The organism is Yersinia sp. 2545 StPb PI (assembly GCF_052217125.1).
GTDB lineage: Bacteria > Pseudomonadota > Gammaproteobacteria > Enterobacterales > Enterobacteriaceae > Yersinia > Yersinia enterocolitica_E.
The window spans coordinates 4,549,137-4,664,479 of the sequence record NZ_JAZGPY010000001.1 but is presented as its reverse complement, the minus strand read 5'-3'; the positions used below and the strand labels follow the sequence as shown (position 1 = coordinate 4,664,479).

The following is a 115,343-nucleotide window of genomic DNA, read 5'->3' as shown; positions in this document are numbered from 1 at the left end:
TTTCGCCCCAACCTGCCAGATAAGCGAATACCTTTGGACCAAAGTCACGTGCTGGATTCAATGCAAACCCAGTCAATGGACCCATAGATGCACCGATAACGGCAATCAAGATACCAATCAGTAGAGGAGCCAGTGGGCCGCGTGGAATACCGTTACCATCATCGGTCAGTGCCAGAATCAGACACATCAGAATGGCAGTAATCACTGTTTCAACCAGGAAGGCCTGGAACACAGAAATATGTGGATTTGGATAAGTTGAGAAGATTCCGGCTAGATTCAGGCTCTCGGCGCTACCGCGAACCACTTGGTGCGTTTGTTCGAAATCGACAAACAGGTTGTAATAGAGGCCATACACTAACGCGGCAGCGCAAAATGCGCCGGCAACCTGCGCCACAATGTAAGGGAGAACTTTACGGCGATCGAAACAAGCGAATAACCACAATGCAATGGTTACGGCCGGATTAAGATGTGCACCTGAGATTGCTGCTGTCAAATAGATGGCCATGGCAACACCCAGGCCCCAAATGATACTGATTTCCCACTGCCCAAAACTGGCTCCAGCCAACTTCAATGCAGCAACGCAGCCTACACCAAAAAAGATCAGCAGACCGGTACCGAGAAACTCCGCAATACACTGGCCCTTCAACGTCGAACTAGCGGTTTGGCTCATAGTAGATGTCCTACAGACAGAGATTTATAGGGTATTTCTTATTTTTGCCCTTCGAACCGCGAAGGGAGTGATGTAAATTTATCGTTAACGAGCACAAACGAGAAATAGCGAAATCAAAATGTGTGTGGTGTGTCATAAAAATGAGCGATTTCGCGTTATTCACGGCTGTTAAGGGACTTTGAAAGTGTGATCAGACCAGTGGTTTCGCTATCAGTTGTTAAAGGCATGTATAATTTTACAGGATGGGTCATAGCGGTTTTTCGGTTTTTGCTGATAGTTACTGACACGAAATTGCTACAGAGTGTGGTTTGTACCGGTATGGCGCTAGACAGGGGGGGGCTGGCTACATACAATCGGTTTATCAAGAGCATCGTTTTTATCAAGCTGCGTTGCCTCTGCAAAGGAACGCGTTAGAACATAGCGCTTGTTACACCTAGTTCGATGGATATATAGCGCGATAAGTATTCACAGCAGTTTCATCTGCCGAGTGTCAGCTCAGTAGATACGGTGACTTAGTTAATACGGCGACGTCGGCTAAGAATGATGACTGCGACCAAAAGATGTACGCCTTGCTACCATAAGGGGACCGAAGAATGTCATTTGAAGTATTTGAGAAATTGGAAGTTAAAGTTCAGCAGGCGATTGATACCATCACTTTGCTACAGATGGAAATTGAAGAGCTGAAAGAGAAGAATAACACCCTGTCCCAAGAAGTTCAGGATGCTGCTGGTGGCCGTGAAGCCTTAGTGCGCGAAAATGAGCAACTAAAACAAGAGCAGCATGTTTGGCAGGATCGTCTGCGGGCACTGTTGGGAAAGATGGAAGAAGTCTAAGTGCTAGCTGGCTTAACGCAACCGTAATCGGTTGTTGAAGGCGGCTTGTCACGTAGCTACTGCAAATACGAAGTAGCAAAAAGGGCGATATCAATATCGCCCTTTCTTATGAAAATCAGAGGGATATTATTCAATATCCAGTGGTTCTTCTGACAAGATGATCCCAGTGTTATCTGCGTACAAGTGGTCACCAGAGAAGAATGTTACACCGCCAAAGTTCACACGGATGTCGCTCTCACCAATGCCTTCATCTGCCGCACCTACCGGAATTGCAGCCATTGCCTGAATACCGATATCTAACTCCGCCAGATCGTCTACCTGACGCACAGCACCGTAAACCACAATGCCTTCCCACTCGTTTTTCAATGCTAATTCAGCTAACTCAGCATCGATTAATGCACGGCGCACTGAGCCACCGCCATCGACGACCAGAACACGGCCCAGACCATTTTCTTCAAGCAGGTCGAACAACAAGCCGTTATCTTCGAAACATTTTACAGTAGTAATCTTGCCACCAAATGAAGTGCGCCCCCCAAAATTGGAGAACAGTGGTTCTACCACATTTACCTCTTCATGATAGGTATCACAGAGTTCGGAAGTATCATATTTCATAGGATTAACGTCTGGTTGCGGCTGGGAGATTAAGTATATCCCTTTCTGGCTGCTGTTGGCAAAATCATCAATTGTTAAATTTATCCGGGCTGGCCTTTATGGGGTGTGGCCCGGAGAAGGTTTGAAGAACAAACCGCTGGGATTAACTGAATACCAGACCGACAGCAAACAGAACGTTGGTCAGTAATGCGGCTTTAACCATATGCTCAAGCATTGGGCGCATACCCGCAGCAGTAGGCTCACGCAGTACAAACAGCGCATGTTTGACCAGTAACGGAACGGCTAGAATAAAGATCCAGCCGGCCCAGCTATGCAAATTCTGAAGTGTGAATATTGCCAGGCACAAAATTGCTGCCGCGATTAATATGGCATGATAATAACGTGCGACCACCGGCCCCAAACGCACTGCCAACGTGTTTTTACCATTAGCTGCGTCGTTTTCAATATCGCGCAAATTATTAATATTCAAAACCGCCGTTGCCAGTAAACCGCAGGCCGTGGCGGGTAACATCACGATAGTGTCAAAGTGCCCAGCCTGGAGATAGTAAGTCCCCGCGACACTCAGCCAGCCGAAGAAGACCAGTACTGAAATATCACCCAGCCCCATATAACCATAGGGTTTGCTACCGACGGTATAGGTAATAGCTGCCACAATTGCCATTAACCCAAGCAATAAAAAGCCTAAAACATCGCTGGGTTTTTCACAGGCCACAGCAATGAGTGCGATACCGGAAATAATCGTCAGAATAACGGTGACAATCAGCGCCACTTTCATCTGCTGGCGGGTAATCATCCCTTTTTGCATCCCGCGCAATGGCCCGATACGCTCTTCAGTATCACTGCCCTTGATGGCATCACCGTAATCATTAGCCAGATTAGATAGAATTTGCAGCAGGCCAGCAGTTAATAAGGCGAGGAGTGCTACGGCAGGTTTAAAACTATCGAGCCAGACAGCAAGGGCTGAACCGGTAACGATTGAGGCAAAGGCCAGTGGCAGGGTTCGTGGTCGCAGGCTTTCCAGCCAAGCCTGGGTCTGGCTGGTGTTGGTTGATAGGCTCATGTTTCGCTTCATTTTATTATATTAGGAGTCTGGTCCGCCCATATCGGCGTGTTAAAAACATTATGTCTGTCAAAAAACAACAGTGGGAGGCGATGCCTCCCACTCGATATTGTCCTGGCGGACTATTTTATCCAGCATAAAGATATAAAGCGAATTATAGAATAAAACGACTCAGATCTTCATCTGCTACCAGCTCATCAAGATGCTTACCAACATATACAGCATCAATAGTGATGGATTGACCATTACTTTCGCTAGCGTCATAGGAGATATCTTCCATCAAACGTTCCAGCACGGTATGCAAGCGGCGTGCGCCGATATTCTCGGTGCGCTCGTTAACTTGCCATGCTGCTTCAGCAATTTTGCGGATACCTTCGCGAGTAAATTCAACGGTAACCCCTTCAGTAGCCATCAGCGCTTTGTACTGCTCGGTTAATGAGGCACTTGGCTCGGTCAGGATACGCTCGAAATCATCGGTGGTCAGCGCCTGCAATTCAACGCGGATTGGCAGGCGGCCTTGCAATTCCGGGATAAGATCTGACGGGCTGGACACCTGGAATGCGCCGGAGGCAATAAACAAGATATGGTCAGTTTTCACCATGCCGTGTTTAGTTGATACGGTGCAACCTTCGACCAATGGCAGCAAGTCACGCTGTACCCCTTCACGGGACACATCCGGGCCTGACGTTTGACCGCGTTTACAGATTTTATCGATTTCATCGATGAACACGATCCCGTGTTGTTCAACGGCATCAATCGCTTGCTGTTTCAGTTCTTCTGGATTGACCAGTTTCGCGCCTTCTTCCTCAATCAGCAGTTTGAATGCGTCTTTGATTTTGACTTTACGCGGTTTTTGTTTCTGACCAGCGATGTTCTGGAACATAGATTGTAACTGGTTAGTCATCTCTTCCATGCCAGGAGGTGCCATGATTTCAACCCCCATCGGCGAAGCAGCCAGATCGATTTCAATCTCTTTGTCGTCCAGTTGCCCTTCACGCAATTTTTTGCGGAAAGCCTGGCGGGTAGCGGATGGCTCTTGTGTTTCATCCGGCTGGCCCCAGTTATTTTTGGCCGGTGGAATCAACACGTCCAGAATACGTTCTTCGGCTAACTCTTCAGCCCGGTAACGCATTTTCTCAATTGATTGATGGCGAACCATTTTCACAGCCGCATCGGTCAGATCGCGGATAATAGAATCCACTTCTTTACCAACATAACCCACTTCGGTGAATTTGGTCGCTTCAACTTTGATAAATGGCGCATTGGCCAATTTTGCCAGACGGCGAGCAATTTCAGTTTTACCGACACCGGTTGGACCGATCATCAGAATGTTTTTAGGGGTAACTTCGTGACGCAACTCTTCATTGAGCTGCATACGGCGCCAGCGGTTACGCAGGGCAATTGCCACCGCACGTTTAGCTTTATCCTGGCCGATGATGTAGCTATCAAGTTCGCTGACGATTTCGCGTGGGGTCATTTCAGACATGTCACTCTATCCTTACGCTTTATACGTTAATTCTTCGATGGTTTGGAAGCGGTTGGTATAGATACAGATATCCCCCGCAATGCTCAGAGACTTCTCAACGATATCTTTGGCACTTAATTCAGTATTGTCTAACAGCGCGCGCGCGGCAGATTGGGCATAAGGCCCACCGGAACCGATAGCAATCAGGTCGTCTTCTGGTTGAACAACATCGCCGTTGCCGGTAATGATGAGTGATGCTGTTTCATCCGCTACAGCCAGTAGTGCTTCAAGCTTGCGTAACATACGATCAGTACGCCAGTCTTTGGCTAACTCGACAGCCGCTTTAGTCAGGTGGCCTTGATGCATCTCCAGTTTGCGCTCAAACAGCTCAAACAGCGTAAAGGCATCGGCAGTACCGCCAGCAAAGCCCGCAATCACTTTATTGTTATAAAGGCGGCGTACTTTTTTGGCATTACCCTTCATTACGGTATTACCCAGAGTGACCTGGCCATCACCACCAATAACGACATGACCATTACGACGTACACTTACAATTGTTGTCACGAGCGGACCCTCGTTGCAGACTGAATGAGTCCCCGTACTGCCTGTCAAAAAACAGCACGGGGTATATTGAGATTATAAATGGGGGAGGATTGCGACTTTTCAACCCCCTACAGCGAGGGGAATGCATCCTGATTGACCCGCGCCTTTCAAACGTTGCAAGGTACTATCAGCGGCTGCTTTGGTACTGTAAGGGCCAAGGACCACACGATTCCAGCCACCACCGCTGGTAATGCGGCTTTCGATACCGCCAAATGCCAATTGGGCGCGGATAGATTCGGCCTGATCGATGGCTTTGAATGAACCACACTGCACCATCCAACGTTGTGTTTTTTCTTTCTCTTTTTCCGGTTTCGGCGGTGTAACGGCCGGTGTTACCGGAGCTGCCGGTTGCGCGCGTTGTGGGGTAGCCACAGGCGATTGTACCTGCGTCTGCTGCTGTACCGGCGCGGTAGTCTGGCGCGGCGGTGTTAGCGGCTGCTGTTGCAGGGTCGTGACCGGTGGTTTGATGGTCACAGCAGAGCGTGGCACCGGCATCCCTTGGTTATACGGAACCTCTGATAACTGCGTTGGCTGCTGGCGCATATCTGCCTGCATCTGCTCTAGCAATTGGCGCTGCTCATTAGTCAGTTGCGTTTTAGAATTGGCTTCGCCACCAGCAGAGGGCTCTGTAGGTGTTGGGACGCCAATCTGACGGTTTTCCAGCTCTTTAATATAACGCCAGCGTTCTTCGGGTTTGGGCGGTAACCCATTACCGGTACGAGGATCATGGCTGGGCAATAACGGAAGCTCACCCGGCTTATTATGGGTGATGAAATAGAGGCCACCAACAAATACCACTAATAGCGCGACGGCCAGCGCCACCACGGTTTTAGATACTGCTGGCGCACTGCGTTTTTTCCGGCTGGTGCTTTTGCGCCGCGCTCCTGAGCGCCCTCGGCTTACATAATCTCTTTGTGCCACTATCGTTTCGCTGCGTCTTGATGATGGAATAAGTCCGTCATGTTACTGAACCCCTGAATATTTGCCTAGCGTTTAGGCGCAGCAGTACTTTCCCTGACAATTAACTCGGTGTCTAACAACCGGGAGCCACTTTGTACTGAATGCCCTTGTAGCTGCTCAAGTAATAGTAACATGGCTTGCTGACCAATTTGATAACGTGGTTGAGCCACGGTGGTCAAAGGGGGATCACAATACTGTGACAACTTCAGATCGTCAAAGCCTACCAGCGAGACATCCTGCGGGATACGTAGTCCCATTCTCTTTGCCTGCCACATCGCGCCTATCGCCATCACATCATTGTGACAAAATATTGCTGTTGGGGGATGAGGTAATGCCATCAGCACCGCAAAGGTTTCTGCGCCAGCTTCATAGCTAAAGTCACCGCGCATAATATAGTCACTGTCGACAGCGATACCATTACGACGCAGTGCCTGAATATAGCCCTGGAGCCGATAATGACTTAGCGGCAAACTTTCCGGCCCGGCAACACAGGCAATACGTTTGTGCCCCAATTCATGTAGATAATTAACCGCTTCATAAGCGGCAGTCAGATTATCGATATGTACCGTTGGCAGTTCCAGTTCAGGAGCGAACTCGTTTGCCATCACCATTGGCGGCAAATTGCGCTGCTCTTCTTTGCTGGCATCAAAAGGCAGATTGGAACCTAACAACAACATGCCATCAATTTGCTTGGTAATGATCAGGTTAACGAAGCTACGCTCTTGCTGGGTTTGTTGTGCGCAATCGCCAATTAAGATCAGATAACCTTGCTGGGCTGCCGCATACTCAATCCCTTGAATGATATCAGCAAAAAACGGGTCACTAATATCCGGTACAATAACCAGAATCGTGCGCGATTCATTACGTTTAATATTGCGGGACAAAGCATGAGGAGAATAACCCACCGCCAGAACAGCTTGCTCCACTTTTTGCCGGGTTACTGTTGACACTTTTTCCGGGTTCATCAGTGCGCGTGACACCGTCGCAGTTGAAACACCTGCCATTTCAGCAACGTCTTTCATGGTAGCCATCGTGAATTCTTTCTTATGTTCCAACGCCTTTCTCCTTGCTCTGGCTCCGAGCCAGCACTGATGCTTAATGCAGGCTTTCCGTCATTCTATACAGATAGTGGGGGTAATTTGTTACCTAATTTGCATAAAAAGTGTGACATAAGTAGGTTTTTTCGAACTGGCTCGCAGAAAGCCGGGTAATCGATTGCTTTGTGGCACAGATCAAACAATAAATTCCCCAAGTGAAAGAGAGAGTACTCAACGTTATTGGCATTAATTAAGGCGGGGAATTAGCTGTCTATTGGGTCAACATCCAACGTCCACTTAACCTTACGTGCCTGCGGCAATGTATTGATTAGCGGCTGAGAGGTTTTAATCAGCCGTTGTAGCAATTGCCGTGAAGGGTGCTGTAACAGCAATTGCCAACGGAAGCGTCCACTGCGTTTGGCCTGCAATGCGGGCACTGGCCCCATAATCCACAATGCATCATCTTTGAGTGGGCTGGCCTCCAGCAAATTACGCAATTGTTGCAGGAACAGCGCGGATTGCTGGTTATCGTGATCTTCACTGCGCACGATGATATGGCTGGTATAAGGCGGTAAAAATACGCTTTTACGTTCCTCTAGGGCCTGTTTGGCAAAGGCATCGTAGCCCTGTTGCAGCAAAATTTGCAGCAGTGGATGCTCAGGGTGGTGTGTTTGTAAAATAACTTCACCTTGCTTACCCGCGCGCCCGGCACGACCTGAAACTTGTGTATAAAGCTGGGCAAACCGTTCTGCCGAACGGAAATCTGCCGAGAACAGTGCGCCATCGACATCCAGCAAGGCCACTAGCGTGACATCAGGGAAGTGATGCCCTTTAGCCAACATTTGGGTACCAATCAAGATGCGCGATCCCCCTTGATGGACATCAGCCAAATGCTGTTCCAGCGAGCCTTTGCGGCTGGTGGTATCGCGGTCAATTCGAGTGATGGGAGTATCCGGGAACAGAGGAGCCAGTTCGTTCTCTAACTGTTCAGTGCCAACACCGACAGAGACCAGATGGGTTGAACCACATTTTGGGCATTGCTGAGGCACCGGGCGCTGGCTGTCGCAATGGTGGCAGCGCAACTGACGGTGATTTTGATGCAAGGTGTAATAGTGGTCGCAACGCTGGCATTCAGCAATCCAGCCACACTCATGGCACAGTAGCGCGGGAGCATAGCCACGGCGGTTCAGGAACAAAATTACCTGATTATCGGCCTGTAAATGGGTTTTCATCCGTTTTAGCAGTGGCTGAGAGAGGCCAACTTTAAGCGGTAAGCCTTTTAAATCGAGCAAATGCTGTACGGCGGGTTTGGCATTCCCCGCCCGTTTAGATAGCGTCAACTGGCGATATTTACCCATTTGCACATTGTGCAGGGTCTCAAGCGCCGGGGTCGCCGTGCCCATCACGATAGGAATGCCTTCTTCACGGGCCCGAAATACGGCTAAATCCCGGGCATGATACCGCCAGCCTTCTTGCTGTTTATAAGAGCTGTCGTGCTCTTCATCGATAATAATGACCCCGAGGCGGGAAAACGGCGTAAACAGTGCCGAGCGGGTACCAATAACAATTGCGGCTTCACCGTTACGCGCCCGTAGCCAGACGGACAAACGTTCGCTGTCATTTAAACCTGAATGGAGCACCTCAACGGGGGCGTTAAACCTTTCGCGAAAACGAGCGATAGTCTGTGGGGTCAGGCCGATCTCAGGGACTAAAACCAACGCCTGGCGGCCTTGTGCCAGAATATTTTCCAGCACGCTCAGATAAACTTCTGTTTTACCGGAGCCGGTCACCCCAGCCAGCAGCCAGACTGCAAACTGGGTATCTTCACTGCGAATCGCCCCAACGGCGGTTGCCTGCTCGGTATTCAGCCGCAGGCGCTCACCCAGAACGGCGAAGCCGTTGCGCCAATCGGTAGTCGCGATTTCCTGCGCCCGCAGGTCAATTAGCCCTTTACTGCGTAATGCCTGCAATGCGCTTTCGGTGAGTGCCATTTCATTAACTTGATGGCGATAGACCGGTTTTTGCAATAATGCGGCAAGCGCTTGTTGCTGCTTCGGGGCGCGTTTTAAGCTTTCCGGTGGTGTGGCTCGCCCTTGTTCGGTTGCGAACCACTGCCACAACGGCGCAGATTGGGCAGGCTTCCCTTGGCGCAACAGAATAGGTAGAGCATGGAACAGCACTTCACCTATCGGGTAATGATAATACTCGGTTGCCCAGCAGAGAATGCGCCACAAGCTGGGTGGGAATAAGCTGCGCTCATCCAGAACGGCGTCAATGGCTTTCAGTTGTTCAAGGGGGAATGTGCTGGTATCACTGATACCCACCACAATTCCGATGGCTTTGCGTTTACCAAATGGCACACTAACGCGAGCACCGACCACCGGGCAGGCCATGGCGCTGTCTAAACGGTAATCAAAGCTACGGGCCAACGGTACGGGTAATGCCACTTGAACAACGGACATGTGTTTTCATCCTGATAACTAAAATTGGTCTAAATAAGTACAATTGGCCTATACCCTAAATAATTCGAGTTGCAGGAAGGCGGCAAGCGAGAAAATCCCGATGAGCTTACATGAGTAAGTGATTCGGGTTATTGAGCACAGCCAACGCACATGCAACTTGAAGTATGACGGGTCTAAATAAAGATTGAACAGTTTACACTGCGTGCTTCACAATGTGCGGATTCGATTGCGCGGTTTGGTCAAATTCTGTATGATTCGCCGCCTTTGGTATAATTCGATATCAAATCCTGTTAACAACCGTTGCTTACTTTATCCGCAGCTGTTCGTTAACAATCAAATTGTTATTTATCAATCGTGTGGTGTCTGGCGGAACAGGGCTGGATAGCGACACGGCCTAAATATAGAGGTTTTCCATGAAACAAGGTATCCACCCTAAATACGAACAAGTTACTGCTTCTTGCTCTTGCGGTAACGTTATCAAGATCAACTCTACTGTTGGTCATGACCTGAATCTGGACGTGTGCGGCGAATGCCACCCGTTCTACACTGGCAAGCAGCGTGATGTTGCTACCGGTGGCCGTGTTGACCGCTTTAACAAGCGTTTCAGCATGCCGGGCGCTAAGAAGTAATTATTGCCCGTCAGATGAAAAAGGCACCTTCGGGTGCCTTTTTTGTTTCTACATTTCAGGTTCACTATGACTAATGAACCGAGTGGTCGCTGGGGATTAGTATTCCCAGGTATCGGGGTCAACACCCAACTCACGCATTAAAATTTTCGCGGCTTCCGGGATTTCATCGCTACGTTCTTTACGCAGGTCTTCGTCATTCGGTAGCGGCTGGCCGGTAAATGCATGCAAAAAGGCCTCACACAACAATTCACTGTTGGTGGCGTGGCGCAGGTTGTTCACCTGACGGCGGGTCCGTTCATCGGTGAGGATTTTTAACACCTTCAGCGGAATGGATACCGTAATTTTTTTGACCTGTTCGCTTTTCTTACCGTGTTCAGCGTAAGGGCTGACATACTCGCCGTTCCACTCAGCCATGGGACACCTTAAATTTGTCGGGAAAATACAAAATTCTGAAAACCGGCCAATTATGCCCGATCTTCGCTGTTCTCACTAAATAAATGTCGATTTTACTAGAGCAACATCACCCATTTAATCATTTTACTACTTATTGATAGCCGTTACCTTTCGATACGGTCCTTGCGGTTAAACAAAACACCACCGAAAACTCACTGACATCATTAAGATAGTTAAAGCCTCTACAATTTTAGCGGTTATTATTCCATTGCTCAATCTATACGCAAAGAAGTTTAGATGTCCAGATGTATTGACGTCCGTAATTTGTGCGTCTAATCTGGCGTAACATTTTCTTGATAACCGGCTGGTGGAAATCCATATGACGCGTAAACAGGCAACAATAGCAGTCCGTAGCGGGTTGAACGATGACGAGCAATACGGCTGCGTTGTCCCCCCGATTCACCTCTCCAGTACCTATAATTTTATCGATTTTAATCAGCCGCGCACACATGATTATTCACGTCGCGGGAATCCGACGCGCGATGTGGTACAGCGTGCACTGGCGGAACTGGAAGGTGGTGCGGGTGCAGTCATGACCAGCAGCGGGATGTCGGCGATTCATTTGGTTTGCACCACATTCCTAAAACCGGGTGACTTGCTGGTCGCCCCACACGACTGTTACGGCGGCAGTTATCGTTTATTCGATAGTCTGAGCAAGCGCGGTGCTTATCGGGTGCTGTTTGTCGATCAGGGTGATGAAACGGCATTGAGCCGGGCCTTGGCGGAAAAACCCAAGCTCATATTGATTGAAACACCCAGTAATCCGCTGCTACGGGTGGTAGATATTGCCGCTATCTGCAAGGCGGCACATGCAGTAGGTGCTCTGACGGTTTGTGATAACACGTTCCTCAGCCCTGCCTTGCAGCAGCCACTCTCTTTAGGGGCGGATTTGGTGGTTCACTCCTGTACTAAATACCTAAATGGTCACTCTGATGTGGTCGCTGGTGCGGTAATTGCCAAAGATCCTGAGCTGGCGGTTGAGCTGGCATGGTGGGCGAATAATATCGGGGTAACGGGGGCAGCATTTGATAGCTACCTGTTATTACGCGGTTTGCGTACCTTGTCGCCACGTATGGCTCAGCAGCAACGTAACGCGGATGAGATTGTTCGTTATTTACAGCAGCAGCCTTTAGTGAAAAAGCTGTATCATCCTTCTCTGCCACAACATCCCGGCCACGAAATTGCCTGCCGTCAGCAGTCTGGTTTCGGTGCGATGCTCAGTTTTGAGCTTGATGGTGATGAACAGCTACTGCGTCGCTTCCTCTCAGCCCTTGAGTTATTTACTCTGGCGGAGTCTTTGGGCGGTGTGGAAAGTCTGATTTCCCATGCAGCGACCATGACCCATGCCGGTATGGCACCAGAAGCGCGCATTGCCGCAGGTATTACTGACAGCTTGTTGCGCATTTCCGTGGGTATTGAAGACAGCGAAGATTTGATTGCCGATTTGGAAAATGCTTTCCAGTTGGCGGGAACGAGGTAAGCATGAATGCAACAGCGGTAGCAGCGGCGGTGACCGGCCGTCAACTGCATAAGTTTGGTGGTAGTAGCCTTGCGGATGTGAAGTGTTACCTGCGGGTGGCCAATATTATGGCCAATTACAGTCATCCTGGTGATCTGATGGTGGTGTCTGCGGCAGGCAGTACCACCAACCAACTGATTAGCTGGTTGAAACTGAGCCAAAGTGATCGTCTTTCTGCTCATCAGGTGCAACAAAATTTACGTCGTTATCAACATGATCTGATCAGTGGTTTATTGTCTCCAGAAATGGCCGAACCGCTGATTAGTGAGTTTATCCATGATTTGGAGCGTCTGGCGGGCCTGCTGGATAACAAAGTCGACGATGCAATTTACGCCGAAGTGGTGGGGCACGGTGAGATTTGGTCCGCCCGTTTGATGGCGGCGGTTTTAAACAAGCAGGATATGAACGCCACCTGGCTGGATGCCCGTAGTTTCCTGCGTGCAGAGCGTGCGGCACAACCACAAATCGATGAAGGCCGTTCTTACCCGCTGTTACAACAATTAATGGCCCAGCACCCACATCAACGTTTGGTGGTGACAGGGTTTATCTCGCGCAGTAATTCCGGTGAAACCGTGCTGCTGGGGCGTAACGGCAGTGACTACTCGGCGACACAAGTCGGGGCGCTGGCGGGTGTCGAGCGCGTGACCATCTGGAGTGATGTTGCTGGGGTATACAGTGCTGACCCACGCAAAGTAAAAGATGCCTGTCTGTTACCGTTGCTACGATTGGATGAAGCCAGTGAATTGGCCCGTCTGGCAGCACCGGTGCTGCATACCCGCACGCTACAGCCGGTTTCAGGCAGCGATATCGATTTACAACTGCGTTGTAGTTATCAGCCAGAGCAGGGTTCAACCCGCATTGAGCGCGTACTGGCATCAGGTTCGGGGGCGAAAATCGTTACCAGCCATGATGATGTCTGCCTGATCGAATTGCAGATTGCCGGTCATCACGATTTCTCGCTGGCGCAGAAAGAGATTGATTTGCTACTCAAACGTGCGCAAATCAAACCGCTAGCCACCGGTATTCATCCCGATCGCAATCTGTTGCAACTCTGCTATACCTCCGAAGTAGTTAACAGTGCACTAAGAGTGCTGGAAGATGCCGCGCTGCCGGGTAAATTATCCCTACGCGAAGGGCTGGCACTGGTCGCACTGGTGGGCGCGGGGGTCTGCAAGAACCCACTGCACAGCCACCGGTTCTACCAACAGTTAAAAGATCAGCCAGTTGAGTTTATTTGGCAGGCAGAAGATGGGATCAGCATGGTGGCCGTTTTGCGCCTTGGTCCGACTGAACACCTGATTCAGGGCTTGCACCAGTCACTGTTCCGTGCAGAAAAACGCATTGGTCTGATGCTGTTTGGCAAAGGTAATATTGGTGCCCGCTGGCTGGAACTGTTCGCCCGCGAGCAGAAGAATATCTCGGCGCGCAGTGGTTTTGAGTTTGTGCTAGCAGGTGTGGTGGATAGCCGCCGCAGCCTGTTAAGTTACGATGGGCTGGATGCCAGTCGGACATTGGCATTTTATGATGACGAAGCCAAAGAGCAGGATGAAGAGTCGCTGTTTTTATGGATGCGAGCACACCCGTTTGATGATTTGGTGGTGCTGGATGTGACCGCTAGTGAGTCGCTGGCCGGACAATATCTGGATTTCGCCAGCTACGGTTTCCACGTTATCAGCGCCAACAAACTGGCCGGAGCATCCAGTAGCAATAACTACCGCCAAATTCGCGATGCTTTTGCCAAAACCGGCCGCCACTGGCTGTACAACGCCACGGTGGGCGCTGGCTTACCGGTTAACCACACGGTGCGTGATCTACGTGATAGCGGCGACAGTATCTTGGCGATCAGTGGTATCTTCTCCGGCACGCTGTCGTGGTTATTCCTGCAATTTGACGGCACGGTACCCTTTACCGAATTAGTAGATCAAGCCTGGCAACAAGGTCTGACTGAGCCAGATCCACGGGTGGATCTTTCAGGCCAGGATGTGATGCGTAAACTGGTGATTCTGGCCCGTGAAGCGGGTTATGACATTGAACCGAATCAGGTGCGGGTGGAGTCGCTGGTGCCTGCTGGTGCTGATGTGGGGTCGGTAGATCAGTTCTTTGAAAATGGCGAAGCATTGAATCAGCAAATGATTCAGCGCTTAGAAGCCGCGAATGAGATGGGGTTGGTGTTACGTTACGTGGCACGCTTTGATGCTAATGGTAAGGCTCGAGTGGGCGTTGAAGCAGTCCGTGCTGACCATCCGCTGGCCTCATTGCTGCCGTGCGATAACGTCTTTGCCATTGAGAGCCGTTGGTATCGCGATAACCCACTGGTCATTCGTGGCCCAGGTGCCGGGCGTGATGTTACTGCTGGTGCAATTCAGTCTGATTTAAACCGCCTGTCTCAATTGCTGTAATTTGCATTAACTCGCCTCTTCTGCTTAAGCGGAGGAGGCGAAACTGCCTCTTTAACCCATCCCCTCTTTAATGCCGGTCCCCAAGAGCGCATATTGCTGACAGGCAGTAAGCGAATACCGCGAACCCCTGTAACTTCAAGGGTTAGAGGTCTACATGAATTTTCCGCGTATGGCGTGTGAAGATTAATCATCACCCTAAACTTATTTAAAAGTTGACTCTTTAGCCAACTTCCGTCATTTTCTATTTAGCCGTCTAAACGTATAGACGCTCATAAATGAGCGGTAACAGATAACATAAGTCGTCATAACGACAATGGAGTAACAGGGTATGAGTTTTTTCCACGCCAACCAGCGGGAAGCGCTGAATCAAAGTCTGTCAGAGTTGCAGGGTCAGATTAATGTTTCTTTTGAGTTTTTCCCGCCGCGTACCAGCGAGATGGAAGAGACCCTGTGGAGTTCGATTGATCGTCTGAGCACCCTGAAACCCAAGTTTGTCTCGGTGACTTATGGCGCGAACTCTGGCGAGCGCGATCGTACCCACAGCATCATCAAAGGGATAAAAGAGCGCACTGGCCTGGAAGCCGCACCACATCTGACCTGCATTGATGCTTCACCGACTCAGTTACGTGATATTGCTACCGATTACTGGAACAGCGGTATCCGTCATATCGTTGCTCTGCGAGGGGATTTGCCACCGGATAGTGGTAAACCAGAAATGTACGCATCTGATTTGGTGACCTTGCTGAAAGACGTAGGGGATTTTGATATCTCGGTGGCGGCTTATCCAGAAGTCCATCCTGAAGCTAAAAGCGCGCAAGCTGACCTGATCAACCTCAAACGTAAGATTGATGCGGGTGCTAACCGGGCAATTACCCAGTTCTTCTTTGATGTTGAGAGCTATCTGCGTTTTCGCGACCGCTGTGTGGCTACCGGCATCGACGTTGAAATCGTGCCGGGCATTTTACCGGTATCCAATTTTAAACAGCTTCAGCGCTTTGCCACCATGACCAACGTGCGGGTACCACACTGGATGACCAGTATTTTCGAAGGGCTGGATAATGATCCTGAGACGCGCAAAATGGTGGGTGCCTCAGTGGCGATGGATATGGTGAAGATTTTAAGCCGTGAAGGGGTGAAGGATTTCCATTTCTATACCTTGAATCGGGCAGAGTTGAGTTATGCGATTTGCCATACTCTTGGGGTGAGGCCGTAAGTTGTTAAAGGGGCGCTGGCCCCTTTTCATCATAATCATCAAGTAAACAAAAGATAATCAGGGGAATCGCTTCCCCCAAAATCAATGGTTAACCTGTATTGCGCATGCCCGCAGCGACACCGGCGATAGTCACCATCAATGCCTGCTCAACACGGGCATCTGGGTGCTCATGCTGGCGCGAACGGTGCAACAGCTCAGCTTGCAGCACGTTCAGTGGATCGGTATACACATTACGCAACGCGATCGATTCCGCAATCCACGGTAAATCAGCCATCAAGTGGTCATCGTTGGCGATAGCCAGCACCACTTTAATATCCGCGGCTAACTGGTCACGTAATTGCTGACCCAACGGCCACAGTGATTTATCCACTAAACGTTGGTCGTAATACTCCGCCAGCCACAAATCAGCTTTGGCGAACACCATTTCCAGCATCCCGATACGGGTAGAGAAGAATGGCCAGTCACGACACATCGTGGCTAATACTTCTTTCTTACCGGCATCAATCGCTTTTTGCAAACCGGCCCCCGCACCCAGCCAGGCAGGTAGCATCAGGCGGTTTTGTGTCCAAGCGAAAATCCATGGAATGGCACGTAAGCTCTCGACTCCGCCATCCGCACGGCGTTTTGCCGGGCGAGAACCCAATGGCAACTTACCTAATTCCAGCTCTGGGGTCGCGGCGCGGAAGTAAGGGACAAACTCAGGATTCTCACGCACGTAGCCGCGATACATATCGCAGGAAGCGTCCGATAGAATGTCCATCACCTCAACCCACTCTTTCTTCGGCTCTGGCGGCGGTAACAGATTGGCTTCCAGAATCGCTCCGGCATACAGCGCCAGACTGCTGATAGTGACTTCCGGCAGCCCAAATTTAAAGCGGATCATCTCGCCTTGTTCAGTGACGCGTAAGCCGCCTTTTAAGCTACCCGGAGGCTGAGAGAGCAGAGCTGCATGTGCAGGCGCACCGCCACGGCCGATAGAACCGCCACGACCGTGGAACAGCGTCAGAGAGATACCAGCCTTCTCACAGGTTTTGATCAACGCATCTTGCGCACGATATTGCGCCCAGGATGCTGCCATTACGCCGGCATCTTTTGCCGAGTCGGAATAGCCAATCATCACCATCTGCTTGCCTTGGATCAGGCCGCGATACCAGTCGATATTTAGCAACTGGGTCATCACTTCGTCGGCATTGTTCAGGTCATCAAGGGTTTCGAACAATGGCGCAACTGGCAGCGTGAATGGGCAACCCGCTTCTTTCAGCAGTAAATGTACTGCCAGCACGTCTGATGGCACTTTAGCCATGGAGATAACGTAAGCGGCGATAGAGCCTTGTGGTGCTTCGGCAATCACCCGGCACGTTTCCAGCACTTCTTGTGTATTAGCACTCGGTTCCCATTTCAGCGGAACCAGTGGGCGCTTGGAGTTCAGCTCGCGGATCAGGAAGGCTTGTTTGTCCGCCTCAGACCAGCTTTCATAATCGCCGAGGCCCAGATAACGGGTCAGTTCAGCGATGGCATCGGTGTGGCGGGTACTTTCCTGGCGTACATCGATACGCACCAATGGCACACCAAAACAGCGTACGCGGCGCAGGGTGTCCAGCAGTTGGCCGTTAGCAATGATCTCCATGCCACAGGCTTTCAGAGACTGATAACAGGCGTAAAGTGGGTCCCACAGTTGGTCATTACTCACCAGCAAATCAGTCGGTGGCAAGACACGTTCGCCTTTCAGACGGTCTTCCAGATAAGCCTGAGTATTGGTCAACTGGGTACGGACGCGTTTCATTAATTCGCGATAAGGTTCGACCACCTCTTCGCCACCGGCCAATTCACGCAGTTCCGGGGTACATTCCGACATGGACAGCTCTGATACCAACACTTGAATATCACGCAAGAACAGGTCGGTGGCTTTCCAACGGCTGAGTAACAGCACATGGCGGGTAATTTCAGCGGTAACGTTCGGGTTACCGTCACGGTCCCCCCCCATCCAAGAGGTGAAGCGTATTGGCACGGCCTCTACAGGCAAGCGGTAATCGAGCGAGTTTTGTAACTGCTCGTTAAACTCACGCAGGAATGCGGGCACACCTTCCCACAGGCTGTTTTCAACCACGGCAAAGCCCCATTTGGCTTCATCTACTGGGGAAGGGCGTATTTTACGAATTTCGTCAGTATGCCACGATTGTGCAACTAACTGGCGCAAACGACGCATGATCTTGTTGCGTTCGTAATCGGCTAAGTCATTGTGATCCAACTGGCTCAGGCAGGTATTCACTTCCACCAGTTTGTGGATCAGGGTGCGACGTGTAATTTCGGTTGGGTGAGCGGTTAACACCAACTCAATGGATAACTCATCAACCGCGCTGCGCATATCTTTCTCACTCAGCTTTTTATCTTTTAAGCGAGTGAAAAGCTGGGCTAGAGCTTCTGGGTTACTTGCGGCTTCACCGTGTGGTGAAATACTGTGATATTGCTCTGCCGTATTCGTCAGATTGAGGAATTGGCTAAAAGCACGGGCTACCGGCAGCAGCTCGTCGTTGGACAGATTTTGCAGCGTGGTCAGCAGTTCTTGACGGCTCGCTTCATTACCAGCACGCGAAGATTTGGATAATTTACGGATGGTTTCTACTTTTTCAAGGATGTGTTCACCAAGCGCTTCTTTGATGGTGTCCCCGAGTAGCGTACCGAGCATACTGACGTTACTTCGCATTGCGGAATATTGTTCGTTCATATGACCCCTGACCCATATCCCCTTCGCCCTTGACGCCGCAGGGTGGTTAGCGACGCTTACTCACCTGAATCACTGACCGGTGTCAGCTTATCGGGATTAATGAGCCTCAAAGAGGCTCACCCTGCGGGCTAGCATAAATGCTGTTCAAATCGGTCTTCAACCGATTTGTCTTTCACTTGCTGCCTACCTGCAACGCCAATGACTTTGGGTATAAACTTTTATGGTTTCTTTTTGTAAATTAATTTCACCCAAAAGGCCGAGATGGACAATTCCACTCGCCACGTTCAATTCCATACTCCAATTGACACTATTTTTAGCAAAAAAACATCAATTTTAGGGATATTGCTGAAATTTAATTACCAAGGTCAGGTTATCAGTCTTCCTAATAGGCAAAATTGATCGCCTACCCCATAAGAGGTAATTACTGCTGGCAGAAATGGTCAACCAACTGACCAATCAGCTCGCGGGTTGGCTCGATAAAGGCCATATCGATAAATTCATCTGGCTGATGGGCTTGATCGATCGAACCGGGTCCCAGCACCAGAGTTGGGCACACTTGCTGGATAAACGGCGCTTCGGTGCAGTAGTTCACCACCGCGGTACGCTCACCCAATAATTTCTCGATAACCCCTACCATATGGTGATCGGTTGGGCATTCATAGCCTGGGATCGGTGGATGCAGTTCGTCAATGCTCAAACGGCCTGGCCAGCGCTGGCTTACCGGTGTCAGCGCTTCGGTCATTAACTCATTCAGATCACTTAATGTCAGGCCTGGCAACGGGCGGATATCCATATGCAATTCGCAGCAAGCACAGATGCGGTTTGCCGCATCACCGCCGTTAATATGACCAAAATTCATGGTGGGATACGGAATAGTAAACGCCGGATTGTGATAACGCTCTTGCAACTTGGTGCGTAGCTTCATCAATTGAGTGATAGATTCATGCATTAAATCAATGGCATTCACCCCACGTGCCGGATCGCTAGAATGCCCAGACTGACCGGTAATTCGGATAGCATTGGAAATATGCCCTTTGTGCGCCCGCACCGGTTGCAGCGAGGTTGGCTCACCGATAATGGCAAAATCTGGGCGCAACTGGCTGGAGGCGGCAAAGTAGCGCGCGCCTGCCATGGTGGTTTCTTCATCGGCGGTTGCCAGAATATACAGCGGCTTGCTCAGTTTGCTGGCATCGATATCGCGCACCGCATCCAGAATAAAGGCGAAAAAGCCTTTCATGTCGGCGGTACCCAAACCATACAACTTATTGTCATGTTCGGTCAGGGTGAACGGTGAGCGCGTCCAACGCCCTTCATCAAAAGGCACTGTATCGGTATGACCCGCCAGCAATAATCCACCATTGCCTTCTCCAATGCTGGCAAGCAGATTAAATTTGTGGCGTGTATCGGGCACGGGTTGGATCTCGACACGAAAACCCAAGTCTGCAAACCATCCGGCCAACAAGTTGATTAACGCCTCATTACTTTGATCGAGAGCGCTATCGGTTGCGCTGATCGATGGCGTCGCGATTAACGCCCGATACAGCTCAATAAATGGAGGTAATTTCATCTTCACTGTTGACAGCCTTTGGTTAGGATAGTATCAATATTCATGCAGTAATTATGAATAAAAATACATTAAGCTTGAGCGTAAGGGAACCGAAAAACACCCTTAAATTTACGAAAATGTCAACGCTAAATCACGAGGGGAACAGCAAAACCTTGCTGAAAACCCAAATACCGGTTTTGACTACTTATGTCTTTATACCGAATTACATTTTTATACCCAAAGTACTTGGAGTTGCAGGTAGGCGGCAAGTGAGTAATAAGCACTGCTGCAACGTCAAGTAAGCAGGGTAAGGTGAACTGAACCCATGTTGAATACGCTAATTGTTGGTGCCAGTGGTTATGCCGGAGCGGAGCTTACGGCTTACCTGAGTCGTCACCCACATATGAACATAACCGGTTTAACGGTTTCAGCGCAAAGTGCAGATGCAGGAAAATTACTTTCTGACCTGCATCCGCAGCTAAAAGGCATTATTGATCTCCCGCTGCAACCCTTGGTGGATGTGGCTCAGGCGGCAAAAGGGGTTGATGTTGTGTTCCTCGCTACCGCCCACGAGGTCAGCCATGATTTAGCGCCGCAATTTTTAGCTGCCGGTTGTGTAGTATTCGATCTCTCCGGTGCGTTTCGGGTTAAAGATACGGCGTTTTACCGTCAGTATTATGGTTTTGAACATAAACATCCCGATTGGCTGGATAAAGCCGTCTATGGGCTTGCTGAATGGCAGGCAGAAGAGATTAAGCAGGCACAGTTGATCGCGGTACCAGGCTGTTATCCAACCGCATCGCAATTAGCGCTTAAGCCGTTGGTTGATAGCAAATTATTGAATGAAGCACAGTGGCCGGTGATTAATGCGGTCAGTGGCGTCAGCGGCGCAGGGCGTAAGGCCAGTATCGGCAACAGTTTCTGTGAAGTGAGTTTACAGCCCTACGGCTTGTTTAATCATCGTCATCATCCAGAAATTGTGGCTCACCTTGGCACGCCAGTTATTTTTACCCCGCACTTGGGTAATTTCGCCCGGGGCATTTTGGCGACCATTACCTGCCGTCTGAACGCGGGTATTACGGCGCAAGATATTGCCGACGCGTATCACCATGCTTATCAGGATAAACCGCTGGTGCGGTTGTATCAGCAGGGTGTTCCCGCGTTGAAAGCGGTGGTTGGTTTGCCTTTCTGCGATATTGGTTTCTCGGTGCAAGGCGAACATTTAATTATTGTCGCTACTGAAGATAACCTACTGAAAGGTGCGGCAGCTCAGGCTGTACAATGCATGAATATACGTTTTGGTTTTACAGAAACCGAGTCTCTGTTGTGGGGCAAGGTAAGTCACTAGCCGAAATTGCTGGTTGCGGTCATGCCTGTAAACCCATAAATTTTACCCGATTAAATAAGGCGCAAAAATGATGAATCCGTTAGTCATTAAATTAGGTGGCGTGTTGCTCGACAGCGAAGAAGCGCTGGAACGCCTGTTTACTGCATTGGTGACTTATCGCGAAAAGCATGAGCGCCCGCTAGTGATTATGCACGGTGGCGGTTGTCTGGTTGACATTCTGATGAAAAAACTCGCTTTGCCAGTAGTGAAGAAAAACGGCTTACGCGTCACCCCTGCTGATCAGATTGATATCATTACCGGCGCACTGGCTGGCACCGCTAACAAAACCCTGCTGTCTTGGGCGGTGAAACATAATATTAATGCTGTTGGCTTGTGTCTGGGCGATGGTGGAACCGTCTCGGTAACGCTACTGGATGCCGAGCTGGGGCATGTGGGTAATGCTCAGCCGGGATCACCTACTTTGGTGAATACCTTGCTGGCTGCGGATTACATGCCCATTATCAGCTCCATTGGTATTACTGCCGACGGCCAACTGATGAATGTGAATGCCGATCAGGCAGCCACCGCGTTAGCCGCCACCCTTGGGGCAGATTTGATCTTGTTGTCTGATGTTAGTGGCATACTGGATGGTAAAGGCCAACGGATTGCTGAAATGACGGCGCAAAAGGCCGAGCAACTCATTGCTCAAGGCATCATCACCGATGGTATGGTAGTTAAAGTGAACGCAGCACTGGATGCAGCACGCTCACTAGGCCGCCCGGTAGATATTGCCAGTTGGCGTCATGCGGATCAGTTACCGGCACTGTTTAATGGTGAGCCAATTGGCACACGTATTCTGGCCTAAATACCCTTCTTATTTGAAGTTGCAGCGCTGTTAGCGGCTCTTACTCACCCGAATCACTGACTTGAGTCAGCTCAACGGGATTCGTGCGTTTGCTGCCTTGCTGCCACTCCAACTACTTTGGGTATATTATGAGTTTTTATTCTGAAACTAGGGAAGAAAGATTATGGCATTGTGGGGCGGGCGGTTCAGTCAGGCGGCAGATCAGCGTTTCAAGCAATTCAACGATTCACTGCGGTTTGATTATCGGCTGGCGGAGCAGGATATTATCGGTTCTGTTGCCTGGTCGAAAGCGCTGGTGACGGTTGGGGTATTAACGGCTACCGAACAGCAACAACTGGAACAGGCACTTGATGCATTGCAAAAAGAAGTGCAGGCCGATCCGCAGGCTATCTTGCACAGTGATGCTGAAGATATTCACAGTTGGGTCGAAACCAAACTGATTGATAAAGTTGGCGATTTAGGTAAAAAACTGCATACCGGCCGTAGCCGTAATGATCAGGTGGCGACCGATCTGAAATTGTGGTGCAAATTCCAGATTACTGAATTACAAACTGCGGTTAAGCAGTTGCAGCAGGCGCTGTTTGCCACAGCCGAAGCGAATCAGGATGCCGTCATGCCGGGTTATACCCACTTGCAACGTGCTCAACCGGTGACTTTTGCTCACTGGTGTCTGGCGTATGCAGAAATGCTGTCGCGTGACCAAAGCCGACTGCAAGACACCCTGACGCGCTTGGATGTCAGCCCATTGGGCAGTGGGGCATTGGCAGGTACTGCCTATGACATCGATCGCGAACAACTGGCTAGCTGGTTAGGTTTCGCCTCTGCCACTCGCAACAGCCTCGACAGTGTTTCAGACCGCGACCACGTCTTAGAGCTACTGTCTGATGCCAGCATCGGCATGGTGCATTTGTCTCGTTTTGCTGAGGATCTGATCTTCTTCAACAGTGGCGAAGCGGCTTTTGTTGATTTATCGGATCGTGTGACCTCCGGTTCTTCCTTGATGCCACAGAAGAAAAACCCAGATGCGTTGGAATTAATCCGTGGTAAATGTGGCCGGGTACAAGGTGCATTGACCGGAATGATGATGACGTTGAAAGGCTTGCCTCTTGCTTATAACAAAGACATGCAGGAAGACAAAGAAGGGCTGTTTGATGCGTTGGATACCTGGCTCGATTGCCTGCATATGGCGGCGCTGGTATTAGACGGTATTCAGGTAAAACGGCCACGTTGTAAAGAAGCGGCAGAACAGGGTTACGCCAATGCCACTGAACTGGCTGATTATCTGGTCGCCAAGGGCGTACCCTTCCGTGAGGCGCACCATATTGTTGGTGAAGCGGTCGTTGAAGCTATTCGTCAGGGTAAAGCGCTGGAAGCACTCTTGCTGGCTGATTTGCAGAAGTTCAGCGCAGTGATTGGCGATGATGTTTATCCGATTCTGGCATTGCAATCTTGCCTGGATAAACGTGTTGCTAAAGGTGGGGTCTCACCACAGCAAGTGGCTTCTGCTATTGTCGAAGCGAAAGCACGCCTAATTTAATTAGTTAGCTATTAATATTGATAATGGGCCGCTTTATAGTGGCCCATTTTACATTTAAACGTATTTGAAATAATTTACATGTTATTTTTCATATTGTTTTATTTTGATTGACGTTACTCTAACGATTATTTTTCTTATTTAATCTACGTTATAAAACCAATATTTTCAGCCTAATAAGATTTTAATTTTAATATTCAGTTGAGTTTATACCTCTTAGTGATTATGATAATCATTATCAACCAGTGGCGTTGTAGTGAAACCTCTACTAAGATTAAAAATAGAGACATATAATTCAAAATAGCCGAAAACCTATTTTATTCCTGCATTACCTGATCCATTAATAAAGTGGCTGGGCTGCTATTAGATTTAATTCTTTATGATTTTTCTATTTTGAAAAAGGTCAGTCATATCGTTAATAGATAATGACTTTCCTTTGTTCAAACATCTCTGGTTATCCGGCATTAGATTTATTGCTGGCCATTATCACGTCTGCTATTCAAGAACTAAAATAGTTAACAGGTTAATTATATTCATATCGTAAGGATGAAATCTAATAAATGGACAATATAGTGAGAGATAAAAGAAAAATAATAACCTCAATGAATAAAATTGCCCTTGGTATATTTATAGCTCTGGCAACAGCGCAAGGCTATTCTGGCAAAGTTCGTGCGGAGGCAACGGTAACCCCTTCGGCTGAAAATGATATGCTATTGGATAAACTCAAGGTAGAAGGAGCGAATAACTCCCAGGACGGTGACTGGGTATATGATGAGCTGCACTCAGTCAGTGAAATCTCTCGCGAACAATTGGATAATCGCCCTGCCCGCCATGCGGCAGATATATTGGAACAAACTCCCGGTGTCTATTCCAGCGTCAGCCAGCAAGACCCCGCGCTTTCCGTGAATATCCGTGGTATCCAAGACTACGGCCGCGTCAATATGAATATTGACGGCATGCGGCAAAACTTTATGAAAAGCGGTCATGGTCAGCGCCATGGTGTGATGTATATCGATCCAGAAATATTGAGTAGTGTTGTGATTGAAAAGGGGGCCACCAGCGGTATGGGCGGTGCTGGCGTCATTGGTGGGGTTGCCACCTTTAATACAGTCAATGCCAGTGATTTCCTCGAACCGGGCAAAGAACTGGGGGGGCAAATACGTGCCATGACCGGTGATAATGGCACTCAGTTTATTGGTGGTGGTGTCCTGGCGCTGGGTAATGAATATGGTGATCTATTAATTGCTGCCAGTGAGCGCAATCTAAAAGATTATTGGCCCGGCAATAAAGGGGATATTGGTGCTCTTCGTTTTGGCAGAGAAGCCGCCCCAGTTTTAGGCAGAGAAATTACAAATAACAAAGTTGAATTTGCCAACTATAAAATGAGCTCACGGCTCGCTAAACTGGGCTGGAATTTGCCCGCCGACCAACGGCTGGTACTCAGCTATTTGCAAACGCAAATAAATAGCCCCAATGCCAGTATGTTAACGCAGATTGTCGATAAGTCAGATCCCTACCGTAGAATTAAAATGGGCTGGAAAAAGAGCAGCGTAAGTGATGTGCTGAACCGTAGTATAGGGTTGGATTATAGCCTCAAGCCTGAACATATTGCCTGGCTGGATGTGGCGGCTAAAATCTATTACGTTGATACCAATGATGAAACCGATACCCTGTGTTCTGATGCCGTTTTTTGTAAAAAGTTTTGGACTCAAACCCGTTTGAACACCCGTGGTTTACAACTGCAAAATACCAATTACTTTACCTTCGCCGACCACCATCAATTACAAGTCAAATATGGCCTCGAGTGGTTTAGTGACCGCTCCACCGGCAACTCAACTCAAGAAACAATGCTGGGTGTCACCCCACCCGGCAAGCGCACCATGACCAGCACCTTTGCCCAGTTGAATTACGAACATGCAGACTGGCTGCGGCTGGAAGGTGGCCTGCGTTATGATCAATTTCGCTTAAAGGGTAATACCTGGATGCAGAGCAAATCTTTCCTTAGCAACTATTCCCGTGAAAACCCATGCAACACAAAGATACATGAGCAACATCTCGCTGAAAACAGGCGGTGCTCCTATAATAACACGGTCAAAATGACCTGGGATGTGGATCGCCGTGAACAACAGCTTTCGCCCACCTTGGCTATCGGTATCAAACCTGGTGTGCAGTGGCTGGAGTTTTTTGGTAATTACGGCAAATCCTGGCGGCCACCGGCGATTACCGAAGTGCTGGCGACCGGCAGTGCACATGGTCACGGCTGGATTTTGCCCAATCCGTTTCTGGCCGCAGAGCATTCCAAAGCCTGGGAAGCGGGCATTAATATTCAACACAGTAATCTGTTTAGTGAACAAGACCGCCTGGTGGCCAAAATGGCCTACTTTGATACCCGCGTCAGCAATTATATTAATCTTGAATTATCCAAGACCAAACCACTGCTAGGTTACGGTTCCTTTGCAAATGCTACCTACATTAATAATTTATTGGCAGCCCGTTTTCGTGGTCTTGAATATCAATTAAGCTATGACATGGGTTTTTTTTATACCAGTTTAAATTATACCAGAATGATTGGTGTTAATAACTTTTGTTCTAAAAGGGCTTGGTTAGGTGGAGCGCAAACCTTTACATCTAATAAGGATGGTATTTATCCTCTCGAAAATGATAACATGAACAATATGATTGATTGCTTGGCGGGGAATAACTTATTTGGTTCTTCTGCTTATTTGCCCGGTGATCGTGGCAGTTTAACTTTAGGTGGAAGATTATTTGATAAAAAGCTAGATCTCGGCACCATTATTCGCTATAACAAAGGACATCAAGACGCATCGGTTATTAATAGCTACGGCCACGCTAATACCGCTTATGTTGCGGATTGGCCGAAATATACCTTATTTGATCTTTATGCTAGTTATAAGGTAACTAATAATTTAACTTTGCGTAGCACAATAGAAAATATAACTAATCGCGCTTATATAGTCAGTTATGGTGATTCACTTTCTTTTGCGCCAAATCGTGGTCGAACTATTCAGGGCGGTTTTGAATATAAATTTTAGTTATCAATGTTAAATATGAAGCCTTAAATAAACATACTAAATATGAATTTAAAATCTTCAGATGGAATAATAACTTCGTCTGTAGTCACACTGACTCAGTGATGAGTCATATAATGGTTGTTAACAATAAGGAAATTTATCATGACAGTAACGATCCAATATCAAAGCCAATTCAGTAACGACACTCTAACCTCTTATACTCAGCAGTGGGCTACCATTCATGGTGATATAAAAGACACGCAGGCACCAGGCTATGCCAAGGACGTTGGTCAATTTTCTGGCGGGGGGTGGTTTAGTGGTAACCAATATTCAATTGGCAGCTCTCATAGTGGTGCTAGTACTGCAATGATCGTAGAGGGTGATTTGAACTATAATATGGCCCACCATACCTTCCACGGGAAAATGGCAAACTTGGAGTTGGGTAAAAACTTGAAAGATAACTCAGATATCACTGGTAAACAGCTTGACCAAGTGGAAGTGAAATTGAGTGGCATAGATCTGACCGGTGAATTTGACCCTACCAAAACAATGGTAGAAAACCATCAAGGGGATATGCATAAAGCCACCTACGGTTTGATGAGAGGCAATGCAGAACCATTGTTGGAAATCCTCGCCGCTAAGGGTATTGATGTGAATACCCCACTGAAGGATATGCCAATCGCCAGCCAATTTGACGTTATGGCGTCAGATGCACCAATGATTGATACCGTTGGTGTGATTGAAAGCAGCGATATGTTGTTAGCCGCTTAATAAATAGAACCGCCGGGAAAGGATTTTCTGGTTGATTCTCGCTGCTGTGTAATATGTGTCAGTGTATTTGTAATGAGTATAAGTGCGCCACCACCGTACTCTGGTAGATCTGGTTTCTTCTTGGCTGCGGCGGTGGTTCATATTGATATTTTAAATATTAGATTAAAATTCGCAGATTAATTTACCTACAGAATAATATAACTTAATGATGAGTGATATTTTTAATTAAAGGGATTTTAATATGACTGTGACGATTAAGTATCATGAAGAATTTAAAAATGAAACTATCTCTTCTTATACCTACTGGTGGGCCACTGATTTTGGTGATATAGCTCAAAAGTCGGGTGACGGAGGATATAGTATTTACTCGGCTGGTCCAAATTCGCCCACCGTTGGTATAAAACTCGCGATTCAAAATAGCTCCCCTCAAAGTAAAGCTGCAATAGTGATGGAATCTAAGGGAGTACACGCGGCGATGGTTATGGAAGCTCACGGAGTGAAGTTATCCGAAGTGTCTCCCATCATTCCCGGTGAAAACGAAAGTCTGCAATTTGGTGCGAATTTAATTCCTATTCCTGATATTAACTTAGAGGATCCTCAGTTTCATCAGCTTCAACTCCAGCAAGTGCAACTGAAATTCAGCGGATTAGATATCTCAAATGATATTGATATCTCTTTTTTAGAGATCCTTTATGCAATGCTTAGAGATAATAGCTATCCGAGTGATATGGATCTTGGTGTCTATGGCCTGCTGAGGGGCAATAACGCTTCCATACTAAAAATACTCGAATCCCAAGGTGTAGATGTAAACACGCCACTCAAAGATTTGGCGCTTGCCAGTCAGTTTGACGTTATTGTTGATATACCCGTCATTGACACCGTGGCTGATAGCAGTGAGCTATTATTAGCCGCTTAACGTTTAACAAAGTTAGTGTTGTATATTAACTTTAAAATTATTTAAGTGGATTAAATAATTTATTCAGTAGTAAAGATTGTTCAATGATAAAGTATTATTTAAAATTAAAAGGATATCATTATGACAGTAACTCTAAAATACAATGAATCAATTAAATATGAAACTATTTCCTCTTATGCTCACCAGTGGGCTGCGGCTTATGGTGACTTAATTAACATACCCAACATCCATGATAATTATACTTTTTCCAGCGGCACTGATATGGATAATAATAGAATCGCTCTGGCTGAATTTCAAAACCCAGATGGGCCAGCCGCGCTAATTATTGGTGGAACTCTATTGGGCGATAATGGCTTCATGGAACGGGGGAATTACATCCAATCCTTAGAATTTGGTAATTCATTTGTTCCTAATGCAGATAACACCTCTAATACCCCTAAGCAGCTTGATCAAGTACAGTTGAGACTAGATGGTTTAAGTATTGACGGTGATTTTTATTATTCGGTATGTTCATTGTCCAGAACGATGCATGCAGAGCCAGGAAAACCTTACCAAGGTGGCGAGGGTGAAGGCATTTACAATTTATTGAGAGGTAATGCTACCCCTATGCTGGAACTCCTCAAAGCCCAAGGTATTGATGTAAACATACCACTTAACGATATGGCGACTGCCACTCAGTTTGACGTTATTGTTGATATGCCGGTTATTGACACTATTGGTGTAACTGACGGGAGTGACATATTATTAGCCGCGTAATAAAGACAACCGACAAATAACTTTCTGGTTAGAAAAATAATACTACCGCCATATCCTCTAATTCACTTTTTATTACTATATAGGCGGTAGTTCATTTTGTTGCTTTTCTGAAAATGACTTTCTTTTGAACATCAATCTGTTCTGATAAATATATATTACTTTAATTTAATATCAGTCGCAGGAATTATTACGAAGAATATACATTCTGTATGGAAATTGATGCCATGGAATCAAGCAAAAACGCTAGCTCTTCGTCGGCATCGCCAACGATATTCTCAGCTCTGGCCCATCATAAAAAAAGTCTCTGGGGTATAGGGCTATTTACTGCTGTAATCAATCTGCTGATGTTGGCACCCGCAATCTACATGCTACAAGTTTATGATCGTGTTCTCGCTTCAGCGAATACCATGACGCTATTAATGCTGACGATTCTAGTATTGAGCATATTTGCCTTTATTGGACTATTAGAATGGATTCGCAGTGCGGTAGTTATTCGGCTGGGCACACGTATTGATATGCAGCTTAATCAACGAGTCTTTAATGCTGCTTTTGCTTCCCAACTTATGGGCCATAAAACACCTGCGGCTCAGGCATTGAATGATTTAACTTCTCTGCGCCAGTTCGCGACGGGCAGTGCTTTGTTTGCCTTTTTTGATGCGCCGTGGTTCCCGTTGTATTTGCTGGTGATTTTTCTCCTCCACCCTTGGCTGGGGGCACTGGCAGCCGCCGGCGCTTGTATATTGATATTTTTGGCTTGGCTCAATCATTGGATATGTAAAAAGCCGCTAAAAGAAGCCTCAATAATCACGGCACAAGCAACACAGCATGCTAATGCGAATTTGCGCAATGCAGATGCCATCCAAGCAATGGGGATGTTAAAAGCCTTACGTGAACGCTGGCTGAGGCAACACTCTCAATTTCTCTATCAGCAAAATGTTGCCAGCGATAAAAGCAGCCGCGTGACGGCTTTATCCAAATCTAGCCGTCAGGCGTTGCAATCTATGATGTTGGGGCTAGGCGCGTTGTTGGTAATCGATGGTGCTATTACCGCAGGTGTGATGATTGCTGGCTCTATCTTGGTCGGTCGGGTGTTAGGGCCAATTGATCAACTGATTGCGGTTTGGAAACAGTGGAGTCACACGCGACTGGCCTACCAACGTCTCTCTTATCTGTTGGCGCAACAGCCTCAACCCGCTACTGGTATGATTTTGCCGCCTCCACAGGGCAAATTAAGCGTCACACAACTTACAGTTTGCAAACCGGGAACACATATTCCGGTATTGCAATCTATCAACTTTGAACTGCAACCCGGTGATGTGCTTGGCATTTTGGGGCCGTCAGGCAGTGGTAAATCCACTCTGGCGAAGTTGTTGGTCGCAAGCCAATCTGCATTCAGTGGCTCGGTTCGTCTAGACAGTGCAGACATTTCTCAGTGGGATAAAAGCCATTTAGGGGCCTTTATTGGTTATCTACCCCAAGATATTCAGCTATTTCGCGGTTCAATTGCTGAAAACATTGCGCGTTTTGGCCCGATTGATAATGCAAAAGTTATTGCTGCCGCACAATTAGCCGATGTGCATGACTTGATTCTGCATCTACCGCAAGGCTATGACTCTCAGCTAGGAGACGAAGGCGAAGGGTTATCCGGCGGCCAGCGGCAGCGAATCGCCTTGGCGCGGGCTGTGTATGGGATACCAAGGCTTATCGTATTAGATGAGCCAAATGCCAGTTTGGATAAAGAAGGTGAAAAAGCCTTATTAGCTGGCATTTGCCAGCTAAAACAGCAGGGCAGCACGATTGTGATGGTCACCCATAAACCAGAACTGTTATCGGGTAGTGATTACTTATTGTTTTTAAAAAGTGGGCAAATAGAGCTGTTTGATCGTACTCAGAGCATATTGAAAATAAAAGATAAAGCAGCAGTTGAACCTGAGACCAAAGCATTTAACACGCGTAATGGCTGGGGTAGTGGGGTGTCATATGACGTTGCTCCCATTCGCACCGCATCACAAAAATAAACACCACGGAGGGAGATAAAACAATGCTACCTGAATCAAGCCGTTTTCCAGTTACTGATGAAAACCATCAGCAGCAAAACCGATTACGGCCACAGATAAATAGTTGCTACTATCTAAATCTTGGTGGGTTACTGGTTGTCGGTGGTTTTATTGGTTTTTTACTTTGGGCTGCGCTGGCACCACTGGATAAAGGGATTGCGGTTATTGGCCAGGTTGTGGTTGCTGAAAATCGCAAAGTTATCCAGCCCCTGCAAGGGGGGCGTATCCAACAGTTACATATTGCTGAAGGGGAAGAGGTAACCATAGGGCAATTACTCATCACCATGGATGATTCAGTGATTCGTAGTCAGCGGGATAGCCTGAAAAATCAGTACTTAAGTGCTTTGGCGCAGGAGGCTCGCTTAACCGCTGAGCAGGATGGTGTGAGTGAAATTATTTTTCCTGAAACATTACTCCTGCATCCAACCCAACCGCTGGTTGAACGTAATATTGTCTTGCAGCAACAACTTTTCCATCACCGTCGCCAGGCTCAATTGAGTGAGATTGCTCGCTTATCCGTACAAATTACGCGTCATCAAGACCGGTTGAATGGTTTGCAGGTGATGCGGCGTAATAATCAGCGTCAATCGGACTTATTCCAGCGACAATTACAAGGTGTTCAACTGTTGGCGAAAAATGGTCATGTTGCTAACAATCAGTTACTGGATATGGAGCGTCAGGCGATATCACTCCATGCACGGGTAGAGCAGGATACCAGTGATATTGAAGAGGCTCATAAACTAATTGATGAAACCGAACAGCATATTTCACAACGGCGTGAACAGTATCAAAGTGAGAATCGTGAGCAATTAGCGAAAGCGCAGCAAAATACCCAAGACTTGAAGCAGCGTTTGAGCATAGCAGAATATGAGTTGGATAATACCCGGATATATGCCCCAGTCAGTGGTGCGGTTATTGCTCTGGCTCAGCATACGGTGGGAGGCGTGGTGAGTAGCGGGCAAACATTAATGGAACTGGTCCCCAGTGGGCAACCATTATTAGTTGAAGCCCAGTTACCAGTAGAGCTAATTGATAAGGCCAGAGCAGGCTTACCCGTTGATCTCAATTTTTCTGCTTTTAATCAGAGTAATACCCCTAAATTATACGGTTCTGTATTACATGTTGGGGCCGACCGTATACAGCATCCGCAAACCTCACAGCCTTATTACCCTTTAACCGTCGCTATTGATATGTCTCAAACCGAGTTGGCCATCCGGCCCGGTATGTCTGTTGATGTCTTTATCCGAACCGGGGAAAGATCATTACTCAATTATCTGTTTAAACCGTTAGCGGATCGCCTGCATGTAGCATTTGCTGAAGAATAACGCTTTTGGCGAGTCACTGTTGGTAACTCATGGAAGATAAAGGAATATGGCGATTTAATTCATGATGATAAGAAAAAATAATACCCGCACTCTTCTTTGGTGGGGGAGTGCCATGTTTACCAGCAGCACCCATATGTACCTGCTCTGGTTGCTGAGTACCGAATCTGTACTGGTTAAACATCCTGATGACGCCCCGGCGGCAGTGATGCTTACCTTGTCGGCAGAAACGCAGTTCACCCAAAACGTGGAACAAAATCCGGTGGTGGGAATACAACAGACTTTTAACGAACCGCAGGTTGAACAACAGGAAGCTCAACCAGAAGACGTGAGTAATTTGCTGACAGCACCTGAGCAACCTAATGCTGTACTGCTAGTTGAGAAAGAGGTGGAAATCACTGAAGAAGAACCTGTAGAAGAACCAGTGAAAATAAAACGTCCACAACAGCAAGTAATGAAACCGCGTAAACCTGTCATTGAGGAAACACCAGAAAACCGCAATAAGCCTTCTCCGCCAGCAGCCGTAGCCAGCACAACACTATCTGGCGAGAGCCATCAAATTGCTGCCGCAGCAAATAGTGATTCCGTGCATAAACAAAAGGTTAAAATGAATTGGCGAAGCCGCTTGCAAGGGCATCTGGTGGAGTTTAAACGCTATCCACCCAGAGCCAGAAAACAGCGACAACAAGGCATCGCCACTATCCGTTTTGTGGTCAATAAAGATGGGCATGTTCTATCTGCTCAGCTTATAAAAAGCAGTGGGGCCGCTATTTTAGATCATGAAGCATTGGCACTTATTAAACGTGCTCAGCCATTACCTAAACCACCTGCCGAGTTGTTATTGCATGGGCAAATAACATTAGCTCTGCCCATTGGTTTTGATTTAAAAAATAAACGCGAGTAATAGCGGTAACGAGCACGGCAATCTATAAGGCGAGTAGTTTGGCTAAACAGGGGATAAACTTCGCCCTGTTTAGTCTTATTCAGATAGCCAACCGAGCGCACAGATAGCGGTTTAGACTAATCCCTTCCTCCGAGGCATTAATTGCCAGACGCCGGTGCTGTTCCGGTGGTAAGCGAAGAACCAGTTTCCCGCTATAATGCTTTTCTGCCAAGGGTTGTGGTGGTATTTCACCATGAGTCTGCATGTCGCGCAGAATATCGGCAACCAACGCAGTGATACCTGCCAAGGCTTCGAAGCGCTCTTTTGCAAGCCATGACAAGCCAGGGAATTCCGCACACAAACCAACAAACTCATTATCTTCTGCCGACCAAGTAATCCGATACGTATAGTGTTCGATGTTAACCATTATCCATTTCCTCGAGTTTAGCCAATGCAGCGATCACCTGTTTTACCTGATAAAATTTGGCCATTCCGCTGCTGTCCTTTTGAATGTTGATCCGAGGGTCTCCTTGCCAGGGAGTACCATAGACATGATGACTACTGGAGTAATGCCTGGGAAAGCCAAAGTAAAAATTACAGATTTTGACGAGTTCGCGGAATTTAACCCCAGCGGGGTTAGCTTTAATCTGAGCAACCCGACTGTCCATGTCTTTCATAGTACCTCCATTTTAGTATCATTAGTGGTATCAAATCAATAGTGATAGACCCACTAGTGCCGTTTTAAAACGACTAGAATTGAACAAATAGTGGGCATTACGGCTTCAGATGCCAAGCGGGATGATTCAATTCATGGAAGCAGTGCGCAAAATAAGGAATAAAAAACCGGGCATAAAGCCCGGTGTGGGAAAACAAAAAAACTTCCGCGAGTTAAATTAGTCACCTGGGCAGCGCAGGCAGCGTTCAGCCTCATCGGTACCCAACCTTAACTTGGACTGTAAATCACGCAGCGCAGTACGCAAGCCTTCTTCAATGACTGGGTGATAAAATGGCATATCCAGCATTTGATTGATGGTCATCTGTTGTTGATGTGCCCAAGCTAACAGATGTGCGATATGTTCGGCACTCGGCCCCATCATCTCGGCGCCGAGGAAACGGCCGGTTCCCTGTTCGCCATAAACGCGCAAAATACCTTTGTTTTTCAGCATGACACGCGAGCGCCCCTGATTTTCAAAAGAGACTTCACCGATTTCAAAACAACCACATGCACTGAATTTTTGTGATAACTCACGGAAGGTTGAGCCTACCATCGCAATTTGTGGGTCAGAGAAAACAACCGAGATAGGGCTGCGACGTAAGCCGGGAACCACTTCAGGGAATCCACCTGCATTCACTCCGGCGATACGGGCTTGATCGCTAGCCTCATGCAGTAATGGTAATTGGTTACTGGCATCACCGGCGATAAAGATATGTGGCACGCTGGTTTGCAGGGTAAGTCGATCAGCTTGCGGAACCCCTCGTTCGTCCAGAATGAGGGACGTATTTTCCAGACCCAGTTTATCCACATTAGGGCGACGACCAGTGGCAGCTAACACGTAATCAACCATGGTCTCTTGCGGTTTACCGGTTTTATCCAGATAGCGGATAAAGACTTTATCCCCCTCACGCTGCATGACTTCCACTTTCACGTCTGGGTCAAGATAGAACTCTTCACCCAAGGCTTTCGCGGCGTAATTACGTACAATGCTGTCAGTCAGTGGGCCAACACCACCACCGACACCGAACATTTTTACTTGAACGCCCAGCCGGTGCAGTGCCTGACCGAGTTCCAGACCAATAACACCAGGTCCGAATACCGCAACAGATTCGGGTAGGTCATCCCAGCTAAACACATCATCATTAACTATCAGTCGGTCACCCAGCTCATCCCAGGCTGTGGGCCAGGTTGGGCGGGAGCCAGTCGCAATCACGATACGCTGCGCAACAATACGCGTATGATCATCAACTTGTAGCGTATTATCATCAATGAAACGGGCATAGCCTTGAATTTTGTCCGCAGCTGGAATGTTATCTACACCCTCCAGCACAAAACCAACAAACCGGTCGCGCTCACGTTTAACACGACTCATCACTTCACGGCCATTAATCAGAATATCGCCTTGCGGGTGAATACCAAATTTAGGCGCTTTTTCAATATGATGTACGGCTTCGGCTGCTGCAATCAGCAGTTTGGATGGCATGCAACCAACGCGTGCACAGGTGGTACCGTATTCGCCACCTTCAATCATCACCACACTTGGGGTTGACAGTTTGGCAGCGCGATAAGCGCCAAGTCCGGCAGTGCCGCCGCCAATTACGGCGACATCAACGTTTAAGGTTTTCATGTCTGCTCCTAACATAAAAAGGGTAGGCCGAAGCCTACCAAGTATACCCTTCGTATTTGAAGCTACAGGGTTGCTGGCTACATTTGTTACTCGGCCCATCCTTGGGCCTCGCCTCTGCGAGGCCGCTGCCAGCAGCGTTCAAATCTGCTCCCGGCAGATTTGTCACCCGAATCACTTACTGGTCTTGACCTTAAAAATAAGTAAGCTCATCGAGATGAGTTCACTTGCCGCCTACCTGTAACTCCAATGACTTTGGGTATTCACATTATCTTCACTCTATTAATATTATTAAGCAGATAAGTAATTTTCCAAATCATCACTGCCACCAATATGACGGCCACCGATAAATACTTGTGGCACAGTTCCACGACCAGTGACAGCACGCAAGCTGACGGTTGTCGCATCTTTACCCAGCACGATCTCCTCATACTGAATCCCGCGTTCTTGCAGCATTTGTTTCGCTTTGGCACAGAATGGGCAGCCCGGTTTGGTAAAGACAGATACCGACTCCTGTACTTTAAAGTCGGGTGCCAGATATTTCAGCATGGTATCGGCATCGGACACTTCAAACGGGTCACCCGGCTTATTTGGCTCCACAAACATTTTCTCAACCACACCGTTACGCACCAGCATCGAGTAACGCCATGAACGTGGACCGAAGCCCAGATCAGCTTTCTCAACCAGCATGTTCATGCCCTTGGTGAATTCGCCGTTACCATCTGGAACGAAAGTAATATTTTCAGCATGCTGGTCAGCTTTCCAGGCATTCATCACGAAGGTATCGTTGACTGATACGCACAGAATGCTATCAACACCGTGCTGTTTAAACACAGCGGCCAGTTCGTTATAGCGTGGCAGATGGCTGGAAGAACAAGTCGGGGTAAATGCACCCGGTAGTGAAAATACAATCACTGTTTTATTGCTGAACAAATCGTCGGTGGTTACATCAACCCACTGGTCCCCCTGACGGGTATGGAAAGTTACTTGTGGGATTTTTTTACCTTCTTGGCTAGTAAACATCTGTAACTCCTTAATTAAAAAATAAAATATTTAAATTTTTATGAATATCTTTTCGTTGGGGCACATTATTCATTTTATCACTTGATAGATCTAATCACTGATTGCTATCTTATCTATCGTCAATGGCTATCATAAAGCGGAGCACAGATGAATATTCGTGATTTAGAATACTTGGTGGCGCTGGCTGAATTCAGGCATTTCCGGCGTGCTGCCGACTCTTGCCATGTCAGCCAACCCACATTAAGTGGTCAGATTCGTAAGCTGGAAGATGAGTTGGGCGTGATGTTGCTGGAGCGCACTAGCCGTAAGGTCTTGTTTACGCAGGCTGGGCTGTTGCTAGTGGAACAAGCCAGAACTATATTGCGAGAAGTAAAGGTACTGAAAGAGATGGCCAGCTTGCAGGGCGAAAGCATGTCCGGTCCACTGCATATCGGCCTGATACCTACTGTCGGGCCTTATTTGTTGCCGCAAATCATTCCCATGTTGCATAAGGCATTCCCGAAATTGGAAATGTATCTGCATGAAGCACAAACCCAGAATCTTCTGGCTCAGTTGGACAGTGGCAAGCTGGACTGTGCCATTCTGGCACTGGTCAAAGAGACCGAAGCTTTTATCGAAGTTCCGCTATTTGATGAGCCGATGAGCCTGGCTATTTATGCCGATCATCCATGGGCCGATCGTGACAGAGTGCAAATGCATGAGCTGGCGGGTGAGAAATTATTGATGTTGGAAGATGGCCACTGCCTGCGCGATCAGGCGATGGGCTTCTGTTTCCAGGCCGGTGCAGAGGAAGACACCCATTTCCGCGCCACCAGTTTGGAAACTCTGCGTAATATGGTGGCTGCGGGGAGCGGCATTACTTTGCTGCCGTCGTTGGCGGTACCGAATGAGCGCAAGCGTGATGGCGTATGCTATCTGGAGTGCTACAAGCCTGTGCCTAAACGCACTATCGCGTTGGTGTACCGCCCCGGTTCCCCACTGCGTGGCCGCTATGAGCAACTGGCCGAGGCGATACGTGAACACATGCAACCGCGTATGAATCCAGATGTTATAAAGGAAAAGCTAGAACAGGCGGTTTAAACCGTTCAGTGCTGCCACACGATAGGCTTCAGCCATCGTCGGATAGTTGAAGGTTGTATTAACGAAATATTCGATAGTATTACCTTCTCCTTTCTGTTCCATAATCGCCTGTCCGATGTGGATAATTTCCGCTGCACGTTCGCCAAAGCAATGAATACCCAAGATCTGCTTGGTTTCTCGATGGAACAGGATTTTTAAGCTACCGGTATCCATCCCGACGATTTGCGCGCGCGCCAGATGTTTAAATTGCGCCCGGCCGACCTCGTAGGGCACTTTCATCGCGGTCAAATCTTGCTCGGTTTTCCCAACCGAACTGATTTCCGGGATGGTGTAAATACCCGTCGGAATATCCTCGATCAAATGAACGTTGGCTTCGCCTTTGATCATTGCTTGTGCCGCGATACGCCCCTGATCATAGGCCGCAGAGGCCAGACTCGGGTAACCAATCACATCACCCACCGCATACACATGGGGCAGCGCTGTCTGGTACATGCTATTGACCTTCAGCAGACCACGGCTATCAGCTTCCAGGCCGATGTTTTCCAACCCTAAACCGCCGGTATTACCGGTACGACCATTGGCATACAACAAGCAGTCTGCTTTGACCTTTTTACCTGATTTCAGATGGACAATAACCCCATCAAGGGTTCCCTCAATTTGCTCAAACTCTTCGTTGTGACGGATAACGACACCGTTATTCCAGAAGTGGTAAGAGAGGGCATCTGACATTTCCTGATCAAGGAAGGCCAGTAGGCGGTCGCGGGTATTGATTAAATCAACTTTGACGCTCAAACCACGGAAGATTGAAGCATATTCACAACCAATAACCCCTGCGCCATAGATAATGACGTGCTGAGGTTCATGGCTGAGCTGTAAAATGGTATCGCTGTCGTAAATCCGTTCATGGCTAAAATCAACATTCGCCGGGCGATAGGGGCGTGAACCTGTAGCAATCACAATGTTATCAGCGCGTAGTGTATCGTTGGTGCCATCGGCATAACGCACGTTGATAGTATTGGCATCAATAAAGCTGGCATCGCCTGAAAACATATGGCAGTGATTGCGATCGTAAAAACCCTGACGCATACGTGTCTGTTGATTAATAACACGATCAGCATGGTTTAAAATATCAGCGAAAGAAGAACTGATGGTTCGGGCATTGTCGCTGTAGAGTGGATTTTGGTTGAATTCGATAATACGGCTAACGGCGTGGCGCAAAGCTTTGGAAGGGATAGTGCCCCAATGGGTACATCCACCGCCCACATTATTATACCGTTCAATTACGGCAACACGGGCACCTTGCTTGACCAACCCCATAGCGGCACCTTCACCGCCAGGACCCGAGCCAATAACAATGGCATCAAAATGGAAGTGCTGTTGCATGTAGGAGAGACCTATTCTTATACAAAATTACAACGATACATTAACATCATCCCAACCAGATACCCAATAGATTTCAAGATGCAGCCAACACATCTGTAAATTGAAAGATGACAGGTATAAATCAATCAACCATGGGTAAATCACCGTGATGTGTGTTGTAAAGCGGCAATTCAGTATTGGGATGATACGTTTGTATAACGGTTGTTACTATAAAGTTTGGTATATTGCTGACTATATATCTTAGATTGAGAATTTGGATATCCCTTGGGCACGATTATGGGCGTCAGAGCACAACAAAAAGAGCGGACTCGTCGTTCCCTTATCGAAGCGGCGTTCAGCCAACTGAGCGCTGAGCGGAGTTTCGCCAGCCTTAGCTTGCGGGAAGTCTCTCGCGAAGCTGGTATCGCACCGACTTCTTTCTACCGGCATTTTCGCGATGTCGACGAACTTGGCCTGACAATGGTCGATGAAAGCGGCCTGATGTTGCGCCAACTGATGCGTCAGGCTCGCCAGCGGATTGCCAAGGGCGGCAGTGTTATCCGTACCTCCGTATCTACATTTATGGAATTTATCGGTAATAACCCGAATGCATTTCGCTTATTGCTGCGCGAGCGTTCCGGCACGTCCGCCGCATTTCGTGCCGCAGTGGCTCGTGAAATTCAGCATTTTATTGCTGAGCTGGCAGATTACCTCGAATTGGAAAACCACATGCCACGCAGCTTCACTGAAGCTCAGGCTGAGGCCATGGTCACAATTGTCTTCAGTGCTGGTGCAGAAGTGCTGGACGTGGATATTGAACAACGGCGACAGTTAGAGGAACGCTTGGTCTTACAACTGCGGATGATCTCCAAGGGCGCTTATTATTGGTATCGCCGCGAGCAGGAAAAACTCGCCGTATCTCGCACTTAATAAGGTAAGGAAAATGATGGAACAGTCTCGCCGTGAAATCGGCACCCTGCTGCTGGCGTTGATTACTGGCCTGGCAATAAATGGTTCATTTAACACGTTATTCAGCGCGTTTGTGCCTTTTTCAGTTTTTCCGCTGCTAACGTTAATATTAGCCGTATATTGTTTGCATCAGCGCTACCTCAATTTCGCCATGCCACATGGCTTGCCAGTACTGGCCTCCGCGTGTTTCCTGCTCGGGATTTTGCTGTATAGCGCGATTGTTCGGGTTGAGCATCCGGCAATTGGTTCTAATTTCGTTCCTTCTATTCTCTGTGTCGTGTTGGTGTTCTGGATCTTGTTTAAGCTAAAAGCACGTAAGTTGGTGCAATCAGAATCTGAGCCAGATAATTCGGATAACCAGCAGCCGCAATAACCTGAAAGCGATATGTTTTAAAACGAAAAAGGGCAACATCGCGTTGCCCTTTTACTTATCTATTGCCTGTCAGCCGCGCTTTTCCAGCAATACCCCACACTCCATATGATGGGTGTAGGGGAACTGATCGAACAGTGCTAATCGGCTGATTTTATGTGTCTGTTGTAACTGTTCCAGATTGGCGCACAGCGTTTCAGGGTTACAGGAGATATAAAGGATACGCGGATAACCTTGTACCAGCTTGACTGTCTCGCTATCCAGCCCGCTGCGCGGGGGATCGACAAAAATGGTCTCGCAGTTATAACTGCTCAGATCAATACCCTTCAAACGGTTAAACTCGCGTACACCTTGCATTGCCTGGGTAAACTCTTCAGCCGACATGCGGATAATTTGCACGTTATCGATATTATTTGCCGCGATATTGTATTGTGCTGCTGCCACTGAGGGTTTAGCGATTTCTGTTGCCAACACCCGTGCAAAATTGCGTGCTAGCGCCAACGAGAAATTACCATTACCGCAATACAACTCCAATAAATCACCGCTGGCGTTTTTAGTGGCATCAATCGCCCATTCCAGCATATGAATATTCACCGCTGCATTCGGTTGGGTGAAACTATTCTCCACCTGACGATAAATCATTTCACGCCCAGCAACCGGTAACACTTCATCGATATAGTCGTGATCTAGCATGATTTTAGTTTTCGATGCCCGGCCAATCAGTTGCAGATCAAAACCTTGTTCGCGTAGCTTTTCACGCAATTCCAGCGCCTTCTGCTGCCACTCTTCATCTAATTGACGGTGATACAGCAAAGAGGCGATCAATTTACCGCTTAGGGTAGATAAGTAATCAATCTGGAACAGTTTACGCCGCAAAATCGGTTCGGCCCTGATGGCCGTCATCAGCGCACTCATCAGACGATTGATCAACAAACTTGCCACCGGGAACTGTTCAACACGGATACGCTGTTTGGTCTGCTGGTCAAACATGATGTGGTACAAGTCATCTTCATCGTGCCAAACGCGAAACTCGGCTCTCATGCGGTAATGCTCTGCCGGAGAACGGAATATTTCCGCAGCAGGTGCCTGAAACGGCAACATCATCGTCTGAAGACGGGCAGATTTTTCCGCCAGTTGTTGGTCGTAACTGTCTGTTGGCAGGATGTCGGGAGTCATGTTTCTTCTCGTCTGGCCATTATAAAAGAGAGGTATTGCTGCGGATTGTAGGGAAAGTGGGAGTGATGTCCAGTTTTGTTGTGTTTATTCCCTATAACGAGGATGGAAGTCTAGACATCTATTTTACTTGATCGTAGCATTGCGGTCCGGCCTCATGCTGTTACTTAAACACCTACGAGTTAAAAGGGAATCCGGTGTAAATCCGGAGCTGACGCGCAGCGGTAAGGGGAAGTTACGGCGATAGGTTTCAACCAGACACTGTCCGCAAGGGCGGGAAGTCATCGCCAGCTCTATTTCACGGTATTAATTCATTTAAGTAATGAAGAAGACGTGACATCAGAGATCCCAAGCCCGAAGACCTGCCGGTATTACGTCGCAATATGCGTGGTCGTCGCGAACTATCGGCCATGGCACTGCGGCATCCGCCAATTGAGTTTGGATGCTTGTATTCATGACAATTAAAAAATATACGCTGATCACAGCCCTTTCTGTGACGGCATTTTCTGGATGGGCCCAGGACAGCACCACAACAGGTAATAAAGACGAAATGGTGGTTACCGCCAACCGTTTCAAACAGCCAGTTTCCACGGTATTGGCACCCACCGATGTAGTAACGCGTGATGATATCGACCGCTGGCAGGCAAAAAGCCTCAATGAAGTGATGCGCCGGCTACCTGGCGTGGATATTGCCCAAACCGGGGGGCTAGGCCAAGGCTCTTCTATGTATATCCGTGGTACCGAAGCCCGCCATGTATTAGTGCTGATCGATGGCATTCCTCTGGCGCGAACCGGTATCATCAATAGTGTCGACTTTAATCAAATACCTCTCTCTCTGGTGCAACGTGTTGAATATATTCGCGGGCCTCGCTCTGCCGTATATGGCTCTGGGGCGATTGGTGGTGTAATTAACGTGATTACACAGTCAGACCAGGAAGGTGGGCAGATTAATGCCGGGGTTGGTTCTAAAGGTTATCAGCAATATGACGGCAGCGTTCGCCAACGTTTTGGTGATACTTTAGCGACGATAGCGGGCGGCTATCAAACCACGAACGGTTTTAACATTAAACCCGACTCACCTAATCCAGTGGATAGCGATCGGGATGGTTTTCGTAATAAAAATTTTTGGGCAGGGCTAGAGCATCAGTTCAACCAAGATATATCCGGTTTCGTCAGAGGTTATGGTTACACCAATAATACTGATTACGATGTTGGCAGTATTTCTTCCCCTGCTTACAGTGGCGATGAGGAGCGATTATATAACCATACTTATGACGCAGGGCTACGTTATGCTGCGGGGGCTTTCTCCTCTCAATTAATCGGTAGCTATCAGAAATACAAAGATTATAACTACAGCAGCCAATATGGGCGTTATGGTGAGGCGACTACGCTGGACGATATGGATCAGCGTAACGTGCAATGGGGTAATACATACAGTTTTGAGAGTGCAACGCTGAGTGCTGGCGTTGACTGGCAGCAACAGCGTTTGACCTCATCGAGTACCACTATCTCTGATGCATATAAGCGGGATAATACCGGTTTGTATCTTAGCGGGCAGCAGAAGATTGGTAGTGTGACGCTGGAAGCCTCGGGCCGCGAAGATAAAGATGAGCAGTTTGGCTGGCATGAGACCTGGCAAACCGCCGCAGGTTGGGAATTTATCCCCGATTATCGTGCGACATTATCCTATGGAACAGGATTTTTGGCCCCGTCACTGGGTCAGCAGTATGGTTCGCAGCGCTTTGATATCATATCAAACAGTGATTTGAAACCTGAGGAGTCCCGCCAATGGGAGGCAGGTCTGGAAGGATTGACTGGCCCACTTGATTGGCGTTTGTCTGCTTATCGCTACAAAATTGAAAACCTGATCGATTACTTCTCCGACCCAAATACATACAAAGGGCAGTATTACAATGTTGATTCGGCAACGATAAAAGGGGTTGAATGGACAGGTAGCGTCGATACCGGCATTTTCAATCACCAGATCACATTGCAATATATGGATCCGCGTAATGATAAGAATAATGAAGTTTTAGCCCGTCGTTCTAAACAGCAAGCCAAGTATCAATTAGATTGGACAATGTTCAATCTGGATATGGACGTTTCTTATCAGTACTACGGTAAACGCTATGACAATAGCACCTCAGCCTATAGCTCGACTCAACGTGAATTACCGAGTTATAGCACGGTAGATGTTTCAGCGAGTTATCCGGTTACTTCTCATCTTACAGTTCGTGGTAGAATTGCTAACCTGTTTGATAAAGATTACGAAACGGCTTATGGCTATAAAACCGCTGGACGAGAGTATTACCTCACCGGAAGCTATAACTTCTAAGGCTGATACTGCCCCTCGCCCGACAGCACTGATTTTTGACTCAGGTGTTGGCGGGCTATCTGTCTATCAAGAGATTCGGCAGTTGTTGCCGGATCTCCACTATATATATGCTTTCGACAATGTCGCTTTCCCTTATGGGGAGAAGTCCGGTGAGTTTATCGTTGAACGCGTTCTGGAAATTGTCACTGCGGTGCAGCAGCGCCATCCGCTGGCAATCGTCGTCATTGCCTGTAACACCGCCAGCACAGTAGTACTTCCTGCTTTACGTGAACGCTTTGCATTCCCTGTGGTTGGGGTTGTTCCTGCTATCAAACCGGCGGTGCGATTAACCCGCAATGGTGTTGTTGGCTTATTGGCTACCCGTGGCACGGTACATGCTTCCTATACACGGGACTTGATTGAGCGCTTTGCTACCGATTGCAAAATTGAATTGCTGGGTTCATCTGAGCTGGTGGAACTGGCAGAGTCCAAGTTGCATGGTGGTGCTGTACCTATCGAAACATTAAAGAAAATCCTCCACCCATGGTTGGCAATGCGTGAGCCGCCGGACACCATTGTATTGGGGTGCACTCATTTCCCTCTATTAGTAGAAGAGTTGGCGCAAGTGTTGCCTGAAGGTACTCGCATGGTCGATTCCGGTGCCGCAATTGCTCGTCGCACTGCTTGGCTCATCTCTTCTCAAGAAAATGTAGTTTCTTCTCAGGAAGATAATATTGCTTACTGCATGGCGTTGAATGCAGATACTGACGTTTTATTACCCGTTTTGCAGGGTTATGGCTTCCCGGTGCTGCAAAAACTGCCAATTTAAAGGCGTTTTGACTAAAGATTCAGCGGTTGAAAAGTTTTTTCAAATTAGGGGTTGCAGGCTGTCAGGAACTCCCTATAATGCGCCTCCACTGACTGGGAACAACGAAACATACTTCGCCGGGTCAGAAAGCGAAAAGAATGATTTTGACTTCGAAAGAAACCAAAGAAACTCTTGACTCTTCAGCGGGAAAGCGTATTATCTGCCTCCCGCGTTACCGTAAGATTCGCCGAAAGGCAAACGGGTAACGAACGCTCTTTAACAATTTATCAGACAATCTGTGTGGGCACTCGCAAGACGATATCGAAGCCTGTTTCGGCAGGCAGAAGAAATATCAAAGTCTTGAAGAGTGACCAAAGCAGTACACATTTGAACTTCGGTTCGAATGCATATTTGCAGAAAGTAATCTTTGAGCATCGCTGCTTTTATTAGCAGCAAATCAAACAAATCTTAAATTGAAGAGTTTGATCATGGCTCAGATTGAACGCTGGCGGCAGGCCTAACACATGCAAGTCGAGCGGCAGCGGGAAGTAGTTTACTACTTTGCCGGCGAGCGGCGGACGGGTGAGTAATGTCTGGGAAACTGCCTGATGGAGGGGGATAACTACTGGAAACGGTAGCTAATACCGCATGACCTCGCAAGAGCAAAGTGGGGGACCTTAGGGCCTCACGCCATCGGATGTGCCCAGATGGGATTAGCTAGTAGGTGGGGTAATGGCTCACCTAGGCGACAATCCCTAGCTGGTCTGAGAGGATGACCAGCCACACTGGAACTGAGACACGGTCCAGACTCCTACGGGAGGCAGCAGTGGGGAATATTGCACAATGGGCGCAAGCCTGATGCAGCCATGCCGCGTGTGTGAAGAAGGCCTTCGGGTTGTAAAGCACTTTCAGCGAGGAGGAAGGCAATCGTGTTAATAGCACGGTTGATTGACGTTACTCGCAGAAGAAGCACCGGCTAACTCCGTGCCAGCAGCCGCGGTAATACGGAGGGTGCAAGCGTTAATCGGAATTACTGGGCGTAAAGCGCACGCAGGCGGTTTGTTAAGTCAGATGTGAAATCCCCGCGCTTAACGTGGGAACTGCATTTGAAACTGGCAAGCTAGAGTCTTGTAGAGGGGGGTAGAATTCCAGGTGTAGCGGTGAAATGCGTAGAGATCTGGAGGAATACCGGTGGCGAAGGCGGCCCCCTGGACAAAGACTGACGCTCAGGTGCGAAAGCGTGGGGAGCAAACAGGATTAGATACCCTGGTAGTCCACGCTGTAAACGATGTCGACTTGGAGGTTGTGCCCTTGAGGCGTGGCTTCCGGAGCTAACGCGTTAAGTCGACCGCCTGGGGAGTACGGCCGCAAGGTTAAAACTCAAATGAATTGACGGGGGCCCGCACAAGCGGTGGAGCATGTGGTTTAATTCGATGCAACGCGAAGAACCTTACCTACTCTTGACATCCACAGAACTTAGCAGAGATGCTTCGGTGCCTTCGGGAACTGTGAGACAGGTGCTGCATGGCTGTCGTCAGCTCGTGTTGTGAAATGTTGGGTTAAGTCCCGCAACGAGCGCAACCCTTATCCTTTGTTGCCAGCACGTAATGGTGGGAACTCAAGGGAGACTGCCGGTGACAAACCGGAGGAAGGTGGGGATGACGTCAAGTCATCATGGCCCTTACGAGTAGGGCTACACACGTGCTACAATGGCAGATACAAAGTGAAGCGAACTCGCGAGAGCAAGCGGACCACATAAAGTCTGTCGTAGTCCGGATTGGAGTCTGCAACTCGACTCCATGAAGTCGGAATCGCTAGTAATCGTAGATCAGAATGCTACGGTGAATACGTTCCCGGGCCTTGTACACACCGCCCGTCACACCATGGGAGTGGGTTGCAAAAGAAGTAGGTAGCTTAACCTTCGGGAGGGCGCTTACCACTTTGTGATTCATGACTGGGGTGAAGTCGTAACAAGGTAACCGTAGGGGAACCTGCGGTTGGATCACCTCCTTACCTAACGATACGCATTGCGTAGTGTCCACACAGATTGTCTGATAGAAAGTAACGAGCAAATAAGGCCGGACTGAGAGATTAGTCGGGCTTTAGTACCTTGTTGGGTCTGTAGCTCAGGTGGTTAGAGCGCACCCCTGATAAGGGTGAGGTCGGTGGTTCAAGTCCACTCAGACCCACCAACTCATCCTCATAGTGCGTTACAGACACACTCGTTTATACCCATAAACGTCGCGTGACTGCGCCTTGTCTGAGAATGAGTTATGCCGATAAGGTATTTTGCTTTTTATATGGGGCTATAGCTCAGCTGGGAGAGCGCCTGCCTTGCACGCAGGAGGTCAGCGGTTCGATCCCGCTTAGCTCCACCATATAAAAAAACTATTTCAAAACGTACTGCGGCCGTAAGGCACAGTGTGTTGTGAAATATTGCTCTTTAACAATCTGGAACAAGCTGAAAATTGAAACAATACAGCTGAAACTTATCTCTCCGTAGAATGACTGAGGTAAGGATTAACCTGTATTAGAGTCTCTCAAATAATCGCAATGCCAATGGGTAATCATTGTTGCAGTGTGAGCGAGAAGACACTCAGCAAGGCGTACAGCGCACAGCAACCGGAGTGAACTTAACGTTCATGAGGATTGCGCGCACTGCACAACATAGCAGAGTGTGTTCACAGCCACACCAATAACGAAAAACACCTTTGGGTTGTGAGGTTAAGCGACTAAGCGTACACGGTGGATGCCTAGGCAGTCAGAGGCGATGAAGGGCGTGCTAATCTGCGAAAAGCGTCGGTAAGCTGATATGAAGCGTTATAACCGACGATACCCGAATGGGGAAACCCAGTGCAATTCGTTGCACTATTGCATGGTGAATACATAGCCATGCAAGGCGAACCGGGGGAACTGAAACATCTAAGTACCCCGAGGAAAAGAAATCAACCGAGATTCCCCCAGTAGCGGCGAGCGAACGGGGAAGAGCCCAGAGTCTGAATCAGTTTGTGTGTTAGTGGAAGCGTCTGGAAAGTCGCACGGTACAGGGTGATAGTCCCGTACACCAAAACACACTTGCTGTGAACTCGATGAGTAGGGCGGGACACGTGACATCCTGTCTGAATATGGGGGGACCATCCTCCAAGGCTAAATACTCCTGACTGACCGATAGTGAACCAGTACCGTGAGGGAAAGGCGAAAAGAACCCCGGCGAGGGGAGTGAAATAGAACCTGAAACCGTGTACGTACAAGCAGTGGGAGCCTACTTTGTTGGGTGACTGCGTACCTTTTGTATAATGGGTCAGCGACTTATATTTTGTAGCAAGGTTAACCGAATAGGGGAGCCGTAGGGAAACCGAGTCTTAACTGGGCGTCTAGTTGCAAGGTATAGACCCGAAACCCGGTGATCTAGCCATGGGCAGGTTGAAGGTTGGGTAACACTAACTGGAGGACCGAACCGACTAATGTTGAAAAATTAGCGGATGACTTGTGGCTGGGGGTGAAAGGCCAATCAAACCGGGAGATAGCTGGTTCTCCCCGAAAGCTATTTAGGTAGCGCCTCGTGAACTCATCTTCGGGGGTAGAGCACTGTTTCGGCTAGGGGGTCATCCCGACTTACCAAACCGATGCAAACTCCGAATACCGAAGAATGTTATCACGGGAGACACACGGCGGGTGCTAACGTCCGTCGTGAAGAGGGAAACAACCCAGACCGCCAGCTAAGGTCCCAAAGTCATGGTTAAGTGGGAAACGATGTGGGAAGGCATAGACAGCCAGGATGTTGGCTTAGAAGCAGCCATCATTTAAAGAAAGCGTAATAGCTCACTGGTCGAGTCGGCCTGCGCGGAAGATGTAACGGGGCTAAACCATGCACCGAAGCTGCGGCAGCGACACTTAGGTGTTGTTGGGTAGGGGAGCGTTCTGTAAGCCGTTGAAGGTGACCTGTGAGGGTTGCTGGAGGTATCAGAAGTGCGAATGCTGACATAAGTAACGATAATGCGGGTGAAAAACCCGCACGCCGGAAGACCAAGGGTTCCTGTCCAACGTTAATCGGGGCAGGGTGAGTCGACCCCTAAGGCGAGGCTGAAAAGCGTAGTCGATGGGAAACAGGTTAATATTCCTGTACTTGGTGTTACTGCGAAGGGGGGACGGAGAAGGCTAGGCTAGCCGGGCGACGGTTGTCCCGGTTTAAGCATGTAGGCGGAGCGACTTGGTAAATCCGGTTGCTTATCAACGCTGAGGTGTGATGACGAGCCACTACGGTGGTGAAGTAGTTGATGCCAAGCTTCCAGGAAAAGCCTCTAAGCATCAGGTAACATTAAATCGTACCCCAAACCGACACAGGTGGTCAGGTAGAGAATACTCAGGCGCTTGAGAGAACTCGGGTGAAGGAACTAGGCAAAATGGTGCCGTAACTTCGGGAGAAGGCACGCTGGCATTAGGTAATGGGACTTGCTCCCGGCGCCGAAGCCAGTCGCAGATACCAGCTGGCTGCAACTGTTTAATAAAAACACAGCACTGTGCAAACACGAAAGTGGACGTATACGGTGTGACGCCTGCCCGGTGCTGGAAGGTTAATTGATGGGGTCAGCCGCAAGGCGAAGCTCTTGATCGAAGCCCCAGTAAACGGCGGCCGTAACTATAACGGTCCTAAGGTAGCGAAATTCCTTGTCGGGTAAGTTCCGACCTGCACGAATGGCGTAATGATGGCCAGGCTGTCTCCACCCGAGACTCAGTGAAATTGAACTCGCTGTGAAGATGCAGTGTACCCGCGGCAAGACGGAAAGACCCCGTGAACCTTTACTATAGCTTGACACTGAACATTGAGCCTTGATGTGTAGGATAGGTGGGAGGCATCGAAGTGTGGACGCCAGTCTGCATGGAGCCAACCTTGAAATACCACCCTTTAATGTTTGATGTTCTAACTCGGCCCCGTGATCCGGGGTGAGGACAGTGTCTGGTGGGTAGTTTGACTGGGGCGGTCTCCTCCCAAAGAGTAACGGAGGAGCACGAAGGTTAGCTAATCACGGTCGGACATCGTGAGGTTAGTGCAAAGGCATAAGCTAGCTTGACTGCGAGAGTGACGGCTCGAGCAGGTACGAAAGTAGGTCTTAGTGATCCGGTGGTTCTGAATGGAAGGGCCATCGCTCAACGGATAAAAGGTACTCCGGGGATAACAGGCTGATACCGCCCAAGAGTTCATATCGACGGCGGTGTTTGGCACCTCGATGTCGGCTCATCACATCCTGGGGCTGAAGTAGGTCCCAAGGGTATGGCTGTTCGCCATTTAAAGTGGTACGCGAGCTGGGTTTAGAACGTCGTGAGACAGTTCGGTCCCTATCTGCCGTGGGCGTTGGAAGATTGAGAGGGGCTGCTCCTAGTACGAGAGGACCGGAGTGGACGAATCACTGGTGTTCGGGTTGTCATGCCAATGGCATTGCCCGGTAGCTAAATTCGGAAGAGATAACCGCTGAAAGCATCTAAGCGGGAAACTTGCCTCGAGATGAGTCTTCCCTGGGGCTTTAAGCCCCCTGAAGGAACGTTAAAGACTATGACGTTGATAGGCTGGGTGTGTAAGTGCAGCGATGCATTGAGCTAACCAGTACTAATGATCCGTGAGGCTTAACCTTACAACACCAAAGGTGTTTTAGATTTGAGAGATAGAAATTTTCAGCGAAGTTCCGAGATTGGGCTGGCTGGCTGTGTGGAGACATATAGCGGGTTTAGTTTAGACAGAATTTGCCTGGCGGCCATAGCGCGGTGGTCCCACCTGATCCCATGCCGAACTCAGAAGTGAAACGCCGTAGCGCCGATGGTAGTGTGGGGTCTCCCCATGCGAGAGTAGGACACTGCCAGGCATCAAACACGAGTTACCAGAGTGACATCTGGTAACTGACAAAATCGCTTAGAGCGGTTTTGCACAGCGCGGAGCGCTGGCCCTGTCAAGGGTAAGTATCGGGAAGATACGCGTAAAAGAATCGGTGGAGCGGTAGTTCAGTTGGTTAGAATACCTGCCTGTCACGCAGGGGGTCGCGGGTTCGAGCCCCGTCCGTTCCGCCACTTATTTAAATTATGCCTGCTTATCTTAGCAGGCATAATGTTAAGCATAATTTAGGGGCGTAGCTCAGTTGGTAGAGCACCGGTCTCCAAAACCGGGTGTCGCGAGTTCGAGTCTCTCCGCCCCTGCCATATAAATAGCCCTTCGCGAAAGCGAGGGGTTTTTTTATGCCCAAAAATCGTAATTAGTACATTTATGATACGTCGATACACTTACACTACTTCTTTAACATAGTTCTGCTTTTATCTTGACCTCTGTTCTGGCCTCTATTCCCTCATATTTTCCATCCATTTTACCAATTCCGAAAAGATCTTTTTGTTCGAACAATATTCTGCCATTAACAACAGTTCTTTTTTAAACCTGACAAAGTTTTAAAAGGTAACGTTCCCAATGCATACCTATTTAGCTGAATTTATGTACAAAACGATTGTTATTCTGTGGTGTGACGTTGCTCATTATTACTTTTACAAAATGTACTAAAACTAATTAACATTTTAGCTATCAGGAAGCTCACCTTAAAAAACATCATATGCTTTTAGAACAACATAATTTGCAAATTGGCCGATGCTCAGGACAGTAAATGACCTGAATGATTACCTTAACTGTTCTTCGGAATGGTAGTGAGTCAGCGGCTCGACGATGACAAGTGAGGAGAGAAATATGTACAGGCGTTTACTGTTAGCAGCAGCTGTAACAGCGGCAATGTGTAGTGCAGTCCAAGCGGCTCCGCTAGTCGTGGGTTTTTCTCAAATTGGTTCAGAGTCCGGTTGGCGCTCTGCGGAAACTAAGGTTTCTAAACAAGAGGCTGAAAAGCGCGGTATTACATTAAAAATCGCGGATGCTCAACAAAAACAAGAGAACCAAATCAAGGCTGTTAGATCGTTTATTGCTCAGGGTGTTGATGCCATTTTTATTGCTCCTGTGGTTGCAACGGGTTGGACACCGGTTTTGCAGGAAGCGAAAGAAGCTAAAATCCCGGTATTCCTGCTTGACCGAATGATAGAGGTGAATGACCCCTCCCTGTACACCGCCGCAGTGGCTTCAGACAGTGTATATGAAGGTAAAGTCGCTGGTGAGTGGCTACTGAAAGATGTGGCAGGTAAACCTTGTAATGTTGTTGAACTACAAGGCACTGTTGGCTCGAGTGTGGCTATTAACCGTAAGAAAGGTTTTGCTGACGGGATAGCGTCGGCACCTAACGTAAAAATAATTCGCTCTCAGTCCGGGGATTTCACACGGAGTAAAGGCAAAGAAGTAATGGAGAGTTTCATTAAAGCGGAGCAAAACGGTAAGAACATCTGTGCTGTCTATGCACATAACGATGATATGGCGATAGGTGCCATTCAAGCCATTAAAGAAGCCGGGTTGAAACCAGGTTCAGAGATCAAAATTGTATCCATCGATGGCGTTCCTGATATTTTTAAAGCGATGAGTAGCGGAGAGGCTAATGCTACTGTTGAGTTGACACCGAATATGGCAGGCCCTGCTTTCGATGCATTAATTGCGCTGAAGAAAGATGGCACCCAACCGCCTAAGTTTATCCAGACAGAATCTCGTCTGTTACAGCCTGATACGGCTAAACAGGAATACGAATCTAAGAAGAGCCTTGGTTATTGATTCAAATGGCGGGGCTTGCCCCGCCTGCTTTCGTCACCTGTATTTGGGCAATATCTGAGTCGTTTTTGAACGTGGGTACATCTGATGGAAACACTGCTAGAAGTCCGTGGCTTGTCAGTTGAATTTCCTGGTGTTAAGGCATTGGACTCTGTCGATTTTTCTCTGCTTCGCGGTGAAGTTGTCGCATTGTTAGGGGAAAATGGTGCAGGAAAGTCGACTTTAATCAAAGCATTAACTGGGGTCTATAAGCGGGCCGCCGGTGAAGTTTATTTAGATGGTAAGGCCATTTGTCCCCTTGATACTGCGGATGCCCAGAAACTGGGGATTGGCACTGTTTATCAAGAGGTCAACTTGCTGCCCAATATATCTGTTGCGGCAAATCTATTCATTGGCCGTGAGCCATTACGTTGGGGGCTAATTGACCATCGCACAATGAATCTACAGGCAGAAAAGCTGCTAACGGGCTATGGTCTTACATTAGATGTGCAGCAACCGTTAGCTAACTTTTCTATTGCAATACAACAGATTGTCGCCATTGCTCGTGCGGTCGATCTATCAGCAAAAGTACTTATTCTGGATGAGCCAACGGCAAGTTTAGATGCTAAAGAAGTCAGTATGTTGCTGGATATTTTGCGTCAGTTACGAGATCAGGGTATCGGTATGGTATTCGTGACGCATTTCCTCGATCAGGTTTATCGGATCAGTGATCGTATTACTGTCTTACGCAATGGCAAACTTGTTGGCACTAAAACAACCGCAGAACTTCCCCGTATCGAATTGGTTCAGATGATGTTGGGTCATAGCTTTGATGAGCAATTACTCAAACGTGGTGAACATAATATTGTGGCAAGCAACCCACTGGTTGAGTTTAAAAACTATGGTCGGCGGGGTGTGGTGGAAAACTTCGATTTGGCTGTTTCTCCTGGTGAAATTGTCGGACTTGCTGGGCTATTGGGGTCTGGGCGCACCGAGACTGCGCAATTAATTTTTGGTGTTACGACACCGGATACTGGGGAGGCCAAAATACAAGGCAAGCCCGTTAAGATCCGAACACCACGCACGGCATCAAAATTCGGTTTTGGCTATTGCCCAGAAGATCGTAAAACTGATGGCATCGTCGGTGCTGCAACAGTTCGGGAGAATATTATTCTGGCCTTACAGGCCCAGCGCGGATGGCTAAGGCCACTTTCAATGCGGGAACAAACGCAAATTGCTGAGCAATTCATTCAGCAGCTTGGTATTCGTACTCCTGGCCCTGAGCAACAAATTCAGTATCTCTCCGGTGGAAACCAGCAAAAAGTTTTATTAGCGCGCTGGCTTGCCACAAAACCTCGATTTTTGATTTTAGATGAGCCAACGCGCGGTATTGACGTGGGGGCGCATGCTGAAATTATTCGGCTGATTGAGAAACTGTGTGATGAAGGGCTGGCACTGTTAATTATCTCTTCCGAATTAGAGGAATTGGCAGGTTATGCCGATCGCGTCATTGTTCTGCGTGACCGTCGACATATTGCACAACTCGGTCACGATGAGATTTCCGTTCCTGCCATCATGCAGGCGATCGCGGTGCAATAAGGAGTTACTTCATGGTTAATAGGAGCCTGTCAATGCCGCAACGACCGCGCAAAGTTAAATGGGTCTTGCCGAAAGGTGCCACTCAATTTGGTGCTCTGGCGGTCATTTTATTGATTGATAGTTTAGTCGCCCCGAACTTTTTCTCGATCCATATTCAGGATGGACGGTTGTTTGGCAGTGTCATCGATATTCTAAATCGCGGTGCTCCCGTTGCTTTACTGGCATTAGGTATGACACTGGTCATTGCTACTGGCGGCATTGATTTGTCGGTTGGTGCGGTAATGGCAATAGCCGGTGCAACTGCAGCCACACTGACCAGTGCTGGATATCCTTTACCCACGGTATTAGTCGCCGCCCTTGCGGTTGGCGCGTTATGTGGTTTATGGAACGGTTTCTTAGTGGCGGTATTACAAATCCAACCGATTGTGGCCACCTTAATGTTAATGGTGGCAGGACGGGGGATAGCCCAGCTTATTACTGAGGGGCAGATTGTTACATTTGATACAGGTGGCTTGGCGAAGTTGGGTAGCAGCACGCTGATGTATTTGCCGATGTCAGTAGTCATCGCATTTAGTATGTTGATTATAGTGTGGTTATTGACCCGAAAAACAGCACTGGGTCTATTCATTGAGTCCGTTGGTATCAACTTACGATCAGCACGTAATGCGGGAGTGAGTACTCGCTTGGTGCTGATTGCCGTGTATGTGATTTGTGGTATCTGTGCAGCGGTCGCTGGCATTATTGTGACGGCAGATATTCGTGGTGCCGATGCTAACAATGCTGGTTTATGGCTGGAGCTGGATGCAATTCTGGCGGTAGTCATTGGTGGTGCATCTTTAATGGGAGGGAGGTTTAATCTTTTGCTTTCGGTTATTGGCGCTTTGATTATTCAAGGGATGAATACAGGGATCTTACTTTCAGGCTATCAGCCAGAATTTAACCTGGTCCTTAAAGCTATTGTGGTATTAGCCGTCTTGATTGTGCAGTCACCGATGATCTCATTTAGCCATATCTTCACGAGGCGAAAATAATGTTAAAGCGCAATATTCCTTTGCTGATTACTATCGCCGTTTTTATTCTGGGATACGTTTTTTGTCTCAGTCAGTTCCCCAGTTTCTCCTCCACCCGAGTGTGGTGTGATTTACTGACTGATAATGCTTTTCTGGGCATCGTCGCCGTAGGGATGACTTTCGTTATTCTATCGGGCGGCATCGATTTATCGGTTGGGTCGGTAATTGCATTTACCGGCGTGTTATTGGCTAAGTTAATCGGAACTTATGGTATTCACCCAATGTATGCTTTTGCCATTGTCTTAGTTATGGGGGCGATGTTTGGTGCATTGATGGGATGGATTATTGATTCTCTGAAACTCCCTGCGTTTATTATTACTCTGGCTGGGATGTTCTTCGTTCGTGGTATGAGTTTTATCGTCTCTGAAGAGTCGATACCTATTGATCACCCACTTTATGCCACGCTGGCGAATTATGCCTGGAAAGTTCCTGGTGGCGGGCGATTCACATTATTAGCCTTCATCATGCTAATGGTTGTGGCATTTGGCATTCTGTTGGCTCATCGAACCCGCTTTGGTCATAATGTTTATGCCATTGGCGGTAATAGCGTTTCTGCTGGACTGATGGGTGTTCCTGTCAGGCAAACGACAATTAAAATTTATATGTTATCGAGCACGTTAGCCGCGCTATCGGGAATCGTTTTCTCACTCTATACCTCTGCTGGCTATGCATTAGCAGCCAGTGGTGTTGAGCTAGATGCCATTGCCGCAGTCGTTATCGGTGGCACATTACTTACCGGTGGTATCGGGACAGTTTTCGGCACGCTGTTTGGCGTCTTGATTCAGGGGTTGATTCAGAGCTATATCACATTCGATGGCACACTTAGCTCATGGTGGACCAAAATTGTCATCGGAATATTATTATTTAGCTTTATTGCGATTCAGAAGGCGATGAGTGCTTTTTATCTGAACCGGCGTGCTCGCCCTCAGTCGCCGCCACTTAATCCCGTATAGCGCTCTGAGCTGCGTTATTCATCGGTGTTTTTAACAGTTGTCGAATCAATGTTTGCTGGTCACTGTTTTGCAACCAAACAGCATACAGTGGCCGCACAATAGCTGGCATATCAGCGTTCATGGCCAATTGAGGGTATTCTTTTTGCCAGTGTTCGGGCAGGAAAGCACAGCCACCGGTGGTTTCCAATAGCTGCCGGGTCAAATGTGCCGATGTGGTCGTTAATACCGGCATTTGCTCGCTCTCCAGCAATCTATTCTCTTGCTGATGAAAATCAGCTCCCCACTCAAGCTTGATGTAAGGTGCCTCATTTGCATTTTTATGCTCGGCGTCTGGCTCAGTTTCTTTCGATAAATCAATCGGCTCAAAAGAAAATAGTCGCAGCGAAAAATGCCCTAACAGTTGGCTTGCCAGTTCATCCATTTTAGGCGGTTCGGTCGTTATCAATAAATCCAGTTGCCGCTCGTGCAACTGTTTCACCAGCGAGTGCCGCAGTGCAATCCGCGCCTCAAGGCGCAATGCCTCTCGTTGTTTATATAATTGTTGCAACCACGGAGTGAGGTATGCCTCCCACAGTGAGGCGGTTGCACCAATGGACAACTCGGTATGCTGTAGTGAGTGAGCAACCTCTTTTTTGGCTAGTTGCCAGGTACTCATCAGTGTTTCTGCGTAAGGCACCAAACGTTCTCCCGCAGGTGTCAGACGAATATTATTGCGATGACGAGTGAATAAATTTGCACCTAATTGATTTTCCAACTGACGGATACGAAAACTTACCGCCGACTGTGTTAAGTACAAAGATTCAGCAGCGCGACCAAAGTGGCGAGTCCTACTGACCTCCAAAAAGGTTTTCAGTAATTCGGTATCCAAACCCATCTCCAATTTTTTTTGTCGTTAAGATTTAAATGTTTTGTTTTACACGCTGTCAAGCCTATCTAATACTCCGCGCCATAAACAGCACGACCATGAGAGAATTAGGAGCGTGTCAGATGGCGGATAGCTTCATCACGACCAATCGTTTTTTTGATAATAAGCATTATCCTCGCGGGTTCTCGCGCCACGGCGATTTCACCATTAAAGAGGCGCAATTACTAGAGCGCCATGGCTACGCCTTCAACGAACTCGATCTCGGAAAACGCCAGCCTGTAACGGAAGAAGAACAGTTGTTTGTTGCTGTTTGTCGCGGCGAACGTGAGCCCGTCAGTGCCGAGGAGAAAGTCTGGTCCAAATATGTGACCCGAACTCGTCGTCCTAAACGATTCCATACTCTATCAGGCGGCAAGCCGCAGATGGATGCGGTGGAAGATTATACCGATAGCGACGATTAATCCCCTCTTATCCTTCGTCCTTGAAATCGCAGGGGTGTTCGCGGCGCGCTCTTACCCGAATCACTTACTTGAGTAAGCTCATCGGGATGCGTTTGCTTGCAGCCTACCTGCGATTCCAATGACTTTGGATAATACTCTTCGTTAGTGGAACCACAGGGGTGTTAGCGGCGCGCTCTTACCCGAATCACTTACTTGAGTAAGCTCATCGGGATGCGTTTGCTTGCAGCCTACCTGCGATTCCAATGACTTTGGATAATACTCTTCGTTAGTGGAACCACAGGGGTGTTAGCGGCGCGCTCTTACCCGAATCACTTACTTGAGTAAGCTCATCGGGATGCGTTTGCTTGCTACCTACCTGCGATTCCAATGACTTTGGATATCAGAGAGGTGTTTGATAATAGTGGATTTTTTGCTCCCCTATTTACATCAGGCTCTTGTGTAACTGCAACAGCAGCCGGTCCATACAACGATAGCTCAGTGCTTCCGAAAGATGATTTCTTTGGATGTAATTCTCCTGAGCGAGATCGGCAATGCTCCGCGCTACTTTTAAAATATGGTGCCAGGCGCGTACCGACAAACCCAGCGTCAGCAGGACTTGCTCCAGAAAGGCCGCATTCTCAGGAGTGAGGGAGCAATATTCGGCAATTTCTTGGCTATTAAGCTGAGAATTTATCTTCCCTGCTCGATCCAATTGCCTCTGCCTTGCCTGCAATACTCGTAGCCTGACCGTTTCACTGCTTTCCCCTTGATGTTTCTGAGCCCCCAGCATACCTGATGGCAGCAATGGCACCTCTATCGACAAATCAAACCTGTCCAGAAACGGCCCCGACAATTTTGCCAGATAGCGCAGAATCTGTTGTGGCGGTGTACGGTTATGGACACCCTGATAATGGCCGCTGGGGCTGGGGTTCATTGCGGCAATCAGTTGCACTTTGGCAGGAAAGCACACTTTAGCCGCTGCACGAGAAATGATAATTTCGCCTGATTCCAGTGGCTCGCGCAGTGAATCCAGCACCCGACGTTCAAATTCAGGTAATTCATCCAGGAAGAGTACACCATTGTGCGCCAATGAGATTTCACCGGGGCGTGGAATAGAACCACCGCCAATCAGTGCCGCCATTGAGGCGCTATGGTGGGGGGCGCGAAAAGCCCGGCAACGCCATTGGGCGGGTAGCACGTTACTGTGCAGTAGACCGTTAATGGCCGCGGCCTCTAATGCCTCTTGATCCGTCAGCGGCGGCAATAATCCAGTTAACCGATTTGCCAGCATCGTTTTGCCCGTTCCTGGTGGCCCGAGTAATAGCAGGTTATGGCCCCCCGCCGCAGCAATTTCTAAGGCTCGCTTAGCCTGTGACTGCCCAATGATATCTTGCAGGTCGAGGCTGCTATCCCACTCTGGTGTAGATTCAACTAGCTGGCCCTGAGCAAGGGTATTTTCACCCTGTAAAAAACCGCACACGGCTAACAAGTGATCGGCAACCCGGCTGTTACCTTGTGGAATAAGACCTATCTCAAGATTATTCGCGACCGGAAGAATTAATTGCCGCTGAACTTGGCTACTGGCGAGTGCTGCCGGAATTGCGCCGCTAACCCGCCTTAGCGCCCCTGATAGGGCTAACTCACCCAAGAACTCATAGTGGGTTAATTTATCCGCAGGAATCTGTTCTGACGCTGCCAGTATTGCTAAAGCGATAGGGAGATCATAGCGGCCACCCTCTTTCGGCAAGTCTGCCGGTGCCAAACTAACAGTGATACGTTTCGCCGGAAAGGTGAATCCACTGTTGATTAATGCGCTCCGAACCCTATCTCGAGCCTCTTTTACGGTGGTTTCCGGTAATCCGACCAAAATCAATCCGGGGAGCCCATTGCTGATATGAACTTCTACTGTAACCGGTGGGGCCTGAATGCCTAATGTGGCGCGGGTATGAATGGTTGCCAGTGACATGCTGCTTTCCTTTGCCGTAGGGCTACCGGGACTTTTATTAATCGACCGGGCTGAGATATGAGGTAGCCGCAGCAGTGTGCCCTAGGTCTTTTTTGAGTACAGCGAAAAAGAATTGATTTGCGAACGCTCGCGAGAAATTTCGATGCAAGGGAAGTATCAAAATTAAAAATTGCGATACGGTACGCAAAAAATGGCCAAACTACTGATATGAGTATTACTAATTGATAAATAATATATTTGTGTCATATCGTGTAGCGGCTCACAGAATAATAATTTAAATAAATATTGTCAGATAACCAATAACTGTGATAACTCTGTAGGTATTCGTTCGACACTGACAGATGAACAACCTAATTATGAAAGCGATTGTCCAAGTGATTAACCTAGTCCTAATTAGCGTGGTGGTGATTATTATCCCACCGTGCGGGGCTGCACTTGGACGAATAAAGGCATAAAAATCAAGCCTTAATCTCAAGAGAACCCCCGCACCGAAAGGTCCGGGGGTTTTTTTATTGGTACGTTAAAGACGCGAGGAACATAAAATGCACAACAGAATAAAATCCTGTGCCTCCCGCGAAAGGTCGGGGAAATAACTATGAATGGTGCTCAGTGGGTGGTTCAAGCGTTGCGTGCGCAGGGTGTTGATACGGTATTCGGCTATCCGGGTGGGGCAATAATGCCTGTCTACGATGCTTTGTATGATGGTGGTGTCGAGCATTTGCTCTGCCGCCATGAGCAAGGTGCTGCGATTGCTGCCATTGGCTATGCCCGTGCAACCGGTAAAGTCGGGGTGTGTATTGCCACTTCTGGACCTGGAGCCACTAATCTGATCACCGGTTTGGCTGATGCATTGCTGGATTCAGTGCCGGTCATTGCTATCACCGGTCAGGTGGGGTCTGCTTTAATCGGTACTGATGCTTTTCAGGAGATTGACGTATTGGGTTTGTCACTTGCCTGTACCAAACACAGTTTTCTGGTTGAATCATTAGAGGCGTTGCCTGGTATCATGGCGGAGGCGTTTGCCATTGCTACCAGTGGCCGCCCTGGACCGGTTTTAATCGATATTCCGAAGGATATTCAGTTAGCTGTGGGTGATTTAACCCCGCACCTGATGCCAGTTGAAGAGCATCTTGTTGATTCTGCTGCCGAGTTACAACAAGCCTGGGATATGCTGGCAACCGCGCAAAAACCGATGTTGTATGTCGGTGGCGGGGTTGGCATGGCACAGGCCGTTCCTGCTTTACGTGCTTTTATCGAGGTAACGGGTATTCCTGCGGTTGCCACTCTGAAGGGTTTAGGCGCACCGGATACTAATCATCCGTGCTATCTGGGTATGCTGGGGATGCATGGCACTAAAGCCGCAAACTTTGCGGTGCAGGATTGCGATTTATTGATAGCGGTTGGCGCGCGGTTTGATGACCGTGTCACCGGCAAGCTGAATACATTCGCCGCAAAAGCAAAAGTTATCCATATGGATATCGACCCGGCTGAATTGGGTAAATTGCGTCAGGCGCATGTCGCGTTGCAGGGCGATTTGAAAGTATTGCTGCCCGCATTACAGCAACCGTTGGATATCCAGCCGTGGCGTGATGAGGTCATGGCATTGAAACACCAGCATAGCTGGCGCTACGATCACCCTGGCCAGGCAATTTATGCTCCGTTGTTACTGAAGCAGATATCTGAACGCAAAGCACCACAAGCGGTAGTGACTACCGATGTGGGCCAGCACCAGATGTGGACGGCGCAGCATATGAACTTTACCCGACCTGAGAATTTCATCACATCCAGCGGTTTGGGCACGATGGGTTTTGGTGTGCCGGCCGCGGTTGGCGCACAAATGGCCCGTCCTGATGACATGGTTATCTGTATCTCCGGTGACGGTTCGTTTATGATGAATGTTCAGGAGTTGGGCACGATAAAACGAAAACAGTTACCGCTGAAAATCGTATTATTAGATAACCAGCGATTGGGTATGGTTCGACAGTGGCAGCAACTGTTTTTTGATGGACGTTATAGCGAAACCAATCTTTCTGATAACCCCGATTTCATCACACTGGCCAGTGCGTTTAATATCCCCGGCCAACGTATCACCCGCAAAGACCAAGTCGACGCCGCTCTGGATGCGCTGTTTAACAGCGAAGGCCCTTATCTGCTCCAGGTTTCCATCGACGAACTCGAAAACGTTTGGCCGTTAGTGCCGCCAGGCGCAGGTAATGAAACCATGCTGGAGAAAATCTCATGATGCACCATCAATCCTCTATCCAACATCAAATCTCTATCCAAGCCCGCTTCCGCCCTGAAATGTTAGAGCGTGTATTGCGGGTTGTGCGGCACCGTGGCTTCCAGGTTTGTGCTATGAATATGTCGCCAATGATTAATGCTGAGAATATTAATATTGAATTGACCGTTGCCAGCGGGCGACCTGTCGATTTACTGTCTTCTCAGTTAAGTAAGCTTATGGATGTCGCCTGCGTCGAGATCCTACAACCTAATACATTACAGATACGCGCCTGATGCGCCACAAGGAAAGAAAAGAATGACGAAGAAAGCTGATTTTATTTGGTTTAACGGTGACATGGTTCCGTGGGCAGAGGCTAAAGTTCACGTGATGTCTCACGCGTTACACTACGGCACGTCAGTCTTCGAAGGTGTCCGTTGCTACGACTCCCACAAAGGGCCGGTAGTTTTCCGTCACCGCGAACATATGCAGCGTTTACATGACTCAGCTAAAATTTATCGTATGCCGGTTTCCCAGTCGGTTGATGAGCTGATGGAAGCCTGCCGTGCGACATTGCGTAAAAACAATCTGACCAGCGCGTATATCCGCCCGTTAGTGTTTATTGGTGATGTCGGTATGGGTGTGAACCCGCCAGATGGCTATAAAACAGATGTGATAATCGCCGCGTTCCCATGGGGTGCTTATCTGGGTGCGGAAGCGTTGGAGCAAGGCATTGATGCCATGGTGTCCTCATGGAACCGTGTGGCACCAAATACCATTCCAACTGCGGCAAAAGCCGGTGGTAACTACCTGTCCTCCTTGTTGGTGGGCAGCGAAGCACGTCGTCACGGCTATCAGGAAGGGATTGCGCTGGATATTCATGGCTTCTTGTCTGAAGGTGCGGGTGAAAACCTATTTGAAGTAAAAGATGGCATCCTGTTCACGCCGCCGTTTACCTCTTCAGCCCTGCCGGGTATCACCCGTGATGCGATTATCAAACTGGCGAAAGATATGGGTCTGGAAGTGCGTGAGCAAGTGTTGTCACGTGAATCTCTCTATTTGGCGGATGAAGTCTTTATGTCCGGTACTGCGGCAGAAATTACCCCGGTACGCAGCGTGGATGGTATTCAGGTCGGTATTGGTAAACGTGGCCCGGTTACCACCAAGATCCAACAAGCATTCTTTGGCCTGTTCACCGGTGAAACTGAAGATAAGTACGGTTGGCTGGATCCAATCAATCAATAATCAATAAAAACTGACAGACAGAATCAGCAGGTGGTTCGTTCGCCACCTGCAACACAGAATACATTGGAGTGAAGAGACAATGCCTAAGTACCGTTCCCATACCACCACTCATGGCCGCAATATGGCCGGCGCTCGTGCACTGTGGCGCGCTACCGGTATGACCGATGATGACTTCGGCAAACCGATTATTGCAGTGGTTAACTCATTTACCCAGTTTGTACCGGGCCACGTTCATTTGCGCGACTTAGGCAAGCTGGTAGCGGAGCAAATTGAAGCGTCTGGCGGCGTGGCTAAAGAGTTCAACACTATTGCGGTGGATGATGGGATCGCGATGGGCCACGGCGGCATGCTCTATTCACTGCCTTCACGTGAATTGATTGCCGACTCCGTAGAATACATGGTTAACGCTCATTGCGCGGACGCCATGGTGTGTATCTCTAACTGCGACAAAATTACCCCAGGGATGCTGATGGCGTCTCTGCGTTTGAATATTCCGGTGATCTTTGTGTCCGGCGGCCCGATGGAAGCGGGTAAAACCAAGCTGTCCGATAAAATCATCAAACTGGATCTGGTGGATGCCATGATCCAGGGCGCAAACCCGAATGTCAGTGATGCCGACAGTGAGCAGATTGAACGCTCTGCCTGCCCGACCTGTGGTTCCTGCTCGGGGATGTTTACTGCCAACTCGATGAACTGCTTAAATGAGGCGCTGGGTCTGGCGCTGCCAGGTAACGGTTCACTGTTGGCGACCCATGCTGACCGTAAACAACTGTTCCTCGATGCTGGTAAGCACATTGTTGAGCTGACTAAACGTTATTACGAACAGGATGATGTTAGTGCCTTGCCGCGCAGCATCGCGAACAAAGCCGCATTTGAAAACGCTATGACGCTGGATATCGCGATGGGCGGCTCGACCAACACCGTGCTGCACTTACTGGCCGCAGCACAGGAAGGGGAGGTTGATTTCGATATCAGCGATATCGACCGTTTATCTCGTCAGGTGCCTCATTTGTGTAAAGTCGCGCCGAGCACGCAGAAATACCATATGGAAGACGTGCACCGTGCAGGTGGGGTTATGGGTATTTTAGGCGAACTGGACAGGGCTGGCTTGCTTAACCGCGAGGTGCGTAATGTGTTGGGGCTGAATCTGACCGATACGCTGGAAACCTATGACGTGATGCTTACCGGTGACGAAGGGGTCAAGCAGATGTACGCCGCGGGCCCGGCGGGTATTCGTACCACTAAAGCCTTCTCGCAGGATTGCCGCTTCCCATCACTGGATACTGACCGCGAAGAGGGTTGTATCCGTACTCGCGAACATGCTTACAGCCAAGACGGCGGTTTAGCTGTGCTGTACGGCAATATCGCCGCGAACGGTTGTATTGTTAAAACCGCCGGTGTGGATAAAGAGAGCCTGACCTTCCGTGGCCCGGCAAAAGTGTATGAGAGTCAGGATGATGCGGTAGCAGCGATTCTCGGCGGTAAAGTTGTGGCGGGTGACGTGGTCGTTATCCGTTACGAAGGGCCAAAAGGTGGGCCGGGGATGCAGGAAATGCTCTATCCGACCACTTATTTGAAATCCATGGGATTAGGCAAGAGCTGTGCTTTGCTGACTGATGGCCGTTTCTCCGGCGGGACGTCTGGTTTGTCGATTGGTCATGTTTCACCAGAAGCGGCCAGTGGCGGCCTGATTGGTCTGGTGCAGGATGGCGATTTCATTGATATCGATATCCCGAACCGTGGCATTGTGTTGGATGTGAGCGAATCTGAGCTGACTGCTCGTCGTGAAACGGAAGAAGCCCGTGGCGATGCTGCCTGGTCGCCTAAAGCCCGCGAACGTCAGGTTTCTTATGCACTGCGCGCTTATGCTCTGCTGGCAACCAGCGCCGACAAAGGTGCTGTGCGCGACAAAAGTAAGCTGGGAGGCTAATACCCATGGCGGTATCACAACCCTTATCTGCTGCCCCTTGCGGGGCAGAATATCTGCGGGCGATATTGCGCGCGCCGGTGTATGAGGTGGCGCAAGTCACCCCGTTGCAAGTGATGGAAAAAATCTCTTCCCGCCTGGCTAATACTATTTTGGTTAAACGTGAAGATCGCCAGCCAGTGCACAGTTTTAAGCTGCGTGGTGCTTATGCGATGCTGGCGGGTCTGACAGAAGAGCAGAAAGCCTGTGGTGTGATAACCGCCTCTGCCGGTAATCATGCGCAAGGTGTCGCCCTCTCAGCCAGTAAGCTGGGTATCAAGGCACTTATCGTGATGCCGGTAGCAACCGCTGACATCAAAGTGGATGCCGTGCGCGGTTTTGGTGGTGAGGTGCTGCTGTTCGGTGCCAATTTCGATGAAGCCAAAGGCAAAGCTATCGAGTTATCCCAGCAGCAGGGTTATACCTTTGTGCCGCCGTTTGACCATCCGGCCGTTATCGCCGGGCAGGGGACGCTGGCGATGGAGTTACTCCAGCAAGACGCACACCTTGATCGGATTTTTGTCCCGGTCGGTGGCGGTGGGCTGGTGGCCGGTGTGGCGGTGCTTATCAAGCAACTGATGCCGCAGATTAAAGTGATCGGGGTTGAAGCGGAAGACTCAGCTTGTTTACGTGCCGCACTGGATGCGGGCAAGCCGGTTGACCTGGCCCGTGTTGGGTTATTTGCCGAGGGTGTCGCCGTTAAACGTATTGGCGATGAGCCATTCCGCCTGTGCCAAGAGTATTTGGACGAGGTGATAACCGTCGACAGTGATGCTATCTGTGCGGCAGTAAAAGATTTATTTGAAGATGTGCGTGCCATCGCCGAACCTTCTGGTGCTTTGGCGCTGGCGGGCCTGAAAAAGTATGTTCAGCAGCATAATATCAAAGGCGAACGTCTGGCCCATGTGCTGTCCGGTGCTAACGTGAACTTCCACGGTCTGCGCTATGTGTCAGAACGTTGTGAGCTGGGCGAGCAGCGTGAAGCTTTGCTGGCCGTAACTATCCCCGAGAAAAAAGGCAGTTTTCTCCGTTTCTGCGAGTTGCTGGGGGGGCGTTCGGTCACTGAATTCAACTACCGTTATGCGGATGCCGATAATGCCTGCATTTTCGTAGGGGTACGTTTGACGCGCGGCTATGCCGAGCGGGCAGAGATATTGGCTGAGCTACAGGCAAAAGATTATCAGGTGGTGGACCTATCTGACGACGAGATGGCCAAACTGCATGTGCGTTATATGGTGGGTGGTCGACCTTCCAAACCATTGCGTGAGCGGCTGTACAGCTTTGAATTCCCTGAATCACCGGGCGCATTGCTGAAGTTCTTGCATACATTAGGTACGCACTGGAATATCTCTTTGTTCCACTATCGTAGCCATGGCACTGATTTTGGTCGGGTATTGGCAGGGTTTGAGTTGTCAGATTCTGAGCCGCAATTTGAAGAGCACTTGGCCGCTTTGGGCTATGATTGCCATGATGAAACCAACAACCCGGCGTTTAAGTTCTTTTTGGCGGGTTAAGTTTTGGCTGGATGAAGTGGCGGTGAATACCTATCAACCACAATAAAACTCAGGGCTAATAAGCGCTGAGTTTTTTATTTCCACTTAGTTATATTTAATCTTCTTATATATTCTCAAAAATAAGCATTCCAAATGAAATTCAGTATTAGTGCAGCGTAATATCATCTGTGGATTTATTAATTGAGATTAATAATATCGCAGTTAATTACCACATTGTTGAATGTTTATTGTTTCTCATGGTTTGAATAATATATGGAGATTTTATATGAGTGAAACATTAGCCTTGATTAAGGCATCAATTAAGTCACCGGTACCTGACTACATACCCCCTACGCCGCTAAGTAACCGTTTGAATCCTCTGCAAAACTCAATTCGGTCTTATTCAATGCGTGATGGGACGACAACAATTGAAACAACGCGTCGCAAAGGGGAGATCGTTAGGCAAATTGTAACAAGAGAACACATTGATGCTGCAAGCAATAAGACGGTTAAAGTGAAAACCTTTGATGCAGCTACCAATACGATAAATCAGGCTATCGAGCACTTTGATTCTAACAATAATATGACTAAGAGGGTCGTTGAAAGTTTTAGTTATGACCCAGTTAAAAAGGCAGTACAATTGAGCGAAACAGTGGTAGTAAAACAAAGTTTCGATGCTAAAAATAATATAACGCACCGCGCTGAACAGAAAACTAATGCTGCTGGTGAAATCACTTATAACCTGGTTGATACCTATCCCAACGTAAACATTACCAACAACTTGCAAAGCGACACCTGCCAACTGACCGATTCGATAAACAGTTTCCCTACCAAAGAGAGCGCTCCTGCTCCTGTGGAGGCGACTATGTGTAATCCTTTAACTCTGGGGCCGAGGAATCTTGTTCCCGCCATAAATTACGCTTCGCGATTGTAAACTACAGCAGCCCCCAAAATGCTTCGATCAACGGCTCATTGAGCCGTTTTTTGGGCACACACACACCCAGCTCAAATGGCTCGACCAACGAGATATCATCCAGCAAGGAAATGCGGTTGCGCACCGGTTCCGGGCTGTTATCCACCACTACTGATGGGATCAGTGCCACACCGCAGCCCAATGCTACCATTGATACAATTGCTTCATGGCCGGAAACCGTAGCATAAATCAATGGGTTACTGATGCGCTGGCGGCGGAACCACAAATCAATGCGTTTTCGTGATGGGCCATGCTCAGGCAAAATAAAGGGGACCGTGGCCCAATCGGGCTGCTCCACCGAGACCTGTGAACGCACTGCGCAAGGCAGGGCTGGCGCAATCAAAACCAGTGGAATCTCGCCAATCTGGGTAAAGGCGATGCTGGTGGGGAGCACTTCAGGGCGACCAGCAATACCGAGATCAGCCTCATTCGATTGCACTTTATCTACCGCATCGGCGGCATCACCGGTAGTGAGTTTGATTTCAACCAACGGATGACGTGCGCGAAAACGATCGAGAATGGGGGGTAAATGGCTATAGGCGGCGGTGACTGAACAAAATAGCCGCAGTTCGCCACTGAGTGATGGCCCGTGCTGACCCAAGGCATGGCGCAGCTGTTGGTACTGCAGCAATGTCTGTTGAGCAAAAGCCTTGAGCTGTGTACCGGCATCGGTCAGTTGCACCGTGCGGTTGTCTCGTAAAAACAGGGGCTGTCCGAGCGTCTCCTCCAGCCGCTGAATCTGGCGCGATAGGGTGGATGGACTGACGTGTGTCGCTTTAGCCGTGCGGCCAAAGTGGCGGCTTTCAGCCAAATGCAGAAACAATTTCAGGTCACGTAAATCCATAACAGACAGCCTCTTAGGTGAGAAGAGCTATTGTATTGCATAAGAAATAAACTGTATTGCAGAATTTGCAACGTCACATTGTTAATATATCAATTTCAGCAATGTGTTTCCTGTCATATAGTGAATCCAAGATAATCCCCGGACCAGACAGGGGATGTGAAAAACAGCAACACACAACATTAGCTACACAAACACAATATTCGTTTGCAGTAACCAAAATAAATAGCTGCACCCACAAAACAGAACCCGAACGGAGTAATACCATGGCTAACTATTTCAACACATTGAACCTGCGTCAGCAGTTGGCGCAATTAGGTAAGTGTCGCTTTATGGCACGTGACGAATTTGCCGATGAAGCAAGCTACCTGAACGGTAAAAAAGTGGTGATCGTCGGTTGTGGCGCACAAGGTCTGAACCAAGGCTTGAACATGCGTGACTCTGGTCTGGACGTGGCTTACGCTCTGCGCAAAGAAGCGATTACCGAGAAGCGTGCTTCATGGCGTAAAGCGACTGAAAATGGCTTCAAAGTAGGCACTTACGAAGAGTTGATCCCACAGGCTGATTTGGTGGTTAACCTGACACCAGACAAACAGCACACCGCAGTGGTTCAGGCAGTTCAGCCACTGATGAAAGATGGTGCAGCACTGGGTTATTCTCATGGCTTCAATATCGTTGAAGTGGGTGAGCAAGTTCGTAAAGACATCACCGTTGTGATGGTAGCGCCGAAATGCCCTGGCACTGAGGTTCGTGAAGAATACAAACGTGGTTTTGGTGTGCCGACGCTGATCGCGGTTCACCCGGAAAACGATCCTAAAGGCGAAGGCATGGCGATTGCCAAGGCTTGGGCGGCAGCAACCGGTGGCCATCGCGCGGGTGTGTTGGAGTCCTCTTTCGTTGCGGAAGTAAAATCTGATCTGATGGGTGAGCAGACTATCCTGTGTGGTATGTTGCAGGCCGGTTCATTGCTGTGTTTCGATAAGCTGGTTTCTGAAGGTACTGACGCGGCTTATGCTGAGAAACTGATTCAGTTCGGTTGGGAAACCATTACCGAAGCGCTGAAACAAGGCGGGATTACGCTGATGATGGACCGTCTGTCCAATCCGGCTAAACTGCGGGCTTATGCGCTGTCTGAACAGTTGAAAGAAATCATGGCTCCGTTGTTCCAAAAACATATGGATGACATCATCTCCGGTGCTTTCTCCAGCGGTATGATGGCTGATTGGGCGCAAGACGATGTTAAATTGCTGGGCTGGCGTGAAGAGACCGGCAGAACAGCATTCGAGAATGCGCCACAGTTTGAAGGCAAAATCTCTGAGCAAGAATATTTCGACCACGGCGTATTGATGATTGCCATGGTGAAAGCCGGTGTTGAGTTGGCATTCGAAACTATGGTTGACTCCGGTATCATCGAAGAGTCTGCATATTATGAATCACTGCATGAGCTGCCATTGATCGCCAACACCATTGCCCGTAAGCGCTTGTATGAAATGAACGTGGTTATTTCTGATACGGCTGAATACGGTAACTATCTGTTCGCGAACGCGGCGGTTCCGTTGCTGAAAGGCAAATTCATGGATTCACTGCAAGCAGGGGATTTGGGTAAGAGCGTTGCCGGTACTGCGGTTGATAACGCGCAACTGCGTGATGTGAATGAAGCCATTCGTAACCACCCAATTGAAGCCGTAGGTCACAAACTGCGTGGCTATATGACCGATATGAAGCGTATTGCAGTTGCGGGCTAAGTCCCTTTTGTCTTTGACGCCGCGGCATTGTTAGCGGCGTTTAACTCTGCGTGAAACAGGCCGCTGCCATTAAATAATGGCAGCGGCTTTTTTTTATCTCAAATTTAGTACATTTCTCGAATACAAAAATTAATTAAATTAATGCTATCTCGGCCCGAAAAAAATCCAGTAAGGTGTTAATCGTGGTTTAACACATCGCAGACAAACTCAGTATTAAACTCTATTAATCATAATATTCTTATGAAGGTAATAACGCACCTCGCTAATTAGCGGGGTGTTTTTATTTGTGGGTCTGGCAAAGCTAAAGAATAAAACTCATGACATTTAAATAATGTTAAGGAGGTGAAAAAGATAAATAGGTTTAGCAGTCAATATTCTCGTTAATTATAAAAACTTAAATAAGGAAATAAAGTATGGGAAAAGGACACAGTAATGTAATGGGTCAGGGCCGCCGTGGCTCAACTGATGGCGTCAAGGGCGTGCCGAGAGGGCTTAGTGCTGGAAATCCTAATAAAGGTAGAGGGTGGGGAGTATCGCAAACCCCCTATGGGGCTATTCGCAATTATAATCCAAGCAAGTTCGGTAGCCGTTCTGGCGGTAATCGAGGTGGCAATAACCGTTCACGTCATCGCGGCAATCCTCCAAGTCCCCCTAATCTGGCACAAAGGCCAGAGCTACAAGTAGCAATAGTCCCCGGTGTTGCCGTTCCCCTATCACTGGTTGCTGGTGAATGGGGGTTTACGCTGCTTAAACCAAAGGTAGTTGCTGCGGCACTTGATCTGGCTCTTACGCGGATGGCGATGTTTGCTGTGGACGCGGCGCCTTATGTCGGGCGGTTCGCCGGGGTTGTTGGCATGTTGCTGGCACCCTCTGAAATCGCGAAAGATGATATGTCAGTGACCCGGCGCACGGTCGTCACCCTGCCTGCCGAGCGCATCATCAGCGTGCCATTGGCACAATTACCCACACAATCAGCAGTAGTGGCTAATGTCCGGCTGCATGATGTGGTACAGGATGGTGTGCAGAAAATCGCGGTAGTGAAATCCAAACATGTGCCGATTACGGTGCCAGTAGTACAGGCTAAACCCACTGATCGGACAGGAGTATTTACCGCTCAGATCCTCAATGGGATGCCACCTATCCACATCCATATTGATACGAGTTCTTCCCCTCCCACGGCAACGCAACCAAGCGGTATTCGTGAGGTGAGGGATAGCCCTGTAACACCGGTATTTTCTCCACTGGGAAGTAACAGCCATGACGCGATTGTCTACTTCCCCGCAGAAGCGAACACTGACCCTGTCTATATTTCAGTCACGACAGTGCTAATACCAGAGCAGATTAAACAGGTGGAGGAGGAAAATCGGCAAAAACAAGCACAATGGGATACGAAGTATCCACAAGTGCAACAGGCTCTATTTGAAAAACAACGTGCCATTCAGACTGTGGCTGAAAAAGAGGCAATATTGCATGCAGTCAAGGAGACGGCTGAGGGTAAGTCATTCTTAAACCCGGAAAAATTTCCGATGGAGGAATACCTTATAGCTTGGTTTGAATACTCAAAAACAACCATTAAGATGGATATATCGATTAATTCAGCGGTTGCGCGAGACTATTTTTTACAAAAGGGGCCGATGGTCATGTACCCTCTTTTGTATACCTTTCAGTCAGAAAGTCAGGGTGAGCAACATGCCCGTGATACAAATATTGCGACATTAGAACGGATATATCGGCGTTTAACGACGGCGCGAGACAATATAAATCAGGCCCAGCATGAGTTAAATACGGCCAAGAATGAAGTCAACAATGCTGATCAGCATATACAGGTAGTCAGGGCGCAACTGGTTGAGGCCGAAGCCCGGTGGATTGTAGAAGCACCCGCCAGACAGCGTGTTGAACGTGAGCGACTGGCGGCAGCCTACCTCGCCAGACAGCAGGCTGTCACTCCCCAAAATACCTTCTCCTTACCTGCTCATCCGCCAGGGGGCGCACATTCTCCCAGTTTTGCCGCAGGCGGTGCGGGTGCTATAACATTAAGTCCTCAGGTTGCTAATCATTTAGGTACCTCATTACGGCGGGTATCGGAGCGATTTCGCAGCATAGACACAAGTTCGTTGGCCGATCCAATGGCTGTCATTATTGGTACGGGCTTCTATTCGGATAATGATAGGGAAGGAGCGAATCAGCCGCCATTAGTCGGTAGTTTCTCTCTCAGGGACATAGGATTATCCCTTGGCGCGCCTTTACTACAGCAAGGTGACGTAGATTCTCCGGTCCGAATTTTGATGGCCCAAAAGGATGATTGGACCGGTGTTTATGCGGTAAAAACCCAAGCTGCAAATGTTGCTGCTAAGGTGAAGGTCGGGCAAGCACAGCTCGATAGGTCAAAAGGTGTTTATACTTTTACCACCGACAGCCAGCCGCCACGCACCTTTATTTTTACGCCAGCAAAACCGCCCGGCATGGATATCAGCTCGGTATTGCCACAACCGCCCAGTGCACCGGTTGTTCCGTCGCATACTGGGGCTGATATCACTTTTCTGGCGACAAAGCGAGCACTGACGTTCCTTGCACATGAGGAGATTGATTTCCACGATTACGTCATTTGGTTCCCAGCAGAGTCGGGGCTGGAACCGGTGTATATTTATCTTAAAACGCCACGGGATGAGCCGGGTGAAGTAACCGGTCGTGGGCAGCAAGTTGCAGGCGTTTGGTTGGCAGAGGCGGGTAAGGGGCTGGGAGCACCCATCCCAGTACAGATTGCCGATAAATTACGTGGCAGGAAGTTCAGTAGTTTTGATAGATTTAGGGCAGCGTTTTGGCAGGAGGTTGCGAATGATCCTGAGCTATCTGGGCAGTTTAATAAAACTAACTACGTCGAAATGCTAAATCAACGAGCCCCATACCCACCTTCCATAGAGCAAATTGGTGATAGGAAAAAATATGAAATTCATCATGTTAAGTTTATAAATAACGGAGGAGAGGTTTACAATATTGAAAACCTAAGAATCATGACACCGAAACGGCACATTAATATTCACTCCGGAAATAGAGGGAAATAATATGGAACTTAAAAAAGAGTTAACAGACTATACTGAAAATGAGTTTCTAGAGTTGATTAATTTATTATTTATTGGTGAATTCTCTTCAGAAGAGGAGCATGACGAACTTGTAAATCATATTGTAAAAATTACAGAACACCCTAATGGTACTGATATCCTTTATTATCCTGAGGCTGGAGTGGAGGATAGCCCCGAGGGAGTTATTAAATTCATTAAAAAATGGCGAGCCGAAAATGGCAAGCCTGGATTCAAAGAGTAACTTATATCGTTAAGTAAAAATATAGGCCGCCTTTCTGGCGGTTTATATTTTATTAATTAGTTAATAAAATATAAACACTCATTTATTATATCATTTGGTCCTCAGATTATTAGTGGCTGGGAGCTCCGATCCCAGTACAGATTGCCGATAAATTACGTGGCAGGACGTTCAGTAGTTTTGATGAATTAGAGGATAATAAGCTGATGATCGAGCGGCTGGAGCGAATCTTGATGGGGGAACTCACGGCCACTGATATTGATAAACGCTTTTATACTCATGAAATCAGAGAGCTAGAACGATATCGTGCGCTAGGGGTGCCGGATGGTGTTAATGATAAATCTGTTTGGAATGACGCTCATACCGCAACTCTGGAGGACTATAAGGTTAATGAAAAAAAAACAGCCTTTATATACGCCAGAAGCTGAGGATGCATATATAAAAGCAGAGTTAAAAAATATTTAGGAGATAAATAATGTCAAATATGGAAAAAATAATTAAAAATGAAACAGTCGAAGATGTTCTATTAGCCTTCACTCCTAATACAGCATATCAAGGTATTGATCGAATGTATGTGAAATATCATTTTGATGTGGTAGCTAACCGAGAGCTTTTATTTACATATCAGAGGTTAATAAAAGAAGGTAAGTTGGCTGAAGATGATAAAGGGCATACCCTCAAAGGTCCCAACTGGAAAGAACCGAAATTCGTAACCGATAAAAAATACGATGCGGAATAGTATTCAGCATTACTAAAAATTTATTGTAATTAATAATCAGTGAACAAGGATGTTACTGGTTATTTTTTATGATTACTGATTGTGATATTAATGTGAATATATTTATGAGATGAATTGTGGGGCTAAAATTACGACTAATTTGGTTTGATAAAAACTGATGTGTTAGTTGGTATGAGATTTTATAAGAATTTTGGGGGTGGTGATACTATCATCGAGATATTATAGCTTCCTTTGGGTGATACGATGAATTACGGGGGTGAAATAGCATAGAACTGGATGACATCTATTCAACCACATTTTAAAAATATCATTACAATAGATAAGTATGATTACTTTATTAATTAGTTGCTGAAGTATAAATACTCTATTTATTACATCATTTGGTTCCCGGCAGCGTCGGGGCTGGAACCGGTGTATATTTATCTAAGTAAATCTAAAGAGTCGTATTCTCATGGTTTCAAACATTACCCACCCAAGAATATGAAGTGGGACGATATTGTTAACTCGACTAAATCAGGTCCGGCAAAATTCAAACAAGGTGTTAATATCCCTGAAGTTGATCAAGAAGTTTGGTTGACAGGGATTTCAGTAACTAATGGTCAATCTTGGAAAGTTAAGGAATTTAGAGATGTTCAAGGTGCATATAAAGGAAAGGAAACTTGCTGGGTAGTAACTAAAGAATCGGGGGGTGTTATTCATTCTCATCCAATTGGTGAAGCCGAATCCAGGAGATTAATAAAATGAACAAAGAATTAAAATTATTTGATGACGTATTATATATAAGTAATGCTGAATATATATATAACGATCTGCATTCTATTCAAAAAGATGATAGGTTGTCAGATGTTATTAACCTTCTTGATGAGGATCTACTACAGATAAAATATCTGAATGGCTCTATTGTTGATGTTGGTTGGTATCCCTCTTTTGACGAGAGTGGTTATTTTAAAGTCATGTCTATTAGACATGATGACTGGGAGAATCCCATTTACTCCAGCACTTTAGGATTTAGCCTTAACCAGTTGTTGGAAGAAATCAAAATGGCCATATCAAAAATTTAACTATTGGCCACTTGGTTTCCAAAATTATAATATAGGCCGCCTTTCTGGCGGTTTATATTTTATTAATTAGTTAATAAAAAAATAAACGCTCATTTATTATATCATTTGGTCATCAGATTATTAGTAGCTGGGAGCACCGATCCCAGTACAGATTGCCGATAAATTATCGTGGCAGGAAGTTCAGTAGTTTTGATAGATTTAGGGAAGCGTTTTGGCAGGAGGTTGCGAATGACCCTGAGCTATCTGGGCAGTTTAATTTGCGTAATGCAGCATTTATTCATAAAGGTTATGCCCCGTATCCTCAACGGAAAGAACAGATCGGTAATCGGGGTAAGTTTGAACTTCATCATGTCAATCCAATTAAGGATAGCGGGGCAGTTTACGATGTAGATAATTTGCGTGTAGTAACACCGAAGCGACATATTGAAATCCATTCAAAAAAGGGAGTGTAGGATGACATCAAAACATAAATTAGAAGATTACACTGAGGCTGATTTCTTAGAATTTGCCAAGAAAGTATGTAACGCAGATTATGAAACTGAAGCTGAGGCCAATGAGGCCGTGCGTGAATTTGTTCGCTTATCAGAACATCCTGACGGTACAGATATCATTTTTTATCCTAGTCCAGATCAGGAAGATAGCCCTGAGGGGCTTCTAAAAGCGATAAAAAAATGGCGAGCCGAAAATGGCAAGCCTGGATTCAAAGAGTAACTTATATCGTTAATTAATAATATGGGCCGTCTTTATGGTGGTTTATATTTGCATGATTTATAATTCTGTAATTAATGAGTCGGTTATATAATATAAATAGCTCTAAGTTCGGATGAGGATGTGTTAACTTTTCTATCTTAATGCCTATGTATTTCATGGGGGTGAGATTTATTAAATTAATCCTATCCCGGCCCGAAAAAAATCTTGTAAGGTGTTAATCGTGGTTATACACATTATGGGTATATCTATTGTTTCTCAATATTATTAATTAATAGACCTTGCTAATTAGTGAGGTCTTTTTTGTGGGTGATATTAATCAAATAAATGAAAAGGCATTTAAATATAAAAGGAGAGCAGTAATGAGTGATATCCAAACTGTTTTGACGCGTTGGGGTGTATGGGCTAGGGATAACTCTCATCTGGATTATCCTCATATCGCTAGCGGGTTTAAGGGATTGGTGACGAGCAATAGACAGGTAGAGTCATGTTGCGATAATGACGGATTAGCCATTGATAAAACAATAGGAAATTTACAGCGGGCCTCGCGAGAAAAAGAACTGGAACTTATCCTTCGACATTATGTGTATGGGCAATCTAAAGCCTCTATTGCCCGATTGAAAAAATGTAATGAACGGGAGATTCGACGTCAATTACAAGTTGCCGAAAGTTTTATTGAAGGATGCATAATGCAATTGGGTATTTCACTGGAAATGCAGGTGGAGTGATTTTTTATAAACACAATAAGCTTTAATAGAATAGAGCAATCAAGAATAGATCTTATTATCGGTAATTAGACTTGAATCAGAAGTGGAATAGGGCGGGGCAAGATATATGACTGGTTGTGGTAATTAGAAACCAGAATATAAACTGTCTCTGCGACAGTTTATATTCATTAATTTTTTATTTTAAATTGCTGCTAAATGCCTTTCGGTTACCTAAATCATCAATTAAGACAAAATTGACCGTCTTGCTGCCTGCTGGGGGTAAACGATTGAGCGAAAAATCGAGCTTCGAAAAAGGAGCAACCATATCTGGCAGGCTTTCAGTTGAGCCTAATGTCAGTGAGGCTAATGATGCATAATAAGGCGTCGGGTTATCAACCTGAATCAGGGCGGTATCGCTTTTTGTCTCAAGAGTAAAGGTTAACGCCTTACCTAAAGTATCTCCTGGGGCTGGTAAATTTTTAGGGCGGTAAAATACTTTGTATTGCATGCGCAAGGCCAGCGTGACGAAAGATTCATCCTCAGTTTTAGGGGTCACCTTCGGTGGAATTTCGTAAACATTGAGCCAAAATGCAGACTCCCTATCAACGGGTAATTTACTGGCCCCCGATAAGATCAATCGCAGGCTACGTTGTGCCTGTGGTTGTAGCCGAAATAGCGGAGGCAACACTAATACCGGTGAAATAGACTTCTCTGGTGTTGCGGTCAAATCACCGTCATCCACCCAGACCTGCACTGCCACCGGATAGCTATTGCTGTTAACCAGTTGTAGTGACTCTTCGGTGCTACCTTCACTGAAGATAATACGTGTTCTTTCCGCAATGACACTTGCCGTGGCCGGTATACTGGTAACCATAAGCAACAAAAGTAACCCACCAATCCCACTATTTATGTGTCTGAAAAACATATTATTGGACACGTATAACCACTTGCGCATGTGCATTCACCGCTCCTGGTGTCACAGTTTGCCCGCTGATTTTAGTTAACTCAGCCCGAAAGTTCTCAGTGTAACTATTACCCCCACTCACCGTGCCGGTTATTTCTTGGGCGCCCTGGAAGATGCCATACCAGCCGGCGTTATTACCGGTTTGAGTTACATTCTTTGATAGCAGATAAATCGGGCTATTATTGCGGTAGATACGGATGCCTACACCGCTTGCTGTTCCGGCAGAACCATAACTATCTGACACCAAGTGGCTGATCCCGCCACTGCCGTTCATTAATCCCAAAGCTTGCGCTTTAGCGGCATTTGCTGCGGGTACCAGAAAGCCCATTGCTACCGTGCCAGCAGTGACACCTGATGTCACGCCGGTCTGGCACTGAAAGTCTACTTTAAATTCAGCAGAAGTGGTGCTGCCGCTGTTCAGCTCTGCCACAGAAATTCTCGGTAATATCACTGTGGGGGTAAAATTGGTTACCGCACAAATCGTGGTTCGACGGAAAGTGACATAATTGTACAATCCAATAGAGGCAGGCCAGGTAGCATACCAGCCGGGCCAGTTTGATACTGAGTCAGTTCCTTCAATAGGGCCACTAATCCCTGGCCCTTTAAACGCGATATAAGCATTGGGTTGGGTATAGGCATACAGGTAAGAGGCTGCATTGTTAGTGCTGGCACGGGCATAATCAATACGAAACAGCTCGGTATACAGGTTACTGAAATTCTTGGCTTTGACTAAAATACGGCCACTGCTGTCTTTATCCAGGTCGGTTAAGCGCCGCCCTTTCCATAAGCGCGAGTAATACTCGCCAGTGGATAGATTTGTAAGCCTGATAACAACATTGCGGACATAGGTGGCAAAACCAGAGGGAACATTACCGGCAATGGCACCATCTTCATTTTTACCACCAAAGTCATTATCTCCGTTAGTAGCATACATTTCGAAGAGTTGATCAACATCGGCCGCAGCGCAGCGAAATAGCACCCGATTAGGGTCATAACCGGTGTTCAGGGCAAAGGTGGTGAAGTCAGAGGTACCTGCGGCTAATAATGTCCCATCGGGTTGAAAATTCGCCGCCGTGCTAAGGTCAATAAGGCCCGGCAAGCCGAGTGAGCCATTATTATAATCCAGAGAACCCGCCCAGTCACTTGCCGTACCATCGCCAACACCAAGCTGACTTTGTATCGTAATCCGGGTACAGGTTGACCATGCTGAGGTGCTGCATAACCCTATAAATAATATCATTCCAGCCGCAATACGCTGGCGGCGGTGACCGGCAGTGGCTGTTGGCCGTGATAGTTTGCAAGATATTAACTGCTCTGTTGTTCTTAACATTATTTTTCTCATAATTGTTAACGGTGGCAACTGCCTGTTATATGAATAATATCCTGCTCGGTATCTTGACCATCAAAAGTATAAGGTAATTCACACTGCTCACTGCTGTTCTCACCCCAGCGCACATAAAGTAAGCCTTTGTCGTCTTTTACACGTACGTAGATCTGATTCCCTTGACCTACCATCCCGACAATTTCATTTTTGCTGTTATAAACATCGGCACCCAGTGGTAACCCTCCGCCGTCATTGGTTTGGGTTTGAATTAACACAGCATAGCCTTTCAGAGTTTCGAATTTGACTTTCACTGCGGCCCCGGCATAAGGAACGACGCGGCCTTGATTCTCTTTCAGTTCAGTATTGCGATTAATACCTTTAGTATACAAACCCACCGTATTGTAATTATAGGGTGTTAATGATGGCACCAAGGCAAATCCGTTATTATCAATTCTCGCCCCTTGTGCATTTCGTACTGTTGCACCCTGAGCACCATCCGCTTCAATTAAACCAAAGGTCTCGCCCAAATAAGGTCCGAGTGTCATACCTTTACTATGTATTACTGCGGCTCCGCGAGCACCAACACCATATTGGGTGTAATTATTGCCGCGGGAATAGCTGCCATTGACGGTCGCATTAGGGAATTGTTTTTGCACATTTGCCCCCCAGTTATTTGAACTGCTACTGATATTGCTGTCGTCATAGCCGGCATTCACTGAATAGTTAAAGCTGTTTCGTTCACCGGCGGTACCTGATAATGACGTCTGATAGCTATTACCACTTTTGGGATTACGGCTAGCGGACATCGATAAATATTGATTTTTATTTCCAATATTGAGTGGGATAGACACCGTTAGCGTCGCAATATTTTCAGTATTACCGTAGCGCGTTGTCGTCTGATTCGTCGTATCGTCATCCCAATTATATTGGGTTGAGGTATAAACAGTGCGCTGACGGCTAATGGCAAGGTTATAACTGACATCTTGGTAGCTATTTGAATAGTTTAGCTGTAACTGCGTATCTCGTTGCGTATCATTATAATAATCACTGGTCGACGCTGATGCAGAGAGTTGACCATAATTGCCCAACGTCTGGTTAATTGAGGTTGTAAACTGGCTGCGTTGTTTATAGGTTGTTGAATCCCATGTCCCGCCATTTTTTTGCGTTGAGCGCACACCAAAAACGTCATTTAAATCGCGATATCCTTTGGTTGAATAGCGATATCCGGCCAATGAAAATGTGGTCCCGGTTTGATTAAATGTCTGGCTATAGGTTGCTTGCATCCGCCAGCCATTCTGCGTGTCATCATTTTCAACTTTAGCATGAGAGTAGGTAGTATTGAGGCCAAAGGCCCCGATGGGGGTACCTAATACGCCACCGACAAGGAGTGCCGTATAGTCTTGCGCTAAACGCAGGCCACTGTTCGCAGTTAACTGATTGGTAAGACCGCGCTCATAGGTGAAGTCAGTGAAATAGTTATCAATATTGGTGAAATCACGAGATTCGCCGACCACCGCATTATAACGGCTAACACCTGGGCGCATTGAGTCCGGGACGGCACTGAATGGCACGGTAAATGTCGAACGGCTACCATTCGCTTCAATCACCTCAACATTGAGGTCACCCTGACTGGTGGTGCTATATAAATCGTTAATAACGAATGGGCCAGGCGCAACCGTAGTTTCATAAATTTCACGCCCATTCTGGCTAACAACCACCCGCGCATTGGTACTGGCAACACCACGAACTTCAGGGGCAAAGCCACGCATGGATTCTGGCCACATACGTTGGTCGGTTGCCATTTTAACGCCACGAAACGACATGGTGCCAAATAATGTACTGTCGGTGAAGGTTTCGCCCAGCGTTAATTGACTATCCAATTGGGGGATAGGGCGCTGGACATAAGTACGAATATTATTCCATTGGGTATCGCTGCTATTATCATTACTGGAATAACGTACGTTTGATTGTTGACGCAGTTGCCATAATCCGAGATTGAGGCCACTTTTTAAGCCAACAAAGCCGTAATCAGAGGTGTTGTTTTGCTGAGACTGCGTCTCACTGCGATAAAAGTTGGAACTGTAGTTAATGAATGCGAGCTTTTCGCCTTCCTGCCATTCACTTTGCTCGATATAACCTCTGGGCCGGTTTTGCAACAAAGCTTGTGGGATCGACAATTCTAGACGAAGTTTGGCTTGGTCAAAGTGAAAAGAGGCACCTTTTACCCGCTCAGCCAGCGGCTTGCATTGTTCTGTAGACGAAGCCGCAGTATCCGAGGGGGCGGATTCTGTTTTGAGCGTATTAGGTTCTTTGGTTGCAGTACTGTCTTTGCCAGTAAGAACAACGCCAGCCGCAGTTAAGAATTCATCACTCAGGCAGGGGGAAACCTCTGATGAGTCAGCGTTCTTAATAAATTCAATGGTAGTGCGTTTAAACGGTTTGTTATTAACCAAGACATCGACAGCATCGTAATTTCCGGCTGTGGCAGAATTCTCTTTATTGAGTTGATTCAAACCTGAAGCAAAATTGGTCCCTAAAAACAGAGATTCATCGAACTCGAGGTTTTGTGGCTCATCCTGAGCCAAAGCCGTATCAACATGTAAGATTAAAGCAATACATAGTGTTAATGCTTTCTTGCGTCCAAAGAATTTTCTCTTCACAGAAGCGCGTGCAAGCCTCATAAATCTTCCTTTACCGGCTAAATACGATAACTTCCGGTATCTTGCCCGCCGAAATCATTCACTATCAGGAAATTAACAATAGCATTAGAAGGTACAGATGAATTTGGGATAACCCATTCTGCTTGAGACATCGGTGAAATCATCTCGGATTTCATTTTAAGTTTTTTACCACTGCCAACAACTTCACCACTGGCAATAGTGGCATAGAATCCTGTTGGGTTTTTCCCTGTTACAACAACATCTTTACCACGTTGGCGCACACTGAAAGTCAGTGCGCTGGAGACCTGATCAACACGGCCAGTAATACTTTCAGGTCGATAAAATACTTTAATGCGGTTACGCATCAACACTAACATTTTATTACTTTTTTCTGCTTTGTTGACGGGAGGCACCTGTAAAAAATTAAGATAGAACACGGATTCTCTATCTGTTGGCAGGCCGCTACCGGTATATTTCAGCCGCAATGTTTGTCCCGCATTGGCTTCCATGCGAAAGAACGGTGGTGTGACGATAAAGGGTGCTTTGCCTGTTTCTGGTGTTGATTGGGCATCACCACTGTCTAGCCAGACCTGAACCGCATTGGGGAAGTTGTCTTTATTTGTTAATTGTACGCTGTGCTCTTTTTCGCCCGCCGAATATATAATTCGGCTACCCGTCATGATGACGCTGGCTTTAGCAGAAGAGATGCCCATAAGAATTAATAACGCGATGAACAGATAACGATAACTGTAGCTATGTATGTTAACCATCATGGGGATACCCTCTGAATGAAACTGGCCGAATAGCTATTTTGTTGGTGCTTGAAGCTGCTGAATATACATCGGGGAACTTTACCCGAATCACTATTGTGAAGATTATCGGGATTAATGAGCCTCATTGAGGCTCACCCTGCGGGCTAGCATAAATGCTATTCAAAAAGGTCTATGACCGATTTGTCATTTACTTTGCCTGATTGCAGCGCCAATTAGTTAAAGTATATCCTATTCGGCAAAGCAGGTATTACAGGTAAGAAACTGCATATTGTACTGATGCTATCACAGAACCAGCGCCTGCTTGTCCAGTTGCAAAATATTGAACTGCAAAATCATGCTCTGCTGCTGTATCACCAGCCTTTAACACTATACCATCTTGCGCCAAACCACTATTCAGATCGATACCCGAAGTCGTTGTTGTGTCTTTCAGCAATTGAAGCTCAACGTTTGCTGCTGTGCCGGTATTTTTTAAGTTACCGGAAGCTGTGACTTGGTTAGCGACGAAAACAGTTTTGACATCAATATCATCAGGGCCAACTGCACAACCAGATACACCCAGGGTAAAGGCCGTTTTACCTGCTGTTTTCCCTGAAGCATCCAAATCGCTGCTGGATACAGTTGGCAGCAATACCATTGGGTTGGCATCAACACCGTTGACGGTAACAGAACAGGTTTGTGCTGTGACTTCACCTTGGAAAGTAATTGTATTATTACTTGCTGCCATTGCAATAGTTGTAGATGCTGAGAATAACGCCATAGCCAAAGTTAACTTGTTCATTTAAAACTCCAATATAATAATTAAATGTGGGTGAGCATTCATTCGAATTTAAATATGAATGAATACTTAACTTAATAGATATGAAGTGGGTTAATGACTATATGTGCGAATGTTATTCGATTATACTTGTCAGCTTTCCACATTCTTTTCGTTTAAGTAAATCGGTGGTAATTATTCCGCCACGTCTGTTACTTGATGAGGGAGATAATATAGAAAGCTGTCTTAACTTCACATCAGATAAACGAACCAATCTATGTGGGAATATTCCTACAAAAACTGTGTATCTATAAATCATATCTCAACTTATTGTATTTAAATGGTTTTTTTATTTAAAATAAAACAACTAATGGGATCTTTCTTGTTGTTTTTGTTAAAAAATCTTGGTTTTGCTGTTTTCTAGCACCTAAAAATAGCTTTTCAATATAATTTTACTGGTTATTTTGTAAAGTTTAGTGGAGTATTTGTATAGAAAGTATAGATAAAATCATGAGGGATATAATATCCATAATATTATTTATTAAAAATAACCTTATAGCATGAGGATTACGTCAGATGAGAGCCACTGGACTAAAACTGAGTTATTGCGCCGCCAGAAAGGTGGCGCATCACTAACTTAGTTACGATATAACACTTTAATAATGTGATATCCAAACTGGGTCTTAACCGGTCCATAAGGTTGCAGCAGTTCGCAGCTAAATACCGCTTTATCGAAAGCTGGGACCATATCCCCTTTATTGAACTCGCCCAAATCGCCGCCATTACGTTTTGACGGGCAGTTAGAGAATTTTTTCGCTAACTCTTGGAAATTTGCACCGTTATTCAATTGCGCCAGAATATCGTTTGCCTGCTTTTCATCATCAACCAAAATGTGCAGTGCAGAAGCTTTGTTTGCCATAGTAACAATCACCACTAAGTTATTTAGACTACATAGTTATTTGAACGAAGGTTATCTTCAATAGGGCTTGAAGCGCGCCAGTGTAGCGTATTTTGGTCGTAATGGGGCCACTGCGGCGAGCGTTTTACAAATCAAAAACAGCAGGTGGTTTTTTTTCGCCGACCGCTTTCTGCTACAATCCTGTTCCCCCGTTAACCCACTGAGCTTCCGAGTGCCATGCGATTAAATCCCAGCCAACAACAAGCCGTCGAATTCGTTACTGGCCCCTGCCTGGTGTTGGCCGGTGCGGGATCGGGCAAAACCAGAGTTATCACTAACAAGATTGCCCATTTGATCCGCCAGTGTGGCTATCAACCGAAACATATTGCGGCGGTGACTTTTACCAATAAAGCGGCGCGTGAAATGAAAGAACGTGTGGCGCAAACATTGGGGCGTAAAGAAGCACGTGGCTTGATGATAGCAACCTTCCATACTCTGGGATTAGAGATTATCAAAAAAGAGTATGTGGCGTTGGGGATGAAATCCAACTTCTCGCTGTTTGATGCACAGGACCAATTGGGGCTATTGAAAGATCTGACCCACAAGTGGTTGGAAGACGATAAAACGTTACTGCAACAATTGATATCCCAGATCTCCAACTGGAAGAATGATCTGCTCTCGCCAGCGGCGGCTGCGGCACTGGCGCGATCCGAGCGTGATAAGCTGTTTGTGCATTGCTACGGCTTATATGACGCCCATTTGAAAGCCTGCAATGTGTTGGATTTCGACGACCTTATCACCCTGCCGACACTGCTGCTGCAAAACAATCTGGACGTGCGCGAACGCTGGCAAAATCGTCTGCGATACCTACTGGTCGATGAATACCAAGATACCAATACCAGCCAATATCAAATGGTTAAATTACTGGTGGGCAACCGGGCGCGTTTTACCGTAGTCGGTGATGATGACCAATCTATCTATTCATGGCGCGGAGCGCGACCACAGAACTTAGTCTTATTGAATGAAGATTTCCCGCAATTGCAGGTGATCAAGCTGGAGCAAAATTACCGCTCCTCGGGCCGTATTCTAAAGGCGGCAAATATTCTGATTGCCAATAACCCCCATGTTTTTGAAAAGAGACTCTTTTCTGAGCTGGGTTATGGCGATGAGCTGAAAGTGATCACTGCCAATAATGAAGATCATGAGGCGGAAAGAGTGATCGGTGAGCTTATCGCCCATCACTTTGTCAAAAAGACTCAATACAGTGATTACGCCATTTTGTATCGCGGTAACCATCAGTCGCGGTTGTTCGAAAAGCTACTGATGCAAAACCGTATCCCTTATCGTATTTCGGGAGGCGATTCATTTTTCTCGCGGCCAGAGATCAAAGACCTATTGGCGTATTTGCGGGTATTGACCAATCAGGACGATGACAGTGCATTTTTACGTATCGTGAATACACCCAAGCGTGAGATTGGTTCAACGACCGTGCAAAAACTGGGGGAATGGGCCAATTTACGTAATAAAAGCCTGTTTCGAGCCAGTTTTGATTTGGGATTAGGCGAGCATCTGAAAGGCCGTGGTCTGGAGTCATTGCAGCGTTTCACGCACTGGATAGATAGTATTATTCGGTTGGTAGAACGTGAGCCAGTGGCGGCAGTACGCGATCTGATTCACGGCATCGATTATGAAAGTTGGTTGTTCGAAACTTCTCCCAGCCCAAAAGCAGCAGAAATGCGGATGAAGAACGTTAATCTCTTATTCAGTTGGATGACTGAAATGCTGGAAGGCTCTGAGCTGAATGAGCCGATGACACTCACTCAGGTCGTTACACGTTTTACCCTACGCGACATGATGGAGCGGGGAGAAAGTGATGAAGAAGTGGATCAAGTGCAATTAATGACCTTGCATGCCTCCAAAGGGCTGGAGTTCCCTTATGTGTTTTTGGTTGGCATGGAGGAGGGCTTGCTGCCGCATCAAAGCAGTATCGATGAAGATAATGTAGATGAAGAGCGGCGCTTGGCCTATGTGGGTATCACCCGCGCCCAGCGTGAGTTGTTCTTTACCTTGTGCAAAGAGCGGCGGCAGTATGGTGAGCTGATTCGGCCGGAACCCAGTCGCTTTCTGATGGAGTTACCGCAAGACGACTTGAAATGGGAAGATGAGCGCAAAGCTGTTAGCCCGGAAGAGCGGATGCAGAAAGGCCAGAGTCATCTGGCCAATATTCGTGCGCAATTAGCGAATGCGAAGAAACAGTAGTGAAAGCTAAGAATTGCCACGAAGGCGAAAACAGTAACGGGCAGTGTCTTGGTCTGCCCGTTTTTACCCCGCTAAGGCGTTACGGGTTTGCCATCGACAGTCACGTTTTTCACGTCGCTGAAGTGCCAAGGGGTATCACCCCGTAACTCAGTAAAGACCACGTTATTAAATTCACTGTCACGTAAATCACTGATAGCGGTTGGGTTTACCTGTTTCAATTGCACATTGTTGACATGTACCAAACGGTGCCAGGCTTGGTTTGCCGTATCGCCTTTGATTTCAATCGCAGCGTTTTTGCCGGTTATATTATCTAATGTCACATTGTTTACTGTGAAATCATAGAATTGAGCCGGTATTTTAGCTGGTGGATAGTCGATATTGGCATTACTGTCGGCATAGTCCAGCGTCATCACTACCGCCTGTTTGGCCAAATCGCGCATGGCATTATTACGGAATGTCACGTTACGGGCGCCACCACCAATGGTGCTGGTGCTCTTGGCACGCAGGCCAATATCGGTCAGATACATCACGTTGTTTTCCGCCAGAATATCCTCAATCCAGGCACCGGTATGGCTACCGGTTACAATGGCACCGTGGCCCATACGGAAATAGTTATTAAACAGCCATGCACCTTTCATCGGCTCTTGCTGCTGTGCTTTTTCTCCAGTACCGGCAGCAAAATTGATGCAGTCGTCGCCAGTATCAAAGAAGTTATTAAACACCATTACATTTTGGCTATTACCAAACTCGATACCATCACCGTTGTTTGCATCATAGGTTTGATGAATTAAACCGTTGGCGACCACGTTGTGGTTTTCCAGATTCATAATGCCGTGGAATGCGGGGTTACGTACGGTAAAACCTGCCAGATAGACGTTCTCTACACCGCGCAATGTCATCAGGCTGGAGCGACGTTGACCATAGGCATTTTTCAAATCCATACCATCAGAAACAGCCTTCTCAACCTGATTTTTAGCCAGAATCCCATCTTCATGCACTTTGCTGTTTTTGCTCGCCACATATTGTGGCAATGGATGACCTAGCTCATCGGTCACTTCAGCCGTTTTTGCCCGTTGCCAGCCATTACCATCAATCACCCCCGGACCGGTAATACGGATGTTGCGGAAAGTCCCTGGTGTGCTTTTATTCGGGTCAATGGCATTGATCAGTGAGGCTGGGCGCTCAATGGTGGAATAGGGATATAAACGGTAACCCGCTGGATAATCATCAGGGTTCTCTGAGCCTAATAGTGTTGCACCTGCTTGCAGGTTGAGGGTCATATCACTTTTTAGCCACAGCGCGCCACTTTTGAAAGTACCCGCGGGGATTTCAACCCGGCAGCCTGGCTTACAACTATCGATTGCCTGTTGGATCGCCTTGGTATTCAATGTCTTGCCATCATCAACTGCGCCGAAGTCGCGCACGTTGACGATTTGTGGTTTGGCGCTGGTTTTTGCCGTAACAAGATTACTGGCAGCGGATAACGAGCCATCAGCATATTGGGCTTTTACCGTGAATTGATAGCGGGTATCGGGTTTCAGGCCATCAACGGTGAAGTTTTGTAGCACAATCTTATGCTGGAAATTATCTTTATCATTGGCATAAAAGTGATCGATATAGGGCTTGGCGGGAGAGAATTTATTATTGTTATCACTGGCTTTACCCAGCAGCTTTCCAGCAGAATAAATTTGATAATCGACAATTTTACCTGTGTCTTCTGGTGCTTTCCACACTAATACAATAGTGCTCTCATCATAAGCGAGAGTAGGAACCTGAAGCTGTTGAGGGGCATCGTGGGCACTTGTTTTAGCTGCAATTGCCGTTGGGGTGCTGGCTATCAGACTGGACATCATTACCAACATAGCCAAGCTATGTGGACGTTGAAGCTGTGCTCGCATTGTTACCTCTTCCAAAAAAGAAACGTCGTTTTATAAAAATACACACAATGTTTCTTTTTTAAGCTGAGGATGATCACAATCTGATGGTTTTGTAGAGATTTCAGTGTGAAGGATAAGGGGATAGGGCGACCCAGGCCGCCCAACAGCAAAGAATTTAATTAAGTTCTTCTAATGACAGTGGCCATTGGACATAGCTTTGCCAATGGCTTTCCTGTTCCAGCGCCTCTGCTCGATAAGGGTGCTGTTGTAACCAGCCATGGGGTAGCAGCACATAAAGAGCCTCGCCCGTGGCCCGAAGCCTGACGGCTGGTAAGGTATCATCCCGCCGACGGCTGGAGAAAATAATCGACAGACGCAGGATTCGACACAGATGCTGTGCCATATTCACCGGCAATGCATTCTGCTGATTCAACAGGGACAAATCGAGAGTATCACTCTGGTTTTGCAACAATGCGGACAGTAATAGCTTTTGCGCGGGGGTAAAACCGGGTAGGTCTAGATTGCGGATCAGATAAGCAGCATGTTGGGGAGCATGTTTAAAATCGACACTTAGACCAATTTCATGAATCAAACAGGCATTTTGCAATAACTCCCGACATCGACTATCGAGTTGCCACTCTTTTTCTACCTGTAGCAAAAAATTATCGGCCAACTTGCTCACGCGCTTGGCTTGTTCGATATCGAGTAAATAACGGCGCTGCAAATTGCGCACTGTCCGGCTACGAATATCTTGCTCGACCGGTAAATGAAGCATGCCGTAGACTAGCCCTTCGCGCAGCGCGCCGCCAGCCAGTGTCATACTGTCAATTGCCAGTTCCTGAAATATCGCAATCAAGATAGACAAACCACTGGGGAAAACCAGCGCTCGCTCTAGTGTTAAACCGGGAATCTCCAGTTCTTCCAACTTGCCGCACTGAATGGCTCTCTGCTTGAGCTGTTGTAATTTGGCCAGCGTGATCAGTTCATCCATGCCCTGAGCAACCATAATTTCTTGTAGGGCCTGAACCGTACCCGATGCTCCAACACAAATTTGCCAGCCATGGTCACGAAAACGTTTCGCGACCGGTTTGATCATCTCACGAGCAGCCAGTTCCGCACGCTCAAAATTGTCTTTTGCCAGATTGCGATCGCTAAAATAACGTTCCAGCCAGGTGACGCAACCCATTGATAAACTGACGAGAATGTTCGCTTGAGCACCATTGCCGGTGACCAGTTCGGTGCTACCACCGCCGATATCCACCACCAGCCGCTGCTCCGGCCCACCGGTGGTATGTGCCACACCATGATAAATCAGACGAGCTTCTTCTTCGCCACTGATGACCTGAATCGGACAACCAAGAATGTCGATTGCAGTTTGCAGGAACTCTTCAGCATTTGAGGCAAGACGCAGGGTTGCAGTTGCAACCACCCGGATCTGGTCCAAAGGAATGTCCTGCAAACGTTCTGAAAAGAGCTTCAGACATTGCCAGCCGCGTTCCATCGCTTCTTGTGATAAATGGTTTTGACTATCCAGACCCGCAGCCAGACGGACTTTCCGCTTGATTCGGGCCAACGTCTGGATACTGCCTGCCACCTCACGTACTACCAACATATGGAAACTGTTGGAGCCAAGATCGATGGCAGCATAAAGTGAGGTGGAACTTAGCATCATTTATCAGCTCGGTCGCTTACGGTTATTCCGTGGTGCACCACTGCGACGTGGGGCAGAGTTACGGCGTGGACCATTCCCGGTACGGGTACGGGCCAGACGTTTTGGCGCCGGCAAATCAGTTAATAGCGCATCGCTATTATATTTGCTTACCGGAATGCTATGACCGGTGTAGGTCTCGATAGCCGGTAAGTTTAACGCGTACTCTTCACATGCCAGGCTGATAGAATGACCACTTTCGCCAGCACGACCGGTACGGCCAATGCGGTGAACATAGTCTTCACAGTCGTCAGGTAGGTCATAGTTGAACACATGGGTGACCAGTGGAATGTGCAAGCCACGGGCGGCAACATCGGTAGCAACCAGAATATCCAAATCACCTTTGGTAAAATCTTCCAAAATACGAAGGCGTTTTTTCTGTGCCACATCACCGGTCAGTAAACCAACACGATGACCATCAGCAGCCAAGTGACCCCAGATCTCTTCACAACGATGTTTGGTATTGGCAAAAATAATACAGCGGTCTGGCCACTCTTCTTCTATCAACGTCTGAAGCAGACGCATTTTTTCTTCATTTGAAGGGTAGAACAGCTCTTCCTGAATGCGGTGGCCGGTTTTTTGTAACGGTTCCACTTCAACATATTCAGCGTTATTCATTTGTTCGAATGCCAATTCACGTACCCGGTACGAGAGTGTGGCAGAGAACAACATGTTTAAACGTTTATCAACGGAAGGCATACGGCGGAACAGCCAGCGGATATCTTTAATAAAGCCCAGATCGTACATCCGATCAGCTTCATCCAGAACCACAACCTGAATCGCACCGAGGTTAATATAATTTTGTTTCGCGTAGTCGATTAAACGGCCAGTAGTACCGATCAGAATGTCAACGCCACTTTCCAGCACTTTAAGCTGTTTATCGTAGCCGTCACCACCATAAGCCAAGCCTAATTTCAGGCCAGTCATCTGGGAAAGTGATTCCGCATCGGAGTGAATTTGTACTGCTAATTCACGCGTTGGTGCCATAATCAATGCGCGTGGTTGATTAGTCTGGCGACCCTCTTCAGCCGGGTGAGAAAGCAAATAATGGAAAGTAGACGCTAAGAATGCCAGCGTCTTGCCGGTACCTGTTTGCGCCTGACCCGCTACATCACGCCCAGAGAGGGTGAGTGGCAATGCTAACGCCTGGATCGGCGTACAGTTATGAAACCCTTTGTTTTCAAGAGCTTCTATAACTAGCGGGTGCAGGGCGAAGTCGGAAAACTTCAGTTCGGTCAAGTGTGTTTTGCTCATAGTGTGGTAGAATATCAGCTAACTATTGCTTTACGAAAGCGTATCCGGTGAAATAAAGTCATCCTATTGTTGGTTAATGCTACACCAACGAGGTAGACACAATCCTTTGGAGTAGAACATGAGCGATAAAATTATTCACCTGAGTGACGACAGCTTCGACACTGACGTGCTGAAAGCCAGCGGCCTGGTTCTGGTCGATTTCTGGGCTGAATGGTGTGGTCCGTGCAAGATGATTGCTCCGATTTTGGATGAAATTGCTGAAGAGTATGAAGGCAGACTGACCATCACTAAATTGAATATTGATGATAATCAGGGCACGGCACCGAAATACGGTATCCGTGGTATCCCTACACTGTTGTTATTCCGTGACGGTGAAGTAGTGGCCACCAAAGTGGGTGCCTTGTCTAAAGGCCAGCTTAAAGCCTTCTTGGATGCAAATCTGTAAGCGGTATTAGCCGTCAATACCCAAAGTCGTTGGCGTTGCAGCAAGTGAACTTCGATGATCTGACTAAGGTTAGTGATTCGGGCGACAAATCTGTCAGAAGCAGATTTGAGCACTGTTTGCCGCGGGCTCAACGAGGTGAGGTTCATGGATGGGCTGAGTTGTAATAGCGGCTAACACGGCTGTGGCTGCAAGGCTGTAGGGTATGTTTAGCGGCAGTTGTGATTTCTCACACTGACCGCTAGACGCCTGCAAAGAAGCGTGTTAAGTTTACTCTACTGCATATAGAACATTCCTGTGTATCGAGTCCGGGTTTATAGCATCTAGCTTATTCTTTAGTATCTAATTTACTCTTTAGCATCTAATAAATAGTCTGTAGCACCTAAATAGTTTGAATCTAAAGCTTTACTCTATGTCGAAATAATGTGTGTTGAGAATGATTATGAACTCAATCAGTTTTTTGACAGTCTAACGGTTTTACAAATCAGTCTAAGGTACCTTCAATCTTTTGACCGTTGTGTCGCGCAAATCCCGCGTAAGTCATTACTTGCGTAGTTTGTTCAAGGCCGGTGATTGAATGTCCCATTAAACAGGCACGGATGACGCTGCCATACCATTCACGACCATAGTTCGAGACATACCCCGAGTTTAAGAACCCACCATTATGAATCTTACCGAATTAAAGAACACGCCGGTTTCTGATCTGATAACACTTGGCGAAAATATGGGGCTGGAAAACCTGGCCCGGATGCGTAAACAAGATATTATTTTCTCTATTCTTAAGCAGCACGCGAAAAGTGGAGAAGATATCTTCGGTGACGGTGTATTGGAGATATTGCAGGATGGATTTGGTTTCCTCCGCTCTGCAGACAGCTCCTACCTCGCCGGTCCCGACGACATCTATGTATCCCCAAGCCAAATTCGCCGTTTCAACCTTCGCACTGGTGATACCGTTGCCGGTAAGATTCGTCCGCCGAAAGAGGGTGAGCGTTATTTTGCATTGTTAAAAGTTAACGAAGTTAACTACGACAAACCGGAAAACGCCCGTAACAAAATCCTGTTCGAAAACTTAACCCCATTACATGCCAACTCTCGTCTGCGCATGGAACGTGGTAATGGTTCGACAGAAGATTTAACTGCCCGTGTACTTGATTTGGCCTCGCCAATCGGTCGCGGTCAACGTGGTCTGATTGTGGCACCGCCTAAAGCGGGTAAAACTATGCTGTTGCAGAACATCGCTACCAGCATTGCTTACAATCACCCTGATTGCGTCTTGATGGTATTGCTGATTGACGAACGTCCTGAAGAAGTGACTGAGATGCAACGTCTGGTTAAGGGTGAAGTTATTGCTTCCACTTTTGATGAGCCAGCATCCCGTCACGTTCAGGTAGCTGAAATGGTTATCGAGAAAGCGAAACGTCTGGTTGAGCACAAAAAAGACGTTATCATCTTGCTGGACTCCATTACTCGTCTGGCCCGAGCATACAACACCGTAGTTCCTGCTTCAGGCAAAGTGCTGACAGGTGGTGTGGATGCTAACGCCTTGCATCGTCCTAAGCGTTTCTTTGGTGCTGCACGTAATGTTGAAGAGGGCGGTAGCCTGACTATCATTGCCACGGCATTGGTTGATACCGGTTCTAAAATGGATGAAGTTATCTATGAAGAATTTAAAGGTACCGGCAACATGGAACTGCATTTATCGCGCAAAATTGCCGAAAAACGTGTGTTCCCAGCCATCGATTTCAACCGCTCTGGTACACGTAAAGAAGAGCTGCTGACCACCACTGAAGAGCTGCAAAAAATGTGGATCTTGCGCCGTATTCTTCATCCAATGGGTGAAATCGATGCGATGGAGTTCCTCATCAGTAAACTGGCAACAGCGAAAACTAACGATCAGTTCTTCGATAATATGAGACGTTCGTAAGTCGAGTAAAATCAGTCAAAACGCCACGCATAGTCGTGGCGTTTTTTGCTTTTGGAATATACGATAGTTGGGTTTGTTATCCATTAAGTGATGGGCATTCCATAATTTATGGCTATTTTGGTAGTTATTCTCATTACCAATGAGAAAATAGCAAAAAATAGAGTTGGGAATAACAAGCAAGGCTGTCATCATATTCGGAAATAACTGAAAGCGTGGGGAAGGCATGGTATGTGCCAAGCCGCATGCTAAGCTGTCGTATCATTTTTGCAGAGAGCGGTTAAACGTGAACTTACTCACTATGAGTACTGAGATATTTGTTATATTCCTGTTTTCTCTGGCATTTTTATTTGTTGCTCGCAAAGTTGCCAAGAAAATCGGACTTGTTGATAAACCTAATTATCGCAAACGTCACCAAGGGTTGATTCCATTAGTGGGCGGAATATCCGTGTTTGCGGGTATTTGTTTTACCTTTCTGATAACCAATCAGCAGATCCCTCATTTCCGACTCTATCTCGGTTGCGCCGGTTTATTGGTGTTCATTGGTGCTTTAGATGATCGCTTTGATATCAGTGTAAAAATCCGTGCCTTTGTTCAGGCATTGGTGGGTATCGCCATGATGGTAGTCGCAGGGCTCTATTTGCGGAGCCTGGGACATGCTTTTGGTCCGTGGGAGATGTCATTAGGGCCATTTGGCTATGTCGTCACACTGTTCGCGGTGTGGGCAGCGATAAATGCTTTCAATATGGTGGATGGTATTGATGGTTTACTGGGGGGGTTGTCTTGTGTCTCTTTCGGTGCCATGGGTATTCTATTGTATCAAAGCGGGCTGATGGCATTGGCATTATGGTGCTTTGCCATGATAGCCGCTATCTTGCCTTATATTCTGTTAAACCTTGGGTTATTAGGGCGTCGCTATAAAGTCTTTATGGGTGATGCGGGCAGTACGCTAATTGGCTTCACCGCTATTTGGATGTTGCTGCAAACCACACAAGGGAATTCCCATCCGATTAACCCGGTGACTGCATTATGGATTATTGCAATTCCATTGATGGATATGATTGCCATCATGTACCGACGTTTACGTAAAGGAATGAGTCCTTTCTCACCAGACCGTCAACATATCCACCACTTGATTATGCGTGCCGGTTTTACCTCACGGCAGGCATTTGTCTTAATTACACTGGCGGCAGCGTTGTTAGCGGCGATTGGTGTTATTGGCGAAAGGCTGACATTTGTCCCTGAATGGGTGATGTTGGCATTATTCTTGCTTGCATTTCTGTTGTATGGCTACTGCATTAAACGAGCATGGCGTGTGGCACGTTTTATCAAACGGATGAAGCGTCGGATGCGTCGTGCATCGCAAAATAAGCATGAATCTTAACCTGAGGCTTTTAGGCAGTGATGAAACCAGAATCGATGTCGACTGATAAAACAGGGTCTACCCATAATGAGCCTACTGTGGATAACGAATTAGATATCCGCAGCCTGTTCCGTACTCTTTGGCGCGGTAAGGTGTGGATTATCGGTATGGCAATTCTTTTTGCTGCAATCGCGCTGGGTGTTTCCTATCTGGTGAAACAACAGTGGAGTGCAACAGCCATTACTGACCGGCCAACAGTCAATAATTTGGGTGGTTTTTATTCTCAGCAGCAGTTTTTACGTAATCTGGATACTCGCATCAATAGCGGAGTTGCCAGTGAGCAACCCGGTATCTCTGACGAAGCTTATGGTGAGTTTATTACCCAACTTGCGGCTTACGATACCCGTCGTGATTTCTGGCTGCAAAGTGATTACTACAAACAGCGTCTGGAAGGTGATGCCAAGGCTGATGCCGCATTACTGGATGAGCTGATAAACAATATTGTTTTCACCCCACGCGATGACAAGAAAATGCTGAATGACAGCATTAAATTGACGGCAGAAACGGCCAGTGATTCCAATAAATTACTCCGTGGTTATATTGATTTTGCCAGTCAGCGTGCAGCTAGCCATTTGAATGATGAGATTCAAGGGGCATGGGCGGCTCGTACTCAATCGATGAAAGCACAAGTTAAACGGCAAGAAGCGGTCGCTCAAGCGGTGTTTGATCGTGAAGTGACGGCAGTTAAGCAAGCATTGAAAGTCGCAGGTCAGCAAGGAATTAACCGAAACCAAACAGATACTCCGGCAGAGCAGTTACCAGATTCCAAGATGTTTATGCTGGGTAAACCGATGCTTGAAGCCCGTTTGGAAACATTACAGGCTACCGGACCAAGTTTTGATATTGATTACGATCAGAACCGTGCCATGCTGGCAACATTGAACGTCGGTCCAACGTTGGATAAAACGTTCCAGACATATCGCTACTTACGTACACCGGAAGATCCAGTTACCCGTGATAGTCCGCGCCGTATTTTCCTGCTGATTATGTGGGGTGCGATTGGTGCACTGGTTGGGGCTGGGGTGGTGTTGGTTCGTCGTACCAGTATACCAGCGTAATTCATTGGCGTTGCCGTCGGGTAAAACGGCCATGTAGCAGCGCCAGGTAAAAAGAGTATAAATCGTTAATGGGCGCATTGTGCGCCCAACTTGCAGGCATTGTCTGCGGCTAACTGACCTTAAAGAGATTCACTGTGAAAGTGTTGACTGTTTTTGGCACCCGGCCTGAAGCCATTAAGATGGCTCCTCTGGTGCATGCCTTGGCTCAGGATGAAGCCTTTGAATCGAGAGTCTGCGTGACGGCCCAGCATCGCGAGATGCTGGATCAAGTGTTACGCTTATTTGAGATTCAACCGGACTATGATTTAAATATCATGAAACCGGGACAGGGATTGACGGAAATAACCTGCCGTATTTTGGAAGGGTTAAAGCCTGTTCTAGCAGAATTTAAGCCAGACGTTATTTTGGTTCATGGCGATACGACCACGACACTATCAACCAGCCTGGCAGCATTTTATCACCGTATTCCTGTCGGCCACGTCGAGGCTGGATTGCGCACAGGGAATCTCTATTCTCCGTGGCCGGAAGAGGCCAACCGTCAACTGACGGGGCATCTTGCTATGTACCATTTCGCGCCGACCGAGAATTCCCGCCAAAACCTGCTCCGTGAGATGGTGCCGGCGAACCGCATTTTTGTCACCGGCAATACGGTGATCGATGCGCTGTTCTGGGTGCGGGATCGGGTGATGAATAACCCGGAGTTACGCTCCAGCCTGGCGCAACGCTACCCGTTCCTTGATACCAGTAAGAAGATGATTTTGGTCACGGGTCACCGTCGTGAGAGCTTTGGTGGTGGTTTTGAGCGGATTTGCAGTGCGTTAGCTGAAATTGCCCTTAAGCACCCCGAGGTGCAGGTGGTTTATCCGGTGCATCTCAACCCGAATGTCAGTGAGCCGGTCAATCGTATCTTGAAGGGTATTGATAATATCATTCTGATTGACCCGCAAGATTACTTGCCATTCGTTTATCTGATGAACCACGCTTACCTGATCTTGACCGATTCTGGCGGTATTCAGGAAGAAGCGCCTTCATTAGGTAAGCCGGTGCTGGTGATGCGTGATACCACCGAACGCCCGGAAGCAGTCGATTCCGGTACGGTTCTGTTGGTTGGCACTAATATTAATAAAATTGTCGATGCAGTGACCCGCTTGCTCACTGATGAAACTGCCTATCATCAAATGACACGGGCGCATAATCCTTACGGTGACGGGCATGCCTGTCAACGCATCCTTGAAGCTTTAAAGAATCATCAGGTGACGTTATGAGTTTTGAAACTATTTCTGTTATCGGTCTTGGGTACATTGGTCTGCCAACTGCTGCTGCTTTCGCGTCGCGCAAGAAGAAAGTGATTGGGGTTGATGTCAACGCCCATGCTGTTGAAACCATTAATCGCGGTGCTATCCATATCGTGGAGCCGGATTTAGATAAAGTGGTGAAGATTGCTGTTGAAGGCGGTTACCTGCAAGCGGTGACCAAACCGCTGGCAGCTGATGCGTTTCTTATTGCCGTACCGACACCGTTTAAAGGCGATCACGAACCGGATATGGTTTATGTTGAATCAGCCGCTAAATCTATCGCCCCAGTATTGAAAAAAGGTGATCTGGTCATTCTGGAATCCACCTCTCCAGTTGGTGCGACTGAACAAATGGCCCAATGGCTGGCTGAAGTGCGCCCGGACCTGAGCTTCCCACAGCAAGCCGGTGAAGATGCTGATATCAACATCGCCTACTGCCCTGAACGTGTGTTACCTGGTCAGGTCATGGTCGAACTGATTCAGAATGACCGTGTTATCGGTGGTATGACGCCGAAATGCTCCGCCCGTGCCAGTGAGTTGTATAAAATCTTCCTCGAAGGCGAATGTGTGGTGACTAACTCCCGCACCGCTGAGATGTGTAAGCTGACGGAAAACAGCTTCCGCGACGTTAACATTGCTTTTGCCAATGAGTTGTCACTGATTTGTGATGAGCAGGGCATCAATGTGTGGGAACTGATTCGCCTGGCGAACCGTCACCCACGCGTGAATATTTTGCAGCCAGGTCCAGGTGTGGGCGGTCACTGTATCGCGGTTGATCCATGGTTTATCGTTTCACAGAATCCACAATTGGCACGCTTGATCCACACGGCACGTTTGGTGAATGACGGCAAACCATTGTGGGTGGTGGATCGGGTTAAAGCCGCCGTTGCTGATTGTTTGGCTGCCACCAATAAGCGCGCCTCTGAAGTAAAAATTGCCTGCTTTGGCTTGGCATTTAAACCCAATATTGATGACCTGCGTGAAAGCCCGGCAGTCGAAATTGCCCATTTGATCGCCGAATGGCATATCGGCGAAACATTGGTAGTTGAACCTAATGTTGAGCAACTGCCAAAATCACTGGCAGGTCACGTGACACTGAAAGACACCGCGACTGCGTTGCAGCAAGCGGATGTGCTGGTGATGTTGGTCGATCACCGCCAATTCAAAGCAATTAAACCTGAAGATGTGAAGCAATCGTGGATTGTTGACACCAAAGGAGTATGGCGTTGAGACGTATTCTAGTCACAGGCGGGGCCGGTTTTATCGGCTCTGCGGTGGTAAGACATATTATCGATGGCACTTCAGACAGCGTAGTGGTGGTGGATAAGCTCACTTACGCCGGTAATCTGGAGTCACTGGCTGTTGTCGCCCAGAACGAACGTTATGCGTTTGAGCAGGTAGATATCTGCGATCGCGCCGAATTGGATCGGGTTTTTGCGCACTATCAGCCGGATGTGGTGATGCATCTGGCGGCAGAAAGCCATGTGGACCGCTCGATTGATGGCCCAGCGGCCTTTATCGAAACTAACGTGGTGGGCACTTACACCCTGTTAGAAGCGGCGCGCCATTATTGGCAGCAACTGCACGCTGAGGCGAAATTAGCATTTCGCTTCCACCATATCTCAACTGATGAGGTGTATGGCGATCTGCATGGTACGGATGATCTGTTTACTGAAACCACACCTTATGCGCCAAGCAGCCCTTATTCAGCGTCTAAGGCGTCCAGTGACCATTTAGTTCGTGCCTGGTTGCGGACTTATGGCCTACCGACACTGGTAACTAATTGCTCAAATAACTATGGTCCATATCATTTCCCTGAGAAGTTGATACCACTGGTTATTCTGAATGCACTGGCGGGTAAACCGTTGCCGGTGTATGGCAATGGCGCACAGGTACGCGACTGGTTGTATGTCGAAGACCACGCGCGGGCCTTGTATCAGGTGGTTACCGAAGGTGTGGTGGGCGAAACATACAATATTGGCGGCCATAATGAGCGCAAAAATATTGAGGTGGTTGAGACCATTTGTACACTTCTGGATGAACTTATCCCCGCCAAACCGGCCGGAATTGTGCATTACCGTGACCTGATTACTTATGTCAAAGACCGTCCAGGCCATGATATGCGCTATGCCATCGATGCCGGCAAAATTGAGCGGGAATTAGGCTGGCGGCCACAGGAAACCTTCGAAAGTGGCATCCGCAAAACCGTATTGTGGTATTTGAATAATGAATCGTGGTGGCGGCGGGTTCAGGATGGTTCTTACGCGGGTGAGCGTTTGGGCTTAAGTGACTGACGATAGGTTCGTAGTCTATTAATCACTGGGATGACGTCATCCAGTAGTTTGCATGATGTTTTGCCTGTGTATAACGTCTGCCTGATGGTTTCAGGAGATTGTATGTTTCAGGAGATCGTATGAAAGGCATAATTCTGGCTGGTGGTTCTGGTACCCGTTTGCACCCCATCACCCGTGGCGTTTCTAAGCAACTGCTTCCCGTCTATGATAAACCGATGATTTACTATCCGCTGTCAGTGCTGATGCTGGCAGGGATCCGTGACGTCTTGATTATTTCCACCCCAGAAGATTTGCCGTCGTTTCAGCGCTTGCTGGGTAATGGTGATGAGTTTGGTATTCATCTGAGTTATGCCGCACAACCGAGTCCCGACGGATTGGCACAGGCATTTATTATCGGGGAAGAATTTATCGGCAATGAACCTTGCTGCTTGGTTCTTGGCGATAATATCTTCTTTGGTCAAGGTTTTAGCCCGAAACTGAAACATGTGGCGGAAAGGACCAAAGGGGCAACCGTTTTCGGTTATCAGGTGATGGATCCCGAGCGTTTTGGTGTGGTGGAGTTTGATGACAATTTCCGCGCGTTGTCTATCGAAGAGAAACCAAGTCAGCCTAAATCCAAATGGGCGGTGACCGGGCTTTATTTTTATGATAACCAAGTTGTTGATTTTGCTAAAAAAGTTAAACCATCGTCGCGTGGTGAACTGGAAATTACCAGTATCAACCAGATGTATCTGGAACGTGATGAATTAACCGTTGAGCTCTTAGGCCGTGGTTTTGCCTGGCTGGACACAGGAACGCATGACAGCCTGATTGAGGCCAGTACCTTTGTACAAACCGTTGAAAAACGTCAAGGTTTCAAAATTGCCTGTCTGGAAGAGATCTCCTGGCGTAATGGCTGGTTGGATGATGACGGTGTCAGGCGTGCGGCGACTGCACTAGCCAAAACCGGTTACGGCAAATATCTATTGGATCTGTTACATGCCCGTCCACGCCAGTATTGAGCCCTTGGACTGGGAAAGTGAATTTTTCCAGCGCCACAGTGCAAAACTGATTTTCTCCGACTCAGCCCCGCAGCTTAATCCGGCTGAGTTGGACGCTTTTACGCTTACCCAAGCTAAAGTACCTACCCATCGCCTTGATCTCATTGACTCTCTTGGTCAACTTGATTTCCATCTGGTTGAAGGAGAAGTCGATCTCTCGTTAGCCATTGATGTAAAAAATGTAATTGGCACGGAAAATGCTTTATCTGAGGCAGATGTCACTGTATCCAGACACCGAGTTGCAACGGCGGCGGATATCCCGCAATTGCGCAGCGTCGCCACCAATGCCTTTGCATTAAGTCGTTTCCGTGCGCCGTGGTATGACCCGCAGGACAGTGGCCGATTTTATGCATTGTGGGCAGAAAAAGCCGTATTGGGCACGTTCGACCATCAATGTTTATTGGTGACTGATACGTTGGGCCAGCCAGCGGGGTTTGTGACGCTACGAGACTTGCAAGATGGCAGTGCGCGTATTGGCTTGTTGGCGGTATTCCCCGAGGCACAGGGTAAAGGTGTTGGTTCATCGTTAATGTCGGCGGCAAAGCAGTGGTGCCAGAGTCATGGGTTACAGCGATTACGGGTAGCCACACAGATGAGCAATATTGCTGCTTTACGTCTTTATATTCGCAGTGGTGCTGCTATTGAGAGCACCGCGTATTGGTTATGCAGGGGATGAGATGATTCCATTTAACGCTCCACCGGTAGTAGGCACCGAACTTGGTTATATGCAGGCCGCGATGGCTAGCGGTAAATTATGCGGTGATGGTGGGTTTACCCGTCGCTGCCAGCAGTGGATGGAGCAGCGTTTCGGGTGCCCGAAAGTTTTACTGACACCTTCTTGCACCGCCTCACTGGAAATGGCTGCGTTGTTACTGGATATCAAACCCGGCGACGAAGTGATCATGCCGAGTTTCACCTTTGTTTCCACCGCGAATGCCTTTGTGCTGCGTGGGGCAAAAATGGTGTTTGTCGATATCCGCCCAGATACCATGAATATCGATGAAACCAAGATTGAAGCGGCGATTACCGATAAAACCAAGGTTATCGTGCCAGTCCATTATGCAGGTGTTGCCTGTGAGATGGATACCATTATGGCGTTGGCGAAAAAGTATAATTTGTTTGTGGTAGAAGATGCCGCTCAGGGCGTGATGTCCACCTACAAAGGCAAAGCGTTGGGGACTATTGGCCATATCGGCTGCTTTAGTTTCCATGAAACCAAGAATTACACGGCTGGCGGTGAAGGTGGCGCGACGCTCATTAATGACCCGTTACTGATAGATCGCGCTGAAATCATTCGCGAAAAAGGTACCAACCGTAGCCAGTTCTTCCGTGGGCAGGTCGATAAATATACCTGGCGTGATATCGGCTCTAGCTATCTGATGTCTGACTTACAGGCCGCGTATCTGTGGGGCCAGTTGGAAGCCGCAGAACAGATTAACCAACGCCGTTTGGCGCTGTGGCAAACCTATTATGATGCTTTCAAACCGTTGGCTGATGCTGGGCGCATTGATTTGCCAGTGATCCCCGGTGATGTGGCGCAAAATGCGCATATGTTTTATATCAAACTACGCGATATTGACGATCGTTCTAATTTTATCAGCTACTTAAAAGAAGCTGAGATTATGGCGGTATTCCATTATATTCCGTTGCATGGTTGCCCGGCAGGTGAGGCATTTGGCCGTATGGCGGGTGAAGACCGCTTTACCACTAAGGAGAGTGAGCGTCTGGTTCGCTTGCCTATCTTCTTTAACCTGACTGATGTGAATCAGAAAACGGTCATTAATACTGTTCTGAGTTTCTTCGCCTGATATGTCTCTGGCAAAAGCATCGATTTGGACTGCTGGCTCTACGCTGATTAAAATCGGCGTAGGGTTGTTAGTGGTTAAGCTGCTGGCGGTGACCTTTGGTCCCAGCGGCGTTGGGCAGGCAGGTAATTTTCGCCAGCTAATTACGGTATTAGGCGTGCTCTCCGGCGCGGGTATCTTTAACGGTATTACTAAGTATGTTGCTGAATATCATCAACAACCTGAACGTTTACGTGCGGTGCTGGGTACCTCTTCAGCGATAGTGTTGGGGTTCTCCACTCTGCTGGCGTTAATTTTTTTGCTGGCAGCTAAACCTGTTAGTTTTGCGTTATTCGGCCATGGGGATTACCAGAATGTGGTGCGCGCAGTGGCGCTTATCCAGATGGGTATTGCCTACGCCAACCTGTTTCTGGCGATCCTCAAAGGCTATCGCGACGCCATGGGTAATGCGCTGGCGGTGATAGGCGGCAGTCTGATTGGTGTCGTGGCGTATTATCTTTGCTTTCGTATCGGCGGTTATCCCGGCGCATTAGTGGGGTTGGCATTAGTCCCCGCGCTGGTGGTGATACCTGCGGCAGCCATGCTGATTCGCCGCAAGACTATCCCCCTAAGTTATCTTAAACTTAGCTGGGACAAGGCATTAGCCAGCCATTTAGGTAAGTTTACCATCATGGCACTGATTACCTCAGTGACCTTGCCAGTCGCCTATGTGATGATGCGTAACTTGCTGGCAGATCAGTATGGTTGGGATGCCGTCGGGATCTGGCAGGGGGTAAGCAGTATTTCAGATGCTTATCTACAATTTATTACGGCCTCATTTACGGTCTATTTGCTACCCACACTCTCAAGGCTCAAAGCTAAAGCGGATATCTCTCGTGAAATCCTGCGCTCACTGAAGTTTGTCTTACCGGCAGTGGCGACCGCCAGTTTGATGGTGTGGCTGTTACGTGATTTTGCTATCTGGCTGCTGTTTTCGCACCAGTTTACCGCTATGCGTGACCTTTTTGCCTGGCAGTTGGTGGGCGATGTGTTGAAAGTCGGGTCGTATGTGTTTGGCTATCTGGTGATTGCCAAAGCCTCTTTGCGCTTTTACATTCTGACGGAAGTGAGTCAGTTCTTACTGTTGACCGGGTTTGCCCATTGGTTAATTCCAATGAATGGCTCTTTAGGTGCAGCACAGGCCTATATGGCAACTTATATCGTCTATTTTGCGCTCTGTAGCTGCGTATTCATTATGTATCGTAGACATTCATCACCGTAGACACTCTTTACAGTAGAAAAAAATGACAACCCTGATTCATGTACTGGGATCTGATATCCCGCACCATAATCTGACTGTGCTGCGCTTCTTTAATGACGTGCTGGCGACGCGTGCGCCGATAGAACAGGTGCGGCATTTTATGGTCGCGGCAAAAGAGACAGCACCCTTTTCGTCATTCCCTCAGTTGGATATCGAAACGCACAGCAGCAAGAAAGCTTTGGCTGAGGCGGTTATCGCCCGTGCACAAGCTGATCGCAGCACGCGCTTCTTCTGGCATGGTCAGTTTAATGCCACCCTGTGGCTGGCCCTACTGAGTGGCAAAATCAAGCCACGCCAGGTTTACTGGCATATTTGGGGCGCTGATTTATATGAAGATGCCAAAAGCTGGAAGTTTCGCCTGTTTTACCTATTGCGCCGTATTGCTCAAGGGCGGGTTGGTCATGTTTTTGCGACCCGTGGCGACTTAATCCATTTTCAGCAGCGTCATCCTCGGGTGCCCGCATCGTTGCTCTATTTCCCAACCCGTATGGATCCGGCATTGACGGGGGTTAACATCGAAAAGTCGTTAGCTGGCCCGATGACTATTCTGGTGGGGAACTCTGGTGATACCACCAATCGTCATATCGAGGCGTTGCAGGCCATTCATCAGCAATTTGGCCCTGATGCCCGGGTTATTCTGCCGATGGGGTATCCGGCTAATAATGAGCTGTATATCGAGCAGGTCAGGCAAGCTGGGCTGGCGCTGTTTGCCGCAGAAAATCTGCGTCTCCTGACAGAACAGATCCCGTTCGATGATTATCTGAATATCCTGCGTGAATGCGATTTGGGCTATTTTATTTTTAATCGGCAGCAAGGTATCGGCACCTTATGTTTATTAACGCAATTTGGTGTGCCTTTTGTCTTGAGTCGCAAAAACCCTTTCTGGCAAGACTTGGCTGAGCAGCATATTCCGGTACTTTTCTATGGTGACTCATTGGATGAGCCGTTGATCCGTGAGGCACAACGCCAATTAGCCGGGCTGGATAAGCAATCTATCGCTTTCTTTAATCCAAATTATATCGAAGGTTGGCAGCAGGCGCTGGCGTTGGCCGCAGGAGAACACCCATGACGCTGGGGCAATTTGGTGGTCTTTTCTGCGTCTATCTGATGGCAGTTATTTTTATCCTGACATTAACCTATCAGGAGTTTCGGCGGGTTCGTTTTAACTTCAATGTGCTGTTTTCAATGCTTTACCTGCTGACTTTCTATTTTGGCTTCCCATTGACTTGTATGCTGGTGTTTCAGTTCGGGGTCGCGGTGGTGCCGGTTGAGTACTTATTGTATGCAATGCTGTCGGCCACGGCCTTTTATGGCATTTATTATGTGAGTTACAAAACACGCCTGACTAAGCCGCGCAGCCAGCCACGGGCGCCGGTATTCACCATGAATCGGGTGGAAACTAATCTGACCTGGATACTGTTGGCACTGGTGGCTATTGGCACTGTCGGCATCTTCTTTATGCAAAATGGTTTCCTGTTGTTTAAGCTCGATTCCTACAGCAAAATCTTCTCCAGTGATGTTTCGGGTGTGGCACTGAAGCGCTTTTTCTACTTCTTTATCCCGGCGATGTTGGTGGTCTATTTCTTGAAACAAGATATGCGCGCCTGGTTTTTCTTCCTGGCAAGCACGGTGGCGTTTGGCATCCTGACCTATGTTATCGTCGGCGGTACCCGCGCTAATATCATTATCGCGTTCTCATTATTCCTGTTTATCGGTATCGTTCGCGGTTGGATAACCTTGTGGATGTTGGCTGCGGCAGGTGTCTTTGGGATTGTTGGTATGTTCTGGCTGGCCCTGAAACGCTATGGTTTGGATGTGAACGGCGCAGAGGCGTTTTACACTTTCCTCTACCTGACACGGGATACCTTCTCGCCGTGGGAAAACCTAGGGCTGCTGCTACAAAACTACGACAAAATAGATTTCCAAGGGCTGGCACCGATTATTCGTGATTTTTATGTCTTTATTCCCAGTTCGCTTTGGCCGGAGCGTCCAGACTTGGTACTTAATACCGCCAATTACTTTACTTGGGATGTGCTGGATAATCACTCCGGGCTGGCTATCTCTCCAACCCTGATCGGTTCTTTGGTGGTAATGGGCGGGGTGCTGTTTATTCCACTGGGTGCTATTGTCGTAGGATTAATCATTAAATGGTTCGATTGGCTCTACGAACAAGGCAAAGCAGAAAACAACCGTTATAAAGCGGCAATTCTGCAAAGTTTCTGTTTTGGTGCGGTATTTAACATCATTGTATTGGCACGGGAAGGATTAGATTCGTTTGTGTCACGCGTGGTGTTTTTCTGCGTGATTTTTGGTGCCTGTCTGGTACTGGCAAAATTGTTGTATTGGTTGTTCGATACCGCGGGTTTGATAACGCAACAGTTACAGCGTCGGGTTAACAAGCCGAAGCGTTCATCCACTCCTGAAACGGGCCGCCAACTGTAAGGATCGTAATGGAACCGAATACTGTTATTCCAAAATATAATGTCCGTGGTTTCGAGATTTGGGGCTTTCGTGATATGGCTCAAACGCTGGATCATTTGCTAAGCAGCGGCCCGGTGAAGACCGGAACGCTGGTGGCAATGAACGCAGAGAAACTGCTCAAAGCTGAGGATGATGCGGCGTTGCGTGAGTTGATCACCGAGGCTGAATATCTGTATGCCGACGGTATCAGTATGGTGCGTGCGATTCGTCGTAAATACCCACAGGCGAAGCTGTCACGGGTAGCGGGTGCAGATTTGTGGGAAGCACTCATGCAGCGTGCCGGGCAGCAAGGGACGCCGGTCTTTTTGGTGGGCGGTAAACCTAACGTGTTGGCAGAAACTGAAGCTAAATTACGCGCGCAATGGAATGTGAATCTGGTGGGTAGCCAGGATGGCTATTTTACACCAGAGCAGCGCGAAGCCCTGTTTGCGAGAATAGCGGCTAGTGGCGCGGCGATAGTGACTGTCGCCATGGGATCGCCTAAACAGGAAATGTTTATGCGTGACTGCCGTAAGTTCTATCCCGATGCACTGTATATGGGCGTTGGTGGCACCTATGACGTCTTTACCGGTCATGTCAAACGTGCACCTAAGATATGGCAGAACATGGGGCTGGAGTGGCTTTATCGCCTGCTGGCGCAACCAAGTCGTATCCGGCGTCAGTTCAAGTTGCTTAAGTTTGTTGGTTATTATTACAGCGGCCGTCTGTAATATTGTCTTTTGGGCAGGGTTTCACCAACCCTGCTGTTATAAAACCTCTCGCATTTATTCCTTCTACCAATATCATCACGCCTTAATTCCATTTTGGAATCGATTCTTTAATTTTTATTCCATAAAGTTTTAGTTTCCTGTTTGCTAATCTGACCCAGATACGGAAGGATACCGGCCGGTTAGGGTTATGTGCTCATAATCGCCTTTTATTGTGGGTGGTTTCCCTATTCGTTAACTTGCATAAATTAAAGTAGTCATCATTAGGCTGAACACGTTGGTGCAGTCGTTAGATTTTTTTGTGTGAAAAACGTCTATTTTTAATAAAAACAATAGATTAATTAATAAAAACAACCGGGAAAGCCGGAGCAGACACATCATCAGTTCACAGAGGATATATGGCAGATAACGAAGAGAAAAAAGGATTACACCGTGGGTTGGAAGCCCGGCATATCGAACTGATAGCGTTAGGTGGGACAATTGGCGTCGGGTTGTTTATGGGGTCCGCCAGCACCCTAAAATGGGCCGGGCCTTCGGTATTGCTGGCTTATATCATTGCTGGCTTATTTGTATTCTTTATTATGCGGGCCATGGGCGAAATGCTTTATCTGGAGCCGGTTGCCGGCTCCTTTGCCGTCTATGCCCATAAGTATCTTAGCCCCTATTTCGGCTATCTAACGGCTTGGGGTTATTGGTTTATGTGGATAGCGGTAGGGATATCAGAAATTACCGCGATTGGGGTATACGTTCAGTTTTGGTTCCCAGAAATTCCACAATGGCTACCTGCGATTGCCGGGGTGGCCATAGTGGCGCTGGCTAATCTGGCGGCGGTCAGATTATATGGTGAGCTGGAGTTCTGGTTCGCGATGATCAAGGTTACCACCATCATTGTGATGATTCTGGTGGGGTTGGGGGTTATCTTCTTCGGTTTTGGTAATCACGGACAAGCGATTGGTTTTGATAACCTGACAGCCCATGGCGGCTTTTTTGCCGGCGGGTGGAAAGGGTTCATGTTTGCTTTGTGTATTGTGGTGGCGTCCTATCAGGGGGTTGAGCTGGTGGGTATCACCGCCGGTGAGGCTAAAAACCCGCAAGTGACATTAAAGCGAGCCATTAATAATATTTTATGGCGCATCCTGATTTTCTATGTTGGCGCGATATTTGTCATTGTCACTATCTTCCCGTGGAATGGTATCGGCACGGAAGGCAGCCCGTTTGTCCTGACATTTGCCAAGATTGGGATAGTTTCAGCTGCGGGTATTATTAACTTCGTGGTGCTGACTGCGGCACTGTCAGGCTGTAACAGTGGTATGTATAGCGGCGGGCGTATGTTGTATGCACTGGCGAAAAATCGCCAGTTACCTGCCTGCCTGACTAAGCTGTCGGCCAGCGGTGTGCCAGTTTACTGTATTGCGGTGACGATTCTGTGTCTGCTGGTGGGGTCAAGCCTTAATTACATTATTCCAAATCCACAGCAGGTGTTTGTCTATGTTTACAGTGCCAGTGTATTACCGGGCATGGTGCCGTGGTTTGTGGTCCTCGTTAGCCAGCTGCGTTTCCGCCAGGTACATAAAGAAGCGTTAAAGCAGCATCCGTTTAAATCCATCATGTTCCCGTATGTAAACTATCTAACTATCGCTTTCTTGATATGTGTACTGGTCGGGATGGGGATTAACCCTGATACCCGTTTATCTTTGTTAGTCGGGGTGATTTTCCTTGGATTGGTGTCGGCATGTTATTTCGGACTGAGAATGCATAAACACAACGTTGCTGAAACATCTCCAAAGTAATTGGCGTTGTAGGTAGGCCGCAAGCGAATGACGAATCTGCTGGGAACCGATTTGAATGCTGTTTGCAGTAAGTAGTCTTGTAGAGGCCCGGTCCATGGAAGGGTCGGGTACCGAGAGCAGTGAACATCCTTGCGGCTTCAAGTATGAAGGGGATAAAACGTCTATAAAACCAGCGAACAAGGCAAGGGGGGGCTATTAATGGCTAACTTTTGCGGCAGAGTGTGCAAAGCGTAAGCAAACACACCATTTCTTCTAAAAAAGCACTAGACAGCCAAGTATTAAAACCGTAGTATCCTCACCCGCAACGGCGCTAAGCGCCCGTAGCTCAGCTGGATAGAGCGCTGCCCTCCGGAGGCAGAGGTCTCAGGTTCGAATCCTGTCGGGCGCACCATTAATTTTGTGTGCAAGAGCTGCGGTGGTAAGATTGCCGCGTACGACGAAGTAAGCTGTAAAGAAGTTATGGTGGCTATAGCTCAGTTGGTAGAGCCCTGGATTGTGATTCCAGTTGTCGTGGGTTCGAGCCCCATTAGCCACCCCAAATTTTGTGGAACATGCGATGGTGGCGGAATTGGTAGACGCGCTAGCTTCAGGTGTTAGTGTCCTTACGGACGTGAGGGTTCAAGTCCCTCCCTTCGCACCACACAAACATGTAGATATTCATTAATATTTACATGGACATAGGTCGAAAGACCATGTAGAGTCAACAGTAAGAAATCGGCGAGTAGCGCAGCTTGGTAGCGCAACTGGTTTGGGACCAGTGGGTCGGAGGTTCGAATCCTCTCTCGCCGACCAATTTCAGAAGAAACCCCGCAATGCGGGGTTTTTTTTCGTCGGTATAATATCGATTCCCCATCATAGCCCTCTCTTTTCATCCTGTTGTATTGACGGTCGCTAATCCGACCTCACAGTCTGTCCTCCTTGTATTAGAACCTTTGTTGGCACCCTTTGATCAAATTAGTCCTATAGGGTGACCAGACTGGTGATTTATCAGGTAAAAGAATAGGTGTTGGTTTTTTGCGACAAAAGGCAGAGGCTTTGTCTCCAAACAGAGACATATAAGATTATGATAAACATAAAGAAAAACAATGATGAGTTATAACGTCGTTTTGTAGCGACAGATCACTTAGACAGTATTGGTCGCGCGATGGCTGGTGCGTTGTATCGCATCATCTATTAGGATGAAAATAAATTTATTATTTATCAGTCAATTAAACGCTTACTTGCGGGTAATTAGATGAAATTGCTCTCGGTTAGATGGAGTTGGCACGCTAAGTGCAATATCTACCCTGTAGATGCTCATCTCACTTATTATGATAGCGTGGTGTTTATAGCCAAATTAGCTTCATAAACCCAGAGATGATGCAGAGCCGATTTTAGGGTGCCTATTGTCCATGTAAACGATGTCGAATATCTTCATCACATACCGGGCATAACGTTGAGTGAGGCGCCGACATTGTTGTCTGTAGACCTGAAAATTTTAGACGCTTGCCTTTCCGGCAAGCGTTTTTTTTTGCATACCCTTCGTACTTGAAGCTGCAGGGTTGTTAGCTGCGCACACTTACCCGAATCACTTACCTGAGTAAGCTCATCGGGATGCGTTTGCTGGCTGCCTACCTGCAACTCCAATTACTTTGGGTATTCTTTGCTACTTGAAGCCGCGGGGTTGTTAGCTGCGCTAGTTACTCGGCCCATCCGTGGGCCTCGCTTCGTTGAGGCCGCTGCAAGCAGCGTTCAAATCTACTCCCGACAGATTTGTCCCCCGAATCAGGAGCAGAAAAAAGGCCCCGTAGGAGCCTTTAGATTGCTGTTTTGCTAATGGTCAGAGCGATTCACCATTCTGCCGCAAGGTCAACAGTAACCCCTCACGACGCGCCTGCGCTGCATCTTCAGGGCGATGCAGTTTATCCAGGGCATCAGCTAGCCATGCATAGTCATAACCGTCTGGACGCTGCTCAAGCGCTGCTTTAAAGGCTTCGTGGGCCTTCTCCCATTCACCGTGTTTTAGCATGAGTTGGCCCAAGGTGCTATTAAGTAGCGGGGTCGCGCCATGCTGCTTGATGTGCTGGCGCAATGCTTTCTCCAGCGGCTCTGGGTTACCTGATTTTAAGCGTGGGATCAGGAGTACTAAGCGCTCATCATACTGACGCTTCAGGCCATCCAGAATGATTTGCTGGGCGACATCATGATCGTCACACTCAATTAGATGTTCTGCCAGTGCGACTTGCAGCGGGATCTCATTGCGGACTTTACGGCTTTGATCTTTCCACCAGCGTTTCAGACCATCACTGCCTTCTTCCGCCATACATTGATTCATCATGCCAATATAAGCTTGCTGCTCCAATGCGGCGATTTCTTCTGGCGTATGGACCTGCACTTTGCTTATCGCGGGTAAAATTTCCAGCAATGAACTGTAAGCACCGGTACGCAGGAAAGCCTGTTCAGCCAGACGCAGCACTTCTGGGTGACGTGGAGCTTGATCCAATAAACGATCCACCCCATGGCGGGCCGCATGAACGTGGCCTTGCGCCAGTTGAATGCGCACTCGGGTGATATCTACCGGCAACTGATCTGTATCAGCAACTTCTGCTGCTCGTTCCAGATATTGATTGGTACGGAATTCATCGCCACGCTGTTGGGCAGCTTCCGCAGCCAGCAGGTAGTTCACCATCGGTTGTTCAGCATGATCGGCATTACGGGTGAGCAACTTTTCAACCTGCTTGAAATCCCCTTCGGCTAGTTTGATCAATGCAGCTTTGGTTTGCTTACGAGCGCGGGTGCGTTTGCGGCCCATAAACCAACCACGGGTACGGGCACCGGTGCGGAAAATACGGCGCAGTATCCATTCAATGATAAGGAACGCGACCAATACCAGCACCAATATAATCACCAGACCGGTCACGCTGGTCTCAACGTTATAGTTGTCAGTTTGAATCAATACATAGCCTTGGTGCCCAGCCAACATGGGGCCGAGGACGATGCCAGCGGTCAGGATAAGGAATAACAGTAAAACTCGCAGCATACTTATTCCCCCTGAGCGGCAACTGGCGGTTGTGCCAGTAAGTTACGAACCCGGGTTTGCATCAATTTTTCCAGCATTGGCTGGCTCTTCAATTGATCAGGTACGTCCATTGAGATTGACTGTTGACTCAGGCTCTCTAGCTCATCCAGAAAAGCTTTGGTGCTCGGGTCATTCACATCGAAATAAGCGCGAACCCAAGTGGAGATAGTCTCCAGTGACTGTTTGTACACTTCGTCTTGATGGCGAGGGACTGCCTGAGCCGCGACCAGCAAGCGGGAGCGAATATTCTCACGTAAATAAACATCCTGATTCGGTGCCAGCAGTGGCTCTGCGCTACTATCACGGCGGCGGATAGTAATAAAATCAGACATAAAGCTGTGCCAGCTTTTGGTCAGATTCTGACGCCATTCGGCTAATGAACTGGACAGCTCATCGCTATCGGCATCCATCGGCGAATCATCGGTATTATTATCAGCCAAACGTAGATTATCCACCTGATTCGACAGCTGATTCAGTTTGAGGATAATGCCGTCAAAATCCACCTGGCTTACCGCCGAAAGGGTACTGATGTCCTCGGTGAGTGCGCGGCGTACGTCGATAAGACTTGGGTCATTCATGTCAGCCAGACTGGCATCGGCACTTTTCAGTAAAGTCGCTGCGGTGGCGACATCCTGATCACTCCACAGTTTGCGCCCCGCCATTTTCACCAGAAAATCCGCCTGGGCCAGTAGCCATGTTTTGGCATCGCTACCCGAAATAGTAGCGACTTTTTCCTGTAATTCATTAAGTTGGCGGATCAGCGAGGTTTGCTGACGATCTGCTGCTTCCAGCGCTTTGCCTTGCTGTTGTAGTAATGACTCAAGCTGCTGTTTTTCCTGCAATTGGCTCTGTTTTAGTTCAGCCAACTGTTCTTGTAGCGCGATATTCGCCACATCTTGTAACTGAGCCTGCTGCTGTCCGTGATAATAAAGCCCGGCACCCAGCGCGATAGCCAATGCAATAGCAATGGCACCCAGAATTGGGCCGGTTCGTTTCTCCCGGCGGCCTTCAGGTTCTGGCTGTTGGTGCCTCTCAACCGCAGTGGTTGTCTCTTCCACTGGTGCGGATGGGGTATTTTGTTCCGTCATATTGGGCATCCCATAGTCAGGTTTCAGGTTTATTGAAAGTCTTGTAGCGCGCGGATCAGCGCGTCATTATCCGCATTTTCTGCCACCCGGGTATCACGCCAGCCCATTTGGGCGGCCAGGGCAGCCAAACGCTCACTCACTACAACCAGGCGGCAGCGTAGCAGCCACGAAGAACGATAGTAATCAGGAACTAAAGTATAGATCTGTTGTAACATTTCGCCGCTAGTCACTACCAGAATATTGACCCCCGCACGTTGCCAATGCGCACTTTGCTCACTGCCATCATAAAAGATGGGGCTGCGTTGATAACATTCACAGTAGGTAATTGCCGCTCCTCGCTGTGCCAGGCTTTCGCCTAGCAGTTCCCGCCCGCCGTTACCGCGCAGTAACAGCACCTTTTTACCGGACAGTGTTTGCAGGTCTGGTAATGATAACAGCATCTCGCTGGTCTCCCCCATCGGGGGGAAGGTGACATGCAAACGGCTGGCAGTATGCAATGCCAATGCGGTGGTACGGCCAATAGCATAATAAGATAACTGTGCTGGCCATAACAGGTTATTTCTTTTTAACAGTGGGTTAGCGTAGCGGATAGCATTCTGTGATAACGCAAATACCAGATCGCCAGCTTGCATATCTTGGAGCAATGCCGGTAGTTTAGGCAGGTCTATCCCCGGAGAGAAATCAATCAATGGCGCATGATAGGCAACCCGGCCCAGCGCACGCAGGCGACTGACTAACTGCTCTCCAGCAGGAGATGGACGGGTTACCAAAATGGTCATAGTGGGGGGTTATCCTGATAAACATTGGCCAATATTGCGCGCGCACCACGTGATAGTAACTCATCGGCCAGCTCAATCCCCATTTGCTCTGCATTCTCAGCAGGGCCACGGCGCTCACCGCGAATGATCTCACTACCATCCGGCGCACCGACTAATCCACGGAGCCACAGCGTGTTGCCTTCTAACTCAGCATAGCTGCCGATCGGCACCTGACAGCCTCCTTCGAGACGGGTGTTCATGGCTCGCTCGGCACACACTCGCAGCTCGGTTGCACGATGATTGAGTGGTGCCAGCAGTTGGCGGGTAAAATCGTCATCCAGGCGGCATTCAATGCCAACTGCACCCTGACCGACAGCCGGTAACGACTCCTCGGCGGGCATGGCGTAGCGAATCCGCGATGCCAATCCCAGGCGATTGAGGCCCGCAACCGCCAGTATAATCGCGTGGTAATCGCCGTTATCAAGCTTGGCAAGGCGAGTGCCTACATTACCCCGCAGGTCGCGGATAATCAGGTCCGGGCGACGCTCGCGCAATTGGCACTGGCGACGCAAGCTGGAGGTGCCGACGATGCTGCCCGCAGGTAAATCATCGAGATGAGCAAAATGTGGCGATACAAAAGCATCACGCGGATCATCGCGTTCACAAATGGTGACCAGACCCAAGCTCTCAGGGAAGGCGATAGGCACATCTTTCATGGAGTGGACTGCGATATCCGCACGGTCTTCCAGTAGGGCCAGCTCTAACTCTTTGACGAACAAGCCTTTACCACCGACTTTTGCCAGTGGGGTATCCAGAATGATGTCCCCACGGGTAACCATTGGGACCAACTCAACCTGCAAGCCGGGGTGATTGGCTTGCAGTAAATGTTGAACATAATGTGCTTGCCATAAGGCGAGCGGGCTTTGTCGCGTGGCAATTCGAATAATTTTGTCTAACATTGCTTGTTACCGTTTTATATTTTGCGGCCCATCCTATCATTGACCAGTGAATGCTGTCAGTGCGATAGCCACATAAAGACGACGGATAAGAGCACAAGAAAGCAGCTATTGTAACAAATACATGGCGGGATAACTTCTTCCTTAATACCACGGCGTCGTTATCAGCCAAGCTACCTGTGAATGTCAGCTAAGAAAGGGATAGATAGACATTACAATTGTAGGGATAGCTTTACGGTCAATCGGCAAGGTGTTAGATTGATCACGTTTCCAGCAATAATTCGTTAATTGTTATTCAAACAAAATGTCTTCAAACAAAATGTTTTTTGGTCAGTACAACAAAAAGTACATTTTTCGCTGAAAGTCAAAAAAAGTAATAAACGAATCTGGGACGCGGGTTTTTTTCTAAGCACCGGAACAATTCTAAGCACCGGAATAACCAGGCGAGACGTCTTGTACCTCTACATCGAGACACTGAAACAGCGACTGGATGCGATCAACCAATTACGAGTCGATCGCGCCTTGGCGGCTATGGGGCCAGCCTTCCAAAAGGTCTACAGTCTGCTACCGACCCTACTACATCATCATCATCCACTGATGCCGGGTTACCTTGATGGTAACGTTCCCCATGGCGTCTGCCTTTTTACGTCCAATGAAACGCAACAGGATTATCTGTCTGAGGTTGAAGCCAAGTGGGGCGAACCTTTGCAACAGAGTGTCGGCGGCGAACTGCCGATTACCGGCGTCTATTCTATGGGTAGCACTTCCTCTATTGGGCAATGCCATACTTCAGATCTTGATGTTTGGGTGTG

Annotated in this window: 91 protein-coding genes, 8 tRNA genes, 3 rRNA genes, 1 pseudogene and 1 riboswitch (2 of these 104 cut by a window edge); of the genes and pseudogenes, 70 read left to right on the top strand and 33 right to left on the bottom strand. The window is 47.9% G+C overall.

Annotated features, from left to right (window positions below; genetic code table 11):
• Nucleotides 1-670 carry the 5' portion of an MIP/aquaporin family protein gene (locus V1955_RS21620; RefSeq protein WP_083161772.1) on the bottom strand. It extends 179 nt beyond the left edge of the window, so only the first 670 of its 849 coding nucleotides appear in the window; it begins with the start codon at nucleotides 668-670; its stop codon lies beyond the left edge, outside the window.
• A gap of 593 nt (nucleotides 671-1,263) precedes the next feature.
• Between V1955_RS21620 and zapB the strand changes: the two genes are divergently transcribed.
• A complete protein-coding gene (zapB, locus tag V1955_RS21615; RefSeq protein ID WP_004704796.1) occupies nucleotides 1,264-1,503 on the top strand; it encodes a septal ring assembly protein ZapB in 240 nt (79 codons plus the stop codon).
• 126 nt (nucleotides 1,504-1,629) lie between these two features.
• Here zapB and rraA read toward each other — a convergent pair whose 3' ends face one another.
• From rraA to priA, 7 genes are all read right to left on the bottom strand, one after another.
• Complete coding sequence (gene rraA / locus V1955_RS21610; protein WP_083161774.1) at nucleotides 1,630-2,115, bottom strand: ribonuclease E activity regulator RraA; 486 nt, start codon at nucleotides 2,113-2,115, stop codon at nucleotides 1,630-1,632.
• A gap of 142 nt (nucleotides 2,116-2,257) precedes the next feature.
• A complete protein-coding gene (locus tag V1955_RS21605) occupies nucleotides 2,258-3,175 on the bottom strand; it encodes a 1,4-dihydroxy-2-naphthoate polyprenyltransferase (protein WP_083161776.1) in 918 nt (305 codons plus the stop codon).
• Nucleotides 3,176-3,329: 154 nt separating this feature from the next.
• Nucleotides 3,330-4,661: an HslU--HslV peptidase ATPase subunit gene (gene hslU, locus V1955_RS21600; protein ID WP_083161778.1), complete on the bottom strand. Its 1,332-nt coding sequence runs from the start codon at nucleotides 4,659-4,661 to the stop codon at nucleotides 3,330-3,332.
• A gap of 12 nt (nucleotides 4,662-4,673) precedes the next feature.
• On the bottom strand, nucleotides 4,674-5,204 hold the full coding sequence (hslV, locus tag V1955_RS21595) for an ATP-dependent protease subunit HslV (RefSeq protein WP_005190517.1): 531 nt from the start codon (nucleotides 5,202-5,204) through the stop codon (nucleotides 4,674-4,676).
• Between the two features lie 99 nt (nucleotides 5,205-5,303).
• Nucleotides 5,304-6,164, bottom strand: a complete 861-nt coding sequence (ftsN, locus tag V1955_RS21590) for a cell division protein FtsN (protein WP_442821381.1) — start codon at nucleotides 6,162-6,164, stop codon at nucleotides 5,304-5,306.
• A gap of 65 nt (nucleotides 6,165-6,229) precedes the next feature.
• A complete protein-coding gene (gene cytR, locus V1955_RS21585; protein WP_083161782.1) occupies nucleotides 6,230-7,258 on the bottom strand; it encodes a DNA-binding transcriptional regulator CytR in 1,029 nt (342 codons plus the stop codon).
• A 245-nt stretch (nucleotides 7,259-7,503) separates the two neighbouring features.
• Nucleotides 7,504-9,702, bottom strand: a complete 2,199-nt coding sequence (gene priA, locus V1955_RS21580; RefSeq protein ID WP_083161784.1) for a primosomal protein N' — start codon at nucleotides 9,700-9,702, stop codon at nucleotides 7,504-7,506.
• A 413-nt stretch (nucleotides 9,703-10,115) separates the two neighbouring features.
• Here priA and rpmE point away from each other — a divergent pair, with 413 nt between their 5' ends.
• On the top strand, nucleotides 10,116-10,331 hold the full coding sequence (gene rpmE, locus V1955_RS21575; RefSeq protein ID WP_083161786.1) for a 50S ribosomal protein L31: 216 nt from the start codon (nucleotides 10,116-10,118) through the stop codon (nucleotides 10,329-10,331).
• Between the two features lie 96 nt (nucleotides 10,332-10,427).
• Here the strand turns inward: rpmE and metJ are convergent, their stop codons facing one another.
• On the bottom strand, nucleotides 10,428-10,745 hold the full coding sequence (gene metJ, locus V1955_RS21570; RefSeq protein WP_004392248.1) for a met regulon transcriptional regulator MetJ: 318 nt from the start codon (nucleotides 10,743-10,745) through the stop codon (nucleotides 10,428-10,430).
• 358 nt (nucleotides 10,746-11,103) lie between these two features.
• Here metJ and metB point away from each other — a divergent pair, with 358 nt between their 5' ends.
• The 3 genes from metB to metF all read left to right on the top strand — a co-directional run bounded on the left by metB (nucleotide 11,104) and on the right by metF (nucleotide 15,915).
• Nucleotides 11,104-12,264 carry a cystathionine gamma-synthase gene (gene metB / locus V1955_RS21565; RefSeq protein WP_442821380.1) on the top strand — a complete coding sequence of 387 codons (1,161 nt, stop codon included), beginning with the start codon at nucleotides 11,104-11,106 and terminating at the stop codon, nucleotides 12,262-12,264.
• Between the two features lie 2 nt (nucleotides 12,265-12,266).
• Nucleotides 12,267-14,702: a bifunctional aspartate kinase/homoserine dehydrogenase II gene (locus V1955_RS21560; RefSeq protein ID WP_083161790.1), complete on the top strand. Its 2,436-nt coding sequence runs from the start codon at nucleotides 12,267-12,269 to the stop codon at nucleotides 14,700-14,702.
• Between the two features lie 328 nt (nucleotides 14,703-15,030).
• Nucleotides 15,031-15,915, top strand: coding sequence for a methylenetetrahydrofolate reductase (gene metF / locus V1955_RS21555; RefSeq protein ID WP_083161792.1), 885 nt, complete (start codon nucleotides 15,031-15,033; stop codon nucleotides 15,913-15,915).
• Nucleotides 15,916-16,003: 88 nt separating this feature from the next.
• On the opposite strand, the gene ppc is transcribed toward metF, so the two are convergent.
• Together ppc and argE are read right to left on the bottom strand one after the other, a co-directional pair.
• A complete protein-coding gene (gene ppc, locus V1955_RS21550; RefSeq protein ID WP_083161794.1) occupies nucleotides 16,004-18,640 on the bottom strand; it encodes a phosphoenolpyruvate carboxylase in 2,637 nt (878 codons plus the stop codon).
• Nucleotides 18,641-19,061: 421 nt separating this feature from the next.
• Nucleotides 19,062-20,207, bottom strand: a complete 1,146-nt coding sequence (argE, locus tag V1955_RS21545) for an acetylornithine deacetylase (protein ID WP_193784854.1) — start codon at nucleotides 20,205-20,207, stop codon at nucleotides 19,062-19,064.
• Between the two features lie 304 nt (nucleotides 20,208-20,511).
• Between argE and argC the strand changes: the two genes are divergently transcribed.
• The 10 genes from argC to V1955_RS21495 all read left to right on the top strand — a co-directional run bounded on the left by argC (nucleotide 20,512) and on the right by V1955_RS21495 (nucleotide 33,670).
• Nucleotides 20,512-21,534: an N-acetyl-gamma-glutamyl-phosphate reductase gene (gene argC, locus V1955_RS21540; RefSeq protein ID WP_083161798.1), complete on the top strand. Its 1,023-nt coding sequence runs from the start codon at nucleotides 20,512-20,514 to the stop codon at nucleotides 21,532-21,534.
• A 70-nt stretch (nucleotides 21,535-21,604) separates the two neighbouring features.
• Nucleotides 21,605-22,378, top strand: coding sequence for an acetylglutamate kinase (argB, locus tag V1955_RS21535; protein ID WP_083163986.1), 774 nt, complete (start codon nucleotides 21,605-21,607; stop codon nucleotides 22,376-22,378).
• A gap of 163 nt (nucleotides 22,379-22,541) precedes the next feature.
• Nucleotides 22,542-23,915: an argininosuccinate lyase gene (argH, locus tag V1955_RS21530; RefSeq protein ID WP_442821379.1), complete on the top strand. Its 1,374-nt coding sequence runs from the start codon at nucleotides 22,542-22,544 to the stop codon at nucleotides 23,913-23,915.
• Between the two features lie 557 nt (nucleotides 23,916-24,472).
• Nucleotides 24,473-26,965, top strand: coding sequence for a TonB-dependent hemoglobin/transferrin/lactoferrin family receptor (locus V1955_RS21525; RefSeq protein ID WP_193784759.1), 2,493 nt, complete (start codon nucleotides 24,473-24,475; stop codon nucleotides 26,963-26,965).
• Between the two features lie 141 nt (nucleotides 26,966-27,106).
• Complete coding sequence (locus V1955_RS21520) at nucleotides 27,107-27,715, top strand: heme acquisition protein HasA (protein WP_083161802.1); 609 nt, start codon at nucleotides 27,107-27,109, stop codon at nucleotides 27,713-27,715.
• Nucleotides 27,716-27,956: 241 nt separating this feature from the next.
• Complete coding sequence (locus V1955_RS21515) at nucleotides 27,957-28,631, top strand: heme acquisition protein HasA (protein WP_372569779.1); 675 nt, start codon at nucleotides 27,957-27,959, stop codon at nucleotides 28,629-28,631.
• Between the two features lie 120 nt (nucleotides 28,632-28,751).
• Entirely contained in the window at nucleotides 28,752-29,387 is a 636-nt protein-coding gene (locus V1955_RS21510) for a heme acquisition protein HasA (RefSeq protein WP_372569778.1), read from the top strand.
• A 224-nt stretch (nucleotides 29,388-29,611) separates the two neighbouring features.
• Nucleotides 29,612-31,405 (top strand): type I secretion system permease/ATPase, encoded by a 1,794-nt coding sequence (locus V1955_RS21505; protein ID WP_083163988.1) that lies wholly within the window; start codon nucleotides 29,612-29,614, stop codon nucleotides 31,403-31,405.
• A 23-nt stretch (nucleotides 31,406-31,428) separates the two neighbouring features.
• The gene (locus tag V1955_RS21500; RefSeq protein WP_420073481.1) at nucleotides 31,429-32,769 is read left to right on the top strand and encodes an HlyD family type I secretion periplasmic adaptor subunit; all 1,341 of its coding nucleotides are present in this window, start codon (nucleotides 31,429-31,431) and stop codon (nucleotides 32,767-32,769) included.
• A gap of 61 nt (nucleotides 32,770-32,830) precedes the next feature.
• Nucleotides 32,831-33,670, top strand: coding sequence for an energy transducer TonB family protein (locus V1955_RS21495; RefSeq protein WP_193784761.1), 840 nt, complete (start codon nucleotides 32,831-32,833; stop codon nucleotides 33,668-33,670).
• Between the two features lie 79 nt (nucleotides 33,671-33,749).
• Here the strand turns inward: V1955_RS21495 and V1955_RS21490 are convergent, their stop codons facing one another.
• The 4 genes from V1955_RS21490 to V1955_RS21475 form a co-directional block, all read right to left on the bottom strand.
• Entirely contained in the window at nucleotides 33,750-34,076 is a 327-nt protein-coding gene (locus V1955_RS21490; RefSeq protein ID WP_083161810.1) for a type II toxin-antitoxin system HicB family antitoxin, read from the bottom strand.
• The gene (locus V1955_RS21485) at nucleotides 34,069-34,326 is read right to left on the bottom strand and encodes a toxin HicA (protein ID WP_083161812.1); all 258 of its coding nucleotides are present in this window, start codon (nucleotides 34,324-34,326) and stop codon (nucleotides 34,069-34,071) included. Before V1955_RS21485 ends, V1955_RS21490 begins: the two co-directional genes overlap by 8 nt.
• Nucleotides 34,327-34,542: 216 nt before the next feature.
• Nucleotides 34,543-35,991, bottom strand: a complete 1,449-nt coding sequence (locus V1955_RS21480) for a dihydrolipoyl dehydrogenase (RefSeq protein ID WP_083161814.1) — start codon at nucleotides 35,989-35,991, stop codon at nucleotides 34,543-34,545.
• Between the two features lie 288 nt (nucleotides 35,992-36,279).
• Nucleotides 36,280-37,011, bottom strand: a complete 732-nt coding sequence (locus V1955_RS21475) for a glutathione peroxidase (protein ID WP_083161816.1) — start codon at nucleotides 37,009-37,011, stop codon at nucleotides 36,280-36,282.
• 147 nt (nucleotides 37,012-37,158) lie between these two features.
• Between V1955_RS21475 and oxyR the strand changes: the two genes are divergently transcribed.
• Nucleotides 37,159-38,091, top strand: coding sequence for a DNA-binding transcriptional regulator OxyR (oxyR, locus tag V1955_RS21470; RefSeq protein WP_083161818.1), 933 nt, complete (start codon nucleotides 37,159-37,161; stop codon nucleotides 38,089-38,091).
• Here oxyR and sthA read toward each other — a convergent pair.
• The gene (gene sthA / locus V1955_RS21465) at nucleotides 38,074-39,474 is read right to left on the bottom strand and encodes a Si-specific NAD(P)(+) transhydrogenase (protein ID WP_083161820.1); all 1,401 of its coding nucleotides are present in this window, start codon (nucleotides 39,472-39,474) and stop codon (nucleotides 38,074-38,076) included. The two genes, oxyR and sthA, sit on opposite strands and share 18 nt — an antisense overlap.
• 276 nt (nucleotides 39,475-39,750) lie before the next feature.
• On the opposite strand from sthA, the gene fabR reads away from it, so the two are divergent.
• Together fabR and V1955_RS21455 are read left to right on the top strand one after the other, a co-directional pair.
• Nucleotides 39,751-40,383, top strand: a complete 633-nt coding sequence (gene fabR / locus V1955_RS21460; protein ID WP_005192099.1) for an HTH-type transcriptional repressor FabR — start codon at nucleotides 39,751-39,753, stop codon at nucleotides 40,381-40,383.
• Nucleotides 40,384-40,396: 13 nt separating this feature from the next.
• Nucleotides 40,397-40,795, top strand: a complete 399-nt coding sequence (locus V1955_RS21455; protein WP_083161822.1) for a YijD family membrane protein — start codon at nucleotides 40,397-40,399, stop codon at nucleotides 40,793-40,795.
• A gap of 69 nt (nucleotides 40,796-40,864) precedes the next feature.
• Here the strand turns inward: V1955_RS21455 and trmA are convergent, their stop codons facing one another.
• Complete coding sequence (trmA, locus tag V1955_RS21450; protein ID WP_442821378.1) at nucleotides 40,865-41,968, bottom strand: tRNA (uridine(54)-C5)-methyltransferase TrmA; 1,104 nt, start codon at nucleotides 41,966-41,968, stop codon at nucleotides 40,865-40,867.
• 130 nt (nucleotides 41,969-42,098) lie between these two features.
• Nucleotides 42,099-42,349: riboswitch (cobalamin riboswitch) on the top strand.
• Nucleotides 42,350-42,419: 70 nt separating this feature from the next.
• Here trmA and btuB point away from each other — a divergent pair.
• The 13 genes from btuB (at nucleotide 42,420) to yjfF (ending at nucleotide 56,360) form a co-directional block, all read left to right on the top strand.
• Complete coding sequence (gene btuB, locus V1955_RS21445) at nucleotides 42,420-44,300, top strand: TonB-dependent vitamin B12 receptor BtuB (RefSeq protein ID WP_442821377.1); 1,881 nt, start codon at nucleotides 42,420-42,422, stop codon at nucleotides 44,298-44,300.
• Nucleotides 44,245-45,108, top strand: a complete 864-nt coding sequence (murI, locus tag V1955_RS21440) for a glutamate racemase (RefSeq protein ID WP_083161826.1) — start codon at nucleotides 44,245-44,247, stop codon at nucleotides 45,106-45,108. The genes btuB and murI overlap by 56 nt, the downstream gene beginning before the upstream one ends.
• 449 nt (nucleotides 45,109-45,557) lie before the next feature.
• Nucleotides 45,558-47,100 (top strand): 16S ribosomal RNA (locus V1955_RS21435).
• Nucleotides 47,101-47,202: 102 nt separating this feature from the next.
• A tRNA-Ile gene (locus V1955_RS21430) sits at nucleotides 47,203-47,279 on the top strand.
• A gap of 110 nt (nucleotides 47,280-47,389) precedes the next feature.
• Nucleotides 47,390-47,465 (top strand) — tRNA-Ala (locus V1955_RS21425).
• Between the two features lie 344 nt (nucleotides 47,466-47,809).
• Nucleotides 47,810-50,717 (top strand): 23S ribosomal RNA (locus V1955_RS21420).
• 112 nt (nucleotides 50,718-50,829) lie between these two features.
• A 5S ribosomal RNA gene (gene rrf / locus V1955_RS21415) occupies nucleotides 50,830-50,945 on the top strand.
• The 16S, 23S and 5S rRNA genes sit together here with 4 tRNA genes alongside, the layout of an rRNA operon.
• Before the next feature lie 125 nt (nucleotides 50,946-51,070).
• A tRNA-Asp gene (locus V1955_RS21410) sits at nucleotides 51,071-51,147 on the top strand.
• 53 nt (nucleotides 51,148-51,200) lie between these two features.
• Nucleotides 51,201-51,276: transfer RNA gene (locus V1955_RS21405), tRNA-Trp, on the top strand.
• A 529-nt stretch (nucleotides 51,277-51,805) separates the two neighbouring features.
• Nucleotides 51,806-52,762 carry a galactofuranose ABC transporter, galactofuranose-binding protein YtfQ gene (gene ytfQ, locus V1955_RS21400; protein ID WP_005162730.1) on the top strand — a complete coding sequence of 319 codons (957 nt, stop codon included), beginning with the start codon at nucleotides 51,806-51,808 and terminating at the stop codon, nucleotides 52,760-52,762.
• Between the two features lie 84 nt (nucleotides 52,763-52,846).
• Nucleotides 52,847-54,337, top strand: a complete 1,491-nt coding sequence (gene ytfR, locus V1955_RS21395; RefSeq protein ID WP_083161828.1) for a galactofuranose ABC transporter, ATP-binding protein YtfR — start codon at nucleotides 52,847-52,849, stop codon at nucleotides 54,335-54,337.
• An 11-nt stretch (nucleotides 54,338-54,348) separates the two neighbouring features.
• Nucleotides 54,349-55,368: a galactofuranose ABC transporter, ATP-binding protein YtfT gene (gene ytfT, locus V1955_RS21390; RefSeq protein ID WP_083161830.1), complete on the top strand. Its 1,020-nt coding sequence runs from the start codon at nucleotides 54,349-54,351 to the stop codon at nucleotides 55,366-55,368.
• The gene (gene yjfF, locus V1955_RS21385; protein ID WP_442821376.1) at nucleotides 55,368-56,360 is read left to right on the top strand and encodes a galactofuranose ABC transporter, permease protein YjfF; all 993 of its coding nucleotides are present in this window, start codon (nucleotides 55,368-55,370) and stop codon (nucleotides 56,358-56,360) included. The genes ytfT and yjfF overlap by 1 nt, the downstream gene beginning before the upstream one ends.
• Here the strand turns inward: yjfF and hdfR are convergent.
• Nucleotides 56,347-57,228 (bottom strand): HTH-type transcriptional regulator HdfR, encoded by an 882-nt coding sequence (gene hdfR / locus V1955_RS21380; protein WP_083163991.1) that lies wholly within the window; start codon nucleotides 57,226-57,228, stop codon nucleotides 56,347-56,349. The two genes, yjfF and hdfR, sit on opposite strands and share 14 nt — an antisense overlap.
• Before the next feature lie 119 nt (nucleotides 57,229-57,347).
• On the opposite strand from hdfR, the gene V1955_RS21375 reads away from it, so the two are divergent.
• Complete coding sequence (locus V1955_RS21375; RefSeq protein ID WP_005190326.1) at nucleotides 57,348-57,686, top strand: DUF413 domain-containing protein; 339 nt, start codon at nucleotides 57,348-57,350, stop codon at nucleotides 57,684-57,686.
• Nucleotides 57,687-58,107: 421 nt separating this feature from the next.
• Here V1955_RS21375 and V1955_RS21370 read toward each other — a convergent pair whose 3' ends face one another.
• The gene (locus tag V1955_RS21370) at nucleotides 58,108-59,631 is read right to left on the bottom strand and encodes a YifB family Mg chelatase-like AAA ATPase (RefSeq protein WP_372569773.1); all 1,524 of its coding nucleotides are present in this window, start codon (nucleotides 59,629-59,631) and stop codon (nucleotides 58,108-58,110) included.
• Between the two features lie 356 nt (nucleotides 59,632-59,987).
• Between V1955_RS21370 and ilvL the strand changes: the two genes are divergently transcribed.
• From ilvL to V1955_RS21335, 7 genes are all read left to right on the top strand, one after another.
• Nucleotides 59,988-60,086 (top strand): ilv operon leader peptide, encoded by a 99-nt coding sequence (gene ilvL, locus V1955_RS21365; protein WP_071817873.1) that lies wholly within the window; start codon nucleotides 59,988-59,990, stop codon nucleotides 60,084-60,086.
• A 140-nt stretch (nucleotides 60,087-60,226) separates the two neighbouring features.
• Entirely contained in the window at nucleotides 60,227-61,873 is a 1,647-nt protein-coding gene (gene ilvG / locus V1955_RS21360) for an acetolactate synthase 2 catalytic subunit (RefSeq protein ID WP_083161836.1), read from the top strand.
• Entirely contained in the window at nucleotides 61,873-62,145 is a 273-nt protein-coding gene (gene ilvM, locus V1955_RS21355; RefSeq protein ID WP_372560674.1) for an acetolactate synthase 2 small subunit, read from the top strand. Before ilvG ends, ilvM begins: the two co-directional genes overlap by 1 nt.
• A gap of 22 nt (nucleotides 62,146-62,167) precedes the next feature.
• A complete protein-coding gene (locus tag V1955_RS21350; protein ID WP_083161838.1) occupies nucleotides 62,168-63,094 on the top strand; it encodes a branched-chain amino acid transaminase in 927 nt (308 codons plus the stop codon).
• Nucleotides 63,095-63,173: 79 nt separating this feature from the next.
• The gene (ilvD, locus tag V1955_RS21345) at nucleotides 63,174-65,024 is read left to right on the top strand and encodes a dihydroxy-acid dehydratase (protein ID WP_083161840.1); all 1,851 of its coding nucleotides are present in this window, start codon (nucleotides 63,174-63,176) and stop codon (nucleotides 65,022-65,024) included.
• Nucleotides 65,025-65,029: 5 nt separating this feature from the next.
• Nucleotides 65,030-66,574, top strand: a complete 1,545-nt coding sequence (ilvA, locus tag V1955_RS21340; protein ID WP_083161842.1) for a threonine ammonia-lyase, biosynthetic — start codon at nucleotides 65,030-65,032, stop codon at nucleotides 66,572-66,574.
• 265 nt (nucleotides 66,575-66,839) lie between these two features.
• Entirely contained in the window at nucleotides 66,840-67,487 is a 648-nt protein-coding gene (locus V1955_RS21335) for a hypothetical protein (protein ID WP_420073695.1), read from the top strand.
• A 1-nt stretch (nucleotide 67,488) separates the two neighbouring features.
• Here V1955_RS21335 and ilvY read toward each other — a convergent pair whose 3' ends face one another.
• The gene (gene ilvY, locus V1955_RS21330) at nucleotides 67,489-68,370 is read right to left on the bottom strand and encodes an HTH-type transcriptional activator IlvY (protein ID WP_005190304.1); all 882 of its coding nucleotides are present in this window, start codon (nucleotides 68,368-68,370) and stop codon (nucleotides 67,489-67,491) included.
• A gap of 263 nt (nucleotides 68,371-68,633) precedes the next feature.
• Here ilvY and ilvC point away from each other — a divergent pair, with 263 nt between their 5' ends.
• From ilvC to V1955_RS21280, 10 genes and pseudogenes are all read left to right on the top strand, one after another.
• Nucleotides 68,634-70,112: a ketol-acid reductoisomerase gene (ilvC, locus tag V1955_RS21325; RefSeq protein ID WP_442821375.1), complete on the top strand. Its 1,479-nt coding sequence runs from the start codon at nucleotides 68,634-68,636 to the stop codon at nucleotides 70,110-70,112.
• Between the two features lie 413 nt (nucleotides 70,113-70,525).
• Nucleotides 70,526-73,174 (top strand): colicin-like bacteriocin tRNase domain-containing protein, encoded by a 2,649-nt coding sequence (locus V1955_RS21320; RefSeq protein ID WP_442821374.1) that lies wholly within the window; start codon nucleotides 70,526-70,528, stop codon nucleotides 73,172-73,174.
• Between the two features lies 1 nt (nucleotide 73,175).
• Complete coding sequence (locus V1955_RS21315; RefSeq protein WP_049610279.1) at nucleotides 73,176-73,433, top strand: bacteriocin immunity protein; 258 nt, start codon at nucleotides 73,176-73,178, stop codon at nucleotides 73,431-73,433.
• Between the two features lie 176 nt (nucleotides 73,434-73,609).
• Nucleotides 73,610-73,895 (top strand): annotated as a pseudogene (locus V1955_RS21310) (S-type pyocin domain-containing protein); the annotation flags it as partial.
• A 10-nt stretch (nucleotides 73,896-73,905) separates the two neighbouring features.
• The gene (locus V1955_RS21305) at nucleotides 73,906-74,169 is read left to right on the top strand and encodes a hypothetical protein (protein ID WP_032907418.1); all 264 of its coding nucleotides are present in this window, start codon (nucleotides 73,906-73,908) and stop codon (nucleotides 74,167-74,169) included.
• A 411-nt stretch (nucleotides 74,170-74,580) separates the two neighbouring features.
• A complete protein-coding gene (locus V1955_RS21300; RefSeq protein ID WP_032907416.1) occupies nucleotides 74,581-74,913 on the top strand; it encodes a hypothetical protein in 333 nt (110 codons plus the stop codon).
• Nucleotides 74,910-75,230, top strand: a complete 321-nt coding sequence (locus tag V1955_RS21295; RefSeq protein ID WP_442821373.1) for a hypothetical protein — start codon at nucleotides 74,910-74,912, stop codon at nucleotides 75,228-75,230. The genes V1955_RS21300 and V1955_RS21295 overlap by 4 nt, the downstream gene beginning before the upstream one ends.
• A gap of 152 nt (nucleotides 75,231-75,382) precedes the next feature.
• Nucleotides 75,383-75,682: an HNH endonuclease signature motif containing protein gene (locus V1955_RS21290; RefSeq protein WP_442821372.1), complete on the top strand. Its 300-nt coding sequence runs from the start codon at nucleotides 75,383-75,385 to the stop codon at nucleotides 75,680-75,682.
• 1 nt (nucleotide 75,683) lies between these two features.
• Entirely contained in the window at nucleotides 75,684-75,941 is a 258-nt protein-coding gene (locus tag V1955_RS21285; RefSeq protein WP_372569769.1) for a bacteriocin immunity protein, read from the top strand.
• Between the two features lie 359 nt (nucleotides 75,942-76,300).
• The gene (locus tag V1955_RS21280; protein ID WP_083161860.1) at nucleotides 76,301-76,666 is read left to right on the top strand and encodes an antiterminator Q family protein; all 366 of its coding nucleotides are present in this window, start codon (nucleotides 76,301-76,303) and stop codon (nucleotides 76,664-76,666) included.
• A 175-nt stretch (nucleotides 76,667-76,841) separates the two neighbouring features.
• Here V1955_RS21280 and V1955_RS21275 read toward each other — a convergent pair whose 3' ends face one another.
• The 6 genes from V1955_RS21275 to ppiC all read right to left on the bottom strand — a co-directional run bounded on the left by V1955_RS21275 (nucleotide 76,842) and on the right by ppiC (nucleotide 84,039).
• Nucleotides 76,842-77,606 carry a fimbrial biogenesis chaperone gene (locus tag V1955_RS21275; RefSeq protein ID WP_102970512.1) on the bottom strand — a complete coding sequence of 255 codons (765 nt, stop codon included), beginning with the start codon at nucleotides 77,604-77,606 and terminating at the stop codon, nucleotides 76,842-76,844.
• Nucleotides 77,572-78,849, bottom strand: a complete 1,278-nt coding sequence (gene stbD, locus V1955_RS21270) for a fimbrial usher protein StbD (RefSeq protein ID WP_193784856.1) — start codon at nucleotides 78,847-78,849, stop codon at nucleotides 77,572-77,574. Before stbD ends, V1955_RS21275 begins: the two co-directional genes overlap by 35 nt.
• 107 nt (nucleotides 78,850-78,956) lie before the next feature.
• Nucleotides 78,957-81,614 carry a fimbria/pilus outer membrane usher protein gene (locus tag V1955_RS21265; RefSeq protein WP_442821371.1) on the bottom strand — a complete coding sequence of 886 codons (2,658 nt, stop codon included), beginning with the start codon at nucleotides 81,612-81,614 and terminating at the stop codon, nucleotides 78,957-78,959.
• Nucleotides 81,615-81,631: 17 nt separating this feature from the next.
• On the bottom strand, nucleotides 81,632-82,363 hold the full coding sequence (locus tag V1955_RS21260; protein WP_193784857.1) for a fimbrial biogenesis chaperone: 732 nt from the start codon (nucleotides 82,361-82,363) through the stop codon (nucleotides 81,632-81,634).
• Between the two features lie 250 nt (nucleotides 82,364-82,613).
• Complete coding sequence (locus tag V1955_RS21255; protein ID WP_372569768.1) at nucleotides 82,614-83,144, bottom strand: fimbrial protein; 531 nt, start codon at nucleotides 83,142-83,144, stop codon at nucleotides 82,614-82,616.
• A gap of 613 nt (nucleotides 83,145-83,757) precedes the next feature.
• Complete coding sequence (gene ppiC, locus V1955_RS21250) at nucleotides 83,758-84,039, bottom strand: peptidylprolyl isomerase PpiC (RefSeq protein WP_004704164.1); 282 nt, start codon at nucleotides 84,037-84,039, stop codon at nucleotides 83,758-83,760.
• 216 nt (nucleotides 84,040-84,255) lie between these two features.
• Here ppiC and rep point away from each other — a divergent pair, with 216 nt between their 5' ends.
• Nucleotides 84,256-86,277 (top strand): DNA helicase Rep, encoded by a 2,022-nt coding sequence (gene rep / locus V1955_RS21245; RefSeq protein ID WP_083161866.1) that lies wholly within the window; start codon nucleotides 84,256-84,258, stop codon nucleotides 86,275-86,277.
• Between the two features lie 71 nt (nucleotides 86,278-86,348).
• Here rep and V1955_RS21240 read toward each other — a convergent pair whose 3' ends face one another.
• The 3 genes from V1955_RS21240 to rhlB form a co-directional block, all read right to left on the bottom strand.
• Nucleotides 86,349-88,175, bottom strand: coding sequence for a glycosyl hydrolase family 28 protein (locus tag V1955_RS21240; RefSeq protein ID WP_083161868.1), 1,827 nt, complete (start codon nucleotides 88,173-88,175; stop codon nucleotides 86,349-86,351).
• Between the two features lie 154 nt (nucleotides 88,176-88,329).
• Nucleotides 88,330-89,823: an exopolyphosphatase gene (ppx, locus tag V1955_RS21235; protein WP_193784858.1), complete on the bottom strand. Its 1,494-nt coding sequence runs from the start codon at nucleotides 89,821-89,823 to the stop codon at nucleotides 88,330-88,332.
• 6 nt (nucleotides 89,824-89,829) lie between these two features.
• Complete coding sequence (gene rhlB / locus V1955_RS21230; RefSeq protein WP_005190253.1) at nucleotides 89,830-91,116, bottom strand: ATP-dependent RNA helicase RhlB; 1,287 nt, start codon at nucleotides 91,114-91,116, stop codon at nucleotides 89,830-89,832.
• A gap of 118 nt (nucleotides 91,117-91,234) precedes the next feature.
• On the opposite strand from rhlB, the gene trxA reads away from it, so the two are divergent.
• The 19 genes from trxA (at nucleotide 91,235) to V1955_RS21135 (ending at nucleotide 109,463) form a co-directional block, all read left to right on the top strand.
• Nucleotides 91,235-91,561: a thioredoxin TrxA gene (gene trxA, locus V1955_RS21225; protein WP_004714235.1), complete on the top strand. Its 327-nt coding sequence runs from the start codon at nucleotides 91,235-91,237 to the stop codon at nucleotides 91,559-91,561.
• A gap of 661 nt (nucleotides 91,562-92,222) precedes the next feature.
• Complete coding sequence (gene rho / locus V1955_RS21220) at nucleotides 92,223-93,482, top strand: transcription termination factor Rho (RefSeq protein ID WP_004704159.1); 1,260 nt, start codon at nucleotides 92,223-92,225, stop codon at nucleotides 93,480-93,482.
• 283 nt (nucleotides 93,483-93,765) lie between these two features.
• The gene (gene wecA, locus V1955_RS21215; protein ID WP_083164000.1) at nucleotides 93,766-94,863 is read left to right on the top strand and encodes a UDP-N-acetylglucosamine--undecaprenyl-phosphate N-acetylglucosaminephosphotransferase; all 1,098 of its coding nucleotides are present in this window, start codon (nucleotides 93,766-93,768) and stop codon (nucleotides 94,861-94,863) included.
• A gap of 20 nt (nucleotides 94,864-94,883) precedes the next feature.
• Entirely contained in the window at nucleotides 94,884-95,960 is a 1,077-nt protein-coding gene (wzzE, locus tag V1955_RS21210) for an ECA polysaccharide chain length modulation protein (RefSeq protein WP_193784859.1), read from the top strand.
• A 134-nt stretch (nucleotides 95,961-96,094) separates the two neighbouring features.
• Nucleotides 96,095-97,225 (top strand): non-hydrolyzing UDP-N-acetylglucosamine 2-epimerase, encoded by a 1,131-nt coding sequence (gene wecB, locus V1955_RS21205; RefSeq protein ID WP_083161872.1) that lies wholly within the window; start codon nucleotides 96,095-96,097, stop codon nucleotides 97,223-97,225.
• A complete protein-coding gene (gene wecC / locus V1955_RS21200; protein WP_083161874.1) occupies nucleotides 97,222-98,484 on the top strand; it encodes a UDP-N-acetyl-D-mannosamine dehydrogenase in 1,263 nt (420 codons plus the stop codon). Before wecB ends, wecC begins: the two co-directional genes overlap by 4 nt.
• Nucleotides 98,475-99,548: a dTDP-glucose 4,6-dehydratase gene (gene rffG, locus V1955_RS21195; RefSeq protein WP_442821370.1), complete on the top strand. Its 1,074-nt coding sequence runs from the start codon at nucleotides 98,475-98,477 to the stop codon at nucleotides 99,546-99,548. Before wecC ends, rffG begins: the two co-directional genes overlap by 10 nt.
• A gap of 119 nt (nucleotides 99,549-99,667) precedes the next feature.
• On the top strand, nucleotides 99,668-100,549 hold the full coding sequence (rfbA, locus tag V1955_RS21190; RefSeq protein ID WP_420073276.1) for a glucose-1-phosphate thymidylyltransferase RfbA: 882 nt from the start codon (nucleotides 99,668-99,670) through the stop codon (nucleotides 100,547-100,549).
• Nucleotides 100,527-101,264, top strand: a complete 738-nt coding sequence (gene rffC / locus V1955_RS21185; RefSeq protein ID WP_442821369.1) for a dTDP-4-amino-4,6-dideoxy-D-galactose acyltransferase — start codon at nucleotides 100,527-100,529, stop codon at nucleotides 101,262-101,264. Before rfbA ends, rffC begins: the two co-directional genes overlap by 23 nt.
• A gap of 1 nt (nucleotide 101,265) precedes the next feature.
• Entirely contained in the window at nucleotides 101,266-102,396 is a 1,131-nt protein-coding gene (gene rffA, locus V1955_RS21180; RefSeq protein ID WP_420073278.1) for a dTDP-4-amino-4,6-dideoxygalactose transaminase, read from the top strand.
• Between the two features lies 1 nt (nucleotide 102,397).
• Nucleotides 102,398-103,654, top strand: coding sequence for a lipid III flippase WzxE (gene wzxE, locus V1955_RS21175; protein ID WP_083161882.1), 1,257 nt, complete (start codon nucleotides 102,398-102,400; stop codon nucleotides 103,652-103,654).
• Nucleotides 103,655-103,676: 22 nt separating this feature from the next.
• The gene (locus V1955_RS21170) at nucleotides 103,677-104,762 is read left to right on the top strand and encodes a TDP-N-acetylfucosamine:lipid II N-acetylfucosaminyltransferase (protein WP_083161884.1); all 1,086 of its coding nucleotides are present in this window, start codon (nucleotides 103,677-103,679) and stop codon (nucleotides 104,760-104,762) included.
• The gene (gene wzyE, locus V1955_RS21165) at nucleotides 104,759-106,135 is read left to right on the top strand and encodes an ECA oligosaccharide polymerase (RefSeq protein WP_083161886.1); all 1,377 of its coding nucleotides are present in this window, start codon (nucleotides 104,759-104,761) and stop codon (nucleotides 106,133-106,135) included. Before V1955_RS21170 ends, wzyE begins: the two co-directional genes overlap by 4 nt.
• Before the next feature lie 8 nt (nucleotides 106,136-106,143).
• Nucleotides 106,144-106,884 (top strand): lipopolysaccharide N-acetylmannosaminouronosyltransferase, encoded by a 741-nt coding sequence (wecG, locus tag V1955_RS21160; RefSeq protein WP_420073279.1) that lies wholly within the window; start codon nucleotides 106,144-106,146, stop codon nucleotides 106,882-106,884.
• Nucleotides 106,885-107,279: 395 nt separating this feature from the next.
• Nucleotides 107,280-108,671, top strand: a complete 1,392-nt coding sequence (gene thrP / locus V1955_RS21155; RefSeq protein ID WP_083161890.1) for a bifunctional threonine/serine APC transporter ThrP — start codon at nucleotides 107,280-107,282, stop codon at nucleotides 108,669-108,671.
• A 314-nt stretch (nucleotides 108,672-108,985) separates the two neighbouring features.
• Nucleotides 108,986-109,062, top strand: a tRNA-Arg gene (locus V1955_RS21150).
• A 71-nt stretch (nucleotides 109,063-109,133) separates the two neighbouring features.
• Nucleotides 109,134-109,209, top strand: a tRNA-His gene (locus V1955_RS21145).
• 15 nt (nucleotides 109,210-109,224) lie between these two features.
• Nucleotides 109,225-109,311 (top strand) — tRNA-Leu (locus V1955_RS21140).
• A 75-nt stretch (nucleotides 109,312-109,386) separates the two neighbouring features.
• Nucleotides 109,387-109,463, top strand: a tRNA-Pro gene (locus V1955_RS21135).
• Nucleotides 109,464-110,490: 1,027 nt separating this feature from the next.
• Here V1955_RS21135 and hemY read toward each other — a convergent pair.
• Genes hemY through hemC form a run of 4 tightly spaced genes read right to left on the bottom strand, consistent with a single transcriptional unit; the run spans nucleotide 110,491 to nucleotide 114,534 of the window.
• Entirely contained in the window at nucleotides 110,491-111,690 is a 1,200-nt protein-coding gene (hemY, locus tag V1955_RS21130) for a protoheme IX biogenesis protein HemY (protein ID WP_372569760.1), read from the bottom strand.
• A gap of 2 nt (nucleotides 111,691-111,692) precedes the next feature.
• Nucleotides 111,693-112,817, bottom strand: coding sequence for a uroporphyrinogen-III C-methyltransferase (hemX, locus tag V1955_RS21125; RefSeq protein ID WP_083161894.1), 1,125 nt, complete (start codon nucleotides 112,815-112,817; stop codon nucleotides 111,693-111,695).
• A 29-nt stretch (nucleotides 112,818-112,846) separates the two neighbouring features.
• Nucleotides 112,847-113,596, bottom strand: coding sequence for a uroporphyrinogen-III synthase (gene hemD / locus V1955_RS21120; RefSeq protein ID WP_083161896.1), 750 nt, complete (start codon nucleotides 113,594-113,596; stop codon nucleotides 112,847-112,849).
• Nucleotides 113,593-114,534 carry a hydroxymethylbilane synthase gene (gene hemC / locus V1955_RS21115; RefSeq protein WP_442821368.1) on the bottom strand — a complete coding sequence of 314 codons (942 nt, stop codon included), beginning with the start codon at nucleotides 114,532-114,534 and terminating at the stop codon, nucleotides 113,593-113,595. Before hemC ends, hemD begins: the two co-directional genes overlap by 4 nt.
• 450 nt (nucleotides 114,535-114,984) lie before the next feature.
• Between hemC and V1955_RS21110 the strand changes: the two genes are divergently transcribed.
• Nucleotides 114,985-115,343: the beginning of a class I adenylate cyclase gene (locus tag V1955_RS21110; protein WP_083161901.1), read on the top strand. It continues 2,188 nt past the right edge of the window; 359 of the gene's 2,547 nt are visible here — the first part of the coding sequence; it begins with the start codon at nucleotides 114,985-114,987; its stop codon lies beyond the right edge, outside the window.

Coding starts and splice junctions, on each gene's coding strand:
- ilvC (WP_442821375.1), top strand. CDS start 68,634: ATGGCTAACTATTTCAACACATTGAACCTGCGTCAGCAGTTGGCGCAA.
- ilvY (WP_005190304.1), bottom strand. CDS start 68,370: ATGGATTTACGTGACCTGAAATTGTTTCTGCATTTGGCTGAAAGCCGC.
- V1955_RS21605 (WP_083161776.1), bottom strand. CDS start 3,175: ATGAGCCTATCAACCAACACCAGCCAGACCCAGGCTTGGCTGGAAAGC.
- rffG (WP_442821370.1), top strand. CDS start 98,475: ATGGCGTTGAGACGTATTCTAGTCACAGGCGGGGCCGGTTTTATCGGC.
- V1955_RS21285 (WP_372569769.1), top strand. CDS start 75,684: ATGACATCAAAACATAAATTAGAAGATTACACTGAGGCTGATTTCTTA.
- V1955_RS21500 (WP_420073481.1), top strand. CDS start 31,429: ATGCTACCTGAATCAAGCCGTTTTCCAGTTACTGATGAAAACCATCAG.
- V1955_RS21320 (WP_442821374.1), top strand. CDS start 70,526: ATGGGAAAAGGACACAGTAATGTAATGGGTCAGGGCCGCCGTGGCTCA.
- V1955_RS21560 (WP_083161790.1), top strand. CDS start 12,267: ATGAATGCAACAGCGGTAGCAGCGGCGGTGACCGGCCGTCAACTGCAT.
- fabR (WP_005192099.1), top strand. CDS start 39,751: ATGGGCGTCAGAGCACAACAAAAAGAGCGGACTCGTCGTTCCCTTATC.
- btuB (WP_442821377.1), top strand. CDS start 42,420: ATGACAATTAAAAAATATACGCTGATCACAGCCCTTTCTGTGACGGCA.
- ytfT (WP_083161830.1), top strand. CDS start 54,349: ATGGTTAATAGGAGCCTGTCAATGCCGCAACGACCGCGCAAAGTTAAA.
- wecG (WP_420073279.1), top strand. CDS start 106,144: ATGGAACCGAATACTGTTATTCCAAAATATAATGTCCGTGGTTTCGAG.
- hemX (WP_083161894.1), bottom strand. CDS start 112,817: ATGACGGAACAAAATACCCCATCCGCACCAGTGGAAGAGACAACCACT.
- wzzE (WP_193784859.1), top strand. CDS start 94,884: ATGAAACCAGAATCGATGTCGACTGATAAAACAGGGTCTACCCATAAT.
- V1955_RS21375 (WP_005190326.1), top strand. CDS start 57,348: ATGGCGGATAGCTTCATCACGACCAATCGTTTTTTTGATAATAAGCAT.
- V1955_RS21370 (WP_372569773.1), bottom strand. CDS start 59,631: ATGTCACTGGCAACCATTCATACCCGCGCCACATTAGGCATTCAGGCC.
- metB (WP_442821380.1), top strand. CDS start 11,104: ATGACGCGTAAACAGGCAACAATAGCAGTCCGTAGCGGGTTGAACGAT.
- wecC (WP_083161874.1), top strand. CDS start 97,222: ATGAGTTTTGAAACTATTTCTGTTATCGGTCTTGGGTACATTGGTCTG.
- V1955_RS21510 (WP_372569778.1), top strand. CDS start 28,752: ATGACAGTAACTCTAAAATACAATGAATCAATTAAATATGAAACTATT.
- rffA (WP_420073278.1), top strand. CDS start 101,266: ATGATTCCATTTAACGCTCCACCGGTAGTAGGCACCGAACTTGGTTAT.
- ilvL (WP_071817873.1), top strand. CDS start 59,988: ATGAAAGCGATTGTCCAAGTGATTAACCTAGTCCTAATTAGCGTGGTG.
- V1955_RS21475 (WP_083161816.1), bottom strand. CDS start 37,011: ATGTTTACTAGCCAAGAAGGTAAAAAAATCCCACAAGTAACTTTCCAT.
- ppc (WP_083161794.1), bottom strand. CDS start 18,640: ATGAACGAACAATATTCCGCAATGCGAAGTAACGTCAGTATGCTCGGT.
- priA (WP_083161784.1), bottom strand. CDS start 9,702: ATGTCCGTTGTTCAAGTGGCATTACCCGTACCGTTGGCCCGTAGCTTT.
- V1955_RS21490 (WP_083161810.1), bottom strand. CDS start 34,076: ATGGTTAACATCGAACACTATACGTATCGGATTACTTGGTCGGCAGAA.
- V1955_RS21305 (WP_032907418.1), top strand. CDS start 73,906: ATGTCAAATATGGAAAAAATAATTAAAAATGAAACAGTCGAAGATGTT.
- yjfF (WP_442821376.1), top strand. CDS start 55,368: ATGTTAAAGCGCAATATTCCTTTGCTGATTACTATCGCCGTTTTTATT.
- ppx (WP_193784858.1), bottom strand. CDS start 89,823: ATGCTAAGTTCCACCTCACTTTATGCTGCCATCGATCTTGGCTCCAAC.
- trmA (WP_442821378.1), bottom strand. CDS start 41,968: ATGACTCCCGACATCCTGCCAACAGACAGTTACGACCAACAACTGGCG.
- hemD (WP_083161896.1), bottom strand. CDS start 113,596: ATGACCATTTTGGTAACCCGTCCATCTCCTGCTGGAGAGCAGTTAGTC.
- V1955_RS21480 (WP_083161814.1), bottom strand. CDS start 35,991: ATGAAAACCTTAAACGTTGATGTCGCCGTAATTGGCGGCGGCACTGCC.
- thrP (WP_083161890.1), top strand. CDS start 107,280: ATGGCAGATAACGAAGAGAAAAAAGGATTACACCGTGGGTTGGAAGCC.
- V1955_RS21520 (WP_083161802.1), top strand. CDS start 27,107: ATGACAGTAACGATCCAATATCAAAGCCAATTCAGTAACGACACTCTA.
- murI (WP_083161826.1), top strand. CDS start 44,245: ATGGCTATAAAACCGCTGGACGAGAGTATTACCTCACCGGAAGCTATA.
- ilvM (WP_372560674.1), top strand. CDS start 61,873: ATGCACCATCAATCCTCTATCCAACATCAAATCTCTATCCAAGCCCGC.
- trxA (WP_004714235.1), top strand. CDS start 91,235: ATGAGCGATAAAATTATTCACCTGAGTGACGACAGCTTCGACACTGAC.
- ppiC (WP_004704164.1), bottom strand. CDS start 84,039: ATGGCAAACAAAGCTTCTGCACTGCACATTTTGGTTGATGATGAAAAG.
- hslU (WP_083161778.1), bottom strand. CDS start 4,661: ATGTCTGAAATGACCCCACGCGAAATCGTCAGCGAACTTGATAGCTAC.
- V1955_RS21295 (WP_442821373.1), top strand. CDS start 74,910: ATGAACAAAGAATTAAAATTATTTGATGACGTATTATATATAAGTAAT.
- V1955_RS21280 (WP_083161860.1), top strand. CDS start 76,301: ATGAGTGATATCCAAACTGTTTTGACGCGTTGGGGTGTATGGGCTAGG.
- ytfQ (WP_005162730.1), top strand. CDS start 51,806: ATGTACAGGCGTTTACTGTTAGCAGCAGCTGTAACAGCGGCAATGTGT.
- wzyE (WP_083161886.1), top strand. CDS start 104,759: ATGACGCTGGGGCAATTTGGTGGTCTTTTCTGCGTCTATCTGATGGCA.
- V1955_RS21315 (WP_049610279.1), top strand. CDS start 73,176: ATGGAACTTAAAAAAGAGTTAACAGACTATACTGAAAATGAGTTTCTA.
- V1955_RS21525 (WP_193784759.1), top strand. CDS start 24,473: ATGGACAATATAGTGAGAGATAAAAGAAAAATAATAACCTCAATGAAT.
- metF (WP_083161792.1), top strand. CDS start 15,031: ATGAGTTTTTTCCACGCCAACCAGCGGGAAGCGCTGAATCAAAGTCTG.
- V1955_RS21515 (WP_372569779.1), top strand. CDS start 27,957: ATGACTGTGACGATTAAGTATCATGAAGAATTTAAAAATGAAACTATC.
- argC (WP_083161798.1), top strand. CDS start 20,512: ATGTTGAATACGCTAATTGTTGGTGCCAGTGGTTATGCCGGAGCGGAG.
- sthA (WP_083161820.1), bottom strand. CDS start 39,474: ATGCAACAGCACTTCCATTTTGATGCCATTGTTATTGGCTCGGGTCCT.
- V1955_RS21265 (WP_442821371.1), bottom strand. CDS start 81,614: ATGAGGCTTGCACGCGCTTCTGTGAAGAGAAAATTCTTTGGACGCAAG.
- V1955_RS21255 (WP_372569768.1), bottom strand. CDS start 83,144: ATGAACAAGTTAACTTTGGCTATGGCGTTATTCTCAGCATCTACAACT.
- oxyR (WP_083161818.1), top strand. CDS start 37,159: ATGAATATTCGTGATTTAGAATACTTGGTGGCGCTGGCTGAATTCAGG.
- ilvD (WP_083161840.1), top strand. CDS start 63,174: ATGCCTAAGTACCGTTCCCATACCACCACTCATGGCCGCAATATGGCC.
- V1955_RS21170 (WP_083161884.1), top strand. CDS start 103,677: ATGACAACCCTGATTCATGTACTGGGATCTGATATCCCGCACCATAAT.
- rraA (WP_083161774.1), bottom strand. CDS start 2,115: ATGAAATATGATACTTCCGAACTCTGTGATACCTATCATGAAGAGGTA.
- V1955_RS21260 (WP_193784857.1), bottom strand. CDS start 82,363: ATGGTTAACATACATAGCTACAGTTATCGTTATCTGTTCATCGCGTTA.
- rfbA (WP_420073276.1), top strand. CDS start 99,668: ATGAAAGGCATAATTCTGGCTGGTGGTTCTGGTACCCGTTTGCACCCC.
- stbD (WP_193784856.1), bottom strand. CDS start 78,849: ATGATATTATTTATAGGGTTATGCAGCACCTCAGCATGGTCAACCTGT.
- V1955_RS21240 (WP_083161868.1), bottom strand. CDS start 88,175: ATGCGAGCACAGCTTCAACGTCCACATAGCTTGGCTATGTTGGTAATG.
- V1955_RS21455 (WP_083161822.1), top strand. CDS start 40,397: ATGATGGAACAGTCTCGCCGTGAAATCGGCACCCTGCTGCTGGCGTTG.
- V1955_RS21505 (WP_083163988.1), top strand. CDS start 29,612: ATGGAATCAAGCAAAAACGCTAGCTCTTCGTCGGCATCGCCAACGATA.
- hemY (WP_372569760.1), bottom strand. CDS start 111,690: ATGCTGCGAGTTTTACTGTTATTCCTTATCCTGACCGCTGGCATCGTC.
- argB (WP_083163986.1), top strand. CDS start 21,605: ATGAATCCGTTAGTCATTAAATTAGGTGGCGTGTTGCTCGACAGCGAA.
- rep (WP_083161866.1), top strand. CDS start 84,256: ATGCGATTAAATCCCAGCCAACAACAAGCCGTCGAATTCGTTACTGGC.
- rpmE (WP_083161786.1), top strand. CDS start 10,116: ATGAAACAAGGTATCCACCCTAAATACGAACAAGTTACTGCTTCTTGC.
- wzxE (WP_083161882.1), top strand. CDS start 102,398: ATGTCTCTGGCAAAAGCATCGATTTGGACTGCTGGCTCTACGCTGATT.
- rho (WP_004704159.1), top strand. CDS start 92,223: ATGAATCTTACCGAATTAAAGAACACGCCGGTTTCTGATCTGATAACA.
- rffC (WP_442821369.1), top strand. CDS start 100,527: ATGCCCGTCCACGCCAGTATTGAGCCCTTGGACTGGGAAAGTGAATTT.
- zapB (WP_004704796.1), top strand. CDS start 1,264: ATGTCATTTGAAGTATTTGAGAAATTGGAAGTTAAAGTTCAGCAGGCG.
- ytfR (WP_083161828.1), top strand. CDS start 52,847: ATGGAAACACTGCTAGAAGTCCGTGGCTTGTCAGTTGAATTTCCTGGT.
- V1955_RS21495 (WP_193784761.1), top strand. CDS start 32,831: ATGATGATAAGAAAAAATAATACCCGCACTCTTCTTTGGTGGGGGAGT.
- V1955_RS21485 (WP_083161812.1), bottom strand. CDS start 34,326: ATGAAAGACATGGACAGTCGGGTTGCTCAGATTAAAGCTAACCCCGCT.
- ilvG (WP_083161836.1), top strand. CDS start 60,227: ATGAATGGTGCTCAGTGGGTGGTTCAAGCGTTGCGTGCGCAGGGTGTT.
- ilvA (WP_083161842.1), top strand. CDS start 65,030: ATGGCGGTATCACAACCCTTATCTGCTGCCCCTTGCGGGGCAGAATAT.
- argE (WP_193784854.1), bottom strand. CDS start 20,207: ATGAAATTACCTCCATTTATTGAGCTGTATCGGGCGTTAATCGCGACG.
- V1955_RS21335 (WP_420073695.1), top strand. CDS start 66,840: ATGAGTGAAACATTAGCCTTGATTAAGGCATCAATTAAGTCACCGGTA.
- V1955_RS21350 (WP_083161838.1), top strand. CDS start 62,168: ATGACGAAGAAAGCTGATTTTATTTGGTTTAACGGTGACATGGTTCCG.
- metJ (WP_004392248.1), bottom strand. CDS start 10,745: ATGGCTGAGTGGAACGGCGAGTATGTCAGCCCTTACGCTGAACACGGT.
- hemC (WP_442821368.1), bottom strand. CDS start 114,534: ATGTTAGACAAAATTATTCGAATTGCCACGCGACAAAGCCCGCTCGCC.
- rhlB (WP_005190253.1), bottom strand. CDS start 91,116: ATGAGCAAAACACACTTGACCGAACTGAAGTTTTCCGACTTCGCCCTG.
- argH (WP_442821379.1), top strand. CDS start 22,542: ATGGCATTGTGGGGCGGGCGGTTCAGTCAGGCGGCAGATCAGCGTTTC.
- V1955_RS21275 (WP_102970512.1), bottom strand. CDS start 77,606: ATGCACATGCGCAAGTGGTTATACGTGTCCAATAATATGTTTTTCAGA.